The organism is Owenweeksia hongkongensis DSM 17368 (genome assembly GCF_000236705.1).
Lineage (GTDB): Bacteria > Bacteroidota > Bacteroidia > Flavobacteriales > Schleiferiaceae > Owenweeksia > Owenweeksia hongkongensis.
In genome coordinates this window covers 1,326,446-1,441,788 of sequence record NC_016599.1, presented here as the reverse complement: position 1 = coordinate 1,441,788, position 115,343 = coordinate 1,326,446, and the positions used below count along the sequence as shown (strand labels likewise).

General features: G+C 40.3%; 98 protein-coding genes, 3 tRNA genes, 3 rRNA genes and 1 pseudogene (2 of these 105 running past the window's edge). 56 read left to right on the top strand and 49 right to left on the bottom strand.

Annotation, left to right across the window (positions count from 1 at the left end; genetic code table 11):
- From OWEHO_RS06570 to pfkA, 5 genes are all read right to left on the bottom strand, one after another.
- A protein-coding gene (locus OWEHO_RS06570) for a methylglyoxal synthase (protein ID WP_014201688.1) crosses the window boundary here: on the bottom strand, positions 1-302 show its 5' portion. It extends 73 nt beyond the left edge of the window; 302 of the gene's 375 nt are visible here — the first part of the coding sequence; the start codon lies at positions 300-302; its stop codon lies beyond the left edge, outside the window.
- 124 nt (positions 303-426) lie between these two features.
- Positions 427-1,086, bottom strand: coding sequence for a beta-phosphoglucomutase (pgmB, locus tag OWEHO_RS06565; protein WP_014201687.1), 660 nt, complete (start codon positions 1,084-1,086; stop codon positions 427-429).
- The gene (locus OWEHO_RS06560; RefSeq protein ID WP_014201686.1) at positions 1,083-1,955 is read right to left on the bottom strand and encodes a BadF/BadG/BcrA/BcrD ATPase family protein; all 873 of its coding nucleotides are present in this window, start codon (positions 1,953-1,955) and stop codon (positions 1,083-1,085) included. Before OWEHO_RS06560 ends, pgmB begins: the two co-directional genes overlap by 4 nt.
- Before the next feature lie 14 nt (positions 1,956-1,969).
- The gene (gap, locus tag OWEHO_RS06555; protein ID WP_014201685.1) at positions 1,970-2,962 is read right to left on the bottom strand and encodes a type I glyceraldehyde-3-phosphate dehydrogenase; all 993 of its coding nucleotides are present in this window, start codon (positions 2,960-2,962) and stop codon (positions 1,970-1,972) included.
- Positions 2,963-2,974: 12 nt separating this feature from the next.
- A complete protein-coding gene (gene pfkA, locus OWEHO_RS06550; protein ID WP_014201684.1) occupies positions 2,975-3,958 on the bottom strand; it encodes a 6-phosphofructokinase in 984 nt (327 codons plus the stop codon).
- Positions 3,959-4,260: 302 nt separating this feature from the next.
- Between pfkA and OWEHO_RS06545 the strand changes: the two genes are divergently transcribed.
- The 17 genes from OWEHO_RS06545 to OWEHO_RS06470 are packed head-to-tail and all read left to right on the top strand — an operon-like array spanning position 4,261 to position 26,563.
- Complete coding sequence (locus OWEHO_RS06545) at positions 4,261-5,889, top strand: glycosyl hydrolase family 18 protein (RefSeq protein ID WP_041627473.1); 1,629 nt, start codon at positions 4,261-4,263, stop codon at positions 5,887-5,889.
- A gap of 6 nt (positions 5,890-5,895) precedes the next feature.
- Positions 5,896-6,198: a hypothetical protein gene (locus tag OWEHO_RS06540; protein WP_014201682.1), complete on the top strand. Its 303-nt coding sequence runs from the start codon at positions 5,896-5,898 to the stop codon at positions 6,196-6,198.
- Positions 6,199-6,209: 11 nt separating this feature from the next.
- Positions 6,210-6,779: a DUF4255 domain-containing protein gene (locus OWEHO_RS06535; protein ID WP_014201681.1), complete on the top strand. Its 570-nt coding sequence runs from the start codon at positions 6,210-6,212 to the stop codon at positions 6,777-6,779.
- A gap of 11 nt (positions 6,780-6,790) precedes the next feature.
- Entirely contained in the window at positions 6,791-7,804 is a 1,014-nt protein-coding gene (locus OWEHO_RS06530) for a hypothetical protein (protein ID WP_014201680.1), read from the top strand.
- A 17-nt stretch (positions 7,805-7,821) separates the two neighbouring features.
- A complete protein-coding gene (locus tag OWEHO_RS06525; RefSeq protein WP_014201679.1) occupies positions 7,822-9,525 on the top strand; it encodes a phage tail sheath family protein in 1,704 nt (567 codons plus the stop codon).
- Between the two features lie 36 nt (positions 9,526-9,561).
- Positions 9,562-10,023 carry a phage tail protein gene (locus OWEHO_RS06520; RefSeq protein ID WP_014201678.1) on the top strand — a complete coding sequence of 154 codons (462 nt, stop codon included), beginning with the start codon at positions 9,562-9,564 and terminating at the stop codon, positions 10,021-10,023.
- Positions 10,016-10,474: a phage tail protein gene (locus OWEHO_RS06515; protein ID WP_014201677.1), complete on the top strand. Its 459-nt coding sequence runs from the start codon at positions 10,016-10,018 to the stop codon at positions 10,472-10,474. The genes OWEHO_RS06520 and OWEHO_RS06515 overlap by 8 nt, the downstream gene beginning before the upstream one ends.
- A gap of 2 nt (positions 10,475-10,476) precedes the next feature.
- A complete protein-coding gene (locus OWEHO_RS18475) occupies positions 10,477-10,635 on the top strand; it encodes a DUF5908 family protein (RefSeq protein WP_014201676.1) in 159 nt (52 codons plus the stop codon).
- Between the two features lies 1 nt (position 10,636).
- Positions 10,637-11,290: a CIS tube protein gene (locus OWEHO_RS06510; RefSeq protein WP_014201675.1), complete on the top strand. Its 654-nt coding sequence runs from the start codon at positions 10,637-10,639 to the stop codon at positions 11,288-11,290.
- 5 nt (positions 11,291-11,295) lie between these two features.
- The gene (gene vgrG / locus OWEHO_RS06505; protein ID WP_014201674.1) at positions 11,296-13,077 is read left to right on the top strand and encodes a type VI secretion system tip protein VgrG; all 1,782 of its coding nucleotides are present in this window, start codon (positions 11,296-11,298) and stop codon (positions 13,075-13,077) included.
- A gap of 1 nt (position 13,078) precedes the next feature.
- A complete protein-coding gene (locus OWEHO_RS06500) occupies positions 13,079-13,513 on the top strand; it encodes a GPW/gp25 family protein (protein WP_014201673.1) in 435 nt (144 codons plus the stop codon).
- Positions 13,514-13,537: 24 nt separating this feature from the next.
- Positions 13,538-17,083, top strand: coding sequence for a baseplate J/gp47 family protein (locus OWEHO_RS06495; protein ID WP_014201672.1), 3,546 nt, complete (start codon positions 13,538-13,540; stop codon positions 17,081-17,083).
- 3 nt (positions 17,084-17,086) lie between these two features.
- On the top strand, positions 17,087-17,842 hold the full coding sequence (locus OWEHO_RS06490; RefSeq protein WP_014201671.1) for a hypothetical protein: 756 nt from the start codon (positions 17,087-17,089) through the stop codon (positions 17,840-17,842).
- Between the two features lie 6 nt (positions 17,843-17,848).
- On the top strand, positions 17,849-20,701 hold the full coding sequence (locus OWEHO_RS06485; RefSeq protein ID WP_014201670.1) for a hypothetical protein: 2,853 nt from the start codon (positions 17,849-17,851) through the stop codon (positions 20,699-20,701).
- Positions 20,701-24,840 carry a contractile injection system tape measure protein gene (locus OWEHO_RS06480; RefSeq protein WP_014201669.1) on the top strand — a complete coding sequence of 1,380 codons (4,140 nt, stop codon included), beginning with the start codon at positions 20,701-20,703 and terminating at the stop codon, positions 24,838-24,840. Before OWEHO_RS06485 ends, OWEHO_RS06480 begins: the two co-directional genes overlap by 1 nt.
- The gene (locus tag OWEHO_RS06475; RefSeq protein ID WP_014201668.1) at positions 24,831-26,171 is read left to right on the top strand and encodes an ATP-binding protein; all 1,341 of its coding nucleotides are present in this window, start codon (positions 24,831-24,833) and stop codon (positions 26,169-26,171) included. Before OWEHO_RS06480 ends, OWEHO_RS06475 begins: the two co-directional genes overlap by 10 nt.
- Positions 26,172-26,173: 2 nt before the next feature.
- Positions 26,174-26,563, top strand: coding sequence for a DUF4280 domain-containing protein (locus OWEHO_RS06470; RefSeq protein WP_014201667.1), 390 nt, complete (start codon positions 26,174-26,176; stop codon positions 26,561-26,563).
- Between the two features lie 71 nt (positions 26,564-26,634).
- Here the strand turns inward: OWEHO_RS06470 and OWEHO_RS18200 are convergent, their stop codons facing one another.
- On the bottom strand, positions 26,635-28,110 hold the full coding sequence (locus tag OWEHO_RS18200) for an eCIS core domain-containing protein (protein ID WP_014201666.1): 1,476 nt from the start codon (positions 28,108-28,110) through the stop codon (positions 26,635-26,637).
- Between the two features lie 359 nt (positions 28,111-28,469).
- Between OWEHO_RS18200 and OWEHO_RS06460 the strand changes: the two genes are divergently transcribed.
- Positions 28,470-29,573: a hypothetical protein gene (locus OWEHO_RS06460; RefSeq protein ID WP_014201665.1), complete on the top strand. Its 1,104-nt coding sequence runs from the start codon at positions 28,470-28,472 to the stop codon at positions 29,571-29,573.
- A 101-nt stretch (positions 29,574-29,674) separates the two neighbouring features.
- Here OWEHO_RS06460 and OWEHO_RS06455 read toward each other — a convergent pair.
- The 13 genes from OWEHO_RS06455 to OWEHO_RS06395 form a co-directional block, all read right to left on the bottom strand.
- Positions 29,675-29,748: transfer RNA gene (locus OWEHO_RS06455), tRNA-Arg, on the bottom strand.
- A gap of 44 nt (positions 29,749-29,792) precedes the next feature.
- The gene (locus OWEHO_RS06450) at positions 29,793-30,020 is read right to left on the bottom strand and encodes an ATP-dependent Clp protease adaptor ClpS (protein WP_223252726.1); all 228 of its coding nucleotides are present in this window, start codon (positions 30,018-30,020) and stop codon (positions 29,793-29,795) included.
- Between the two features lie 47 nt (positions 30,021-30,067).
- The gene (gene plsY, locus OWEHO_RS06445) at positions 30,068-30,685 is read right to left on the bottom strand and encodes a glycerol-3-phosphate 1-O-acyltransferase PlsY (protein ID WP_014201663.1); all 618 of its coding nucleotides are present in this window, start codon (positions 30,683-30,685) and stop codon (positions 30,068-30,070) included.
- A gap of 88 nt (positions 30,686-30,773) precedes the next feature.
- On the bottom strand, positions 30,774-31,604 hold the full coding sequence (locus OWEHO_RS06440) for a DUF1853 family protein (RefSeq protein WP_014201662.1): 831 nt from the start codon (positions 31,602-31,604) through the stop codon (positions 30,774-30,776).
- A gap of 13 nt (positions 31,605-31,617) precedes the next feature.
- Positions 31,618-32,163, bottom strand: coding sequence for an acyl-CoA thioesterase (locus OWEHO_RS06435; protein ID WP_014201661.1), 546 nt, complete (start codon positions 32,161-32,163; stop codon positions 31,618-31,620).
- Between the two features lie 71 nt (positions 32,164-32,234).
- A complete protein-coding gene (locus tag OWEHO_RS06430; protein WP_014201660.1) occupies positions 32,235-32,897 on the bottom strand; it encodes an outer membrane beta-barrel protein in 663 nt (220 codons plus the stop codon).
- Between the two features lie 86 nt (positions 32,898-32,983).
- The gene (locus tag OWEHO_RS06425; RefSeq protein ID WP_014201659.1) at positions 32,984-33,421 is read right to left on the bottom strand and encodes a hemerythrin domain-containing protein; all 438 of its coding nucleotides are present in this window, start codon (positions 33,419-33,421) and stop codon (positions 32,984-32,986) included.
- Positions 33,422-33,777: 356 nt separating this feature from the next.
- On the bottom strand, positions 33,778-36,045 hold the full coding sequence (locus tag OWEHO_RS06420) for an aconitate hydratase (protein ID WP_014201658.1): 2,268 nt from the start codon (positions 36,043-36,045) through the stop codon (positions 33,778-33,780).
- Positions 36,046-36,247: 202 nt separating this feature from the next.
- Entirely contained in the window at positions 36,248-39,022 is a 2,775-nt protein-coding gene (locus OWEHO_RS06415; protein ID WP_014201657.1) for a bifunctional aconitate hydratase 2/2-methylisocitrate dehydratase, read from the bottom strand.
- A 310-nt stretch (positions 39,023-39,332) separates the two neighbouring features.
- Positions 39,333-40,271, bottom strand: a complete 939-nt coding sequence (locus tag OWEHO_RS06410; protein WP_014201656.1) for a succinylglutamate desuccinylase/aspartoacylase family protein — start codon at positions 40,269-40,271, stop codon at positions 39,333-39,335.
- On the bottom strand, positions 40,271-41,611 hold the full coding sequence (gene purB / locus OWEHO_RS06405) for an adenylosuccinate lyase (protein WP_041627471.1): 1,341 nt from the start codon (positions 41,609-41,611) through the stop codon (positions 40,271-40,273). The genes OWEHO_RS06410 and purB overlap by 1 nt, the downstream gene beginning before the upstream one ends.
- Before the next feature lie 571 nt (positions 41,612-42,182).
- Entirely contained in the window at positions 42,183-43,349 is a 1,167-nt protein-coding gene (locus tag OWEHO_RS06400; protein WP_014201654.1) for a class I SAM-dependent rRNA methyltransferase, read from the bottom strand.
- Positions 43,339-43,797, bottom strand: a complete 459-nt coding sequence (locus tag OWEHO_RS06395) for a type I restriction enzyme HsdR N-terminal domain-containing protein (RefSeq protein WP_014201653.1) — start codon at positions 43,795-43,797, stop codon at positions 43,339-43,341. Before OWEHO_RS06395 ends, OWEHO_RS06400 begins: the two co-directional genes overlap by 11 nt.
- 186 nt (positions 43,798-43,983) lie before the next feature.
- On the opposite strand from OWEHO_RS06395, the gene holA reads away from it, so the two are divergent.
- The 4 genes and pseudogenes from holA to OWEHO_RS06375 form a co-directional block, all read left to right on the top strand.
- On the top strand, positions 43,984-44,988 hold the full coding sequence (gene holA, locus OWEHO_RS06390; RefSeq protein WP_014201652.1) for a DNA polymerase III subunit delta: 1,005 nt from the start codon (positions 43,984-43,986) through the stop codon (positions 44,986-44,988).
- 44 nt (positions 44,989-45,032) lie between these two features.
- Entirely contained in the window at positions 45,033-47,363 is a 2,331-nt protein-coding gene (locus OWEHO_RS06385; RefSeq protein WP_014201651.1) for a TonB-dependent receptor, read from the top strand.
- Positions 47,364-47,464: 101 nt separating this feature from the next.
- Positions 47,465-47,890: a helix-turn-helix domain-containing protein gene (locus OWEHO_RS18605; RefSeq protein WP_014201344.1), complete on the top strand. Its 426-nt coding sequence runs from the start codon at positions 47,465-47,467 to the stop codon at positions 47,888-47,890.
- Positions 47,887-48,756: pseudogene (locus OWEHO_RS06375) on the top strand (IS3 family transposase); the annotation flags it as partial. The gene OWEHO_RS18605 and the pseudogene OWEHO_RS06375, both read left to right, overlap by 4 nt.
- Positions 48,757-48,820: 64 nt before the next feature.
- Here OWEHO_RS06375 and OWEHO_RS06370 read toward each other — a convergent pair.
- Together OWEHO_RS06370 and OWEHO_RS06365 are read right to left on the bottom strand one after the other, a co-directional pair.
- Positions 48,821-49,540, bottom strand: coding sequence for a glycosyltransferase family 2 protein (locus tag OWEHO_RS06370; protein ID WP_014201650.1), 720 nt, complete (start codon positions 49,538-49,540; stop codon positions 48,821-48,823).
- Positions 49,541-49,622: 82 nt separating this feature from the next.
- Positions 49,623-50,009, bottom strand: coding sequence for a T9SS type A sorting domain-containing protein (locus tag OWEHO_RS06365; protein ID WP_014201649.1), 387 nt, complete (start codon positions 50,007-50,009; stop codon positions 49,623-49,625).
- Positions 50,010-50,198: 189 nt separating this feature from the next.
- Here OWEHO_RS06365 and OWEHO_RS06360 point away from each other — a divergent pair, with 189 nt between their 5' ends.
- Positions 50,199-51,701: a sensor histidine kinase gene (locus OWEHO_RS06360; protein ID WP_223252720.1), complete on the top strand. Its 1,503-nt coding sequence runs from the start codon at positions 50,199-50,201 to the stop codon at positions 51,699-51,701.
- A gap of 8 nt (positions 51,702-51,709) precedes the next feature.
- Complete coding sequence (locus OWEHO_RS06355) at positions 51,710-52,411, top strand: response regulator transcription factor (protein ID WP_014201647.1); 702 nt, start codon at positions 51,710-51,712, stop codon at positions 52,409-52,411.
- A 4-nt stretch (positions 52,412-52,415) separates the two neighbouring features.
- Here the strand turns inward: OWEHO_RS06355 and OWEHO_RS17825 are convergent, their stop codons facing one another.
- Entirely contained in the window at positions 52,416-53,012 is a 597-nt protein-coding gene (locus OWEHO_RS17825) for a DUF429 domain-containing protein (RefSeq protein WP_014201646.1), read from the bottom strand.
- A 226-nt stretch (positions 53,013-53,238) separates the two neighbouring features.
- Between OWEHO_RS17825 and OWEHO_RS06345 the strand changes: the two genes are divergently transcribed.
- On the top strand, positions 53,239-54,954 hold the full coding sequence (locus OWEHO_RS06345; protein WP_014201645.1) for a M14 family zinc carboxypeptidase: 1,716 nt from the start codon (positions 53,239-53,241) through the stop codon (positions 54,952-54,954).
- A 32-nt stretch (positions 54,955-54,986) separates the two neighbouring features.
- Here OWEHO_RS06345 and OWEHO_RS06340 read toward each other — a convergent pair whose 3' ends face one another.
- A complete protein-coding gene (locus OWEHO_RS06340) occupies positions 54,987-55,871 on the bottom strand; it encodes a universal stress protein (RefSeq protein WP_014201644.1) in 885 nt (294 codons plus the stop codon).
- A 55-nt stretch (positions 55,872-55,926) separates the two neighbouring features.
- On the opposite strand from OWEHO_RS06340, the gene OWEHO_RS06335 reads away from it, so the two are divergent.
- Positions 55,927-56,766, top strand: a complete 840-nt coding sequence (locus OWEHO_RS06335; protein ID WP_014201643.1) for a nucleoside phosphorylase — start codon at positions 55,927-55,929, stop codon at positions 56,764-56,766.
- A 76-nt stretch (positions 56,767-56,842) separates the two neighbouring features.
- Here the strand turns inward: OWEHO_RS06335 and OWEHO_RS06330 are convergent, their stop codons facing one another.
- From OWEHO_RS06330 to OWEHO_RS06305, 5 genes are all read right to left on the bottom strand, one after another.
- The gene (locus OWEHO_RS06330) at positions 56,843-57,256 is read right to left on the bottom strand and encodes a hypothetical protein (RefSeq protein ID WP_014201642.1); all 414 of its coding nucleotides are present in this window, start codon (positions 57,254-57,256) and stop codon (positions 56,843-56,845) included.
- Positions 57,257-57,333: 77 nt separating this feature from the next.
- Positions 57,334-58,571, bottom strand: a protein-coding gene (locus OWEHO_RS18195; RefSeq protein ID WP_407635930.1) for an IS3 family transposase whose coding sequence is annotated in 2 segments (ribosomal slippage) — positions 57,334-58,199 and positions 58,199-58,571 — 1,239 coding nt in all. Because the reading frame shifts where the segments join, the coding sequence is not laid out codon by codon here.
- A 148-nt stretch (positions 58,572-58,719) separates the two neighbouring features.
- On the bottom strand, positions 58,720-60,258 hold the full coding sequence (gene rny, locus OWEHO_RS06315; protein WP_014201641.1) for a ribonuclease Y: 1,539 nt from the start codon (positions 60,256-60,258) through the stop codon (positions 58,720-58,722).
- Positions 60,259-60,478: 220 nt separating this feature from the next.
- A complete protein-coding gene (locus OWEHO_RS06310; RefSeq protein WP_014201640.1) occupies positions 60,479-60,769 on the bottom strand; it encodes a cell division protein ZapA in 291 nt (96 codons plus the stop codon).
- Positions 60,770-60,786: 17 nt separating this feature from the next.
- Positions 60,787-61,077 (bottom strand): hypothetical protein, encoded by a 291-nt coding sequence (locus OWEHO_RS06305; RefSeq protein WP_014201639.1) that lies wholly within the window; start codon positions 61,075-61,077, stop codon positions 60,787-60,789.
- Between the two features lie 120 nt (positions 61,078-61,197).
- Here OWEHO_RS06305 and OWEHO_RS06300 point away from each other — a divergent pair, with 120 nt between their 5' ends.
- The 5 genes from OWEHO_RS06300 (at position 61,198) to OWEHO_RS06280 (ending at position 69,302) form a co-directional block, all read left to right on the top strand.
- Complete coding sequence (locus OWEHO_RS06300) at positions 61,198-62,946, top strand: M23 family metallopeptidase (protein WP_083827978.1); 1,749 nt, start codon at positions 61,198-61,200, stop codon at positions 62,944-62,946.
- An 86-nt stretch (positions 62,947-63,032) separates the two neighbouring features.
- Positions 63,033-63,701: a carboxypeptidase-like regulatory domain-containing protein gene (locus OWEHO_RS06295; RefSeq protein ID WP_014201637.1), complete on the top strand. Its 669-nt coding sequence runs from the start codon at positions 63,033-63,035 to the stop codon at positions 63,699-63,701.
- Positions 63,702-63,713: 12 nt separating this feature from the next.
- Positions 63,714-66,209, top strand: coding sequence for a TonB-dependent receptor (locus OWEHO_RS06290; RefSeq protein WP_014201636.1), 2,496 nt, complete (start codon positions 63,714-63,716; stop codon positions 66,207-66,209).
- Between the two features lie 224 nt (positions 66,210-66,433).
- The gene (locus OWEHO_RS06285) at positions 66,434-66,949 is read left to right on the top strand and encodes a tetratricopeptide repeat protein (RefSeq protein ID WP_014201635.1); all 516 of its coding nucleotides are present in this window, start codon (positions 66,434-66,436) and stop codon (positions 66,947-66,949) included.
- Between the two features lie 43 nt (positions 66,950-66,992).
- Entirely contained in the window at positions 66,993-69,302 is a 2,310-nt protein-coding gene (locus OWEHO_RS06280; protein ID WP_014201634.1) for a penicillin-binding protein 1A, read from the top strand.
- Between the two features lie 3 nt (positions 69,303-69,305).
- Here OWEHO_RS06280 and OWEHO_RS06275 read toward each other — a convergent pair whose 3' ends face one another.
- The gene (locus tag OWEHO_RS06275) at positions 69,306-70,016 is read right to left on the bottom strand and encodes a DUF4197 domain-containing protein (RefSeq protein ID WP_014201633.1); all 711 of its coding nucleotides are present in this window, start codon (positions 70,014-70,016) and stop codon (positions 69,306-69,308) included.
- A 158-nt stretch (positions 70,017-70,174) separates the two neighbouring features.
- On the opposite strand from OWEHO_RS06275, the gene OWEHO_RS06270 reads away from it, so the two are divergent.
- The 4 genes from OWEHO_RS06270 to OWEHO_RS18190 are packed head-to-tail and all read left to right on the top strand — an operon-like array spanning position 70,175 to position 72,085.
- Complete coding sequence (locus OWEHO_RS06270) at positions 70,175-71,422, top strand: competence/damage-inducible protein A (protein ID WP_014201632.1); 1,248 nt, start codon at positions 70,175-70,177, stop codon at positions 71,420-71,422.
- A 60-nt stretch (positions 71,423-71,482) separates the two neighbouring features.
- Complete coding sequence (gene rpmB, locus OWEHO_RS06265) at positions 71,483-71,722, top strand: 50S ribosomal protein L28 (RefSeq protein ID WP_014201631.1); 240 nt, start codon at positions 71,483-71,485, stop codon at positions 71,720-71,722.
- Positions 71,723-71,731: 9 nt separating this feature from the next.
- Positions 71,732-71,914, top strand: coding sequence for a 50S ribosomal protein L33 (gene rpmG / locus OWEHO_RS06260; protein ID WP_014201630.1), 183 nt, complete (start codon positions 71,732-71,734; stop codon positions 71,912-71,914).
- Between the two features lie 21 nt (positions 71,915-71,935).
- The gene (locus tag OWEHO_RS18190; RefSeq protein ID WP_014201629.1) at positions 71,936-72,085 is read left to right on the top strand and encodes a DUF4295 domain-containing protein; all 150 of its coding nucleotides are present in this window, start codon (positions 71,936-71,938) and stop codon (positions 72,083-72,085) included.
- A gap of 258 nt (positions 72,086-72,343) precedes the next feature.
- Here OWEHO_RS18190 and OWEHO_RS06255 read toward each other — a convergent pair whose 3' ends face one another.
- On the bottom strand, positions 72,344-73,588 hold the full coding sequence (locus OWEHO_RS06255; RefSeq protein ID WP_014201628.1) for an ABC transporter permease: 1,245 nt from the start codon (positions 73,586-73,588) through the stop codon (positions 72,344-72,346).
- A gap of 62 nt (positions 73,589-73,650) precedes the next feature.
- Here OWEHO_RS06255 and OWEHO_RS17820 point away from each other — a divergent pair, with 62 nt between their 5' ends.
- Entirely contained in the window at positions 73,651-76,152 is a 2,502-nt protein-coding gene (locus OWEHO_RS17820; protein ID WP_014201627.1) for an alkaline phosphatase family protein, read from the top strand.
- A gap of 34 nt (positions 76,153-76,186) precedes the next feature.
- Positions 76,187-77,062 (top strand): T9SS type A sorting domain-containing protein, encoded by an 876-nt coding sequence (locus tag OWEHO_RS06245; RefSeq protein ID WP_014201626.1) that lies wholly within the window; start codon positions 76,187-76,189, stop codon positions 77,060-77,062.
- Here the strand turns inward: OWEHO_RS06245 and lhgO are convergent.
- Genes lhgO through OWEHO_RS17815 form a run of 5 tightly spaced genes read right to left on the bottom strand, consistent with a single transcriptional unit; the run spans position 77,059 to position 80,907 of the window.
- Positions 77,059-78,285 (bottom strand): L-2-hydroxyglutarate oxidase, encoded by a 1,227-nt coding sequence (lhgO, locus tag OWEHO_RS06240; protein ID WP_014201625.1) that lies wholly within the window; start codon positions 78,283-78,285, stop codon positions 77,059-77,061. The genes OWEHO_RS06245 and lhgO overlap by 4 nt on opposite strands.
- A gap of 23 nt (positions 78,286-78,308) precedes the next feature.
- Entirely contained in the window at positions 78,309-79,256 is a 948-nt protein-coding gene (locus OWEHO_RS06235) for a DUF5777 family beta-barrel protein (protein WP_014201624.1), read from the bottom strand.
- Complete coding sequence (locus OWEHO_RS06230; RefSeq protein ID WP_014201623.1) at positions 79,243-79,791, bottom strand: YceI family protein; 549 nt, start codon at positions 79,789-79,791, stop codon at positions 79,243-79,245. Before OWEHO_RS06230 ends, OWEHO_RS06235 begins: the two co-directional genes overlap by 14 nt.
- 16 nt (positions 79,792-79,807) lie before the next feature.
- Positions 79,808-80,185, bottom strand: a complete 378-nt coding sequence (locus OWEHO_RS06225; RefSeq protein WP_014201622.1) for a hypothetical protein — start codon at positions 80,183-80,185, stop codon at positions 79,808-79,810.
- Entirely contained in the window at positions 80,185-80,907 is a 723-nt protein-coding gene (locus tag OWEHO_RS17815; protein ID WP_014201621.1) for a c-type cytochrome domain-containing protein, read from the bottom strand. The genes OWEHO_RS06225 and OWEHO_RS17815 overlap by 1 nt, the downstream gene beginning before the upstream one ends.
- Positions 80,908-80,967: 60 nt before the next feature.
- On the opposite strand from OWEHO_RS17815, the gene OWEHO_RS06210 reads away from it, so the two are divergent.
- Positions 80,968-81,354, top strand: a complete 387-nt coding sequence (locus tag OWEHO_RS06210) for an OB-fold protein (RefSeq protein WP_014201620.1) — start codon at positions 80,968-80,970, stop codon at positions 81,352-81,354.
- Here OWEHO_RS06210 and OWEHO_RS06205 read toward each other — a convergent pair.
- Entirely contained in the window at positions 81,351-82,640 is a 1,290-nt protein-coding gene (locus OWEHO_RS06205; RefSeq protein WP_014201619.1) for an MFS transporter, read from the bottom strand. The two genes, OWEHO_RS06210 and OWEHO_RS06205, sit on opposite strands and share 4 nt — an antisense overlap.
- Before the next feature lie 100 nt (positions 82,641-82,740).
- Here OWEHO_RS06205 and OWEHO_RS06200 point away from each other — a divergent pair, with 100 nt between their 5' ends.
- The 9 genes from OWEHO_RS06200 to rrf all read left to right on the top strand — a co-directional run bounded on the left by OWEHO_RS06200 (position 82,741) and on the right by rrf (position 91,987).
- Complete coding sequence (locus OWEHO_RS06200; protein WP_014201618.1) at positions 82,741-83,757, top strand: DHH family phosphoesterase; 1,017 nt, start codon at positions 82,741-82,743, stop codon at positions 83,755-83,757.
- Positions 83,758-83,761: 4 nt separating this feature from the next.
- On the top strand, positions 83,762-84,304 hold the full coding sequence (locus OWEHO_RS06195; RefSeq protein WP_169312765.1) for an FKBP-type peptidyl-prolyl cis-trans isomerase: 543 nt from the start codon (positions 83,762-83,764) through the stop codon (positions 84,302-84,304).
- Between the two features lie 5 nt (positions 84,305-84,309).
- On the top strand, positions 84,310-85,404 hold the full coding sequence (locus OWEHO_RS06190) for a peptidylprolyl isomerase (protein WP_014201616.1): 1,095 nt from the start codon (positions 84,310-84,312) through the stop codon (positions 85,402-85,404).
- A 4-nt stretch (positions 85,405-85,408) separates the two neighbouring features.
- Positions 85,409-86,341, top strand: coding sequence for a peptidylprolyl isomerase (locus OWEHO_RS06185; RefSeq protein ID WP_014201615.1), 933 nt, complete (start codon positions 85,409-85,411; stop codon positions 86,339-86,341).
- A gap of 638 nt (positions 86,342-86,979) precedes the next feature.
- Positions 86,980-88,500 (top strand): 16S ribosomal RNA (locus OWEHO_RS06180).
- A gap of 112 nt (positions 88,501-88,612) precedes the next feature.
- Positions 88,613-88,686: transfer RNA gene (locus OWEHO_RS06175), tRNA-Ile, on the top strand.
- A gap of 12 nt (positions 88,687-88,698) precedes the next feature.
- Positions 88,699-88,772 (top strand) — tRNA-Ala (locus tag OWEHO_RS06170).
- A gap of 138 nt (positions 88,773-88,910) precedes the next feature.
- Positions 88,911-91,780, top strand: a 23S ribosomal RNA gene (locus OWEHO_RS06165).
- Between the two features lie 95 nt (positions 91,781-91,875).
- Positions 91,876-91,987 (top strand): 5S ribosomal RNA (rrf, locus tag OWEHO_RS06160).
- Together the 16S, 23S and 5S rRNA genes with 2 tRNA genes alongside form the textbook arrangement of a ribosomal RNA operon.
- Before the next feature lie 111 nt (positions 91,988-92,098).
- Here the strand turns inward: rrf and OWEHO_RS06155 are convergent.
- Both OWEHO_RS06155 and OWEHO_RS06150 read right to left on the bottom strand, forming a co-directional pair.
- Positions 92,099-92,827, bottom strand: a complete 729-nt coding sequence (locus tag OWEHO_RS06155; protein ID WP_041627469.1) for a LytR/AlgR family response regulator transcription factor — start codon at positions 92,825-92,827, stop codon at positions 92,099-92,101.
- A gap of 53 nt (positions 92,828-92,880) precedes the next feature.
- Positions 92,881-94,740, bottom strand: a complete 1,860-nt coding sequence (locus OWEHO_RS06150; protein WP_014201613.1) for a sensor histidine kinase — start codon at positions 94,738-94,740, stop codon at positions 92,881-92,883.
- Between the two features lie 81 nt (positions 94,741-94,821).
- Here OWEHO_RS06150 and OWEHO_RS06145 point away from each other — a divergent pair, with 81 nt between their 5' ends.
- Entirely contained in the window at positions 94,822-95,454 is a 633-nt protein-coding gene (locus tag OWEHO_RS06145) for a hypothetical protein (protein ID WP_014201612.1), read from the top strand.
- A 74-nt stretch (positions 95,455-95,528) separates the two neighbouring features.
- On the opposite strand, the gene uvrB is transcribed toward OWEHO_RS06145, so the two are convergent.
- A complete protein-coding gene (uvrB, locus tag OWEHO_RS06140) occupies positions 95,529-97,547 on the bottom strand; it encodes an excinuclease ABC subunit UvrB (protein ID WP_014201611.1) in 2,019 nt (672 codons plus the stop codon).
- A 427-nt stretch (positions 97,548-97,974) separates the two neighbouring features.
- Between uvrB and OWEHO_RS06130 the strand changes: the two genes are divergently transcribed.
- From OWEHO_RS06130 to OWEHO_RS06115, 4 genes are all read left to right on the top strand, one after another.
- The gene (locus OWEHO_RS06130) at positions 97,975-99,066 is read left to right on the top strand and encodes a fatty acid desaturase family protein (protein ID WP_014201610.1); all 1,092 of its coding nucleotides are present in this window, start codon (positions 97,975-97,977) and stop codon (positions 99,064-99,066) included.
- A 203-nt stretch (positions 99,067-99,269) separates the two neighbouring features.
- A complete protein-coding gene (locus OWEHO_RS06125) occupies positions 99,270-100,664 on the top strand; it encodes an NAD-dependent succinate-semialdehyde dehydrogenase (RefSeq protein ID WP_014201609.1) in 1,395 nt (464 codons plus the stop codon).
- Between the two features lie 29 nt (positions 100,665-100,693).
- A complete protein-coding gene (locus tag OWEHO_RS06120; protein WP_014201608.1) occupies positions 100,694-101,437 on the top strand; it encodes an SDR family oxidoreductase in 744 nt (247 codons plus the stop codon).
- Between the two features lie 9 nt (positions 101,438-101,446).
- Positions 101,447-102,703 carry a PQQ-dependent sugar dehydrogenase gene (locus OWEHO_RS06115; protein ID WP_014201607.1) on the top strand — a complete coding sequence of 419 codons (1,257 nt, stop codon included), beginning with the start codon at positions 101,447-101,449 and terminating at the stop codon, positions 102,701-102,703.
- Between the two features lie 17 nt (positions 102,704-102,720).
- Here OWEHO_RS06115 and OWEHO_RS06110 read toward each other — a convergent pair whose 3' ends face one another.
- The 7 genes from OWEHO_RS06110 to OWEHO_RS06080 form a co-directional block, all read right to left on the bottom strand.
- Positions 102,721-103,341, bottom strand: coding sequence for a hypothetical protein (locus tag OWEHO_RS06110; protein ID WP_014201606.1), 621 nt, complete (start codon positions 103,339-103,341; stop codon positions 102,721-102,723).
- A gap of 152 nt (positions 103,342-103,493) precedes the next feature.
- Positions 103,494-104,537: a transglutaminase domain-containing protein gene (locus OWEHO_RS06105; protein ID WP_052301092.1), complete on the bottom strand. Its 1,044-nt coding sequence runs from the start codon at positions 104,535-104,537 to the stop codon at positions 103,494-103,496.
- Complete coding sequence (locus tag OWEHO_RS06100) at positions 104,507-105,244, bottom strand: carboxypeptidase-like regulatory domain-containing protein (RefSeq protein ID WP_014201604.1); 738 nt, start codon at positions 105,242-105,244, stop codon at positions 104,507-104,509. Before OWEHO_RS06100 ends, OWEHO_RS06105 begins: the two co-directional genes overlap by 31 nt.
- 24 nt (positions 105,245-105,268) lie before the next feature.
- Positions 105,269-105,493, bottom strand: a complete 225-nt coding sequence (locus OWEHO_RS06095) for a hypothetical protein (protein ID WP_014201603.1) — start codon at positions 105,491-105,493, stop codon at positions 105,269-105,271.
- An 84-nt stretch (positions 105,494-105,577) separates the two neighbouring features.
- Positions 105,578-107,743 carry a DUF349 domain-containing protein gene (locus tag OWEHO_RS06090; protein ID WP_014201602.1) on the bottom strand — a complete coding sequence of 722 codons (2,166 nt, stop codon included), beginning with the start codon at positions 107,741-107,743 and terminating at the stop codon, positions 105,578-105,580.
- Between the two features lie 23 nt (positions 107,744-107,766).
- Positions 107,767-108,492 (bottom strand): shikimate dehydrogenase family protein, encoded by a 726-nt coding sequence (locus OWEHO_RS06085; protein WP_014201601.1) that lies wholly within the window; start codon positions 108,490-108,492, stop codon positions 107,767-107,769.
- A gap of 2 nt (positions 108,493-108,494) precedes the next feature.
- Positions 108,495-109,442, bottom strand: coding sequence for a DUF368 domain-containing protein (locus OWEHO_RS06080; protein WP_014201600.1), 948 nt, complete (start codon positions 109,440-109,442; stop codon positions 108,495-108,497).
- Between the two features lie 134 nt (positions 109,443-109,576).
- Between OWEHO_RS06080 and OWEHO_RS06075 the strand changes: the two genes are divergently transcribed.
- The 4 genes from OWEHO_RS06075 to OWEHO_RS06060 all read left to right on the top strand — a co-directional run bounded on the left by OWEHO_RS06075 (position 109,577) and on the right by OWEHO_RS06060 (position 113,917).
- Positions 109,577-110,185 carry a hypothetical protein gene (locus tag OWEHO_RS06075; RefSeq protein ID WP_041627467.1) on the top strand — a complete coding sequence of 203 codons (609 nt, stop codon included), beginning with the start codon at positions 109,577-109,579 and terminating at the stop codon, positions 110,183-110,185.
- Positions 110,172-110,861: a YdcF family protein gene (locus OWEHO_RS06070; RefSeq protein WP_014201598.1), complete on the top strand. Its 690-nt coding sequence runs from the start codon at positions 110,172-110,174 to the stop codon at positions 110,859-110,861. The genes OWEHO_RS06075 and OWEHO_RS06070 overlap by 14 nt, the downstream gene beginning before the upstream one ends.
- 96 nt (positions 110,862-110,957) lie before the next feature.
- Positions 110,958-112,652, top strand: a complete 1,695-nt coding sequence (locus tag OWEHO_RS06065) for a C45 family autoproteolytic acyltransferase/hydolase (RefSeq protein ID WP_014201597.1) — start codon at positions 110,958-110,960, stop codon at positions 112,650-112,652.
- Complete coding sequence (locus OWEHO_RS06060) at positions 112,649-113,917, top strand: phenylacetate--CoA ligase family protein (RefSeq protein WP_014201596.1); 1,269 nt, start codon at positions 112,649-112,651, stop codon at positions 113,915-113,917. The genes OWEHO_RS06065 and OWEHO_RS06060 overlap by 4 nt, the downstream gene beginning before the upstream one ends.
- A 9-nt stretch (positions 113,918-113,926) precedes the next feature.
- On the opposite strand, the gene OWEHO_RS06055 is transcribed toward OWEHO_RS06060, so the two are convergent.
- The 3 genes in view from OWEHO_RS06055 to OWEHO_RS06045 are tightly spaced (at most 50 nt apart) and all read right to left on the bottom strand, a layout consistent with a single transcriptional unit that may run on beyond the window.
- On the bottom strand, positions 113,927-114,256 hold the full coding sequence (locus tag OWEHO_RS06055; protein WP_014201595.1) for a type II toxin-antitoxin system RelE/ParE family toxin: 330 nt from the start codon (positions 114,254-114,256) through the stop codon (positions 113,927-113,929).
- On the bottom strand, positions 114,246-114,452 hold the full coding sequence (locus OWEHO_RS06050) for a hypothetical protein (RefSeq protein ID WP_014201594.1): 207 nt from the start codon (positions 114,450-114,452) through the stop codon (positions 114,246-114,248). The genes OWEHO_RS06055 and OWEHO_RS06050 overlap by 11 nt, the downstream gene beginning before the upstream one ends.
- 50 nt (positions 114,453-114,502) lie before the next feature.
- Positions 114,503-115,343, bottom strand: partial view of a DUF2062 domain-containing protein gene (locus OWEHO_RS06045; protein ID WP_014201593.1) — the 3' portion only. It continues 353 nt past the right edge of the window; 841 of the gene's 1,194 nt are visible here — the last part of the coding sequence; its start codon lies off the right edge, out of view — the gene reads right to left on this strand; its stop codon occupies positions 114,503-114,505.

The window sequence follows — 115,343 nt, the reverse complement described above, 5'->3', positions numbered from 1 at the left end:
ACATCACAAATTCGCATCAGCATCAAAATGTCTGGCTCGTGTGGATGTTTATCCAAAGGATCACGAAAAAAGAAAACGGCATTTACCTTTTTTTCTGCCACCATGGCTGCAATTTGAGCATCACCACCCAAAGGGCCACTTAGCATTTTTGTGACTTTAAGGCCGGCATTTTCCACATGATTCCCTGTAGTTCCGGTGGCTACGAGTTCCACTTCATCGCGATGAAAGCTGTTGATGTGGTCGCGCATAAAAGTTACCATTTCAGCTTTTTTACCATCATGTGCAATCAGTGCTATTTTCATTTTCAAAGTATTTAATAGTATATGAATTCAAACATTTCAAATACGCTGATAAAGTAGATTAAATTATTAGAGCGTACCATTTTTGAACGTTATTATTTTAAGATATAATGAATGATAGTATAGGTTATGATTTAAAGTTGAACTGTTCAATCACTTTTAATGGAGAAGTTTCATGAAGACCTTTGTAAACCACACTTGCCGCAGTCAAGGTTTTGCGGGCTCCAATACCCACACTCTTGAACCCTCCGTCAATGGCGGCTTTAATTCCTGCATTGGAATCTTCAAACACAACTATCGAGGAAGGGCTGAGGTTTAATTTCTTTCCGCCAAGCTCAAAAACCTGAGGATCGGGCTTCGACTTAGTAGTTTGTGTGCCGTCAATTATTACATCAAAGTAATTTGTCATTTTTACCTGATCCAGAATTTTTCGAGCATTTTGACTTGCAGAGCCTAGGCCTATTTTTAGCTTAAGGTCTTTGGCGGCTTTTAAAAATTCATGAGCACCAGGAAGTGCATCATCACTAATCATGGTAGCTGTCATTTCAAGATACCACTCGTTTTTTTGAACCATTAGATCATTAAACTTCTGAGGTGATAGTTGGGAGTTTCCCCAGTCTAAAATTTGAATAAGAGATGTTTTTCTATTCAGCCCCTTCAGCTCTTCGTATTGTGATTCATTAAGGTCAAAACCTAAAGAATGGGCCACTTTGCGCCAAGCAGCAAAATGAAGCTTTGGTGTATCTACAAGAACTCCATCCAGATCAAATATGAACCCTTTTATCATGCATTGCTTTTATGGCTGTCTATGTGATATTCTAGAAAATACTGAACAAGTCCATCAATGGGCTTTTGTATAACGTTGCCCATGTTGAGCTTTAAATCCTGAACTACTTCTTTTAAAGTTTCATTAAAATGAAAAGCCACCGACCCAATAAAGTGAATAGGTGATTGTGGAGCCTGATCAAAATAAAGTACCTGTGTTTTTAGGAAAGATTCAAAACCCTCATATACCAAATCATGAAAAAAAGGTGACTCCAAATGCTTGCTGGCAAAGGTGGCGAAGCTTGCAATAAAAACATTGGCAAAAGGTTTTTCATAAACCTGCTTCAGGATTTCGCTTCTCGATAGTCCATAGGATTTGTCAAAATCAGCTCTAAATTCCTCAGGCATGGTTTTATACAAAAAGGAGGAGAGAACTTTTTTTCCAATGTAGCTGGCTGAGCCTTCATCACCCAAAATGTAGCCGGTACCAGCAATGCCTTTTGTAATTTGATTTCCATCAAAATAAACAGCGTTGGAGCCAGTTCCCAGAATACAAGTAACTGCAGGTTTACCAGAATAAGAAGCATAGGCAGACGCCATCAAGTCATGATCTACCTGAATAATGGCATTTGGAAAAACGGGGCTGAGTCCATCTTTCACTTTTTGGTTTAACTCAGGAGTGGAGCATCCCGAACCAAAAAAGTATGCTTTAGTTACTTGGGAGCTCAAACTTTTAAGTTCCGCAACATTGCCCAGCTCAGCACTGATAAAAGCGGCATCACAGAACTGAGGATTGAAACCTTTGGTTTTAAACCTAATCAGTTCTGCTCCGTCTTCTTTTAAAATGACGTGATCGCATTTGGTAGAACCACTATCCGCAATGTAAATCATTGTTAAGTATGGTTTTAGGACTCACCCATTCGTACGGCCATATCAGCCAATCGCGATGAGTAGCCTGATTCATTATCATACCAACCTACAATTTTCACCAGCTTTCCATTTACGTTGGTAAGGTCGCTATCTAAAATACAGCTATGCTGATTTCCTACAATGTCAGCCGAAACCAAGGGGGCATCAGAAAATTCTAGGATTCCTTTTAATGAGCCGTTGGCAGCTTCTTTCATCAAGCGATTGATATCTTCAACAGTAGCATTTTTTTCAAGCTCTACAGTAAGATCAGTTACTGAACCCGTAGGCGTGGGCACACGCATGGCAAAGCCATCAAGCTTCCCCTCCAGCTCTGGAATTACCAGAGAGATAGCCTTAGCGGCACCAGTAGAAGTAGGTATAATGCTTAGTGCAGCAGCTCTGGCTCTTCGCAAGTCCGAATGTGGTCCATCCTGTAAATTTTGATCAGCTGTATAAGCATGCGTAGTGGTCATAAATCCTCTTACAATTCCAAAATTGTCATTGAGAACTTTGGACATCGGAGCCAGGCAGTTTGTGGTGCAACTTGCGTTAGAAATTAATAAATCATCAGGACTTAAATTGTCATCATTCACGCCCATTACGATGGTTTTAATGTCATCAGAAGCAGGTGCACTCAAAAGTACTTTTCGAGCACCAGCTTGAAGATGATAGCTCATTTTTTCTTTATTTCTAAAGATACCCGTACACTCCAAAACCACATCTATGTTTAAATCTCCCCAAGGCAATTTTGTTGGATCTTTTTCCGAAAACACTTTTATTTCGTGTGCGCCAACTTTTATGCTATTGGTAGTATGAGTCACATCCTCATTTAGTTTGCCATGTACTGAGTCATATTTCAAAAGGTGTGAAAGAGTTCTGGTGTCTGTAAGGTCGTTTATAGCGACCACTTTTACATTTTCTTTCTTTAGAAGTTGACGAAAGGTTAAGCGTCCAATTCGGCCAAAGCCGTTAATTGCAATTTTAATCATGTATTGTATTATTTAAATAGATAAGATTTTGCTGATGCGAATGAGTTCTTTATTTATTGGAACTTTTCCGTTTATGGCTTCTTCAAAAGAAGTGAAAACAATTTTATTATCAATTAGGCCAGCCATTATTTTGGACTTTCCTGCTAATAATCCTTCAATAGCAGCTACGCCTAATTGGCTAGCCAAAACTCTGTCTAAGCAGGATGGAGACCCTCCTCGCTGAAGATGACCAAGTATGGTGACTTTTGATTCTAAATGCGGAAATTTGTTTTTAACCTGCTCTGCAATTTTAAAAGTATCGCCAAGTTCATTGCCTTCAGCTACTACCACAAGCTTATTGGTTTTTTGATTAGCCTCACTTTTTTCCAGTTCATTGAATAAATCTTCCATAGGGGCATTTTCTTCTGGCAGCACCACATCCAAGGCGCCAGATGCCAGGGCAGACCGTAGGGCAATGAATCCAGAATCTCGACCCATTACTTCTACAAAAAATAATCTATTATGTGATTCGGCTGTATCTCTTATTTTGTCAATGCACTCAACAACAACATTGGTGGCTGTGTCAAAACCAATCGTGTAGTCCGTGCCATAAAGGTCATTGTCAATGGTGCCAGGAATACCAATAATCGGGAGGTCAAATTCTTGGGAAAAAATATGCCCACCAGTAAAGGTGCCATCACCTCCAATTATTACCAAGGCGTCAATGTTTTGTTCTTTTAGGTTTTGGTGTGCTTTTTTACGGCCTTCTTCTGTCCTAAATTCTTCGCTTCGTGATGATTTTAAAACTGTACCTCCACGGTTTAGAATATTTTTTACCGTTCGGGCAGTAAGTTCATGAATATTATTTTCGATAAGACCTTGGTAACCTTCGTAAATTCCAAAGGTCTTGAGCTTGTAAAATGCTCCAGCTCTTACCACAGCACGTATGGCTGCATTCATACCTGGAGAATCGCCACCTGAGGTGAGTACTCCAATGGAGCGTATAGTTTTATTCATAAATAAATGTATTTGCAAATGCGCAAGATAAAACTACTGCGATTGCAAAAAAGAATATAATGGATAGCTATGGTAAGGTATGTTTCACGCTAATGTTCCATCAAAAGCCAAATCAAAGTGAAAAATAAGGGGAGTGATTAACAGTTTTTAAAATATAAAATCCTTTAGTTGACTGATGCACAATTGATTTTTTACTTACTTTTAAAAACCAACCAAACCTTACCATCTTGAAGTTTATTCTATCTATATTCTATAGACTCGTTTCAGCTCATTGTTTGACGTTGTATCTTTTTTTGTTCAGCTTGTGCTCCTTTGGAGGGTTTGTGGTAGAAAATGATCATCAAGATTCTATTGGTTTTATAAAAAAGATCGAAGAAAAGCTAGTTCACAATGATTCCTTGAAGCGTGCTCAGCATTTTGTCCATGAAGAGCATAAGCAAACAAAGGGTGATAAAAATTATCTCTACACCGTAAAGGAGAGCGACTCCCTAACTCTAGCAAAACCCGTTAAGTTGCACACAAGCATGCATTTAGCCTATGAGGTATTAGGTTGGTACCCCTATTGGGAGAAAAACTTTTATGAAAATATGAGTTTTTCAATGCTAAGTACAGCTGCCTATTTTGCATACGAGCTCAATCCCAAAACGGGCGCTGCAATTTCTTTACACGACTGGAAAACCACGGCCATGATAGATTCGGCCAAACATTCTGGAAACAGTGTTTTGTTAACGGTTACTAATTTTGGAAAAAAGAATAACAAGGATTTTCTTTCAAATAGTAGAGCGCAGGCTGAGCTGATTTCTAATGTATTGGAACTATTAAAACTGAGAGGAGCTAATGGCATATGTATAGATTTTGAAGGTATAGCTAAGTCAGAGAAAGATGCTTATTCGAGCTTTATAACAAAACTTAGCACCAAGCTAAAATCTGCAAATAAGGAGTATCAGGTTTATATTACCATGCCTTGTGTAGATTGGGCAAAGAGTTTGGACTTTTCAGCCCTCAATTCAGTAGTTGATCGCTTCATTATGATGGGGTATTCATATTATGGGAGTTTTAGCAAAGTAGCAGGGCCCGTGGCTCCCAATGAAAGCGGTGAAATTTGGGAACCTTACAATCTGTCAAATTCTATTGATACCTATATTAAAGATGGCGTGCCTGCAAACAAACTTATTCTGGCTTTGGGATATTTTGGAGCTGTTTGGGAAACTTCTTCGGATGAGAAAGCTGCGAAAGCAAAATCTTTTGTGGGACACCGAACGTATGACTACATAAGAACTAAAATAAAGTCGCCATCAAAATATGATGAAGTGAGCCAAACGGTGTGGCAGAGCTATGTGACTGCTGATGGTAAATCAGACGTATACCGGCAGTGTTGGTATGACAATGATTCTACCCTTGGGTTGAAAATTGATTTGATAAAAAAGAAGGGACTTGCTGGAATGGGGATCTGGGCCTTAGGTTATGATAAGGGATATTCAGAGATGTGGAACATGATTGCTGATAGGATGACGGCTGAAGGTAGTGCTCCAAAGGATTCTTTAGAGACAGGGCAAGTAGAAAAAAGCGATTCGGAGAGCGAAAAGGAATTAAGCATTTGGGACAAACTTGGTCAAGTCGAAGCTTCTTTTGCGGGTTTGGTAAAGTATAAAGTTACCCTTGCTGTACTATTGTTTTTTGTGATTTTATTTGGTGGAAGTGGAGTGATCATCGCCATGTTTGCGCCATCGAATCGTGATTTTTTTTTCGGAAGTACAGGACGGATCTTATTGTTTTCAGCTGTCTTTTTATTTGTGTCTTTAGTTCTCTTAAGGCTTATTGGCTTTTTGGCGGATGTGCAAGTAGCGGTGGTAGTGGGGTTTATTTCTGGGGTTATTGCATTGATTTTGTTTAATAAAATATTCGTGAGAGTTAATGAAAGTAAACCGTAATCGAATATGAAGAATAGCAAACAAGATGAAAGTCCGTCTAAGGCAGGTGTCGCCAAAGCAGCAGGTGTCATTGTAAAGTTTGTGGCCAAAGAATTTTTGTGGGTTTTAGTTATCCTTTTAGTTGGGATACCACTGGCATTTGTGTTTGTATATGTGATTGAAGCATACTCCAGTCATGGCATAAAAGCAGAATTGAATGGTTTATCGGATAAGCTGCCGCTAATTTTTATTGCCTATGTATACAGTGTTCTGGGGGTGTATTTTACGAGAATGGTTGTTTCAGCTATTAATACAATGATAAAGGGATAACTCAAAAAAATATGATACACTCAGCAATTCAATTTATTGTAAATTTTCTAAACAAAGAAATTCAGTTTGCTCACGATGTGGGTAGTGAAATAGTGGTTGCAGGAGGCGTTATGAATACTGATGGCTCTGTTTCTGTAGGTTTTGATAATAAGATGGTTTTGACACTTGTGAATCTAGAACAGGAAAAAGTAATGAAAAACACTGGTGATCTCAATGCCGTGGGAAAGGGTTTTGGAAAGTCATCGCCTCCAATTTACTTGAACATGTATTTGTTGGTTTCGGCAAATTTTGATTCTGCAAACTATATGGAAGCTTTAAAAATGCTTTCTACAGTAATTAGTGTTTTTCAGGTTAACAGCTTTTTTTCTAATCGAACTCACCCCGATTTGGATGCAAAGTTAGGGAAGTTGACTTTTGAAATAGTGAACCTTTCTACTAGTGAGCTGAGTCATGTTTGGAGTGGAATGGGAGCTAAATACTTGCCTTCTATTTTATATAAAGTTAGGATGATAACTTTTAATTCAGATCAGGTTGATAAAGAGATTCCAAAAATTAGTGGATTGGGTGGTGATGTGAGTTAAGGTATTTTACTATGAATGTGGTATTTAATAAATGGATAGAAATTGATGTTAATCATTCTTATTTTGGGGATGATGGATTTGGCTCGTTTGAAATTCACCAACTAGGGAATACTTATACCAAGATGAAAAACTATAAGTTGGTTGGTAGAAAATTGAAAAACACCTTTTGTATATACAATGAAGATGATGCATCACAAACTTATAGTGAAGGTGGGGCGAAAGGTATTGGGAGTTTAGCTTTTTCACTGAATATTTTAGATCGCGCATTTTTCAATTACACAGACGTGCCGTTCCCCAATGACTCTGAATTAATCTTATTTTATAATGAGGCTTCATCCATGCAAAACCAGGGAAACTCAATAGCACTGGTCAGTGCATTGATATCAAAGTATTCTCAGATTTTACCAGTAAAGCTTCCCTCAGGAGAGGTTACAGTTGAAATCAAACCTTTTGGTGAATTGCAAGGCAAAGTGATGAAAGTGCCAAAAGATGCTGACAGATATTTTGAGTTTCCATTACAAGGGTTTGAGTCAGGTGTTGCAGAGCTTTTAATAAATGGAAAGCAAATTGAATGTTTTTATATTTCAGATGAAAGAAATATAAATGGTATTAAAGTACTTATTCATTTAAATATTGAAAATGTTTGTAAAAAATTTTGTAAGTTTAATCTAAACTTCGATGTAAAAAAAATTCACCTAGAGTATAAAATAGTTAATAGAAAACTACAAAATATGGAAGTCATAGAAGCCAATATTATTGGTTCTAATGATGATAACTATATGGATGAAGGTTTGCAGGCAATACTTAATGATGTAAAAGCTCAAGTATTTGTCTCTAAAGTCCCTGTTGATTTAAGGTTGAAAATGGAACAAAAACCGAAGCTTAAACTCACGTATTTAAATGGTTTTTCCAAAAGTGTAAAGACAATGGAAATGACGCTGCCAGATCCGGATGTAGATAATATTGTGAAATACAAGAATGGACCAAAAAACTCATGGCTCGCTTCGACAATCGTTTATGTTTAATTTAAAACCAAATCAATATGCCAACAGCAATGAAAACCCCAGGGGTGTATATCCGAGAACAGGATGCCTTTGGAAATTCTGTGGTGCCCGTTCCAACAGCCATCCCGGCTTTTATAGGGTACACAGCGCAAACATCATTTAACGGAAAGAGCCTTATCGGCAAGGCCGTAAAAATCACTTCATTATCGGAGTATCTCGCCATTTTTGGAGATACAGCTCCACCTTTTAAATTTTCTGTAACAGCCGTAGCTGAGGATAAAACAGCTGGAGGTGATAAAGGTGCTGACCCCGCGCCAGCAGCTCCGCAGCCAGATATAATTTTAAATGATAATGATGGCTATAATGTAGCCATGGAAAGTGTAAACTTTAGGCTATATGCAGCTATGAAGTTTTTTTACCAAAATGGCGGTGCAGATTGCTACGTGATGACCATTGGCAGCTATATGGCAGATGAAGCGAGTTTGGTATCTGATGATTTTACCAAGGCCATTGAATACCTCAAAAAAGAGATGGAGCCAACCATGCTGGTGATACCTGATGCGGTGGGACTAGATGCAGGGGTGGAAACGGAAGATATAGGACAACGATTTGCAGGAGCGTATTCCTTGCAAGAAGCTATGATTACCCATTGTGGTGAAATGACAAATCGAGTGGCCATTCTTGATATTCCAGGCGGCTATTCGGAACCAGAAACTGATCCAATACAAAGTGTAGAAGCCTTTAGAGATAATGTGAGTGCCGGGATACCTAAGCACAATAGCTATGCTGCTGCCTATTACCCTTGGTTGCACACTACTGTGTATCAACCCACGGAGGTTTCTATAGATAATGTGGATGATGCATCAAAAAGTGTTATTCAAACTATTATTAACAAGGAGTTTGGTTTAGCTGATACAGCTACCAAAGCAGGGAAAGATGATCCCAAAGGGGAAGGAGGAAAGCCTAATCCCAAATCAAAAGCAGAGGATAAATTAAAGTCCATTATTTCAAACTTGGTGGCAACAGGTACTGGCGATGGCACTGCAACAGCAGAAACAGATGCCGCAGATACCACGGAAGCAGATAAAGTAGCTGCAGATCTTACTCTTAAGAACTTGAGTAAGTCCTATAAAATGATAATGGATCATATTCGTGAGAGCCTGAACCTAATACCGCCAAGTGCCGCTATTGCGGGAATTTACACAGCAGTGGATAATAATGAAGGGGTATGGGTGGCTCCGGCTAATGTAGGGGTGCAAGGAGTGATTGCTCCTTCCATAAATATTGACCACCATGGTCAGGAAGATTTGAACATGCCATTAGATGGAAAATCAGTCTGTGCTATCCGGGCATTTACCGGAAGGGGTGTGCTAGTGTGGGGTGCCCGCACGTTGGATGGAAACTCAAATGACTGGAGATACGTGAATGTGCGTAGAACTTTAATTTACCTAGAGCAGTCGGTAAAAGAGGCGGCTAAAGCTTATGTATTTGCACCAAATGATGGCAGTACCTGGGTGAATGTAAAGAGCATGATCAGCAATTTCCTCATTAATTTTTGGAAACAAGGCGGTCTTGTAGGGCCTACTCCGGCAGATGCATTTTCTGTAAATGTGGGACTGGGTAGTACCATGACAGGTGACGATGTATTGAATGGAATCATGAGAGTATCAGTAAAAGTGGCAGTTTCAAGGCCAGCTGAATTTATTGAAATCACTTTCCAACAGGAAATGCAAAAAGCATAATCAACCAAATTTTAATACTATAAAAAGAATATAATTATGGCAGATGACGGATCAGCACAAGGCGCCACATGGCCGCTTCCCAAGTTTTACTTTAAAGTGAGCTTAGGGTCGCAGGATAATACGGTTTCATTTCAAGAAGTATCTGGCTTGGATACTGAAGCCCAACCAATAGAGTACAGGCATGGTGATAGTACTGTGTTTAGTACCATAAAAATGCCAGGTATTGTAAAAAGCGGAAACGTAACCCTTAAGAAAGGGGTGTTTGTAAAAGACAACAATTTCTTTAAATGGTACGAGGGCATTAAAATGAATATCATAAAAAGGGAAACGGTGACCATACAGCTATTGGACGAAGGAGCAAACCCTACCATGACGTGGACACTTGCCAATGCTTGGCCTACCAAAATTACAGGTGCCGATATGAAATCGGATGCCAATGAGGTAGCGGTGGAAACACTGGAGCTTGCCCATGAAGGACTCACCATAGCAAATGGCTAAGCCCAAGGAATATTACCCTCCGGTATCTTTTTATTTTAAGCTAAGTTTTCAAGGAATCTCTGGTCAAGCAGAGGCTTCCTTTAAAGAGGTATCGGGCATTTCTATGGAAATGGGGGTAGAGGAAATTGCAGAAGGTGGCGTAAACGATTTTAAACATCGGGTGCCCACCACTGCAAAGTTCTCCAATTTGGTGCTTAAACGAGGTTTGGTGACTAAAAAGTCAGAGTTGTTTCAATGGTGCCAAGACTCCATTGGCGGTGGATTGGAGCAGCCCATAAAGCCTAAAATAATTATGGTAATGCTGCTTAGCGAGAAGCGGGCTCCGATTAAGTCATGGAGTTTTGCTAATGCTTGGCCTGTAAAATGGTCTATCTCTGAATTTGACTCTATGAAAAATGAGGTAGCCATTGAAAGCTTAGAGTTTGCCTATAACTACTTTACCGTACTATAGCTATGCCCATAGAAATAAGAGAACTACTGATAAAAGTTCGGGTAGATGATGTGACAGCACCCAAAGTGAATGCTTTAGATATTGAGAAAATCAAAAAAGAGATTTTGAGGGATTGTAATCGTGAAATAAAAAAGCAGCTCAACCACCGACTAGATCGATAAAATGCCAGGAAAAAAATTAACCATAAAAGCCTATAAAACCGAAAAATACTCTAGCGAAGTAGGAAGTTGTACCGTAAAAATAAACCCATCATCCTACAAAAGTAACTATGGCATAGAGTACAATAAAGAAGGGGGCACGGGAATGGCTGGTAAAACGCTGGACTTTAAAGGGATTGCTCCAGAGACTGTTTCTTTTGATATTCATTTTGACTCTACTGGAGTGATAAATGGCAGTAGTGAACCGATTACCGATCAACTGGATAAATTTAAAAAAGTATGCCTGTTATATAACGGTGCCATTCATCAACCTAATTTTTTGATAGTATCATGGAGCAGCCTGCAATTTAGGTGCAAGCTCACCTCTATGAGTGTTAATTATAATTTGTTTAAAAGTGATGGCACACCTCTACGGGCAGTGGCTTCAGTGCAATTTGAAGAAGCTTTGGACAGTGAGGAAATTGCCAGGTTACAAGGCAATCAATCGCCAGATCTTACCCACGCGGTGCTAATAAAAGCAGGTGACAAGCTTCCTCTTATTTGTAAAGAAATTTATGGTGATGCGAGCTATTATATGGAGGTGGCAAGCTTCAATAAGCTAGTAAACTTTAGGCACCTGGAACCGGGAACAATTATTCATATACCACCCATAAAATAAAACCAATGGCTAACTCACCTCTAGCTGATGATATCAGTCTTACCTCTTTTATAATTACTTCAGATGGCCAAGAAATACCTGATGCCTATCAGGTGAGCGAAATCAATATTCGCCAAAAGGTGAACAGAATTGCTGAAGCTGAAATAGAGCTTTTTGATGGAAATCCGGCTGAGCAAAATTTTGAAATAGCCGAATCTAAAACCTTTGTTCCTGGTGCTGAAATAGAAATAAAATTAGGCTATGACAGCAAAAATGATTCGGTATATAAAGGAGTGGTAGTAAAACAAACTTTGCGTGTAAGCAGCAGTGGATCGGTGCTGGTGGTGAGTTGTAGAGACAAAGCTCAAAAACTTACTCTTGTGAGGAAAAACATGGTATATGTTAAGCAAAAGGATAGCGATATAATTGCTAAAATAATTGGCGATGCCGGCCTGAGCAGCGATGTAGAATCTACCATGTTAGAGCAAAAGGAAGTGGTACAATACAACTGCACAGAATGGGATTTTATAGTATCGAGAGCTGAGGCCAATGGGCTTTTGGTAAACACAAATAACAATAAACTAGAAGTGAATTCTCCGGATCTAAGTGGATTACCAACTTTGTCCGTCACTTATGGATATGACATTATTGAGTTTGATGGCGAATTGGATGCAACGTTTCAATATTCGGACATAACTGCTGGCTCTTGGGATATGAGTACCCAAGCAATGGTAAGTGGCGACTCGAGTGAACCTGGTGTAAATGATCAGGGAAATCTAAGCGGAAAGAAAATGGCGGATGTATTATCCGTAGGGTCAGCAGGTTTGCTTACCGCTGCCGGAATTGCTCAAGATGGCTTGAAAGTGTGGTCTAATGCAGCATTGTTAAAATCGCGTTTGTCACGATTCAGAGGCACCTTACGTTTTCAGGGCTCACCAAAGGCCAAAGTCAATTCGCTTATAAAGCTCAATGGCCTAAGTGACCGTTTCAACGGAAATGCATTTGTAAGTGGAGTAAACCACCATGTACAGGATGGGCGGTGGCTTACAGAAGTTGAGATGGGGCTTGCGCCAAATTGGTTTTCAGAAACACATAATATTTCCGCACTTGGTGCAGCTGGACTTACGCCAGATGTGAAAGGATTGCAAACCGGTGTAGTAAAAAAGATTGATGAAGATCCGGATAATGAATTTCGGGTACAGGTAACCGTGCCAATTCTAGGAGGTGAAGCAGAAGCAGTTTGGGCCAGGCTTTCTAGCTTTTATGCGGGTAATACATTTGGAGCCCAGTTTATGCCCGAAATAGGAGACGAAGTAGTGCTTGGGTTTATGGCTCAGGATCCGAGTTATCCAATAATATTAGGGAGTCTTTTCAGTAGCAAAAATGTAGCGCCCAATACACCAGATGATAAAAATACCCTCAAAACTATTACCACAAAAAACCAGCTGAAATTCACTTTTGATGATGATAAAAAGGTTATCACCATTGAAACACCTGCCAAGAATAATGTGGTAATAAGTGATGATGCAAAGGAAATTACAATTACTGATCAAAGTGAGAACAGTATAAGCATGAGTGAAAGTGGCATTACCATAGAAAGCAAAAGCAGTCTTTCAATAAAAGCGGCAGAGGATATTACAATAAATGGCGCTACGATATCCGCAAAAGGTGACAGTTCTGTGGAGATAAAGTCAACCTCGGTAGAGGTAAAAGGTGACGTGGATGTAAAAGTGAGTGGAGAGGCACAGTGCGAAGTGAGTAGCAGTGGTCAAATGACGGTAAAAGGAGCAATGGTTTCAATAAATTGACATGGGAGAAAAAGATTCTTTTTTAGGAAAAGGGTGGGCATTTCCGCCAACATTTCATCTCAATAATCCTGATGGTGTATTGATGACAGAAGGTGTTCAGGATATTGAGCAATCATTAGAAATATTGCTCACCACGGCTATTGGCGAAAGGCTGATGATACCCGAATACGGTTGCGATGTGATGGCTTTTGTGTTTCGCGATGGTTCCAGTTCAAACCATCATTTTTTAAAACAAAGAATAAAGAGTGCCATTTTGCGATTTGAGCCGCGCATTGATGAGCTGGAAATAATGGTGGATTACACGGCTTATCTGGATGGAGTAGTTAGCGTGCATATTGATTATAGGGTCATTAGTACCAACTCCAGATTCAATCTGGTTTTTCCTTTTTACAAAGTAGAAGGAACAGATATTCCGCACCTTTTCAGGAGTGAATAGTGGGTAAATAAGCATTCTGCAATTATGGAAAATAGAATTGGCACAGTTAGAAAATACAGGGATGCCGCCAGTGCTGTACACAATCGGCTATTGGTGGACGACCGTTCTCTTTCTGACATCGTGGCCTATATCTGTAATTACTTGGAGTATGTGCAATACTATGATTTGGAAAATAAGCCAAAAGGTAGTTTTCAGCAATTTGTAGCCAACGATCCCCTTTTCTTTTTGGTAACTGTACTCAACGAACCCCTTGGTGATATTGCTTTGTGGATAAAGGAAACTGACGTAACAATAGATGCGCAGCGAAAGGAGATTAAAGAAAGGATGCAGAGGCTTGATGCAAAAATTGAGACTTGGATTGCGACCCTCAAAGCCCAAGGTTTTGACGAGGTATTTCAAAAGATTGGCTACGGTAAGGAAGATTTTTTGGATCCCATAAGAAGTTTAATAGATGGGATAGATGATGAGAAAATTGTAAAAACCGATCAGGTGTTGCATGTATGCAACGCTTATTATCAAGTAGTGCTAAATATACAGCAGCTTATAAAAGAGCAACTTAAAAAGGTGCTGCTTCATACCAATATTCATAGGCCACATGCCGCTATGTATATTGCTTTTGCCGTTCTACTAGAAAAATTACAAAATCAAATAAATGGCATAACTGAACGTCACCTAAAGTTTTATTATGATAAAGTACTAAAGCAAATAAACACATCCGGCAAGCCCGTAAGAACTTCGGTTTGTTTGGAAATGCTACCTACTGCCAAACCTTTTGTGTTGGAAGAGGGAACACTTTTTTCTGCGGGGAAAATTCTGGGTAGTCCAGCGGATGTTATTTTTAAAACCACCCATCAGGTAGAGTTGAATGACCTCAAGTTGGTGGAGCTTAAGAGTTTGCTTTTTGCTAAAAATCCGCACTTAAATTGTGGAACAAGTGAAGAATTAATCTCATCCGCGACCATTCAAAAAATGATGAGCGGAGGAAAACCTATTCATCCAGAAAGAAACTGGTACTCATTTGGGGCTAATAAAGAAACCTATCGAAGAGCCACAGTGAAAAATGAAGAGGTGGCTACACTGGGTTTTATCATTCATTCTCCTGTGCTTCACTTAGAGGAAGGCGATCGCAACATTTGTGTTACTTTTTATTTGCATGGTAATGGTCAAGATAAGGCAGCACAGCTACTTCAGGAGATTTCAAATAAAAAGGGAGAGTCGATAAGCTCAGTTTTTACCAATCTACTGGTCAATGGTTTTAAAATACAATACTCTAATGCTGAGGGCTGGATAGATATAGAAAACTATACAGCACGAAATCCAGAAATGAATGTGTTTTCTATTGGCATACGTCTCAATAAAATGAAACCTGCCCTACAAGCACAGAAGGGTAGTTTTGCACCAGCTCTTAGATTTGAGCTCAATGAGAATGCGCCTATCTTTTTGTATTCATTTTTACACCAAGTAGAACTGACAAAAATAAATGTAAAAGCGGAAGTATCAGGGCTAAAGAACTTAGCTATTTATAATAATATAGGCAAAATGACACCAGGGAAACCCTTTGACCTGTTTGGCCCGATAGCCGCAAAGGGGAGTTACCTTATGATAGGCAAACCTGAGCTCAGCATGAAAAATATACAAGAGCTTACAGTTCAATTAGATTGGGCAAATATTCCAAAGGAATATGGTGGATTAGAAACTTATTATGATGGTTATCCTGATGGAATCATGAATGATTCATTTCAAATAAATACAGAGGTTCTAAAAGATAAGAGTTGGATTCCTTTAAATTATAAGCAATCCCTTTTTGAAACCGAAAATGTGCGCACGCCTGAAGGTTATCCTTCGGTAAAGTTAAAGCCACAGTCCAAAATAAATTTTACTGGAGTACCTGAGTTTCGCTATCCTCAAACAGAGGAAAAGATGGGCGGTGAAATAAATTACACTATCAATAGTAAGGCGGGTTTTTATCGCTTTGAATTAACCCATCCTGAAAATGGCTTTGGCCATAATTCATACAACCGTATTGTGCTGGACAATGCAACTGAAAATGCGGGAAAAACCAATGCTTGGTACAGCGTAAATAAGCCTTTCATTCCTCAGGTGGCTAACGTAAGTGTGAGCTATACTAGCGAAGATGATATTGTTTTTGACACTAGCCTGTTTAACAAAAGAGGGCGAAACAATGCAGGGACTTTTATTCACATCACACCCTTTGGTACCCGTATGGTAGCAAAGGGAAAAGAAATTCGCAATCAACGGGTGCTGGCCAATTATAAGGCAGAAGGCTATCTTTTTATTGGGATTGCTGGAGTGAAACGACCACTTTCGGTTCCAATATATTTTTATCTGCTACATTCTATTTCCGCTTCGCTACTAAAAACCGAAGACCTGCAATGGGAGTACTTTTATAAAGATGAATGGATACCCTTTACCAGAGATGAAATACGGGTAGATGAAACCAAAGGCTTTCTAAGGTCTGGTATAGTGGAGCTAAAAATAAACCATGTAGAGCGCGATGCATCGGTGTATTGGATTAGGGCTAGTGTATTACATAATGTGGAGCATTATCCGATTGTAAAAGGAGTGTTTTTAAACTCGGTGATGCTGGAGGAGGTAAGCCAAGATCCAAGGTTGATGGGTAAAGAGGTACCTGCCGGAAGCATTGTAAAAGTACTGGGAAACTATCCACAGATAAAAAAAGTAAAACAGCCAGCCAGCACTTTTGGAGGTGGAGAAGTGAGTAGCGAAGACGAGTTTTATTCTCGCGTAAGCGAAAGGATACGCACTAAAAACAGGGTGGTGTCGGTGAAAGATTTTGAAGATATAGCTCTCAATAATTTTGATGAGGTTATAGCCGTGCGGTGTGTACGACCTATTGCGATAGGTAAGAAAAAGGGTGGTGAGGTAATAATGGTGGTCATTAGGAAAGGATGGAACCTTGAGGAAAGAATGTACTTTACGGTCGGTATGCTTCGCTACATGGAGAATTTTTTGAATTCGCATGCAAGCCCTTTGCTCAAGGTAAAGGTGGTAAACCCCAAAGTGGAAAGATTACTAGTAAACTGTATTGTTGATTTTGAGCCAAACGGAAAGGCAGGTTATAATTACAGACGATTCAATAAAGCCATTTCTGATTACCTGTTTTCCTTCTCAGATATAGAGCATGGTGTGGGGGGAATTGGTGGAAAAATCGACCCGCTGATATTGGGCTCCTATCTCTCAAAACTTGATTATGTAGAGTATATCAAGGAGCTGTCTATAGAGCGAATTGCGGTAGATGATGAAGGAAAGTTTACGGTAGTGGTAGCTAAAGATAAGCCCATAGGAACCTCGGTGCCTTGGGCCATATTGCTTCCGGTAAAATACCACCGTATAGTAATTGAAACCACAGATAAAGCCCGAACAGACAGGAAAATAGATGTAGGATTGAGTGAACTGTGGGTAGGGCAAGATATGGTGCTGGGTGCGATTACTGAGCAACAATCCGAGGAGGAGACCAGTCAGGAAAAGGAAGATGAACACTCAAACACCAGTAGTGGCAACACGGTAATAGTAATAAAAGATATATGAGGTATGAGCGGTAAACTTTTAAATAGAGAGAGCCTGAAAGGTTTTTTTAAAAATGGCAGCCAACCCAACGAAGATAACTTTTCGAGCATGATAGACTCTATGCTCAACAAGGTGGATGATCGTATTGCAAAAAATGTAACGGATGGTCTTATACTTTGCCCGGATGGTATTGAATCTAATAGGGTAATTAGCTTTTACAAAGAAATAACGGATGATGGTCCGGTTTGGAGTTTTGAGTTGCTCAAAGATACGGGCGATATTTGCATTTCAGAAGTTACAGAGGGTAAGCCGGGGCAGGCTAGGCTTATAATAAAGAAAGGAGGAAACGTAGGGATAAATACCTCTGCACCACGCACCAACCTTGAGGTAGATGGAGTGCTTGGTAGTACCTCTAAAATAGGTACTCATAAAATAGCGACTGTACCTGCCGATGGTAATTGGCATGATATAATAACTGACCTTAACGGATATTCGGCCTTTGAAATAGTAGCCCAAGTGGGCAAGGCAAAATCAGGAAAGCACTCCTTACTCCATGCACATGCCATTAGCACTTTTGGTAGATCCAGGAGTAAAATAAAATGTACCCAAGCGTATTATGGCTGGTGGTGGAATAAAATAGCACTAAGATGGAGAGGTAGCACATTTGACTACAAGCTTCAGATGAAAACACGCTCTGACTACGGTTCTGATCAAAAAATAAGATTTCATATTGGTAAATTATGGGATGACGATATCATGACAATTTTTGACAAAATGTGAGTATCGATGGAACAGCACCAAGCCAAAGGATATATTACCAAAAAGAGCAAAAACTCTGGTCTCTTTCAAGATTTCTTTAAGGAAGGAATTGATCTATTGCAAGGCCTGTCAGGTGCAAATTGGACAGATTATAATGAACATGACCCAGGGGTAACCATTCTAGAGAACCTCGCTTATGCACTCACTGAACTTTATTACAAAACTTCGCTACCAATAGAGCAGATTTTGGCCGATGCCAAGGGAGGGGATTTGGTATCTGGGGACAGTGGTTTTTTTGCACCTAGAGACATTTTTACCACGGCACCCATCACGGCAGAAGATTATGCAAAAGTGATAATTGACCAGATAGATAAGGTGAAGAATGCGTGGGTTGATGTTGTAGAAATTTCTGTGGCGATGGAAATGGAAAATGGCACAATAACAACGGAAAAGGTGCTATATGATATTAAAATTGAAAAGTATAGAGGCATTGATGATACTTCGATAAAAGAGGAGGTAAAGCGCGTATTTCATGCTTGTCGCAATTTGGGTGAGGATCTACTTAGCGTTTCTCTTTTGAATGAGGTTGAGCTTGAACTTCATTTGGAGGTCACTCTTTCATCTAATTCAATAGCCGAAAAAGTGTTGGCCGAAATTTATTATCGTGTAAATGATTATCTATCAGGCGCCCCCCGATTTTACTCTAAAGGGGAAATGGAGCTCGAAGACTTATCGGTTGAAAAAATATATGATGGCCCTGATATGGGTGGTCGGTTTATAAAGGAAGGAGATTTATGTCCCCGGATTACCAAAGTGGAGTTTGAAGAAATGAAGCGCATTATTACCAATATTGATGAGGTGATTAGCGTGGATCTCTTTGATGTACATATACATGGGGAGGAAATCTTAACGGAAGGTTACTATCAGCTTGAGGAGAATGAAATAGCCAAAATAGAGATTCCAAAAACTGATGAACTGGTAGGCTATACGATGGAAAAGATAAGGTATAAGCCTAATATTAAAGAATTAATGCGCTATTGGTATAATCTGCGAGCCGAAAATTATTCGAACGTAAGAAAAATGGAAGCAAAAAACGAGAAGGAAGTAATTGCTCCACATGTACCGCTGCACATTGGCAAATACTATAGTATAAGGGAACAATTTCCTTTGAATTACGGAATTGGAACCTATGGCGTTTCTCAAGATGCTACTCCAAAAAGAAAAGCTCAGGCCATGCAGCTCAAAGCATTTTTATTACCCTTTGAGCAGCTCATGGTCAATTACCTGGAGCAGCTGGAAGGTGTTTACTCGCTTTTTGATCCACAGAGTACAAAAGATAGCTCGTACAATTATGGAGAAGTAAGGTACAGTTATGAGGAAATGGGACAGGCTGGAAAAAACAGTCATTCAAAAAAAATAAACGAAGAACTCGATGCCCTTTTGTGTAAAGACAAAGGAGAAACATCTTGGGAAGATGTGTTGCAGAAGCTCAATGCTAAGGTAGACGTAAATGCTATGGGGCGCTTGCACAAAGCAATGGATAATATGCTTTCCAGATATGCGGAGCATTTTCCAAATGACATTTTGAGAAAGCTTAATATGGAGGTTTTTGGAAGTGATTCCAGTACAACTTTTGAGCGCAAGCTGTTGTCTTATAAAAGGAAGTTTATAAGCAGTTATGCAGAGTTGGGCGCTCACAGGCTTCAATCTTTTGATTATACTCAAAAGGACAATATTCTTTCACATTCAACCTTGGTGCAAAAAATGGCTCTATTGCTAGCAGTGCAGCAAAATAGTGAAAACGGAGTGCAGCCACTTAGGGAGGTCGTTGCTCAATCAGGACTCAGGGTAGTAAACCTGGGTGAATCTAAATCTGACGAAGAAAATGATTATGAAATAGGTTTTGCGGAAAAGAGGTTAGAAGGTTTATTTGGCGTGTTGGAGGACGAAGGAGAACAGCCTTTTGTGCTTACCGGTAAGTCGAAAAATGTACTTGATGAGGTGCTCAGATTCGGAGTGCAATCTGGTAACTTTACTTTGAAGAGCTCTAGTTCGGGTAAGGATAGACAGTACTTTGTAGACTTTAGAAATAAGGAAATAGTATACACATCTAAGTCTAAGAAGAAAGCTGCTGAAGGTATGAATAGGCTTATTGGCAGGTTACAGAGCTTTAATGAAAACAGTGAACGAATTTATTTAGTAGAGCACAAGCTTTTGTACCCTGATTATAATCAAAGTGTATTCAGCTTTACGCTGGATATAGAACTGAGGGATGGTGGCGTGCTTACGCTTTATGATGCACAGAAACTATCATTTGAACAAAGAAATACTGAGGTTAAGCACCTGTTAAGCGACCTACGGACCTTGGCAAATGAAGAAGAAAAAGAGTCGGGAAGAAGCGAGCACGAGAGCAAGTTTATTGTAGAACAAGGTTTAGGAAAACTGGTGGTGCAGTGGAGCGGAGGCGCAAGTGGAGAACTGGATTTAGAAGGAAAGTCATTGAACCAGAGCCATCCCCACTTGGATAGCATGGCCTTATTTAAAGTCTTACTTTCAACAGCTGACATCAAAGTACACAATAAAGTGTTTTACGGTGGTGCCTGCGTAGACGAAGATGAGCTGAATGGGCAAATGACCTTTGTTTTGCCTGCATGGCCGGTACGGTTTCAACATAAAATTTTTCGTGATCTTTTTGAGCAATTAGTGTTTGAACATGCTCCAGCCTATATGCTTACTCATATAAAGTGGTTGGGTATATATGAAATGTTGGAATTTGAAAACCGACATACAGCTTGGCGAAAGGCTCTTTCTCAGCGATCAGACAGTAAGTATTTTGCAGGACATGCTTATGCAATGTATCAAGCTTTAATGGATGATTGATGGAAGACGCAAGCCGCCAGCATATTATTGGGTCTCAAAACTATTCCATAAGTATTGATGACGAAAAAGATGCCCATAACATTCAATCTTCGGTAAGCATATTACAGGACACGGCTATTAGAAGTATAATTGAGCGGATGCTTGATAAATATGATGACCCGGATGTGGTCAATCAATTTGCGCAGGTGGAGCTAAATCTTGGCAGTATACCCAAAAGCAACTTTGAAGATGAGCTTGTAAAAAGAATAGAGGAGCAACTTTTGTTGTTTTTTGCAAATAGAACGGATGACCGTGGGCGATTGCGAGGAGGTACTCGAAAAACATTACAGCATAGTTTGCTAAATAAGCTTGAATATTTTTTAGTAAATGGACATCACCGTTGGGATGGTGTGAAAAATTTAAGTCCGCAGCAAATATTGCAACAACTGACTGCCCGTAAGTCCAAGGCTTTGACTGAGCTTTTAAAGCAAATTGGAAAAAAAGAACAGGTAAGAAAACGCTTGGTTTATCAGTTTCACGATGAAGCACTTGAGGCTTTGGTTCATTTGGTGAAACCGCAGGAAGCCGATGTGATTGTTGGCGCTGCACGGAATGTTATTAAAGCTCCAGCTGATAGGACTTTACCAAGGCTGGTACGCGGTAATTTGCGAAATGCGGTTTGGGAGGTAATCATGGCTTATCTTTTTGTGTCTGGCAAAAGCTTTACCGATAAAAGGAGCTTTCTGAAATACCTTATAGCAAATGTGGCCATCCGCTTCAAAATTACGTATGACTCTTTGCTTGGCGCAATCACCAAAAGTTTGGAGTACGACAAAAGTGCTATGACCACAGAGTTTAAGTCGATTTTGCGGGCGCTGGAGGACGATCATAAAAAGTCAGAATCAATAAGTGTTGGACAAACTCCAGAGGCTACCAATATTGATAAGAAACAGTTTCTGCAAGCTTTGGAGATATTCATGCATACCGGTGTGTTAAAGTTTCCGGCTATATATACGTTTTCCCGGGAAGGTATCCGGGAAGAGTTGAAGCGGTTGTTGCGAGCTGACGATTCTTATGTGTTAAACCGCGTGGAGGGCTGGCTTTTTGAGCCTTCAATCAAAGCAAGACTTCCGGAACTTATAGACTTTCGAATGCTGGTGTTGTTTTTTAAAAAAAGGAAAAACGCATCGTTTAGTTGGGCACTTAAATTTTTGGAGCATATAGAGGATTTGAAAGATCGGCAAACTCATTCAGTAGCCGATTTAGTGGAGAAAAATAAGGTAGAAATCTTATTGTCTGTAGTACGAAAAGGAAGTGTTTCCAAAGGTGAAGTTTATCATGATGTATTGATTTATTTACAAAGAGAATTGGTTGGGAGTAAGGCTCTATTCAAGGATTGGATGGACGCTTTTGAAGAAGAGTACTCTAATCAAAAGAACTGGAGCGAAATACACTCGTCTGTAAAACGATTCAGAACTCACCTTGAGAAAAACCAAGTTGCTACATTTTATTGGGAGCGCAAATTTGCTGCATCTATTGCTCAAGAAATTTTGACGGCTTCTGAAAGTGGAAGAATTGAAAGTAGAGAACTCTTGTTTATACAATCACTCCAAAGGCTAGAAGCAAAAACTGATTTTAGTCGCGTTGAGCTTTTACAAGTTCTAATTGAAAATAGGGACTTAAAAAAATCAAAGTTTTTTAGGGATTTATTGTCGGCTTTAGAAACTGAAAGGAAGCAAGAGGCGTACTTCCGATCTATTATTGAAAAGGAACTAGTTCCTTATTTGAATAAAAATGAAAAGGAGCTGTGGGGTTTTTGGGTTGCTCAATATTTACCCGAGTGGATTACTCGATCAGGGTTGACCAAGATAGATTTTATAAGACGATTAAAACGTAGAGCCATAGTTTCTACAAAATATCCTGAGTTGATGCGGGTATTGGAAAATATTGCTGGTGCATCAAGCGAGGAGATTTCCATAGATGACATAGTGTGGGAAGATCAAAAGATGAGTACTTACCTTTTGAAGAGCATCCTTGCTGATTTTAGTAAGATAAAAAAGGCATCTAGAAGCGAAACGGTAAAAGCGCAGGCTCTATATCTTTTTGAAATTAGTGAAGCCTTACGCATCAGTTTTGAGGAAGTATTATCTATTCTCGTGAAGTTCACTTTTAGCCAAAGTGAATATTTTGAAACTTTTAAAGTGTTGGCGCTAATGCGCGATAGTCAAGAGTTTGAAACCTTTCAGCGGTTGATTTTAAAAAGAAAAACCATTGCTTATAAGCAAGAGCTTGTTTTGCAAATACTGCGCACAGGAGAGGCACCTTGGTGGGTAAAAAGTTATTCAATACAGGAATTCAACGTTGATTTTAGAAAACTGATTGATGCCAAAGAAACAAGGGATAAAATACTTAGAACGCTAAGCAATAATGATAAAACCAAAGTTGGAATTAAATACTTGGATAGTAATAGTATAGTCTGGCTGATCCACGAATCATTAAGTGCAAATAAGGTTGAAAATGGGAGTTTAGCCGCAGAAGCTTCGAAGCTTGCGGATGATTTACGAAACTTGGGTTTTCTGCAGAGTGCATCCGTCCAGCAATTGAAAAATGAGTTAAAGAAAGGAGTTGGGAAATCTGGTAAAAAATGGTTTGCCAAAGTTCTAAGGACATGGTTGCATAACTTATCCAGTGCGGCAAGTATTAAGTTTCTGGAATTATTTGCTGAGAAAATAAATGGATCAGCTGTGGCCAAGTTTGATGATGAAATCAAAGATTTATTTCAACACTATAATATAGAACAGACGGACGTAGATCTGGATGTAAGGTTGGAAGGAAAAGGCCAGAATGAAAGCTTGGCTTTAGAGGCTTTACAGCTTGCTGACGATCTGCAAAACTTGGGGTTCCTTCCCAAGGTATCCTTTCAACAATTGAAAGGCGAGCTTGCGAAAGGTGTATGGAAGTCTGGGAAAGTATGGTTTATGGAAACCTTGAAAACTTGGTTGCAAACTTTGCCCACTGAAGTAAAGGGGCAATTTCTTTCATTCTTTAAAAAGAGGATTACAGCACTAGCAGTGATAAATTGGAATGACGAAATCAAGGCTTTATTTCAAGCCAATGAGGAAGAGAAAAGCATTGAGAACCTTGATACAGCTGAGGAGACAAAACTTCAGAATATTATTTATCGCGAGCCATTTGACATGACTGAAATGGAAGTTGTTCTTGGTGTAGGCTTAGGTATTTCTCAGCAAATTCTTTTAAAGGAAACTTTTGAGGTATTAAAGTCTGTCTCAAGTTTTTTAACCCAACAAGAAAAAAAGTTTTTAGAATCTGGTTGGGTGAATTTTTTAATTGTAGCGAGAGAAAGTGGAAAGCTCAAAGTTTGGGAAACAGACAAGTGGTCAGCAGTTTTCTATGAATATCTTTTGCAAAAGCTAGGTAAAGGGAAAGCGATAAATGTATTGTATCTATCTAATGAGAAAACTGGAATAAGAAAGGGCCCTACAAATACTGTATGGTCTGGTATAGATAAATATTTGGAGACTGAATCATTTAAACAACCCTTGTCTAAGACGGACGAAATACCATCTGAAATTACAGAAAAGGAGGAACTGGATCAGGATTATAAAAAACTGGGTGAAGAGAAACCTAAAATTATGGAAGAAGCGATTTATATGAGAAATGCGGGGTTGGTGATTTTGACCCCATACTTAAAAACACTTTTTGAAAGATGTGAACTCACGGAGGGCGGCAAGTTTATTAATGAAGAGTCTATTTTTAGAGCTGCCCACATTTTGCAATATGCGGCTATTGGAGAAATAGACCATGGCGAGGAGGATATGATAATGGCAAAAGTACTTTGTGGCTTGGGTTTACAATCGCCTATTGATAGAATGTTAACTTTAAAGGAAGACGAAAAGGAAATCGTAAATGGAATGTTGGCGGCTGTAACTCAACAATGGAAAGCTTTAAACAACACGTCTGTTGAGGGGCTTCAATATTCTTTTTTGCAAAGAGAAGCTAAGCTGATGGAGGAGGAAGAGCAATATTATATGAGGGTGGAGCAAAAATCGTTTGATATGCTGCTCGATCAATTGCCCTGGAGTATAGGGCGGGTAAAAATGAGTTGGATGCAAAAAACATTGGTAACCGAATGGAGGTAGATATCAGCAGAGCGGCAAAATTTTTACAGCAGGAAATTAACTGGCTGGAGCAAGTAGTGGACACACGGCTTAGCTTGTACTTTAATGATGAAGCTAAAGGAAAGGATGTTCAAAAACATAAATTGCCAGCTTGCAAGGGTAACTCACCTTATGAAAATCTGGTGAAGGAATATAAGTTAAGTTTTGACGAACGTCTCGTGTTGATACTTTCACTCGCGAGGCATATTAGGCCACAGAGCCTGGATATTTTCCTAATAAAAAATAAAACTATTGATAGCGATTACGTGGAGTTTGGAGGTGGCAAAGACACCAATGAAAAAGGTTTTCTTCCAACCTTAGAAACGGCTTGTTTTATATTAAATGGTTCTGATATTTTAGGGAGGCTAAAGTTTTTGGAGCATTTTGATCAAACACATATTTTTTTCAAAAAGGGCATTTTGAATGTAGATCATGAGCAGGCATTAGACTTGCAACAAAAACTCTCCATCACACAAGAGTATTTGGGATTACTATGTCAAGGGAAAAAGTATTTACCACATTTTAGTTCAAAGTTTCCTGCTAAAGAAATAAGCACCCCACTTGACTGGGAAGACCTTATAGTAAATGAAAGTGTAGAGGAAAGTTTGGAAGAATTGAAAGACTGGTTGCTGCACAGTGATACCATTTTACGAAAGTGGAAACTTGACAATCATTTTAAACCTGGCTATAGGGCGCTTTTTTACGGTGCTCCAGGAACAGGGAAAACTTTGGCTGCAACTCTGCTAGGCAAAGCTACTTCAAGGCCTGTTTTTAGAGTAGATCTTTCTTTGGTGGTTTCAAAATATATTGGCGAGACAGAGAAAAACCTGAGTCGGTTATTTGATGAGGCAGAAAATAAGGATTGGATTTTATTCTTTGATGAAGCTGATGCCCTTTTCGGAAAACGAACTGCCACCAAAGATTCGCATGATAGATACGCTAATCAAGAAGTATCCTACCTATTGCAACGAATAGAGGATTTTCCGGGGCTAGTAATATTGGCTACCAATATGCACTCTAATGTAGATGAGGCTTTTGCCCGTAGGTTTCAAAGTATGATTCATTTTTCAAAACCTGATAAAAAGGAAAGGCTACGACTTTGGGAGGGTTTGTTAAGTTCTTCTTTTAAGCTAGAGCCAAAAGTGAACCTGGAGCAAGTTGCTGAAGATTTCACTTTGACTGGTGGGGAAATGGTAAACGCCTTTAGATATTGTGCTTTGCAGGCTGCCAAGAGAGGAGAAAGGATAATCGAGTATCAAGATTTAATTCAAGGAATACGCAGAGAATATTCAAAATCAAACAAAACACTATAAATATGCCACAGCAAGTATGTATGGGAGCTATGATGACCTGCTCATTTGGGGTTGCTCCATCTTCATTAGTAGTGTTGCCCGTAAACCGTGTAACAACCAACTATATGCCTGATGCTAACATTATGGACAATAAACCATTGGTAAATATTTTGCCTTTTGGGATGTGCTCCTCACCTGCAAACCCGGCCGTGGCTGCGGCCACCGCTGCAGCACTAGGTGTGCTTACGCCAATGCCTTGCACCCCTGCTACAGTGGCTCCATGGGCGCCTGGCTCACCAACTGTTATGATTGCTAATATGCCAGCTTTAAATAATACGTGTACACTGAATTGTATGTGGGGAGGGGTTATTACGTTTACGCAGGCTGGGCAAGTGACGGTGGAGGTGGGATAAACGATGTTTATAATTTTAATGGGTCTATCTTTTACTCATGAATCATTTAAATTTCAAAGCTAGTATGATGATTAAAATAAGGTAACACCACTATTTTCAATGATTCCTTTTGTTTGAGAATTCACCTTTTCAATACTATCTCCAGTTGGTATTGTTATGATTGGAGAGTTACTACCTGAATACATTTTTGCGGGTTCTGAAACTGAGCCTTTTACTAGATCTCCTGAGGAAGAAAGAGACCATTGATCTTTATTAAAATCCTCCCAGGATTCGACTTCGTACTCACAAGTTATGGTTATTATGGGAGGTGCTCCAATAACTTGAATCTTCCATTCGGAGGTTATAGTGAAGCCAAGGCTGGGATCCTCAAAATCATAATTTTCCGTAAATACATTGGCAATCCCTTGTAAATAATTTTTCCTTAAATTATTGGTTGTTTTTGAAGCATAGTCATCGGTTGGATCAGTCATAACACTATGTACTTTTTGTCCAATCTGCTTTGCGGGCTTACTCAAATTTGAAACCAAAGCATTTTTAATAAGGTTGTGAAGTTTGTTAAGACGACTCCCCTCATCTTTTTGAAACCTAGAAGCTGTAGGGATAGCCCGTGGTCCTCTTAGCCTATCCTCAAGAGCCTCATCTGAAATGGCATAATGTCTGCCTAAACCATGGGCTCCATCACCTCCTAAATCTTCATCTCGATCTCTCGCAAAACTAGCTTCCATTTTTTCATGTAGTGATTTTAAAGATTTAATCTTTAAAGTGGTGCCTCTAATAGCCTCGTGAATTGCCGGTTCTTGATAGGTAAATCCTGATTTGATTAAATTTTTGAAAAGTTGTTTAATTATGCTTTTTACATTCTCTTTTTCATCATTGTATGGTTTTAAGTATTTAGTTAGTTTCTTCGAAGGGTTAATTTTTCGTTGTACGTATGTGCTGGAATTTTTATCCATTTGAAATCTAATTGTTTGTCTCTCCTGATTACTATTTATAATCCCTTTCAGCTTCATTTGGGCAAGAGTTTCAGGTCGTTTACCAACAAATTGCAAAGCTTTTTCCCCCATAACATCAGCCTCCTTCTCCAACCCTGCATCATCATTCATATTCACACCACTCTTCATTTGCAAAGTTGGTTTTACCCTTCTTTGTTTCTGCTGCACCACGTGCCAGGCTTCATGCGGTAAGTGTTTTTCTTGTCCTGTTGCTAAATGGATATTCGTGCCTTGAGCATATGCATGAGCTTGCAAAGCAGCCGGCTTAGCTGAGTTGTAATGCACTTTCACATCATCCATGGAGTGGCCAGAGAGGTTTTCAATTCCAGCTTTTAGGTTGTCAGGCAATCCCGTTTTGTTTGGTTTTTTCTGGACTGGATGTTCCTGTTTTGAAGAATGGCTTTCAGCAAGGTTTTGCAGCTGGGTTATTCGTTGGGTTTGTGGGCGATGATCAGTTAAGTGAGAGTTTGTTTTAGAATTGCTTTGCTTTGGAGTGGGGGTAGCCTGTGTGTTATGGCTTTTAGTTTGGCTGGTTTGACCTGCGTAGATATGCATAGCGCTTGGGTTTTGGTTAAGAGGTGGTTAACTCTTTAAAGTTAATCTTTTTTACATAAGTAGGAGCCATCAGAGATAACCAAAGACCAAGACGGCATCATGGGGGTTTGAAAATGGAAAAATCCATTTGAACTAGAAGAATGAAGACTTTGATGATTTGGCTGAAAACAAAAAATACCCACCTTTTTCAAGATGGGGGGCAATTTTGTGTAGATCATAAACCTGAGGAAACAGTGGATGAGTGGCATGGAAATGCTTAGTATTTATCATCTATTAGGACTGGAGTAATATATCTTGCTTTTTGCTACATTCAAGATTGAAATATGGATAAGGAACAAAGATTCAGATAAATCATAGATATGAAAATAGTAAAGGTTAAACCTTTAGAAATCATAAGGGTGGCTGAAGGAGCACATGATTCGCTTGACATGAATTCACAGTCTGAAAAGGATCCCGAAAAGCTTATGAAACATGCTATAAACAACATAAAAAGGACGGGGAATAGTAGTTATTTAGCAATTATACCTGAGACTAATGAGGCTTTTACCTTTATTCCTGTAGTGGAGGATAATCGTTTTTATGTAACGAAGTTTCCGAATCCGGTTCAGTTATACTTTTCTCTTGCCTTTGCTAATTATCAGTTCTCGGTAAAAGCGCGAAATAATATAGTATCCCAGAAGGAGGAGGGTGTGTATTTACACTTCGTAAATGAGTATTTGTATAACTGGAATCTTCAGTATAGGATTAGTACGATCATATTTCTTCATTCAACTGTAGAAGCCTTTGTTAATTATCAAATGCCAGATGAGTATGTGTACAAACAGGTGGTTGAAGGAAAGGAGAAGGGACAATTTATAAAGGTCGTTAAGGAATATAGCAAAGAGCAAACAGAGAGGTACATTGATTTTAAAGAAAAGGTTAGTAAGGTGATACCTGAGGTCAGTCAGGTAGATTTTTATAAAGATCACAAACCTATTTATGACAGAATTATGAACCTTAATAAACTTCGTAATGATATCATTCACCTCAGATCCGCAAAGTCAGGTAATCAGAGTCAGTTTAATAAGGCGTTTAGTAATGTGATGAATGCGAATTTGGAAGATTATGTGGAAGCGGTAAAAAGCTTTATTAATATAATTGAGCCTGATTTTATAGAATTCGATGAGGTTTCAGGTGATAATAAACGTACTCTAACTATAAAGCTTCCGCATTACAAGTCATGTGGATTAAGCATTGATATGTTCATAAAGATGTTAGAGACTCCTGCAGAAAAGGTGATTTATAATTTGCCTAAAAGTGAGGACAAGGATTTTTACAGTTTTAAGACTTGGTTCTTGCAGAGTCTTAATTCAATGGCGAAGTCTCAATTAATATACCTCCCAGATATAAAGGATATGGGGGAGGAAATACATGTGGAGGTGGTTAAGACTGAGAAAGGAATGAGAGTAAGTCAGCCGGTTTAGATTTTTGCAGTTTGCCACTTTTGTGACACTACTAATAACCGAAACGAAAAGTAGAATAAAAAAATCCCCACCTTTTTCAAGATGGGGATTTGCAATTTTTGTGACCTCGGAAGGATTCAAACCTTCAACCTCCTGAGCCGTAATCAGGTGCGCTATTCAGTTGCGCCACGAGGCCTGTTTGTTTTTGCGGGTGCAAATATAATCACATATTTTAAACGGTCAAGAAATTTCTGCACTTAATCCTCTTTCGAGCAAATTTGTGCATTTTGGCTCCAGCTCTTTATAGGTTCCAGTCTTTACTCCGCACTTGCCTTTATAGTGTACTATGATGCTACATTGTTCCGCCTGCTCTGGCGAATGCTCGCATACATCCATCAAACTTTCTATTACCCAATCAAAGGTGTTTACTTCATCATTGTAAAGTACAATTTCATGAAGCCCCTCCATTTTTATGGATTCTTTAGGCTTTACGAGAGTTTCTGTCTTCTCAAATCTCATCTTTCGTTATTGTTTTTTCTGAGTTTGATTCTGCTTTCCTCACCATTTAGTAAGCGCTCAATATTTTTTTGGTGAGTAACCAAAACTAAAAATACTAGTGCAAAACTGAAGAGCACCAAAACGGATGAATTTTCGTGGTAGCGGAATATAAGCCAAATAGGAAATGACAAGGCTGCAAGAATGGAGCTTAAAGACACTATTCTAAATGAAATGAAGAAAAGCATAAAGGTAGCCATGGCCATAAGTGCCGCACCGGCATGAACCGCTATTATCATTCCTAATAATGTTGCAATTCCTTTTCCTCCTTTAAAATTGGCAAACACAGGAATGATGTGACCGATTACAGCACAAACTCCTAGCAGTACCATGGTTTCAACATCTCCAGCTGTACGCGGAAAAAGGAAAACTAACTTTACGGCAGCAAAGCCTTTTAGTGCATCAATCAGCAAAACTGCGATTCCGGGTTTTACACCTAATACGCGCATTGTGTTTGTGGCACCGGCATTTCCGCTGCCATATTCTCTTACATCTGTATTAAAAAACCATTTACCTATCCATACCGAAGATGGGATGGAGCCAAGTAAATAGGCAAGAATAACTAACAGTAACTTCATTTGGCAAATATAAGACTTAACATTAGTTTGATAATATAGGCTTAACAATAGCCCTGCCGGAGTGTTTATTTTCTTTCTGAATTTTGTACTACCACCACACTACAAATGCGCGCTGATAGCTACGATCAGCTTGCTTTATCCATATCAGTGGAGATTTTTTCCTGGCATGCATTTCATCAATGAAAAGTATAGCCTGATTTGCATTCAACCATTCGATGTCATCGTGTGGCGCAAGTAGCCAATTATCTTTTGGAGGAAGGTGAAACAGGTAGTCTTTAAAAGCAGCACTCCTTAATTCATCCGGCTTTAGCCAAAATCCTTTTACGGCATCAGGGTTTACATTTTCCGGAATATCCGTTTTGCCATAGGGCAAATAAAGGTTGGCAGGCAAGTGTACTTGCTGAATGATGTCTTTAGAATTGTATCCGCCTATTATTGAATCAAGCAGTTTTTTGCATTCGGGATGATGGAGAAGCGGGAGCTGTTTACCTTTTAGCTTCTCAATTTTTCTATCCAGAAAATCATTTTGATTTGGGCCCACCCAAGGGCTGAATTCGTTCTCTACTTTCCTGTTTGGATCGAATAAGTAAAACTTACACGCCAATTCTACATGGATGATTTGGCCGTTTTCTTTGTCTTTTACCAAAAAGTCTAATTCCCCAAGAGTGATTTTATCCGAAATGATCTGAAGGTTTTCTGCCAGTATTTCATAGTCCTTGGATTGAGAAATGGCCTGGCTAAAAAAGCTTTCCATTTTTCTTCCGAAAACAACATTTTCAGGGATGGTAATTTCTTGGTCTTCCAAAACACATTCCCGCCAAGGGAAAGGAAACAAAGAAAAAGGTGCTGAAGCTGGAAGCCACAATGAAGGGCAATTGACAAAAGCCTGATATTGTTTGAGAGTTGCGATTTCGGACATTTATTAGCTTTAGCTAAAGCTGAATTTCCACATTTTGGCCATCTAGTTTATCAAGATGCTTTGCGTGGTCAAAGGTTTCTTTATCAAAAGTGGTGTGGTAAGATTTCCTTTGCTCATTGCGAATGGTGCTCTCCAAAAACCTGCGAACATCCGTGTTGGTTTTCATGATTAAGCCCGGCACATCTTTGGAAACAGAACCGTCTTTAGATTTTGCAACCATGGTAAAAAAAGAAGAGTTACAATGTTTTACTTCTCCCGTTTGTATGTTTTCAGAATCTACGCGAATGCCTACCACCATTGAGCTGCGGCCAACATAATTTATAGAAGCTTTCATAGTTACTAATTCTCCAATTTCTATGGGATTTAGAAAATCAACTGAGCCAATAGAAGCGGTTACACAATAATGCCCCGAGTGTTTAGAAGCACATGCAAAGGCAATTTGATCCATCAGGTTGAGAATATAGCCTCCATGTATTTTCCCACCAAAATTGGAGTGGGAGGGGAGCATAAGCTCAGAAAATGTTACGTGTGATTCGGAGTTGTGTTTATAGCGTTTCATGAATAAGGAATCTTGCTTTTATCAAAATGAAAACGATAAAAGTAAGGGTAATTACCGAGGCTGTGCAAGAATCAGTTCAAGACATATTTTACGCCAAGGGTGATAAGAAAGGCTTGATTTTGTATAGAAAGGCCACCGTTTTGAGGCGAAGGTTTCGTGTTATATAAATAGGTGAAATCAGGCTGATGCTGAGCCTCCAATGTAATTATGACATCTGAGAAAGTGTAGTCTAAACCGATACCGTAGCTGGCGCCAAAAGTCACAGGAGGTACATCATCCAGTTCAATTCCGAACTCGTCATTTGTTGAGAATCCGACATAAAAGTCTGTTCGCGGTCCAGCAAATAAATAAGGCTCAATATGTTTTGCAGGCAGCCTAAATTTGGCCACAGGTTGAAAACTGATAAAATCATATCTGTTGTCAATTGTTTTCATTTCCCCGGTGCCGTCAGGGTTAGATTCCGAAGTAAGTTCAACGTCAAACTGCATTCCTTTTTGAATATATCCTAAATCTGCTATTAGGCTGAAGTATTTTGCCTTTAGTATTTCAGTAGTAATGCCAATGTACAACCCTGTACGAAATTCACTTTCGAGTCCCTTAAAATTCGATTTATAGTTCCAATCTTGATTAGCAACGGAGACACCGGATTTTACGCCAACAGTATTGAAGATTTGAGCTTGACTATAAATTGTGGTAAAAACTAGGAGGGAGGCAATGATGAGTCTTTTTTTCATAGTTGAGAGTAATTAGCTAAAGTTATTCTAAGGTAAAGTTATAGAATAACATTTCTCCGATTTATGGAAGACCTAATTTTAACACTTTACCTATCCCTGTAAGCCATGCTTTGTCTATAGCTTTTGGCAAGTTCTTCTTTTTCCTTTTCTGTAAGGGCTTTTCCAGCCAATTGAAACACCTCTTGCTCTTCTTCATCCAGGTGATGATTTACTTTTTCTTCAAGCTTTTTGGCAACAGCCACCCAGTGTGGAGAGCTCATATCTGTTTTCTCTAGCTCCTCAATAAGCTCATCCATTTCATGATGCTCGGCAATACTGTGGCGGGCTTTTTCTTGAGTGAGCTCTTCCTTCATTAAAGGAACATAAAAGTAGCGCTCCTCAGCAGTAGCATGAATTTGCAGCTCATGCTTCAGCTTTTCAAAAATCTCTTGGCGGCCTTCACTATCGCCATGAGTTTTCGCTAGAATTTTTACAAGAGTTCTTTGCTTTTGGTGATCGGCTCTCAATTCTTCAAAAATGTTCATTGGATTATATGTTGGTTTGTGATATAACCGAATTTCAGGAGGAATTGTTTGTGGTGTGGCAGGAAGAGGTTAGGTGCTGCTACATTCGACCTCCCTGAGGTCGTGTTCATAGTGGTGCTTGTATTTTCTATTGATATGTGACCTCTCTGAGGTCATCTGCCTATTGAGATTTTACCTGGACTTACGTTAATCAGTTGACTAAAATTGCTATTTATTTATGAGTCATTACACGACTCCAAAGGAGTCGGATGACAATAGAAATATTACCATCAAACAAAAAAAACTCCCCCACCTTTTCAGATGAGGGAGTTCGTCTAAATTCGAAATAAGAAACTCTAAAGTCTATCTTCTCAAGTCTATTTCTTATTGTCTTCTTTAATTTTATTCAAAGCGCTACCAGCACGGAACCATGCAATCTGACCTTCATTATAAGTGTGATTACACTTAATAGTATCGGTGCTTCCATCAGCATGTGTGATTTTGATGTGGATAGGCTTGTCTTCTGCAAACTGATCTAAATCCACTGTATCAAAAGTATCGTCTTCCTGAATCAAATCGTAATCTTCTTCTTTGGCAAAAGTCAAACCTAGCATACCTTGTTTCTTAAGGTTAGTTTCATGGATACGTGCAAATGATTTTACCAATACCACAGCCATACCCAAGTGACGGGGCTGCATAGCGGCATGCTCGCGAGAAGAACCTTCACCATAGTTGTGATCTCCCACTACTATAGTTTTGATGCCTTCTGCTTTGTAAGCACGCTGTACTTTTGGCACAGGGCCATACTCGCCAGTAAGCTGGTTTTTTACGCTATCTGTTTTATCATTAAAAGCATTTACAGCACCAGTAAGGGTGTTGTTGGAAATGTTGTCCAAATGTCCGCGGAAGCGCAACCATGGACCAGCCATAGAAATATGGTCAGTGGTACATTTTCCTTTTGCTTTGATGATTAGTTTCATGCCGGTATAATTCTTACCATCCCAAGGTTCGAAAGGGGTAAGGAGCTCTAGTCTTTCAGAACCTTCAGCTACTTTTACTTCTACCTTGCTACCATCCTCTGCTGGCTCTTGATATCCGGAATCTTCTACCGCAAAACCTTTTTCTGGTAATTCAATACCATGCGGTTCTTCCAAAAGTATTTCCTCTCCATTTTCATTTGTAAGGGTATCTTTCAGTGGGTTGAAGTCCAAACGTCCACTTATGGCAATTGCTGCTACCATTTCTGGTGAAGCCACAAAGGCGTGGGTATTTGGGTTGCCATCAGCACGCTTCGCAAAGTTTCTGTTGAAACTATGGATGATGGTATTTTTCTCTTGCTTGTCAGCTCCAGTACGCGCCCACTGACCAATACATGGTCCACAAGCGTTGGTAAAGATTGTTGCATCAAGGTCTTCAAAAGTCTTTAATATGCCATCACGGTCAGCGGTATAGCGCACTTGCTCTGACCCTGGGTTTATACCAAAATCTGATTTGGTTTTTAACTTTTTGTCTACTGCTTGCTGTGCTACAGACTGAGCACGGGTAAGGTCTTCGTAAGAAGAGTTGGTGCAAGAACCAATCAATCCCCACTCTACATCCATTGGCCAGCCGTTTTCTTTGGCTACTTCTCCCATTTTAGAAATAGGAGTTGCCAAGTCTGGCGTAAAAGGACCGTTGATGTGTGGCTCTAATTCGCTAAGGTTGATTTCAATCACTTGGTCAAAATGTTCCTCAGGATTGGCGTATACCTCGTTATCACCGGTAAGGTGCTCACGGATACCATTAGCCGCGTCTGCAACTTCAGCACGACCGGTAGCGCGCAAGTAACGCTCCATAGCATCATCATAACCAAAGGTAGAAGTGGTAGCGCCAATTTCAGCACCCATATTACAGATGGTTCCTTTTCCGGTGCCAGAAAGCGATTTTGCACCTTCTCCAAAATATTCAACTATAGCACCGGTTCCACCTTTTACGGTAAGTATACCGGCTACTTTAAGAATTACGTCTTTTGAGGCTGTCCAGCCATTCATTTTACCGGTAAGTTTTACACCGATAAGTTTCGGGAATTTAAGCTCCCAAGGCATTCCGGCCATTACATCTACCGCATCAGCACCACCTACTCCGATGGCTACCATTCCTAGTCCACCAGCATTTACAGTGTGCGAATCGGTACCAATCATCATCCCTCCGGGAAAAGCATAGTTTTCTAAAACTACCTGGTGAATAATACCTGCTCCTGGTTTCCAGAAACCGATACCATATTTATCAGAAACTGAAGAAAGGAAATTGAACACTTCACTACTCTTATTTATAGCTTCCTGAAGATCTTTATCGGCACCAATTTTAGCCTGAATAAGGTGGTCGCAGTGCACTGTAGAAGGCACAGCTGCCTGCTTTCTACCAGATTGCATAAACTGCAAAAGGGCCATCTGAGCGGTGGCATCTTGCATAGCAACACGGTCCGGAGCAAAGTCTACATAAGACTTGCCTCGGGTGTAGGCTTTATCGGTTTGCCCATCCCAAAGGTGAGCGTAAAGAATTTTTTCTGCGAGGGTAAGTGGTTTGCCGGTTACCTTTCGAGCAGCTTCAACGCGCTCTGGGAATTTGGCATACACTTCTTTAATCATGTCTATATCAAAAATCATATCTGGCTAACGATTAATGTTAAAAATTGTTCTTGAAATTTTGAGTCTAATAATGAGTCTTCAGATTAAATAATCAGGTTATTCATTTCAGTTTAGTCTAAGTCAGAAATATACGAATTCATAATGAGTAGGATTTTAAAAATTAATATTTGCCTACGGCAAAAAAAAAGCCTCGAATCAATTCCGAGGCTTTATATCAGTACTAGTTTGCTAGTAATTTATGTGAAGGTTTAAACTTAGTTAAGTCAATGCCTTCAACAGCTTTTTCATACTCTTCTAAGTTTGGCGTTCTTCCCAGCACTGTAGACAACACAACCACTGGAGTAGAAGAAAGCAGGGATTCACCTTTTTTCTCGCCAGAATCTTTTACAACTCTACCTTGGAATAAACGAGTAGAGGTTGCCATCACCGTATCTCCCGGCTCAGCTTTCTCTTGATTGCCCATACAAAGGTTACATCCCGGGCGCTCTAGGTAAAGCATGTTTTCATACTTGGTACGAGCTGCAGCTTTTGGATTGTTATCATCAAACTCAAAGCCTGAGTACTTCTGTAAAACTTCCCAGTCGCCTTCAGCTTTCAATTCATCTACAATATTATAAGTAGGAGGAGCAACTACAAGGGGAGCATTAAATTCCACTTTGCCTTGCTGCGCTTCTATATTCTTTAACATTTGAGCAAGAATCTTCATGTCTCCTTTGTGAACCATGCAAGATCCTACGAACCCAAGGTCTACTTTTTTAGTACCACCATAGTAAGAAAGCGGTCTGATGGTATCGTGTGTATATCGCTTAGAAACATCTTCGTTATTCACATCCGGGTCAGCAATCATTGGCTCAGCAATCACATCCAGGTCTACTACCACTTCTGCGTAATATTTTGCATTTTCATCTGCCTTAAGTGCAGGTTTTTCACCAGATCTGATTTCAGCAATTCGCTTATCAGCTTTAGCAATAAGGCCAGCAAGAACTTGCTTTTCATTGTCCATGCCTTTGTCAATCATAATCTGAATTCTGCCCTTAGCCATTTCCAAAGATTCGATCAACGTCTCATCTTCTGAAATACAGATAGAAGCTTTCGCTTTCATCTCAGCAGTCCAGTCGGTGAATGTAAATGCCTGGTCAGCGTTAAGAGTTCCGATATGAACTTCAATCACTCTACCTTGGAAAACATTTTCTCCACCAAATTGCTTCAGCATTTGCTGCTGTGTAGCATGCACTACATCACGGAAATCCATGTAGCTTTTCATTTCACCTGTAAAGGTAACTTTCACAGATTCTGGAATTGGCATAGAAGCCTCACCAGTGGCAAGGGCAAGGGCCACAGTACCAGAGTCGGCTCCAAAAGCTACACCTTTTGACATACGCGTGTGGGAATCACCGCCAATAATGATGTCCCAATCACTTACAGTAATGTCATTCAATACTTTGTGAATTACATCCGTCATGGCGTGATATTTACCCTTAGGGTCACGAGCTGTAATCAAACCAAAGTCGTTCATAAACGACATCAACTTAGGAATGTTGGCCTGTGCTTTCTTATCCCAAACAGAAGCTGTGTGGCATCCAGACTGGTATGCTCCATCTACAATTGGAGAAATGGTAGTAGCAGCCATGGCTTCTAATTCCTGAGAAGTCATAAGCCCCGTAGTATCCTGAGATCCTACAATATTCACTTCTACACGAACGTCAGATCCTGCGTGCAAAGTTTTGCCTGGCGTAGTTCCAACGGCATTCTTGTTGAATATTTTTTCAACAGCAGTAAGACCTTGACCTTCTTTCGAGATTTCTTTAGAAGCGGCATATACCTGAGGAGCCTCGATTCCCAAAGTTTTAGCAGCGAATGTTTGTAGTTTTTTACCAAATACCACGGCATAAGATCCGCCAGCTTTGATAAACTCTACTTTTTGTGGCGTTAATGAAGGCGAAATATTCATCAACTCCTTATCGCCATTGTATAGTTTTTTCTCTTTTGTGTTGATGGTCAAAACGGTTCCTGTTTCCACAGAATACGTTTGTTCCAATACAGGCTCGCCATCAGCGTTTACCACTGTATTACCATCAGCATCTTTTTGCTTTACCCAGTTTTTAAGGTCAATTCCGATACCTCCTGTTACACCAACGGTGGTTAGGAATATTGGTGAAATTCCATTAGTACCTGCAATGATCGGGGCCATATTGATAAACGGAACATAAGGGCTGGATTGGATTCCTGTCCATAATGCTACGTTATTTACACCAGACATTCTTGAAGAACCAACTCCCATGGTTCCCTTTTCAGCGATAAGCATAACGCGCTTATCAGGGTGAGCAGCTTTCAATTCAGAAAGTTGTTTCTGCATCTCTTTGTTGTGTTCAAAAATACACTGGCCGTGTAATTCACGATCTGATCTTGAGTGAGCATCTCCACCAGGGGAAAGTAAATCTGTAGAAATATCACCTACACCTGCAATGAAGGTTACTATGTCAATTTCTTCATCTACTTCAGGAAGCTTGGTAAAGAACTCTGCTTTAGCATAGCTTTCCAAAAGATCTTTTGCAACGGCATTTCCAGCATTGTAAGCTTCTTCCAGACGAGCCATATCAGCATCGTAAAGGAAAACCTGAGTCTTAAGAACTTTTGCTGCTTCGCTTGCAATGTTGGTATCATTACCAAGAGCAAGGTCAAGAAGTACTTTAATAGAAGGACCACCTTTCATGTGAGATAACAACTCAAATGCAAAGGCAGGCGTGATTTCTTCAACAACGGATTCACCAAGAATAATTTCCTTTAAGAATTTGGCTTTAGCTCCTGCAGCAGGAGTGGTTCCAGGTAGGGTGTTGTAAATAAAGAATTGAAGAGAATCCTTTCTGTGCGCATTGCTAGTATCTTTAATTTGAGCGATAATTTCGCTAAGCAATTCAGCACTATCAATAGGTTTTGGGTGTAATCCCTCACCTTTTCTTTCTTCAATCTCCTTGATGTAATCGTTGTAAGTCATTTGAAATCTTTTATTTTTTTAATGGGAGATTTGAGTTCCGTCAGTTAAAGTAAATAATGGCCGTAAGGCCGCTATAGTAGTTTATATCCTAAAAATTTAGGAGGTGCGAAAGTACAAAACCGACTATTCTTTTGAAAGGTGTGATATAGCCTAACTTTCAATTGATAACCTTTCTAAATAATGTGGCAGGTAGCGGGTGAAATATTCGAATTTTCAAATCATTCCGGACGGAGGAACGAAGACCCAGAATCTATTGAAATAGATCGGAAAAGGATTCCAGCTCCTTGGCTGGAATGATTCTTTTCAAGAATCACATCCCAATATGGAAAAGTGCATCACCTTTGTGAATCAGTGGGAAGTTATTGTGGCCAATGATGTAACCGTCATAAGGACTTTTTACTTTGACCGAGTAATCATTAGTAGGGCTTGAGATATAGCCAATGGTTTGCCCTTCTTTTACCTTTTTGCCTGACTCCTTTTTGTGACGAAATAGGCCAGAAGCTTCAGCACGCACCCAGTGAGACTCAGTAAACACACGAGTTTTTCCCGCTGCAGGAGATTTGTCAAGCATTTCAAAATGATGAAGCACACGCTTTATTCCCTGAAGACCATTATCTACAGTTTTGGGGTCAATGCGCAGTGTCTCGCCACCTTCAAATACGATTACGGATTTCCCTAAATCTTTGGCGGTTTCCCTAAAGGAACCTTTGATAAGAGGTGAGTTTAACGTGAAAGGAGCTGAAAAAGCAGTGGCTACATCTTCGGCTAATTTATCGCCAAATTCATAACGTATTTGCGGGAAGTTGGTCCGGCTAGCTCCACCCGTATGAAAATCAATACCAAAGTCAATTTCAGGAAGAATGTTGTGTGTCATCACTCGAGCTACCATACTCGCTAGTGAACCATCTTCTTTACCAGGGAAACTGCGGTTTACATCTTTGCCATCAGGCACATCACGAGAAAAGTTGATGAAGCCATACACATTGATTATTGGCATGGCTACTATGCTTCCTTTCAAGAGTTTTCCTGCAATATTTTTATTGAGAAATCTCCTTACGATTTCGATACCATTGACTTCATCACCATGCATACCGCCACTTAGCAAAATAATAGGGCCAGGTTCGTTGCTCCTTATCACATGTACAGGCATGGTGATTTGAGTACCCGAAGGCAAGCGTGCTACGTTTAGCTCCACATAGCAGCTTTGCCCCGGCTCAACATTTATTCCATCAATTGTAATGGTGCGCATTACAGTCCTGTATAGTTTTGAGGAGTAAGTGCTCTCAATTCTGTTTTCACCGCATCACTTACTTCAAGAGTGTCTATAAAAGCGCCAATACTTTGCTTATTGATTTTCTCATTAGTACGAGTCAATCCCTTTAAAGCTTCGTAAGGGTTTTCAAAACCTTCTCTTCTTAATATATTCTGAATACCTTCAGCTACTACAGCCCAGTTATCTTCCAAATCCTGATTTAGCTTTTCCTCATTAAGCAATAGCTTGCTCAAACCACGAAGGGTAGAAGAAATCGCAATGTGCGTGTGACCTAGTGGCACGCCTACATTTCTCAAAACAGTACTGTCAGTAAGGTCGCGCTGAAGGCGGCTTACAGGAAGTTTTGCCGAAAGGTGCTCAAAAAGTGCGTTGGCAATCCCTAAGTTACCTTCGCTATTTTCAAAGTCGATTGGGTTTACTTTGTGTGGCATAGCTGATGATCCAACTTCGCCTTCCTTAATTTTTTGCTTGAAGTAATCCATGGAAACATAGGTCCAGATATCACGATCAAGATCAAGGATGATATTATTGATGCGCTTCATGCAATCAAAAAGAGCAGCCATATTATCATAATGCTCAATTTGTGTGGTAGGCCACGATTGCTGAAGTCCTAAAGTTTCGTTTACAAAGCTTTCGCCAAATGCTTTCCAGTCAATTTCTGGGTATGCTGCATTATGAGCATTGAAGTTTCCGGTAGCACCACCAAACTTTGCCGAGAACGGAATGTGGCGAAGCTGACGCAATTGCTGGTCAATGCGCTCTACAAATACCATAATCTCTTTTCCTAAACGGGTAGGAGAGGCAGGCTGGCCGTGTGTACGGGCAAGCATTGGGATGTCTTCCCATTGGCTAGCAAGCTCACCAAGGGTTACCTCCAGCTCACCAAGCATTGGGATGTATTCATTTTCTACATACTCCTTTATACTAAGAGGAACAGCGGTATTATTAATGTCTTGTGAAGTAAGACCGAAGTGTACAAACTCACGAAATTTACCAAGTCCCAGCTCATCAAGGTTTTTCTTAATAAAGTACTCCACGGCTTTTACATCGTGGTTGGTAATTTTTTCGGTGTCCTTAATTTCTTGAGCCTCCTTGGTTGTAAAATCAAGATACATATCTCTAAGCTCAATAAACTTAGCACGGTCAAAACCTTGAAGTTGAGGCAGCGGTAACTCGCAAAGGGCGATGTAGTATTCTATCTCAACCTGAATTCTATATTGAATAAGGGCAAACTCTGAAAAGTAATTTTTCAGGTTGTCCGTGGTTCTTCTGTATCGGCCATCTATTGGTGAAATGGCAAGCAATTGATTTTCCATTATCCTGTGTTTAGGGGCGCAAAAATAATTATTTAAATCAGGCGTAAGGGTATGGTTAACCGAAATAACAGTCTTAGGGTAATGTTTTGAAACAACACCCTTGCGATGAGGGTTATTATTCGATGACTGGGAGTGAGAGAAAGAAGGAAAGAATTGAACTAATTCAAAATGGTCGTTTGTAAAGTTAGGCTTACAAATTAAGCCGAGGCTCATTAAATTCGATAAACATAATTTCTAAGTAGATGATTCAACTAAAATTTTCATAAGATAAATTGTGTGAAATAGGGAAATAGGAAAGAGAAGTTGGGCTAATCTACACCAACTTCTTTTTTTTGAATTTTAAGAAATAGGTTAGTGAGAGTTAAAATAAAATGTTAAATTATTGTAAAATATTTCTTACAAACAAAAAGGCTTTTTATCTTTGCCCCATATTTAACAATTAGTTTTTAAGACTTTCATTACCGAAAGCATTAGCATATAGGTAGTAGTCTTTTCATAACGAAGGTTAGGTTATTAGAAAAATGGAAAAGAAGGTATCCCGTTTGTTTACGGGATGCCTTTTTTTGTGCCTCTATGAGATGTGCAGGATGAATCCCTTCAGATACTCACCTTCAGGGTGGTAGATGTTTATAGGATGATCAACAGGTTGCGTAAGCCTGTCCATTATTTTAATATTTCTGCCAGACTCTATAGCTGCTGCTCTTAGAGTGTCTTCAAAAAGCTGTGCTCCTACATGTTGTGAGCAGGAGAAGGTAAAAATGATTCCACCTTCCTTAATTTTTTTCATGGCCGCCAGGTTTAGTCTTTTATAACCTTGCACAGCATTGTGCACCGAGCGGTGATTTTTTGCGAAAGCCGGAGGGTCAAGAATAATCACATCATATTGATCACCATCATTTTTAAGGTGTTCAAATACATCCGAGGCGATTCCTTTGTGTCTATCTGCTACATTATTTAGTTCCGCATTTTCATTAGCCAACTGCACGGCAGCTTCCGAAATATCTACAGAAACGGCTAATTCAGCACCAGCTTTCAGGGCATAGATTGAAAAACCTCCACTATAGGAAAAGGTATTTAGCACTTTTTTTCCTTTGCTGAAATCTGTCAGGCGCTTCCGGTTTTCCCTTTGATCAATAAAGAAACCTGTCTTTTGTCCACCTTCCCAATCAATATTGAATTTGAGCCCATGCTCTAATGCTACAGTTTTTGAACTTTCCCCAGCAAGGGTTCCTATCATATTATGCGGAACAGAAATTTTATCAGCGGGTTTGCTGAAAACATGATTGATGTGACCTTCCTTCATCAGGGTGTCAGCAATCAGCTGCAAATAAGGTATCCATCCTTCAAGGTGAATTTGGATAACGGCCGTATCAGCGTATTTGTCGATAATGAGGCCCGGAAGATTATCACCTTCTCCAAATACCAGGCGGCAGCAATCGGTGTAGTTATTTTTTAACACTTCAGTTTGATAGCGGTAGTCCAGTGCCTTTTTTATTTTTTGAATAATAAGGTCTTCCACATTTTCTACAGGCTCAAAAGAAAGAATGTTTACAGCAATGCTTTTGCGATGGAAGAACCCCAGCGCTTGGAAGTTTCCTTTAAAATCTAAAACTTCTACAATTGAGCCTTCTTCAAAGTCTTGAGGTAACTCCTTAAACGCACCTGAAAATATCCAAGGGTGCTTGCGGTGCAGAAATTTCTCCTTGCCTTTCTTTAGGCTGATGGTATTATAATTCATCAAACGTGGGTATGTCTTTTAAAAATGTGTACTCGCCAATTTCATAATCCACCTTAGCCGAAAAATGAGTGAGACCATTGGTGATAAGTATATAAGGCGTTTTGTAGTGTAAGTTGTATCGTGCGGCCTGGTCAAAAGTAGTTTGCGAAATAGGCACTTGGGGGGCTTTACACTCTACCAAAAGTATGGGTTGCGAGTTTTTATAAATCAATATGTCCGTGCGCTGTAGTTTTTGATTTAGGTGAAAACCACCTTCAAGGGCAATGCTACTTTTTGGGAAACCATGACTGCTTATAAGTAGATGCACAAAATGCTGGCGTACCCATTCCTCAGGATTAAGGTGTAGATATTTTTTTCTAATGTCATCCCACACCATCAGCTTGTCGGCTTTTTTGGCCAGCTTCAGTTGTGCCTCAGGAAGATTTAGGGGAACTAGGTTTTTGAACATGGGGACAAAGGTAAGGTGAGTGTCCTTAACTTTTCCAAAGTTCTAAACTTTGGAAAAGCTTTACAGGACGGAACGTAGCCCTGTCAGAGTTTCAAACTCTAACAGGGCTTATTTATTAAGGGTGTAGATTTCTATTCATAATAAGCTACAATCAAACCGCAGTAATTTCGTTTTTTTGCAGCGCTTATGACTTACCATGACATTGTAAAGGAGATTAAAGGAGGCACTTTTCGTCCCATCTATTTTTTGATGGGAGACGAGCCTTACTTTATTGATAGCATTACGCACCTCATAGAAAAAACGGCATTGCCTGAAGATCAGCAGAGTTTTAACCAAACGGTGCTGTATGGTAATGATACCAATATGCAAACCATAATAGGGGAGGCTAAGCGCTATCCTATGATGGCGGACAGGGTGGTAATCATAGTGAAGGAGGCGCAGCATTTGATTAGAACTATTGATCAGCTGGAAAGCTATGTGCAGAATGTGCAGCCCAGTACGGTGCTGGTATTTGCCTATAAATATAAAACCCTTGATAAGCGCAAAAAACTTTACAAACTAATAAGCAACGGTAATGTATTGCTGGAGTCAAAGAAGTTGTATGATAATCAAATTCCGGATTGGATTGCGCAGCATTTAAACCAAAAGGGCTATAAAGCATCTATGAAAGCATGTGTGCTTTTGGCGGAAAGCTTGGGTACCGACTTGAGTAGAATTGACAATGAGCTGAAGAAGCTGGAACTGGTGGTGCCTAAAGGAGGAACCATCGATGAGGTGGCGGTAGAGGAAAATATTGGCATCAGTAAGGACTACAACAATTTTGAGTTGATAAAAGCACTAGGAGAAAAGAACTTTACAAAAGCAATGACTATACAGCGACATTTTGCGTCAAATCCAAAGGATAACCCCTTGGTGGTGACCATTGGCTTGCTGTTTGGTTTTTTTGTAAAGCTAATGCTGGTGCATCAAGCGAAGGATAAAAGTCCTAAAGGTTTAGCATCATTACTTAAGGTGAATCCTTTTTTTGTAAAAGATTACCAAACCGGAGCATTAAATTATAATTTGAAAAAACTGTCTCGCATAATTGGCTATTTACGTGAGTGTGACAAGCGATCCAAGGGCGTTGGAAACGCAACAACTCCGGATGGTGAATTGCTTCGTGAGTTGATTTTTAAAATCATATATACCTGATTTGTAATAATAATAAGATATTTGGCATCCCTATAAAAATCCCTATGAAAATAAAATATACTCTTTCATTAGTTATTTGCTTGTTTTTTAGCGCTTTGGCTTTTGCTCAAACTGGCAAGGTAAGAGGCTTTGTAATTGATAAAGAAAGTGACGCTCCCATTCCCTTTGCCAATGTAGTGGTGCAAGGTTTAAGTATTGGAGCTGTAGCCAATGATGAAGGTTACTTTATTCTATCCAATGTTCCATTAGGCAAACAAACCATAGAGATAAGTTTTGTAGGATACGAAACTATAACTGAAGAGGTAGTGGTTTCTGAGGTTAGAATCGCTTCTGTAAAGATATATATGGGTGCTTCATCAGAGCTTTTGCAGGATGTAGAGGTGAGTGCTGACAGGCAGGAAAGAGAAACCAAAGTATTGACTGGAGTAGTGAGTCTTGATCCAAAAGAAATTCAACAGTTTTCGGTTGGTGGTGATGCGGATATTATCAAAGCTATTCAGGTTTTACCTGGTGTGGTAACCACTGGAGACCAAGGAGGGCAGCTGTACATTCGTGGTGGCGCCCCAATTCAAAACCTTATTACGCTTGATGGGATGATTGTATATAATCCATTTCACTCTATTGGTTTTTTCTCAGTATTTGATGCAGATATAATTCAATCCGCAGATGTTTATTCCGGTGGTTTTAATGCTGAATATGGTAGCAGAAACAGTGCGGTGATGGATGTTCGCACACGGGTGGCTAATCGTAAAGAGATGAGCGGAAAAGTTTTTGCCAGTACTTATTCTTCTAAGTTACTCTTGGAAACTCCAATGGGAAAGAAGAACGAGAGAGGAATGGCCCCGGTCTCATTAATGGTTTCAGCCAAAACTTCATATTTGGAACAAAGTAGCCAAATATTTTACCCTTATGTGGAAACAGAATATGATGGACTTCCATTTAACTTTACTGATGTATATGCTAAGCTGAGCAGCCAGTCTGATAACGGAAGTAAGTTTAACGTATTCGGTTTTTCATTTGATGACGGAGTAAGATTTGCGTCAGATAATAGCATTGACTGGAATTCACTTGGTGCAGGATTTAATTTTACTGCGGTACCGGCAAGCTCTTCTGTATTGATTGATGGAGGTGCCAGTTATTCTAACTATGAAATAGTTTCTATAGAAGGCGCAGGAGAATCACCCAAGGAAAGTTCAATAAGTGGCTTTAATGGAGGTTTGGACTTTACCTATTTCCTGCGCGAAAATGAGCAGTTTAAATATGGACTGGAGGCCATTACTTACCGAACTGCATTGAAGCTTCCAGCTGGAGACTTTTTGCCAAAAAGTGAAGAAATACAGAATACTACAGAGCTTGGAGCATATGCTCAATATAAGTTTACCGCAAAAAGATTAATAATTGAACCAGGTTTTAGGGTTCATTATTATGGCTCTCAAGATGAAGTTTCTTTGGAGCCTAGATTAGGTTTAAAATATACTATTAATGACTGGCTTAGACTTAAGGCTTCAGGAGGTTTGTATTCTCAAAACTTAGTTGCCTCCAACTCAGACAGGGATGTGGTGAACCTATTTTACGGATTTTTAAGTGGTCCGGACGATGTGCCAAGTACATTTAGAGGTGAAACCATTCCTACTGCTTTACAAAAGGCAAAGCATGTGGTAGCAGGGTTAGAAATTGAAGTATCAAAAGAAATCACATTGAACATTGAAGGGTACATAAAAGACTTTGATCAAATCACTAATGTTAACAGAAATCAGATTTACGCGTCAGACAATAATGATCCTGACATTGCAGAGATCTACAAGACTAAATATATTGTAGAGCAGGGTTTAGCTCAGGGTATTGATTTACTCGCCACCTATCGTACTAAAAAGCTATACTTGTGGGCGGCCTATTCGCTTAGTAAAGTTACCCGTGATGATGGTCTTCAGGAATACTATCCTTACTTTGATAGACGCCATAATTTAAACTTGGTGGGTAACTACACTTTTGGTGAAGAGGGTACTTGGGAATTTAGCCTGAGATATAATTTTGGTACAGGTTTTCCATTTACACCAACTCAAGGCTACTATAGTCAGTTGACATTTATTGATAATACAGGAAATGCGCAGCCATCTCAAGACCTTACGACCACCAATGGAAATCCTGCGGTTATTTATGGTGACTTGAACGATAAAAGGCTTCCAAACTATCACCGTGTGGATTTGTCAATCAAGAAAACAATTACACTTAAAAATGAAAACGTACTTGAGCTTTCAGCTGGAGCAACTAATATTTTGAACTACGAAAACATTTTTTATTGGGATAGAGAGGAGAATAAGCGTGTGAACCAATTGCCAATCATGCCAACTGTATCTCTTATGTACAGCTTTTAATGATTGAGTTTAAAGAATAAAAAAAAGCGACCAATGGTCGCTTTTTTTGTTTTGTATTTGTTGTCACGTCCTGAAATAGCGTTACACAAATTTGTAACCTTATGAAAGACAATGGCTACGTAAAGCGTACACAAAAAGATTACAGCTTAAACTTCAAGCTGCAAGTTGTCCAAGAAATAGAACGGGGCGAGTTAAGTCAGCATGGAGCAGTCCGAAAATATGGCATTCAGGCTCGCAGTACTGTGCTGAGTTGGTTAAGAAAGTATGGTAACTTTGATTGGGAAAATCAAACTCCAATACAAATGCCCAAAACTCCAGAACAAAAACTGATGGAACTAGAGCAAAAAGTTCGGCTATTAGAAAAGCAGAAAAAGCAGCTGGAACATCAAATAGAACGAGCCGACAAAAAGGCGATCATCTTTGATATGATGATAGATATAGCCGAGAAAGAGTACAATATTCCAATCAGAAAAAACTCCTTACCCGAACAGTCAACCAATACAAAGAACACTACCAAGAAAGCCTAACGGCTACCTGTAGATTGTTCGGGTATAGCCGTCAAGTTTATTATCGCGCCATTAAAGCCGAAGAAGCCAAAAAGCAACGTGCGCAAAAAGTAGTATCACTCGTGCAGGAAAAGCGCATGTCCATGCCTCGGCTAGGCACACGTAAACTTTACCACTTGCTACAGCCAGAGCTGCAAGCACTGGGCGTGGGTCGCGATAAATTGTTCCACATTCTAAAAGCAAATCACATGTTAATACAACCCAAGAAATCATACCATATTACCACCAACTCACACCATAGGTTCCGCAAACACAAAAACGTGATTGCAGACTTACCCATTACCCGGCCAGAGCAGCTTTGGGTGGCCGATATAACTTATGTGGGTACCCGAGAAAACCCCATGTACCTGGCTCTAGTTACCGATGCCTACTCAAAAAAGATAGTAGGCTACAATGTATCAAACAGTTTGAGTGTGGATGGTGCGCTATCTGCCTTAAAGCAAGCTATCAAAAATCGAAAATACCCTAGCCAACCTCTGATCCATCACTCAGACAGAGGCCTACAATATTGTAGCACCGATTACCAAAAACAACTGGCTAAAGCCAAAATAACCTGTAGCATGACAGAGTCTTATGACCCATATGCCAACGCCATAGCGGAACGTATAAACGGTATTTTAAAGCAAGAATTTATTGAAGTAGTAAAGGCCGATAAACTAGACATCATGAAGCCTTTGGTGGAAGACAGTGTAAGCATTTATAATAAACAAAGGCCACACCTCTCCTGCCAAATGAACACTCCAGAACAAATGCATAAACAAGATCAGGTCAAAATAAAATCCTATAAAAAACAAAACCTTGGTGAAGCTAGCTTCACCAAGGTTTAATTACTATGTTTAATCTATATAAAAACCTGTATCGGTTATTTAGGACGGGACATGTCGCTTATTTCTATTGAAACAGATTGTATTTTAAAATGGAGTAGATGGCTCTGAATCCGTCTTTCCAACCAATGTGTTTTCCTTCTTCAAAGGTTCTTCCGTAGTAGCTTATTCCTACTTCATATATCCTGATTTTAGGAATACGCGCAATTTTTGCAGTTACCTCTGGTTCAAAACCAAAACGTTGCTCTTTTAAGTTGAGACTTTGAAGAGTTTTGGTGTTAAACATTTTATAGCATGTTTCCATATCTGTAAGGTTGAGATTTGTAAACATGTTTGATAAAAAGGTGAGGAACTTATTTCCAATAGAGTGCCAAAAGAAAAGGATACGGTGAGGATTTCCGCCCATAAATCTAGAGCCATATACTACATCTGCAAAACCATTTACAATAGGCTTTAGCAAAATGTTAAACTCTTCAGGATCATACTCCAAATCTGCATCCTGGATAACGGTGAAATCACCGGTCGCTTTTTCAATTCCAGTGTGCAAAGCAGCACCCTTACCTTTGTTTTTTTCGTGCTTGTAATACTGAATGTTCAATTCAGGGTTAGCATCTTTATATCGTAAGATAGCCTCTTCAGTATCATCTGTAGAGTAATCATTTACCAAGATTACTTCCTTGGTAATGTTATTAATCAGCTGAACAGCTTTTACTTTATCCAGTATTTCATGGATGGTTTTACCTTCGTTGTAGGCAGGTATTACAATAGAAAGCTTAGATATGGGCATACTATAAATTTGAGCCGGCAAATATAAGCTTTAGGGATAAAGCAAGTAGAGCCGATAGAAAACTATCGGCTCAAACAGGTATTTATACTTTTTGGAATTTATAACTCACACCATTACAGCTTATAATGTAAATACCAGTGTTTAGCTTTGAAACATCAACAATGCCTTTTTGGCCTATGAATCCGTTCCATACTTTTTTGCCAGTAAGGTTGTAGATGCTGACTTCCTCATTTTGTAATCCCACTTTATCACTAAGTATAACTGTGAGGTTTTCACGGCAAGGGTTAGGGAAAAAGGATAACGAGTTGACGCCCTCAATGGTTTCTGATTGACTTAAAACCCTGGGAGGTGGTGGCGGTGCCAGCGGGTTTTCAGTTAGCACATTTTCATCTTGTCCAAAAGATACTTGACTCCCAAGGAGCATCAGGCCTGCAATAATTGCAGTGCTTAGTTTGTTTACATTTTTCATAATTCATGTTTTTGTTTTTCGTATTGTAAATCTACTTAGTTGACATAGTGATTGTTGTTAAGGGTTGCACAACGATTGTTAAAGAGTAGTTAAAGTTCTGGTAGGCCTTAGCGGGAAGCTTAAATTTGTAGAGATATGAGAATGAAACTTACCAAAAGCAGGAAGCGGATAAATTGGCTAATAGCTTTAATGACTATTTCACTACTAGGTATTACAGGTATTCAGGCCTATTGGCTTACCAATTCTTACCAGTTGGAAGAAGAGAAGTTTGATCAAGATGTAGCGGAGGCGTTGACAGGGGTTTCTAGAAGACTGGAAACCTTGGAAACAATTAATTTTTTATACGAGAACTTTAAGCTCGATCCTTTCTTCAGCCCTCAGTTTAGCAGCTTTTATAATGAAAAGTATATACAGGATAGTTCATTGCTCATTGAGGGCACCAGTGGTCATTTTAGCATTGCTGTAAAGATGAATGATGATTCGATTTTGGTGCATGAAAATCGGACTGAAAATACTCCAGGTATTCGTTATTCCAATAGGGATACATCTTACCGTGTAACACTTACCGAAAGGGAGAAAATAGCGATGCGTTTAAAAAAGATGGACGCGGTGTTTGATCAGTTGATACGGAGTTCCATAAATCGAAAAATGGGGGTGAAAAGCCAGGTTACTGAGGAGCATCTCGATTCCATTCTTTCTTTTGAATTGCACAGTAGGGGCATTACCATTCCTTATGAATACTCGGTTGCAGAAGGGAATAAAGTAGTGCTTACGAGTCAGAATTGGGATGAAACTCCACAAGCACACATGGCTACCCTGTTTCCAAATGACTTTTATGGGCGAAGTCATTTGCTGGTGAATTTCCCCGGAAAAACAAGTTACTTAATAAGCTCTATGTGGTTTACGCTGCTTATAAGCTTACTTTTTACAATGGCCATAATTTTCACTTTTGCAAGAACCCTGTCCTATTCGCTACAGCAAAAACGTATTAGTGAAATAAAGACTGATTTTATCAATAACATGACCCATGAGTTTAAAACACCAATAGCCACAATAAACCTTGCTATTGATGCTTTAAAGAATCCTAAAGTGATACATGATCCTGCTAAAATTGAGCATTATAGCCAAGTGATAAGACAAGAGAATAGCCGTATGAATATGCAGGTAGAAAGCGTATTGAGAATGGCTTTGATGGATAAAAAAGAGTTGGAGTTAAGCTTTGAACCTATACTTATTACGGATATAATAGATGAGTGCTTACAGCATTTGCAGCTTGCATTAGAAAGTAAAGGAGGAAAAGTCACACACCGATACAACGATAATGGGGTTCGTTTGTCTATTGATAAAAACCACCTTTCCAACACAATTATTAATGTGCTGGACAATGCGGTAAAATACTCTGTAAATGCCCCGGAAATTACAGTGGTAACTGAGCGCACACAGGAGTATTTTATTTTGATAATTGGGGATAGAGGCCTGGGCATGACACGCGAAGAGCAGAAACATATTTTTGATCGCTTTTACCGCGTTACTTCAGGAAATGTTCACAATATAAAAGGACATGGACTAGGCCTTAGCTATGCACACGGGATAGTGCAGGCACATGGTGGAAAAATAGAAGTGGAAAGTGAAAAGGGCAAAGGGAGTACGTTTTACATCTATTTGCCGTTATATCCAGAGAACGAAAACTAAACTAAGAAGTGGAAAAAGCAACACAAATACTTTTGGTAGAAGACGACCCAAACTTTGGGGCAGTATTAAGAGATTACCTCGAATTACATGATTTTGATGTAGTGTTGGCCAAAGATGGAGTACAAGGTTTGCAGGCCTTTAAAGGTTTAGAGCCCGACTTATGTATTCTGGATGTAATGATGCCCCACAAGGATGGATTTACTCTTGGAGGAGAAATAAAAGAAATCGCACCTCAGATGCCCTTAATATTTCTTACCGCCAAATCGTTAAAGGAAGATATGCTCAAAGGTTATCAGGTAGGAGCTGATGATTATATCGTAAAGCCCTTCGATTCTGAAGTATTGCTTTATAAAATTAAAGCCGTGCTTAGCAGAAAAAGTGGCGGGGAAGCTGAAGATGAAAATGTAGAGTTTGAAATAGGAACTTATAGCTACAATTCGGAAACACGTGTGCTGACTCATCCCGAAGTCCAAAATACTTTAAGTCCAAAGGAAGGAGCCTTGCTAAGCTTGCTTTTGCGAAACAAAAATCATGTGGTTAGTCGATCTGAGGCTTTAAAAAAGATATGGAAAGACGAAAATTACTTTACGGGAAGGAGCATGGATGTATATGTGGCCAAGCTTAGAAAACATTTGAAACACGATGAATCTGTAGCATTAGTAAATGTGCACAGCGAAGGGTTTCGTTTAGTAGATCAGGTAAGCAGTTAATCATTTAAATGTAAATCAAGCCTTCTTCTCTATGTCCATATGTTTTGGGCTTTTTAAATAATGAGTTTATAGCCGAAATGAGAGCGAGAAGCGCATCCAGGTGATGCCACGTCTTAATGTCTGCTTTGTCTATCTTTATACTAGCGGGGAGAATATTAATTACTTCCTGAGCACAACTGGATAAATTTTGCAGGCTGCCCTTGTAATCACAATCTCTGAGTTTTAGTTGATTGGCCATCACAATTGGATAGGTTTCAAATACTTTGAGTCCCAAAGACTTTAATCGGCTCTTTAATTCTATGGCCCTTGCCGCTAATCCCCCTAAAAACATAGGAGACATAGCATTTAATTCTAGGTCAGCTTTGCGAAAATGATAATTGTTAAAGCCGGGTAAATTGCGATACACACCCGGCAGCGAGAGGGGGGCGTCAATAAATATTTTGGACGGCATAAAATGCTCGGCTGCATTTAAAATGAAGGAGTCGGCATCTACGCCTTGTGACATGTCTAAAAAGAAAACATCACCATCATTAAAAACACTTATCACTGTATTTCCGGTGAGTTTGCTTCCGTAATCTATACCAAATACTACTTGGGACATATCTAAATTTCTAAGTCTACAATTATCTCCATGCTTTTCTATTTACCTTTTACTCTTGCTGTCACAAAAACGGTGATACTACCTAAATACTCTACAACAAAGCAGGGGAGATTGTTTTGTAGAGTTGCAATTTTTTGTGTTGCAACATTAACAGGTTTTTGAAACTTTTGCAAATCGAATTATTAGTGCGGCATTTAGCTAACTTAAGCTCCCTAAAATACATTGTATGAGATTTTTTTTGATTTGGATAATCAGTGGACTAACCAGTACCACTTGTTTAGCACAACTTAGTGAGCTGTATCTTGATGGAATAAGTTTGACCTATGATCAGGTTATTTCTTCTTATCAGGAACTAGCACTTGAAAATGAAAATGCCTCTTTAGTAGAAATTGGTCCCACGGATAGCGGGAGGAAACTGCATTTATTCTTGATTGGGTCAAACCCTATGAAGGATGATGCCACATTGCAGGATATAGCCAATGATAAAGCGGTGGTTTTGATCAACAACGGAATTCATCCTGGAGAAAGCTGTGGCATTGATGCCTCAATAATTTTTGCTAGAGAAATTTTGCAGAAGAAGATTTTAGATGATGTGTTGATTGCCATTGTTCCTGTCTACAATATTGGAGGTGCCCTTAACCGAGGTTCGTTTTCCAGAGCCAATCAAGACGGGCCGGAGGAGCATGGGTTTAGGGGCAATTCTCGAAACTTAGATTTGAATAGAGATTTTGTAAAAGCAGATGCACTCAATACAATTTCTTTTTACACAATATTTCAAGCTTTGCAACCCCACATTTTTGTTGATACACATACTTCCAATGGTGCCGATTATCAATATACCATGACTTTGATAAGCACGCAAAAAGATAAGCTGAATCCAGTTTTAGCGGAAACACTTACTAAAGATTTAGAACCCTTTTTGTACAAACAAATGAACAAGAAGGGCTGGCCAATGACACCTTATGTAAATGTTTTTGGCAACACACCTGACAAAGGTTTTGCAGCTTTTTTAGAAACTCCTCGCTATGCCAGCGGCTATACTACACTTTTTAATACCATTGGCTTTATCACAGAAACTCATATGTTGAAACCATACAAGGATAGAGTTGCAAGTACTTTGGCTTTTTTGCACGTTATGAATAAGTATGTCGCTGATAATTCCAGTGATTTAAAAGAAGCCAAGAAGAAAGCATTTGAGTTTGATCAACAGCAAAATCAGTTTGCCATAAACTGGACATTAGATTCTTCTAAATATGAGCTTAGAAAATTCAAAGGTTATGAATACAGTTACCCCGAGAGCATGATTTCTGGCTCAAAACGACTAAAGTATGATGGGAGCAAGCCCAAAACATTTGATATCAAATACTACAACACCTGGAAGACAGCGGACAGTGCAATGTTGCCAGCGTATTATGTAGTCCCTCGGGCTTGGCGCGAAGTTGCTTATCGCTTGCAGCTAAATGGGGTTATAATGGAGCCTTTGAAAAGTGACACCATCATCAACGTGAACTCGTATTACATTCAGAACCCTAAGTTTTCAAACTATCCTTATGAAGGGCATTTCCCGCTAAGGGATATGGAAGTGGAAATAAAGTATCAACAACGGGCTTTCTTAGCAGGGGATTACCTTGTGCCAACAAAGCAGAAAAATATCCGATTTATTGTTTCAATGCTAGAGCCCAAAGCTGTGGACAGTTACTTACGCTGGAATTTTTATGATGAGATATTTCAGCAAAAGGAACATTTTTCACCTTACGTATTTGAAGAAACAGCTGAGCAACTTTTAAAAGATAATGAAGACTTAAAGACTGCTTTTGAAGAATGGAAAGAGAAAAATCCGGAGTTACTAAGCAATAGCTATCCGGCTTTAAAATTTATCTACGAGAACAGTGTTTACTACGAAAAAGAGCACCTACGTTATCCTGTTGCCAGAATAGAGTAAGTGCTCTATTAATATTTTGCGTGAAGCAAGTACTACATGTTTTCCCACATAGCGGCCCATTTCACCTCACTAGGGGTGATGGACATCACAGGAATTTCTGAGTGATAAATCATTGCTTGTACATCGGTGCCAATAAAGAAATCGGTGAAGTCACGCTCTTTGCTGTCTTCTGTGATGATCATTAGGTCACCTTCATTTTCGTAAGCATATTTAAGGGTGTTGCGTACAATTCCTTTTTGTTGCTTGCTTGGCTTAATAATCTCCGAAGTACATTCAATACCGTGATCCTTAATAAAGGTTTCCACTTGCTTAAGGTGAGCCTTAAGAACCTTCTCTTTGTCTTCTTCAATAAGTACAGAAACCACTTTGATTTTTGCACCAAAAAGACGAGCATAGTGAAGGGCGGGGCCAACTTTTTCCTTCGATCTTCTATCTAATACCAAAGGGAAAATAATGGTTTTGATAGAGCTAATATTTCTTATCCCTTTAATAGTAATTACGGGAGGATCAACTAAAGTTACAGTTCTAAAGGCATTGCTACCAATAAAGCGCTTTCTAAGGTTTTGAGGCTTTCCGTTGGTACCCATTATCACTAGGTCCACATCTTTCTCTTTGCTTACGCGATCAATTTCTTCATACACTACACCTTCGGTAAGCATAGCTTCTATAGCTACACCAGATGAGGCACTGTGTTCTGCTGCAATAGAGTTTAACTTTGCTTCCAGCTTATCATGTATATCCTCCTTGCGGTCTTTTACACCAAATATTTCTCTAAGGTGAATATCATTGTTATTTATAGCAAGTAAAAGTATAGATGCTTTCATCGCTTTTGCGAAAACTAATGCTTGGTCCAGAGCTTGAATAGATTGCTCTGAAAAGCCCATTGGTACAAGAATTACAGGAGTTTTGTCAGCCATTTTGATTTAATTTGTTCACAAATGTATAATAATATGCAAATTAAGAGATAAAGGCGTGAATAGTTCAGAATTGATTCTAAATAATGATGGTAGTGTGTATCATTTATCACTAAAACTTGGTGATGTGAGTGATACAATTATTACCGTAGGTGACCCAGATCGGGTTTCTAAAGTTTCTGCACTTTTTGATAGTGTAGACTTTAGAACGCAGAAGCGTGAATTTGTAACGCACACCGGTACCCTTTCGGGGAAACGGCTCACGGTAATTTCTACAGGAATCGGTACTGACAATATTGATGTTGTGATTAATGAGCTTCATTCGCTAAAAGTGTTGGCCAATGATTTGAGCACACCTTATAAGTTTATCCGATTAGGCACAAGTGGTGCTGTTCGCCCTGATGTGAAAGTTGATTCTATTCTTATCTCTTCCGCAGCCATTGGTTTGGATGGCCTCATGCACTTTTACGATTGGAATGAAAGTCAGGAAGAAATAGACGAGCTAATAGCTCAAAGCGAAAAGTGGAAACTTTTGCCACGCCCTTATGCAGCTATGGCAAATAGCGAATTGGTAAATAGTTTTTCGCCTATTGCCGATAAATTAGGGGTTACATTGACGGCACCCGGTTTTTATGCTCCGCAGGGTAGAAGTGTAAATGCACAAGCTCGTATTTCTGACTTTGTAGACCTCTTGGGCAGTAGCACATTTGCTGGTGTACCCATTACCAATCTTGAAATGGAAACCGCAGGTATTTATGGGTTAGCTTCTTTACTGGGGCATGAGGCGGTTAGTATTTCGGCAATATTGGCCAATCGTGCTACAGGCCAATTTTCTGAAAAAGGGGATGAGGTTGTTGAAAGGATGATTAAAAAGGCGCTGGAGGTTTTGGTGGGATAGGAAGAGACACTTCGTTTATTCATTCAGCCTGAATGGCGCATTGTCTTTTTTTGTACCAGTATTTGTTTTTTCAAATTCAATCCTCTGTCTTTTTCATTCTCCAAGATCCACTGGAGGGGTACGTTAATTTGATTAGGCCAAAGAATAATGTCTTCGCAGGCATTTTCCACGTCCCGTAAAACTCCCCTGTGTTTTGATCCAAAGTTCCGTTGTAAAGTATTTTTGGTCCTTTTAAAAATCTATTTGATGAAGTCTGCTTTTCAGCATAATGGAAAGACTGATATTGTTTGATAAAAGATATTCTATCATTTACAAGAGAGCCTTTGACTAAAGCTGGCGATTCATTTACCCCAAAGCCTGAAATGTCTCTAGAAACTCCTGAAAATTCAGAATTACTTCTTTCCAACTCTAGTTCAAACAGAACCTCCTGGCCTACATCTTCACCATACTCATCTCCATACATAAGGCTTCCTGTGAAATGTTCTGTCATTTAATTGTAAATCAAGAGTTATCAAAGTATAAATAATGACACGTCCTAAAATAGGTTGACGGTTTTTAAATAGATTTTTAATGAACCCTAGAAGCTATAGCTTCTAGGGTTTTTTCATGTATAAAGTTAGGTGTTTTATAGTTGAGACTTAGGTGTGGACGCAAGTTGTTGTAGGTTTCAATGGACTGTTTTATCAGCAACTGTAGCTCGCTAGCTGTGTTGCAGGTTTCTATCAGGAACTCATTTTTGAGGATTCCATTAACTCTTTCAGCCAAGGCATTCTGGTAGCAGTCATATCCATCCGTCATGGAAGGGGTGACCTGATGTTTTTGAAGTTCATTTTGGTAAACGGCTGCGCAATATTGAAGTCCTCGATCTGAGTGATGGATCATCGGAGCTTGACTACGCCTATGTTTCATAGCCATTTTCAAAGCTTTGACCACCTGCTCTGCGGCCATGTCTTCGCTTAGGTGGTACCCCATGATTTTTCGGCTACAGGCATCGGTTACCAAAGAAAGGTAATGGGTGCGTTCCCTGGTTTTTACGTAGGTAATATCACTGACAAGAACCTCTTCCGGACGGGTTACCTTATGCTCCTTAAGTAGGTTGGGATGCTTGTGCAACCAGTGTTTGCTATTGGTGGTTTTGGTGTAGGTTTTCTTTGGCCGGATCAGCAGGTGTTCTGATCGCAAGTAGTCAAAGAAAGCATCCCTACCTATTTTGATTCCCATTTTCTTCAGATCCGACTGAAGCAAATAGTAGAGTTTTCGTGTGCCCAGCCGGGGCATACGCATCCTAATGGCCAGTACCATAGGCTTGAGTTGTGCTAATTCATCAGCTCGATTTAAAGCTCTTGCACGAGCCTGATAGATGGCCTGACGGCTAATCCCAAACAAACGACAACTGTGGGTAAGGCTTACTTGCTTTTGTTGCCGGATGCGCCAGATTGTTTGGGTAATACCTTTTTTCGGATAGAAATTCCATGCTCTTTATCCGCCATATCAATCGTTATGTTAAGGATTTCATTCTTCAAACGTTCATCAGATAGCTCGCGCTCTAAGCGTTTGATGGTTTGGGCCGGGGTTTCTTTTCGTCTGGGATTGCTCATGGAGTGTAGGTAAGGTTTGCTCCAGTCTAAGCTACCATGTTTTCTGAGCCAAACCAAAACCGTACTTCTACCTTGGATACCATAGGCTTTCTGAGCTTGTTTATACGTCATTTCGCCTTTTTCTACCTGGCTGATCACCGCCAGTTTAAAGCCCATGTTGTAATCACGCTGACTGCGCCTTTTACTTGATCCTGAATTTCTTGACATAATAAGTCCAATTTGTGTCAACTTATTTCAGGACGAGACATAAAACAAAAAAAAGCCGAAACACTCTCGCATTCCGGCTTTTCAGTTTTTCTTCAAATAGGTTCGAAATGGTGAGGCTCCCTACTCCCAATTTCCGACTCCCTATTATTTACCTCGCTACGTTTACCGCTCGGGTTTCGCGTATTACGGTAATCTTTACCTGACCAGGGTAGGTCATTTCATTTTGTATTTTTTGGCTGATGTCAAAGGATATTTTGGCCGCTTCAGCATCACTTACTTTATCACAATCTACCATTACTCTTAGCTCTCTACCCGCTTGTATCGCGTAAGCTTTGCTTACACCATTTTGAGAGATAGCCAGGTTTTCAAGGTCTTTCAATCGCTGGATGTAAGACTCGGCAATTTGACGTCTTGCACCAGGGCGAGCACCAGAAATACCATCACACACCTGAACGATAGGAGAGATGAGGTTGGTCATTTCAATTTCATCGTGGTGAGCACCAATGGCGTTACAAACGTCTGGTTTTTCACCATACTTCTCAGCCCACTTCATACCTAGGATAGCGTGTGGTAATTCACTTTCTTCACTTGGCACTTTACCAATATCGTGAAGCAGTCCTGCACGTTTTGCAATCTTGGCATTGAGTCCCAGCTCTGCAGCCATTATTCCGCAAAGGTTGGCTACCTCACGGCTGTGCTGTAATAGGTTTTGTCCGTAGCTGCTGCGGTATTTCATTCTACCTACAGTTTTCACAAGTTCTGGGTGAAGCCCATGAATACCAAGGTCGATGGCGGTACGCTTACCTACTTCAAAAATTTCTTCGTCAATCTGCTTGGTGGTTTTGGCAACCACTTCTTCGATACGTGCCGGGTGAATACGACCATCCGTTACCAATTTGTGCAAAGCCAATCGGGCAATCTCCCTTCTAACGGGGTCAAAGCACGAAAGGATGATAGCTTCAGGTGTATCGTCTACAATAATTTCTACACCAGTAGCAGCTTCTAAGGCACGGATATTTCTACCCTCACGGCCAATGATTCTTCCTTTTACATCATCATTTTCAATATTGAAAACGGATACGCTGTTTTCCACGGCTTGCTCAGTAGCTACACGCTGAATGCTTTGGATTACCACCTTACGGGCTTCATTCCCGGCAGTGATTTTTGCCTCTTCCATAGTATCCTGAATGAAGGATGCGGCCTCAGTTTTAGCTTCATCTTTCAAAGCTTCCAACAGCTGGTTTTTAGCTTCTTCAGGCGTTAGGCCAGAAATCACTTCAAGTTGCTCCACTTGTCTGCGGTGCATCTTTTCAAGATCTTCTGTCTTACGTTCGTTTATTTCAATTTTGCGCTCCAGGTCTTTGCTAAGGTTGTTTAGCTCACGATCCTTACGCTTATTTTCCTCAAATCGCTGGTTGTTTTTAGCCTCGCGATCTTTTACACGGTTTTGAAGCTCATTTAGTTTCTGCTCACGTTTGTTTATTACTTTCTCATGCTCAGCTTTCAATTCCAAAAATTTCTCTTTGGCCTGTAGTATCTTGTCTTTTTTGATATTGTCTGCTTCCTTCTCAGCTTCCACTATTATTGATGAAGCTTTCTTCTTCTGCATATTTTGAGCTACTAAAAAGCTCACTACACCTCCTATCAAGAAGGCGGCAACGGCTACTATTATTGTAGTTATTTCCATTTGTACACTTGTTGTTAAAAAATAAAAAACCCGCACCCATTCAAAGCTTTGTCTAAACCCCAGTTAGACAAGATCGGAGTTTACCAAACAATTTCGGTCTTCCACTCAAAGGAGGCCTGACCTAGAAAGTCTGAGCCAAACTCCTATTATATTAATGTTGAGTTTAGCAAATTCTAAGAATCGATGCGGGAAAAAAAGTTTATGTTAATGAACGTCTTTTCTATCTGGTTGCTGCTTCCAGTAATTGTTGCAAGTGATGTAGTTTTCCATCCACATCATTAGCATCAATAAGCTCTTTGCCCTTATTGCGCTCTAGCCGCGAAGCTAGTTGTAAAGCGCACATGGCTAGTAGGTCTTGTTTATCTCTAACGGCATATCCGTCTCCATATTTCTTCAGGATGCCTTCGATTGTTTTGGCGGCTGACCTAATGTGCTCTTCCTCCTCCGGTTTTATCGTAAGAGGGTACACACGATCAGCAATGGATACTTTTATTTTTAAATAATCCTTCAACCTTTTTTATATATCATCTACTCATTGAGCAAAGCAATGCAGCGATCAATTTCCCGCACTAAGGTGCTGATTCGGGCTTTTGCCAGTTCGGTATCTTCACTTCCTGAAGCAACTCCCCGAGCAATTTTAGCCGCCCTCAATTCACCTTCCAGTTCTTGTATTTTTTGACTTTTCTCCGCCAGTTCATCATTAAGCAACTTATACTTTTGCTCCAATGATTCTAAGTCATTGTTAGCTTTTTCGTGCTGATCAATCAATGCGTGCATTAATTTCTCAATATGGCCAAGCCGCTGATGAACATCTGTCATAAAACCACATTTACTGTTTCACAAAGGTAAGAACCGAAATGAGTTTATCAAGGAATTATATTTACCTCATTAATAATATCATCATCCTAATGTTATACAGGCATTTGCAAGTTATTATCTTTGACCAAAATCTGGAACTTTCCTCATAAAGACTATATGAAGCAACGCAGCCCACTGGCATTTTTTGCATTATTTCTGTTTTCATTTCTGGCAAATGCTCAGGATTATCCACAAGATGAATTCATCTCACCACTAGAAATGCCTCTTTTTTTGTCAGGCACTTTTGGTGAATTGCGTACCAATCACTTTCATGCGGGTATTGATATAAAAACTGGTGGACGTGAGGGGCAGCGGGTGCTAGCGGTAGCTGATGGTTTTGTATCTCGCATCAAAGTATCTCCTTACGGCTACGGAAATGCCTTGTATATAGTTCACCCCAATGGATACACTTCGGTGTATGGGCACCTACAGCGATTTAATGATACCATTCAGGCTTTTATCCGCGAGGAGCAAAAAAGACAAAAATCTTTTGAAGTTGAACTTTTTCCTCTGGCCAAAGTGTTTCCCGTAAAGCAGGGTGATTTAGTAGCCCTTTCGGGGAATAGTGGTGGCAGTGGTGGCCCACATTTACATTTTGAAATAAGAGATACACGAACTGAAAAAATCATCAATCCCTTACTTTTTGGTTTTGATGTAAAAGATGGCCGTAGTCCTGATATTTATAATCTGGAGGTGTATGAGTTTGATAAAGAAGAACTCGTTTCATCCTACACGCGCAGCCTTTTGCGCCAAGGCGATGGGGTGTATAGCCTTACAGGAAATAGCCTTATAGAGGTTTCTAACCCAGCATCATTTGGGATAACCACCACCGACAGATTGGATGGGGTTCCCAATAAAAATGGTGTGTATAGCATAAGAATGATAATTGGCGAGGAGGTCTATTATCATTTTGTGGCGGAGACTTTTGCTTTCGCGGAAACGCGTTACATCAATAGCCATATAGATTTTGCTCAAAAAGCTTGCTGTCGCAGGACCATTAACAAAATGTATTTGGAGCCAAATAATCAATTTTCGGCTTACCGTGTAAAGGAGCGCATGAAGCTTACAGATTTGGTGGCGGATTCTATTTACCCTGTAAATATAGAAGTGAGTGATAGAGCAGGGAATGTGAGCACACTCAACTTTGAACTAAAGTACAGCCCACCAGAGGTAGAGTTGGCAGAAGCTCCAGAACCGGATTTGCCCAAGTTTAACTATGCTCAAACTAACTTTTTTAAGAAAGATAACTTTCAGGTAGTGTTACCTGAAGGTGCATTGTATTCAGATATTTATGTTCAGTATGAAAAGAAAGCAGCCTGCAGTGAGTGCCTGTCTTTTATTCATGAAATAGCAACTCGTGAGGTGCCTGTGCAGAAGTATTATACTTTAAAAATAAAGCCTGATGCGGAATATCATGGTGATAAGAGCAAGCTATTCATTGCTAGTTTTAAAGATGGAAAGTTAGATGACTACGAAGGTGGCCGCTGGGAAAATGGCTTTGTAGTAGCACGTACGCGCCAGTTTGGTGAGTTTGCGGTAATGGTGGACACTGTTCCACCAAGCGTTAGCCCTGTGAATTTTAGAGATGGCTCCAATGTACACGGTGCATCACGACTTTCTTTTATCATTTCTGACAAGCTTAGCGGCATTGATGATTACTCAGTTACCATAGACGGGGAGTGGGTTCTTTTTGAATATGATGCCAAGAACAGACTTATTTATACCGATGTTCGCGCCTTGAACCTTGAGGACGGGGAACGTGTTTTACGTATTAGCGTAAGTGATGATAAGGGGAATGTGACGGAGAAGACTTATCATCTTATCTTTTAGAAACTTCGAAACAGTTTCTAGATTAGTATGCTATTTTTGCCATCTTCCCGTTATGCTCTTCGGAGAGGGATACATAGAAGACTTATATGAGATTTAAAATTATACTTGGAATTTTTGCTTTGTGCGTGGCTACATATGATGTGTGTGCACAGCAGCCCAAAGATCCTGTACAGATGTCGGGTATTGTGCTTTCGGGAGATGCCGAGCCACAATTTATGCCTTACGTGAATATTGTAGTTAAAAAACGCAAGCGCGGAGCAGCAACCAATTCAGAAGGTTTCTTCTCTTTTGCAGTACTGCCTGGCGATACTTTACTTTTTTCAAGCATCGGTTTTAGAACCGAAACGTTGGTAATTCCAGATACTTTGGATGAAAAAGAATATTTGTCTCGGGTGATAATGAACCGCGACACCACCTTGCTGCAAGAGGTGACTTTATATCCTTGGCCTACGCCAGAACAGTTTAAGGAAGAATTTTTGGCTACTCGTGTGCCAACTACAGAAGAAGATATTGCCATGCGAAATCTCGCCATTCAAGAATTAAAAGCACGTGCTGCCAAAATGGGCTACAGTGCGGCCGAAATTCAAGATTATGTGATAGCAGCAAAGAATGCTGAGATTTATAATTACGGCAGATATAATAATTACTCAGGTGGTGGTACGGCCATCCTTGGTTCATTAAGTAACCCATTTGCTTGGGCACAATTCTTTGAAGCTCTCAAAAGAGGAGATTTCGATTCAGACTCCTCAAGATAACGACTTACGCCAATGCTTATTCGCTTTTACCGATTGCTAGCCACATTGTCTCTATTTCTATTGGGGATGATGATGCATGCACAGGAAAATCAAAAACGAGGAACCTTTATTAGAGGAACTGTAACCGATGAGCAAGGAAAGCCATTGGACGGTGCTAAAGTGACTCTCGGAACTTTTTACGCGCTGACCATAGAAGATGGTAGCTATGAAATTGAAATCCCGCATGGGGATAACCAGATTGTATATTTTACCAGCTTTGGGTACAATCCTGACACAACAGTTTTTAGTATTAAAAAAGGGGAAAGCCTAACACTGAATAAGTCAATCACCTTGATGCCAAACGTTTTGAACAACGTTGAAATCGTAGATAAGCGCTCACGTTTTGACAATCAGGTATCGGTACGAAAAAAAGAAATTGATGCCTATGTGGGGGCAGGGTCGAGCGTAGAGGGAATCATTAAAACATTGCCTGGGGTAAGCAGCTATAGTGAGTTGAGTTCACAATACTCTGTGCGTGGTGGTAACTTTGATGAAAACCTTGTTTATGTAAATGGCATTGAAATTTACCGCCCATTCTTGGTGAGCAATGGCCAACAAGAGGGATTGAGTTTTGTGAATGGTGCTATGGTAGAAAATGTGGATTTTTCTGCCGGTGGTTTTGAAGCTCGTTATGGCGATAAGATGGCCTCAGTACTGGATATTACTTATCGTCAACCCAAGGAGTTTGCCATGCGTGCCGAAGGAAGTCTTTTGGGAGGCGGCCTTACCTATGAAAATCTTCATTTCAAAAAACGTCTTTCTGTATTAGTTGGCGCACGTTATCGTACCAACCAACTTCTTTTAGGGTCTTTAGATACCGAAGGCGATTTTAAACCTAGCTACACCGATATTCAGGCTTACCTTACCTATTACCTTACGGATGAGTGGGAGCTAAGTTTTTTAGGAAACTATAGCCGAAACCAGTATAAAGTTGTGCCTACCAGCAGAACTACCGACTTTGGTACTTTTCAGGAGGCGCTTCGCTTGAATGTGTTTTTTGATGGAAAAGAAGATTATGATTTTGTAACGCGATTTGGGGCCTTAACGGCAGTAAATCGCCCATCTAAAAAAGTGGAATTGAAGTACACGGCTTCAGTGTTTCAAACCACTGAGCAGGAGTATTTTGATGTGATTGCTGCTTATAGTTTGGGTGAGCTAAACAACAATTTAGGTTCAGATGATTTTGGTGAGATTTCTTTCATACGTGGAGTTGGAGGTTTTCAGAACTATGCTCGAAATAACTTGGATGCAATTGTAGCGAATGTAGCTCATGATGGATTTTGGGATAAAGGTGAAGTAAGCTGGCGCTGGGGATTAAAGTTTCAGGGAGAAGATATTATTGACCGCTACAAAGAGTGGGAAATGATTGACTCGGCAGGCTATAATGTGCCTCATAATTCAAGTGTAAACGGAGTGCTGGGCTATGTTAATGATACAATCCCAGTGGCGATTTACACTGTGGATTCTGTGCAAAAAAACTTAGAGCTATTCGAAAGCTATGATAGCCGTGCAAACTTGACTTCCTACCGTGTGATGGCTTATGTAGAGCGTTCACAACTTTTTGAAAGATGGGGAGACGACTTCTTTTTGAATATTGGTCTCCGTTCCAATTATTGGACTTTCAACAAGCAAAATGTAATAAGCCCACGTGCTAGTTTTAGCTGGAAACCAGATTGGGAGAAGGATATGGTTTTCCGATTGGCCTCCGGGTTTTATTATCAGCCACCTTTTTATCGTGAGATGCGTGACATTGCCGGGGGATTGAATGAGGATATCAAAGCACAGCGCTCCATCCATTTGGTACTGGGGAATGATTATCAGCTAAAACTATGGAACCGTCCATTTAAAATGGTGACTGAGGTTTATTATAAGAACTTCGACAACCTTATACCTTATGATATGGACAATGTGCGAATTCGCTACACTGCAGAAAATAGCTCAAAGGGTTACGCAGCGGGTATCGATTATCGCCTTAATGGTGAATTTGTGCAGGGAGTGGAAAGTTGGGCTAGTATTTCACTTATGACCATTCAGGAAGATATAGAAGGTGATGGCGTGGGTTACTTACCACGTCCTACCGACCAGCGGTTAAACTTTAAGATTTTCTTCCAGGATTATTTGCCACGCGACCCTACATTCCGAGTAAGCGGTACAGTTACTTTTGGAACGGGTCTGCCATTTGGTCCGCCACAGGCCACAGCAGAAGAACGGGAATACAGATTACCTCCTTATCGTAGAGTGGATCTTGGTTTTACCAAAGACATTATTTTGGAAAGTCGCACTTACGAATCTAAGTTTTGGGGCGCTTTCAAAAGTATGTATGTAACCCTGGAAGTATTCAACCTTTTTGGAACCAACAACACCATTAGCTACCTGTGGGTAAAGGATATTTCTACCGCCCGAGATTATGCTGTGCCTAATTATCTTACGGGAAGATTGCTGAACTTGAGATTGGTGTGTAAGTTTTAGAACGCGATTTATTTCACGCAAAGCCGCCAAGGAGCAAAGAAGACAAGAAGAATTGGCTTATAATATAATCCGTGAAATTAGTGCAATCCGTGACAATCCGCTTTATCCGCTTCATCCGTGTTCCATTCAATCCCAAATCAAAAATCCCACATCGTAAATATTCAAATCAATCAATCTAATCCTCTCCGATAACTTACCTTTGCCCGAAATTTTTTGAATAGCACATGTTAAATAAGATCATTAGGCTTGCTCTTACAGCCTTGTTTTTCGGATTGGCCATTTGGCAATTTGTAGAAGGAAACATCGGAAACGGTATTATGTTGGTATTGCTTGCTGGCTTGGTATTGCTCACCTATTTCCGCAACGAAAATATGCTTTTGGCATTTTGGTACTTGCGTAAAAACGATATGGCCAAAGCTGAAAAATCACTCAATAGAATTAAAAATCCTGAGCAATCTTTACTTCAAGGTCAGTTGGCTTACTGGTATATGTTGCAGGGAATGATTCAATCTCAAACCGGAATTGGTAAAGCTGAATCGCTGATGCGCAAGGCGCTTTCTACAGGTCTTCGCCAAAAGCACGACCAAGCTATGGCTAAGCTTCAGCTTGCTGGTATCGCTGTAGCTAAAAGGAGAAAAAGAGAAGCTACTGTGCTTCTTACCGAAGTAAAAAAGCTTGACGATAGAGGCATGTTGAAAGATCAAATCAAGATGTTGAAAGATCAAATGAAGCGCATCTGATCAATTTTGCACTTTTTGGGTTACTCTCGCTAACATACAGATTATGAACAAACGTTTTCTGAAGAGAATTCTAATAACCCTTGCCAGCCTTTTTGTATTAGGAGTGCTGGCCATTGTACTTTTCTTTTATGCTGTAAAGTGGCAAATATTTGGGCCTCTTCCGTCAGAAGATGATTTGCAGAAAATTCGCAATGCTACGGCTACCGTGGTATATTCTGCCGATGATAAGGTGCTGGGAAAAATATTTACGGAAAACCGCACCAATGCCAAAGTAGATGACCTTCCACAGCATTTGCTGGATGCACTCGTTGCCACCGAAGATGCACGCTTTTATGAGCATGAAGGTGTAGACGAACGAAGCATGGTTCGGGTGCTTGTAAAAAGTATTTTACTACAAGACGAAAGTGCTGGTGGAGGAAGTACGCTTACACAACAGCTAGCCAAAAACCTGTACGGCCGCAAGAATCATGGCGTTCTGAGTATGCCCGTAAATAAGTTCAAAGAAATCATTTTGGCTACTCGTCTGGAAGGGATGTATTCCAAAAGACAAATTCTGGAACTCTATCTCAACACCGTTCCATTTTCTGACAATACCTACGGAATAGAAGCGGCCAGCAATCGCTTTTTTCGCAAAAAACCAAAAGACCTAACGGTAGAAGAATCGGCCGTGCTAATTGGAATGCTCAAAGCCAGCACTTACTATAATCCTCGTTTGCACCCGGATCATTCTATGGGCAGACGAAATGTGGTGATGCACCAAATGTACCGCTACGACTATCTTTCGCAAGAAGAGTACGACTCTTTAAAGGTACTTCCGCTGCAGCTGGAATATAATAATGTAGCCGATGACTCGAAGGCTCCTTACTTTTTGGTTCATGTAAAAAAGCAAGCCAAAGAGCTGATTGAAAACCTGAAAGATGCCAATGGTGAACCGTATAGCTTGGAGGCTGATGGTTTAAAAATTTACACCACCCTTAATGCCGACATGCAGCTTTATGCTGAAAAAGCTGTGAAGTCTCACATGAGTAAACTTCAAAATTTATTTGATAGACATTGGGGAAATCGAAAACCTTGGGGTAGCCAGGTTGGTGTTTTTGACAATGAGTTGAAGCGAAGCAGGTCTTATAAAAATCTGATGAAGCGCAAGCTCTCCGATGATTCTTTAAATTATTATCTCAATGAAAAACATCCTGTTCAATTGTACGCCCCGCAGGGAGACACGGTGAGAGAGATGAACATTCGCGATTCTGTGGAGTATTACGTTCGATTGCTGAACAGCGGCTTTTTTGCCATGCAACCACAAACCGGAGAAGTGCTGACATGGGTAGGGGGTATTGACCATCGCTTTTTGCCTTACGATCACGTTTTAGCCGAAAGGCAGGCTGCCTCTACTTTTAAACCTGTAGTGTACGCCACAGCTTTGAGCCAAGGTGCTTCGCCTTGCGATTATATTGAAAATACGCAGCGTGTTTATGAAAACTACGAAGGTTGGACTCCACGAAATTATGATGATAATTATGGAGGCTTTTATAGCATGAAGGCGGCTTTGGCCAAATCGGTGAACGTGGCGGCTGTGCAAACCATTTTTGAGGCGGGAATAGGAAACGTGATTTCCATGGCGCATCAGATGGGCATTAGTGGAAACATTCCAAACGACCCATCTATAAGTTTGGGAACTGCAAGCATCAGTTTATATGATATGGTGCGCGCTTATGGTGTGTTTGCCAATGGAGGCAAGAGGGTAGAGCCTTACATGATTAGTAAGATTGAAACAGCCGATGGTGAAGTTTTATATGAGAAGCGTGGTGTGTCCAGAACAATTTATGTGTTTGACGAGGAGGTTGCCACCCAAATGAATTATATGCTTCAGGCTGTGGTAAATGAGGGAACCGGAACAAAACTTCGTAATGTGTATGGCTTACGGAATGACCTTGCCGGGAAAACCGGAACTGCACAAAACTATACTGATGGTTGGTTTATTGGTTATAACCCAAAATTGGTGGCAGGAGCGTGGGTTGGTGCTTCAAGTCCGGCAGTGCATTTCAAAACAGGAACTTATGGTAGTGGTTCTGCTATGGCTTTACCAATTTTTGGCAAGTTTATGCAAAGTGTAAACCGCAATCCAAATTTAAAAACATACAGTTGGGCCAGCTTTGAGCCATTATCTTCCAAGCAAATGTCAGATTTTGACTGCCCTGATTTTCGGGAGGAAAATGTAATGGACAAGTTTTTTGACCTCTTCAGTAAAGAAGAAGGAAAGGAGATTAAGCAACCAAAAGACTCTGAAAAGAACAATGGCGAACAAAAGGAGAAAAAAGGGCTGTTTAAGCGAATTTTTGGTAAGAAGGATTAATACTTAAAAGTTACCATCATTGTAGCCAAACACCCTTTGAAGTATTTCGCTCACTCTGGCTTGAGGGTTTTCTCGTATGGAAGCTTCTTCCTGCGCTATTACTACAAATAATCCTTCCAAGGTTTCATCCAGCACATATTCATCTAGGTCGGGGTTTACCTTGGTTACAAAAGGTATTTTGTTATAATTATCTACCAGTGGGCTCCAGTATTTTGTCATCTGTACTTTATCCAGAGATTGCTTTATAACGGGACGAAACTCGGAGCGTAACCTGTCAGAGGTGGTACGTATTAAATATTGAGTGGCGGCATCATTGTCACCTCTCCATATATCGTAAACATCTTGTAAGGTCATTTGCTTTATAGAACTGATAAAAATATCGGTAGCCTTGGCACTTGCTTGTTCTGCACCATGATTCATCGTTTCAATAAACTGGTCTACCTGTGCGTCTAAACCTAAATCGCGGGCGGCTTTTTCTACTTTTTGAGCTTCAGCTGGAAAAGGAATTTTTATGAGCGAATTATTTAGAAAGCCATTTTTCTTTGAAGTTTCATTAATGGCATTTTTTGCTCCAACAATTAAAGCTTCTCTAATTCCATTTGAGATTTCAGATTCAGTGGGTGGAAGAGTACTTCCAGCATTTTCTACAAGTGTATTTAGTTGATCGCATGACAATAAGCAAAAGGCAAGCAGGGTAGAAAGTACAAGTCGCATGAAAAATAATTTTTGATGAATAGAACTTTGAATCGGAAATGTAGCAATTTGTTTTACACCTTACGAGATAAACGTATTATTGATATTACAACTTATAATCGGTTGGAGTGTCTACTTTGAAATGCATGCCTTATTTTTGTTAGCAAATTCGATAAATAGTGCAAGCTGAAATAATTGCTATTGGCGATGAAATTCTCATCGGCCAAACCATAGATACCAACTCTTCTTTTATTGCGACTCAACTTAATCTTAATGGGATTTCTGTGCGTCAGAAGCGCGTAATAGCAGATGATGCTGACGCCATCAAAGATGCTTTAGATAGTATAGCTTCAGGCACTAAGTTGGTGTTTATGACTGGTGGGCTGGGGCCAACTAAAGACGACATTACCAAGAAAACATTGTTGGAATACTTTGGTGGAGAAATGGTTTTTCATGAAAGTATATATGAACACATCGAGCAGCTTTTTGCTTCTTTTGGACGCAAACCTTCTCCGGTAAATAAAGGACAGGCTATGCTGCCAAGTAGCTGTTGGCCAGTAATAAATAAAATGGGTACCGCTCCGGGTATGCGTTTTGAAAAAGATGGGGTATTCTATTTTTCTACCCCAGGTGTACCTTATGAAACGGAGCATTTGGTAGAAATGGAAATCATACCGTGGATTAACTCTAATCTTAAAAAAGGAACGGTAGTACATAAAACTATTTTAACGCAGGGAGTTCCGGAGAGCGAACTAGCGGATAAGCTGGAAGCTTTTGAGGATAATTTGCCTGAAGGCGTAAAGTTGGCATACCTACCTTCTGCGGGTATGGTAAAGTTGCGTCTGACCTCTTATCATGGCACCGAAGCTGAAGCCCGAGTAGTAGTTGATGAGCAAATTGAGGAGATTAAAACAATTCTGGGTGCTGTGGTATTTGGCGCTGAAGCGCAAACTTTGCAAGAAGTAATAGGTATCGGCTTACGCGAAAGTGGAGCTACACTAAGTACTGCTGAAAGTTGTACAGGTGGCTATATTGCATCCTTGATTACCTCCATTCCCGGTTCTTCTGATTATTTTATGGGGAGTGTTGTGTCATATTCAAATAAGGTGAAGCAAGATTTGCTGGATGTAGAAGTAGAGACTTTAAAGAAGCATGGAGCTGTTTCAAAAGAGGTGGTAATGCAAATGGCGCTAGGTGCACAAAAGAAATTCGGAACCACATTTTCGATTGCAACCAGTGGTGTAGCGGGGCCTGGCGGAGGTTCTGATGAAAAGCCTGTAGGCACAGTGTGGATTGCCACAGCTACACCTGACGGGGTAAAAGCGAAGAAATTTAGTTTTGGAAACAACCGCAAACGCAATATCAGAAAGGCCGCACTGATGGCTTTGGACTTACTGAGAAGAGAAATACAAAAAATTGAAGTCTAGTATTGCGGAGTCATAAAAGTTTACTTAATTTTGCAAACCAATTTTTAATGAGCAGAAAACATGTCACGAGTTTGTGAATTAACAGGAAAAAAGGCAATCACTGGAAACAATGTGTCTTTTTCAAATAAGAAGAATAAGAGAAAGTTTAACGTAAATCTTACTAAGAAGCGTTTTTACATTCCTGAAGAAGATAAGTGGGTTACCTTAAAAGTGTCAACCTCTGCTTTAAAAACCATTAACAAAAAAGGAATTTCTGCGGTGCTTAAAGAAGCTCGTGCGAATGGATTCCTTACCAAATAATAAATTGCCATGGCCAAGAAAGGAAACAGAGTACAGGTAATTATGGAGTGCACTGAGCACAAGGAGTCAGGTCAACCTGGTACTTCTAGATACATTACCACTAAGAACAAGAAGAATACTCCTGATAGACTTGAGTTGAAAAAATTCAACCCTATCTTGAAGCGTATGACCGTTCACAAAGAAATTAAGTAATCTATTAAAGGTATTTGAACGATGGCAAAGAAAGTAGTAGCAACGTTAAAGAAAGGTGATTCTGCACAATTTACCAAAGTGGTGAAAATGGTGAAGAGTGAAAAAACCGGAGCTTATGCTTTTGAAGAAAAAGTGGTTAACAAAGAGTTGGCTAACGAATTCTTCAAATAAGAAAACATTTACTGTTTTAGTAGATCCCCGTTATCTTAGGATATCGGGGATTTTTTTTGATATATACTTCCCACGAAGCAAGTCGTTTGTCTCAAAATTGGAATAATGGGAAGTATTGAGAATGTCAGGTGTTTGGTAACCAGTTCGTTAGCCCTGGTGGCACAAACTTTTCTTAGAGTTAAGCAAGCACACTTTTCTAAACCTAACCTAACCAGTTGTAGGAAGCCTTGATCACTTTGTTTTCAAGGCTTTTTATTTTTACTCATATCTCAAAGATTCGATAGGATCTAGCTTTGATGCTTTATGCGCAGGGTAGAAACCTGAAACCAATCCTGTAAGCAAACAAAGAACAGCCGCTACTAGCATCCACAACCAGGGAACAATAAAGCTACCACCAATAATTGTGGAGGTGATATTTCCAATTATGATTCCAAGTAGGACTCCTGCCGCCCCCCCTAAAAAACAGATAAGGACAGCTTCCGTGAGAAACTGACTTCGTATTGTTTCTGATTTCGCACCAACGGCTTTTCGAATACCAATCTCGCGGGTGCGTTCCGTAACAGAAACAAGCATAATATTCATTAGCGCAATTGCCGCACCAAGCATAGTAATGGCAGCAATGAGGATGGCCGCCATCGTAACATACTTCATGTTTTCAATTAGCGTTTGCGAAAGGTTGTCACTTTTGGTAATACTGAAGTTGTCCTCTTCTTTGGGAGATAACCGCCTCACGACCCGCATGGTAATCATGGCTTCCGAACTTATTTGGTCTAGGATGTCACCTTGCAATGCCATTACGTTTACAGCATAGCTCTGGTTGGGAGAACTCATACTAGCTCTGGCTTTGGAAATAGGGATAAAAACAGACTTGTCACCACCAAAGCCAAAGGAGTTTCCTTTTTCCTTTAGCATTCCAATTATCTTATAGCGGTTGTTTCGTATTTCAATCACTTTGCCCAGCGGGTCAGTGTTGGGGAAGAGTTTGTTTCGTAACTCCTGACCAATAATGGCTACGGGAGCTGCATTTTCAACTTCAGTTGCGGTGATGTTTCTACCAATTTCTATTTCATAACCTCCGGTGTGCAAGTAGTTTTCGTCAGCAGCCCAAATAGTGATGTTGGGGTCAGTAGCAATGTTTTTATGTTTTACTTCTGCTACTGGTGTAGCTAAATAAGAAAGACTGGTGATGGCTGGCTGGTCGACAAACTTTTCTTTAAAATCCAATGCCTGCTGGTAGGTGATGCTTGGGAAGACTTTTGGCTTTTTGCCTCCTCGGCCAATCTGAATGTTTGGTCCTCTATTTTGAATGGTGAATGTATTTGCGCCAAGCAAAGCAAACTGACCTGTGAGAGAAGATTTGATAGCATCGATAGCTGTGAGAATACCAACCAAGGCCATAATGCCAATGGCAATAATGAGTGCGGTAAGTATGGTGCGCAGCAACTGGCCTCGAATAGAGCCATAAGCGATTTTTAGGTTTTCAGAAAATTCTCCGGATTTCATGTTTCAATTTAGACCTTAAAAATATGTATTAATACCCAAGTGATAGGCTTTACATTTGCCAAATGAAGAATAGTGGGTACGAAATGGGGAAGAAACCAAAGTTACTTTTGATAGGCTGGGATGCTGCGGATTGGAAAGTGATAGATCCTTTACTGAAAGCTGGAAAAATGCCAGCACTTCAAAGGTTGCTAAATAATGGTGTTCGAGGAAATATTGCTACGCTCAACCCTGTGCTTAGCCCAATGCTTTGGACGAGCATTGCCACCGGCAAACGAGCCTATGATCACGGAATTCACGGTTTTGTAGAGGCAGATAAAGCTACCGGTGAGATTTCTCCTGTAAGGGCAACCACCCGAAAAGTGAAGCCTATGTGGAGTATTCTGAATGAAGCGGGGTACAAAACAAATGTGGTAAACTGGTGGCCTTCGCACCCAGCTGAAAAAGTTAATGGGGTATGTGTGAGCAATCATTTTCATAAATCGGCCCCAGCTTTTGGACAAGATTGGCCATTGGATGAAGCTTCTGTTTTTCCAGCTGACTATTATAAGGAATTGAAGGAACTTCGGTTACATCCGGCTGAACTTACTCTGGCTCACGTTTTACCCTTCATTCCCGCTGCAGCGGAATTAGATCCTGAGAATGATGAGGTGCTGAAACCATTTTTGAGAGTGTTGGCGCATTGCTGTTCGGTTCACAATGCAGCTACCTATTTGATGGAAGAAACGGAGTGGGACTTTATGGGCGTGTACTTTGAAGCGATTGATCATTTTTCGCATTTAGCGATGAAGTATCATCCGCCCAAGCTTAACGATATCAATGACGAGGATTTTGAAAAATATAAAGGAATAGTTGAGGGATCATACATATTTCATGATATGATGCTGGACAGAATGCTTGATTTGGCAGGTGAAGATTGCAATGTGATGATTGTGTCCGACCATGGTTTTGAATCTGGGAATTTGCGCCAGGTAGAATTACCCGATGTGGAAGCAGCTCCTGCCTTAGAGCATCGACAGTTTGGTGTGTTTATAGCTGCCGGACCTGATATTAAGCAAAGGGAAATTTATGGAGCCTCACTTTTGGATGTGGCGCCAACGGTTCTTCATCATTTTGGTTTGCCTGTAGGCGAAGATATGGAGGGGCAAGTTCTGCAAAGTATATTCAGAAATACTGAACCGGTTGGAGAAATTCCTAGTTGGGAAGATACAGCCTCCAGACCTGAATTTGTGGAAGAGGGCAGTGTAAGCAGCGAAGAAATGCTGTCGCAGCTTCAGGATTTGGGATATATAAATTTGGACCAAAGTGATAAACTGAAATATGTAGATAGCGAGCTCACCTATAATTTATGCGTAAGCTACTTAGATGGAAATAAGCCTAAAAAAGCCAAAGAGGTTTTGGAACCGTATTTTTTGAAAAATGGAGAGCTTAGGTATGGAATGCTTTTGGCCCAAGCTTATTTGAAGCTTGGTGACTTCACTTCTTTGTCATCCCATTTGGATAAAATGGAGCAAAATTTTGTTGGGCAAGGCGGTGTTCATTTTTTGCGAGGGATGCTGTATTTACAGCAAAGTGAGCATGAAAAAGCGCTTCAGCACTTTTTTGATATGGAAAGTCGCGGCTTAAAATCATCTCAATTGTACAATGAAATTGCTCGTACCTTTTTAATTACACAAAATTATAGAGCCGCAAAAGAATATTTCAACAGGAGTGTGGGCTTGGATGGTGAAAACGCTGTAGCACTAAGCGGAAAAGCTCAATGTGCTTTAGAAGAAGCCAATCCGGAAGAAGCCATTCTTTTGGCAGAACAAAGTTTAGCTCTACAATTTTTCCAGCCCAACACGCATTATATTTTGGCGCAAGCCGCACTAACTTTGAAGGAAGAAGATGTGGCCAAAAAAGCCGTTCGTCTTTGTTTGAGCCAAGCGCCAAAACATGGGCCGGCATTACAGCTTTTCAATAAATTAGAAAACAGGCAAGCTGTGGAGCATAAGGATGAAGTAATTGTGGTGAGTGGTTTTCCACGAAGTGGCACAAGTATGCTGATGAATATGTTGGATAAGGGAGGCGTTCCTTTATTTGTAGACAATGAAAGAGTGGAGGACGAGAGCAATCCGGAAGGGTATTTTGAGCATGAGCTCGTAAAAAACCTTGGAAGAAAAAATGATTGGATGCCCAAAGCTCGTGGAAAAGCCATAAAAGTGGTGAGTCTACTTTTGAGGTATTTACCATCTTCTGAAGCCTATAAAGTGATTTGGGTAAAACGTCCTTTAACGGAAGTTTTGCTTTCGCAGGAAGTGATGCTGGGACGGAAGAAGGAAGAAGTGATGCAGAATTTCCCTTTTCAAAAGGCCGTGGACATGCAAAAGGAGGAAGAAAGGGTGAAAAGCTGGCTCGAAATGCAGCCCAATATTAGAGTTCTTCAGGTGGAATATTATGATTGCATCTCGGATACTGATTTGGTTATTAATGAGATAGAAGATTTTGTCGGGCATAGCATAGACAAGCAAAATGCATTGTCAGCAATAAATAAAAAGCTGCATCGCAATAAGTTGGGTAACTATTAAGTTTTTAAGATTTTTGCCATAACATTACAAACAGATGAAAAAAGATAAACTCGAAAAAGCACTGATTAATTATTCTGGAGTAGCCACCGCGCTTTTGGGTGCCACCGCAGCTCAAGGTCAGGTGATTATTAATGATATTCCCGATACTACTTTAAGTACCAATGGGGCTGTTTATGCTTTTGACATCAATCAAGATATCGATACCTCTAATTACATTGATTTTCGTATCCGTCTGTTTGTAGATAGCGGTTTGTATAGATATACAGGCGTAACTATTGAAACGAATAATGTTGCCGGAAATCAGGTTTTGGGGATGGATTATGCCAATTACAACTATCCTTTCAAACTTGGTTTTAATGATACTGTGGGTACTGCCGGGCCTTGGAAAGGGCTTGGTTCATCTAATGTTGCCGGAAAGCTTTTGGGCTATATGGCACTTTCTATCAATGATACTACTTACCCAAACAGTCAGTTTGTTGGTGGTGTGACTGATGGTTTTTTGGGACTAAAGTTTCAAGGTGATTTTAATGATACCATTCGTACCTATTACGGTTGGATTCGTTTGGATGTAGCGGCTGATTTGAAATCTGTAACTATAAAGGAGCATGCTTTTAACTCAGATTATGGCCAGCCAGTATATGCAGGAAACCTTTGGGTAGGAGCTGAAGAACTTGCTGCTCGTACTCCAGAATTGGTGCAGAGAGGTAAGTATTTGGATGTAACTTTTCCGGATGAATTACAGTCTGCAGCGACTCTACAGTTTTTTGACCTTGGCGGTAAATTGATTCGCGAAGAAGAATTAACTGCTGCTAACAGTCGCATTGAACTAGAAAACCTGCCTAAAGGAATGGTGGTTGCCGCTGTTAACAACGGACAAGTTTCTGCCAGTAAAAAAGTAGTTATCTACTAATAATTTTCCAATTCAGCTTTTTGAGTTTCAATCATAGCCAGAATATCATCGGCTATGGATAAACATGCCGTAGCAGCAGGTGATGGTGCATTTATTACATGAATAGATGCCGGGCCATGAACGATTTTGAAATCATCAACCAAGGCGCCATCCTTTGTTAAAGCTTGTGCTCGCACTCCAGACCTGGCGGCTACAATATCACCCATAGTTAATGAAGGAATCATCTTTTGAAGCTCTTTCAAAAAGCGTTGCTTCGAGAAAGCCCGTTTGTACTCGTCCATTCCTTTTTTCACATGTTTCTTAAAAAGCTTTAAAGTTCCAGGGAAAGCCAAAGCATCTTTGGTGTCGGTAAAGTCAAAAGCAGTTCTGGAATAACCTTCGCGCTTAAAGCTAAAAACCGCGTTAGGCCCGCACTCGATACTGCCATCTGTCATTCTAGTAAAGTGTACACCAAGGAATGGAAAAGCAGGATCGGGAACAGGGTAGATGAGATGCTTTACTTTATGCTTGCCCGTTTCGGTGAGTTCGTAATAGTCTCCTCGAAAGCCAACAATGGCAACGTCTAGGTTCAAACCTTCCATCTTGGCCATGCGGTCAGCTTGTAAACCAGCACAAAATACTTTTTGGCTTATGCTAAAATTACCTTTATCAGTTATGATTTCATGCTGATTCCCGTTACTCGTTGAGCCAATAACTTTAGTATTTAGAAAAATTTTGCTGTTAGGATTGATTTCTTGAATGAGTTGAACGAATTTCTCACAAAGACCTTTGAAGTCAATAATGCCAGTGCAAGGAACTTTGATAGCTTCTACACCAACTACGGAAGGTTCTATTTCATTAATCTCTTTTGGGTCGATAAGTTCAATGCTTTCAATTTTGTTTTCCTGACCACGTCTATAAATTTTCAATAGTGCATCGCGCTCCGTATCATTTACCGCAAGTATTATTTTGCCACACACGTCATGATCCACATTGTTTTCTTTGGCAAAAGCCACCAATTGCTTTCGGCCATCCAGGCAGTTTAGTGCCTTGTGCGAACCAGGTTTGTAATAAATTCCACTGTGGATTACACCGGAATTTCTACCCGTTTGGTGAGCAGCTACTTTGCTTTCTTTTTCAAAAATGGCAATAGTAGCATCAGGGTATTTCTTTTGAAATTTATAGGCGGTGGCAAGTCCTACCACGCCTCCACCGATAATGGCGAGGTCAAAATGTTGAGTCATGGCTTAAATTATAGCCGTCAAATTTAACCTTCCTGCGGAAGTTTAGGCTTTACGATAGTGAAAACTCTGGAAATATTAAACCCGATGTGGATATCACCATTTTCCCAGCTGCCGGGAGTTTGGGCAATGGTAAATGGGTCAGCAACACCACGAGAATTGGTTAAGAAAATTTGAAAAACGTGTCCACCTGTTTCAATATCTACTCCGACCGAAAGAGCATTGTAGTTTTTTTGGTCTTCTATATCTGGTCCAAGTCTGGTAATATTTGTGCTCAGAGGATTTATTTGAGCTATATATTCTGCCGAAAGGCTTAGCTGTTTGGTGATTTTAAAACGTGCTGCAGTCCCAACTGAAAAGATGTCATTGCTTTCACTCTCACGGCTCACAATGTTAAAATGAACATGGGTAGGTACAATTTCAAGTGAAAATCTTTGGGTGAATTTTCGAGCCAAAATCAACTGGTTGGTAAAGCTAAAGCGGTCAGATTCGTTGAACTGAACATCTGGATATCGCTCATTATTAAAAGTCATGGCCGAATACCCCACTACCGAAAAAGGCATGTTTTTGGCGCCCTTACTTTGGCGAAAAATGCGATACTTTAAAAACCCGGTGTAAGTACGCGGATAAGCAGTTCCAGAAAATACTCCGGCATTTAGCCAATCGGTAAAACCGTAATCCAGCTGTAGCGCAACTTCGGCAGTGTTCATTCCTAGATTATTATAAAAGAAATCATCACTAAAAGAACCGAAGCGGTGCATAAAAATGTATTGTAAAACACCTTTTGAGGGCAATTCAGACGACTGAAGGTTTATCGCTCGGGTACCCTTAAAAGTAGCAAAAGCGTATTCGGTAGTTTCGCCTTGCTCTTCTTCAAGCATATTGAGGAGGTCATCCTGACCTTGCGCCTGCCCTACAGCAAAAAAAAACACACCCATTATTAGGATGCGTTTAAATATTTTATTTTTTCTCATAATCCATTTTCACGGTAACTTCCACTATTTCAGAAATATTATCTCTTTTGCCAGCAGGTATTTTTATTCCATAATCCTCTGGTCGAAGGTTAAACTTGGCGTTCAAACTGGCTTTTCCACCTTTTATAGTAATTGTGGCTTTCTCTGTAAGCTCTTTTTCTACACCGTGAATATTCATAGTACCCGTAAAAGTAGCTTGGTATTCGCCATCTTTTTCAAAGTTTATACTACCAATGTCTTTGATTTTACCTTGAAAAGAGCCTTTGGGATACTTTCCACTTTCCATGTAGTTTTCATTAAAGTGCTCTTGCATCAAAGCTTTTTCAAAAACAAAACCTTTGATAGGAACTAGGAAAGCGAAGCTGCCATCACCGATTTCAATTACGCTGGAAACTTGCTTGTTTACCGCTTCTATGTTTTCTATTGGAGCTTCAGAGTAGAACTTTACATATCCCGTTCTGGTGAAAATTTTTTGAGCTGAAAGGCTTGCTGTTAGAAGCAAGGCAATGCTTAATAGGTGAATTCTCGTTTTCATAGTATTTTCTTTTTTATTAATTATTTGGAGCACCATCGTTCACCCATGTTTCAATTTGAGTGATTTGACATTCGGGTAAAGCTGGTCCGCCTTGAGGCATAAGAGCACCGCGCCCATTTATTCTATTTACTAAAGCACCGTTGCTTGCTGATGTTTCTAAATCAGCATAGGAGGTATAATCCAAATTTGCAGAGGGATTAGTTCCCGAGTGGCAGCCAGAAATTGCACAATTAGCAGTTACAATAGCTTTTATGGTGGCTGAGTAAGTCACATTACTGGTGTCGCAGTCATTATTTGCATTCTGATAAATTTCTTCCTTATTATCATTATAACATGCACTGGCGATGAACAGGAGTGTTCCACAAGTGAGTGATATTTTTCCTTTTCTATTCATTATTGAGGCATTCCGTTGTTGTACCAGGCTTCTATTTTGTCTATGTTACATTGAGGCATTTTTCCGCCTTGTGGCATAGTTGGGTTACTATTGTCCCCACCATTTATACGTATTAAGAGGTCAAGCGGACTTACCAGAGCATCTTTTACTTCTTGATAGGTAGTAAGACTAAGGCCTGCACTTGCAAATGCACCTTTGTGACAGATTGCACAATTATTGTCAAAAATAGCCTTGATACCATTAGCGTAGGTAAGGTTCGTGGTTTCACAATCATCACACTTCAAATTCAATGCGCCTTGATTTATCCATTTTGCGATAAGCGTTATTTGGCTTGGGCTTAGAGCATTTCGAGGTGGGGGAGGCATACGGTCATCCGGGTCATTATCAGTTATTACCTCATATAAGTCACTTCCGCTCAAATTACCAGGGCGTACATCAGCGGTATTCATCACCGAATTGTAATCTGTCAGTTGAACACCATCTTCTCTTGTGACGGCATCATGGCAACCACTAAATGCACAGCTGGCAGTAAGTATGGGCTGAATATCCCTTTCGTAATACACCGTATCAGGGTGGCATGGCTTTCCTGGTTTTGATGTATCAATAGGATTTTGAATAGTATCATTTCCAGCCCCATTTGGTTTGGCAGGAAAAGGATCGTGTGTACAGGAAACTGCAATTATGACAAGCCCCAAAAGTAGGCGTAATGAATTTTTAAGCATATTTGTGTGAAATAGGTCAGTCTAAAATAAAGTAAATTACCATACACTAAAGTTTAAACTATGAAAAAAGGAATACTTGTAATTGTCGTACTAGTACTATTAGGAGGGGTGGGAGCATATTTCTATGTTTTTAATAAGCCACACAGAGATCCTTCAAGTGAAACTGCGAGTTATCAAATCTCGGCAGAGGAGATCGTAAGCGATTTTAGAAACAATCAGGAAGCGGCAAATGAAAAGTATGTGGATAAAGTGGTAGAGGTAAGTGGTACTGCTATGGAAATAACCGATTCTTACATTATTATGGATAATATATTAAACTGTACAATTCTCACTGGTCACGATGTTAGTGGTATCCAGGCCGGTGATGAGATTACGATAAAAGGCCGCGTAATAGCTTTTGACGATTTACTAGAAGAGGTGAAAATGGATAATTGTATAAAACTCTAATGCACATGGCGTGATTTGCCTACCCTCAACAATAGAAAATACCCAATTATAAAAAATGCCATCAAGGCGAGAACGCTCATTTTCATGCTGCCGGTAGCCTGAATAAGCCAGCCATAAGCTAGAGTGCCCAACACAATAGCTACCTTTTCACTAACATCATAAAAGCTAAAAAAACTTGCGTGAGATTTTGTTTCAGGCAGGAGCTTAGAATAAGTACTGCGGCTTATGGCTTGTATACCCCCTAATACCATGCCTACCATTGCGGCTATGGCGTAAAATTTATATTCAGCTGTAGGGTCGCTTTTACTCAGTGTGAATGCCCCCAAACACACAAATATCCAAACGATGATGCAGATTTTTATAGCTTGAATATTTCCATACTTTCTGGAAATAAAGGCAAACAAATAGGAACCGGCAATGGCCACAAATTGAATAATAAGAATGGTGAGAATCAGTTTGGACGAATCCATTCCCAATTCCTGATCGCCAAAGGCACTGGCCAATAGTATTACGGTTTGCACGCCCATGCTGTAAAAAAAGAAGCTGTACAAAAATCTTCGTAAGGCCATTTCACCTTTTAACTGATGAATAACCTTTCCCAATTCCCTATATCCAAGCAAAATGTACCTTTCCTTTGGTTTCCGTTTGTAAACATTGTCTGGTAGTCTTTTGAAGGTAACTTGAGCAAAGCCAGCCCACCAGATTCCTACTAATAGAAAACTTACACGGCTAGCTTGGCCAGAATCTGAAAAGCCGAAAAGCTCAGGTTTCATTACCATCACCAAATTGAGAATAAGTAATAATGCTGCGCCTATGTACCCCATTGAGAATCCTTTGGCGCTAAGCGCATCCTGCTCTTCAGGCGGAGCAATCTCAGGAAGGAAAGCATTGTAAAAAACCAAACTTCCCCAAAATCCAATGCTGGCCAATACGCTCATACCTAATCCAAAATAGATATTTGAGCCATCAAAAAAGAAAAGCGAGGCGCAACTAACTGAACCCAAGTAGCAGAAAAATTGAAGGAAGCGCTTTTTCTTACCTGTATAATCAGCAATTCCTGAAAGTACAGGAGAAATAATGGCTACAATAAAAAATGAAAATGAGAGCGAGTAGCTATAAATGGCCATATTTTCATAGGGTATTCCCAGAAAGTCAACCATGCTGGAATCATCGGTAGAAGTTACACTGTGAAAGTATATTGGGAAAATAGCAGTGCTAATCACCAATGAATAAACTGAGTTTGCCCAGTCGTAAAAGGCCCAGCCGTTTTTAGTTTTCTTGTCCATAGGGCCCCAAAGATATATTTAAAACGATATGTAGGTATTTTGGCTAAAAGCAAAATGTAAAACATGACGCTACCTTGGGAAGAAATATATCTTTGCGATAATGAAGATAGATGAATCGATAGTGCAAGGGGCGCAGAGCCTCCTTGCTGATGCTCAAAATATTGTAATTACAAACCATGTAGGCCCCGATGGTGATGCCATGGGAAGTGCCTTGGGTTTAAAAGAAATTTTGCGCCAGCAGGGCAAAAAGGTAACGGTAATCGTTCCTAATATTTATCCAAAGTTTTTGAAGTGGATGAAGGGTGATGATGAGGTTATCATTTTTGAAGATAATCATGAAGTTGCTTCTGAAGTATTGAAGAATACAGACCTTATAATATATCTGGATTATAATTCACTCTCCAGGAGTGGAGATATGCGCGATGTACTTGCCTCGGCTGCAGCCAAAAGATTGGTGATAGACCATCATCAGCAACCAGATGATTTTGCCACCGTTTTGTATTCAGATACCAATATGTCCAGCACCTGTGAAATGGTTTTTCATTTAGCGCAAGCTTTGGGCTGGGACGAGTATATAAATAAGGAGTCGGCTGATTGCTTGTACACAGGAATAATGACGGACACCGGTAACTTTCGGTTTAGCAGCACCACGCCAACTACTCACCGAGCTGTGGCTAGATTGATGGAAAAAGGTGTTCTTCCGCAAGAAATTGCATCATCTATATATGATACTAATTCTAGAAATAGATTGAAACTGCTGAGCCGATGTCTGGAAAGGATGGAGGTATTTCCACAATATCAATCGGCTATCATGAGTTTATCTGCTTCTGATTTGGATGAATTTGATTACCAAAAGGGCGATACTGAAGGTTTTGTGAACTATGGTCTTACCATGGAAGGCACCATTATGAGTGTTTTCCTTTCGGAAAAAGATAATCGTATTAAAATGTCATTTCGCTCTAAAGGCGATTTTAATGTAAACCAATTGGCACGCGATCACTTTAATGGAGGCGGGCATATAAATGCAGCAGGTGGGATTAGTGAAGTAAGTATGGAAGAAACAATTGAAAAATTGAAGGCACTTTTGCCACAGTATGAGGAGCTTGCTAAAAAATAAAACTTTGAGAATTTCAATATACCTGTTTATTGTGGGCTTTGCGGCTATTAGTTGCCAATGTTCAAGTAAGCAAAGCAAGGGCGAAGACCACGAGCACCGCCCGATGACCGAAGACGAACAAGTGGAAGTGCAGCGTGATTTTTTACGCAAAGAGCGCGAATCCATTGATGCATATATTAAGGATAGAAATCTAAAGGTAGAGCGTACAGGTTTGGGTATGTATTATACCATATTAGAGGATAGTTCTGCTATAGAAATGGTGGAAACAGAAGACATTGTGGAATATGAGTATGATATTTCCATGCTCAATGGTAGTCTGCTTTTCACGTCAAGACAATTAGGCAATGGCCATATCAAAATAGATAAGCAAGATGCGGAGATTGGGCTGCATGAAAGCCTCAAAAAACTGGGCCTTGGGGATAAGGGGCTGTTTATATTACCTTCGCACCTCGCCTTTGGCGTGGCGGGTGATCAAGATCGTGTTCCTCCCAAGACGGCACTGGTGTATGAACTAAAAGTTGTAAAAATCCAAAAATCGAAATCATAACAATTATGAGAAACCTTTTAATGACCGCACTTCTATTTGCGGGTATCATGAGTAGCTGCAATTCGCAAAACAGCGTAATGGTAAATGGCGAAAAAGTAGAGCTTGAAGATGGCATGTATGCTAAAATGAACACCTCACAAGGTGATATCCTTTTGAAACTGTATTATGATAAGACGCCAATGACTGTGGCTAACTTCGTAGGTCTTGCAGAAGGAACTATTGAAAATAATACAAAGGAAGCAGGCCAGCCATTTTATGATGGTTTGAAATTTCACCGTGTTATCAAAGATTTTATGATTCAAGGAGGTGACCCTCAGGGTACTGGTGCTGGTGGCCCGGGATATAATTTCCCTGATGAGTTTGATGAATCATTGAAACATGAGGGTCCTGGTGTTCTTTCTATGGCCAATTCTGGTCCTGGAACCAACGGAAGCCAATTCTTCATTACACACAAAGCTACTCCATGGCTAGATGGTAAGCATTCCATTTTTGGTAAAGTAGAAATGGGGCAGGACGTAGTTGATGCTATTAAGCAGGATGACATCCTTAATAATGTAACCATCATTCGTAAAGGAAAAGCTGCTGAGAAGTTTGATGCTCCAAAAGTATTTGAATCTGCACAAGAAGATGCTAAAAAGGCTGCTGCTAAAAAAGCAGAAGAGCAAGCAAAAAAGGATGCTGAAGGAATGAAAGAGTTGGAAAAGCTTAAAGCTGAAGCTCAATCCACTGAAAGCGGTCTTTATTATATTGTAACAGAAGAAGGAGATGGTGCTAAGCCAACAGAAGGTCAAACTGTGCAAATGCATTATGCTGGTTACTTGGTAAATGGTACTTTATTTGACACAAGTATTAAAGAGCTTGCTCAAAAAGAAGGTGTTTACAATGCACAAAGAGAACCTTACGCTCCTTTTGATGTGCAGTACGGTCCACAAGCTAGAGTTATTGAAGGTTGGAAAGAAGGTATGAGCCTAATGAATGTTGGCGATAAGTACAAATTGATTATCCCTCCAAATTTAGGTTATGGCGCTCGTGGAGCCGGTGGTGTAATTCCTCCAAATGCTTGGTTGATTTTTGATGTTGAGATGGTAGGTATTAAATAAGAAGATGAAAGACGGAATGTACGCGAGGTTTGAAACCTCCAAAGGATTGATTAGAGTGGAGCTTCATTTTGATAAAACTCCAATGACGGTGGCCAACTTTGTGGGTCTTGCCGAAGGAGATATCGAAAATGACGCTCGCGATAAGGGACAACCTTATTATGATGGTTTGAAGTTCCATCGCGTTATTGATAACTTCATGATTCAGGGTGGAGATCCTCAGGGTACCGGTGCCGGTGGTCCGGGATATAATTTCCCTGATGAGTTTGATAACTCATTAACACATGACGGTCCTGGAGTTTTGTCCATGGCAAATGCAGGACCAGGTACCAATGGTAGTCAATTTTTTATCACTCATGTGGAAACAGCATGGTTGGATAATAAGCATACCGTGTTTGGTAAAGTAATAGAAGGTCAGGGTGTCGTTGATGCTATTAAGCAAGGAGATTTAATTGAATCTTTAACTATTGATAGAATAGGAGAGACGGCTCAAGCTTTTGATGCTGTAGCTACTTTTAATGAGTACATCAATAAGCAGGATGAAATGAAGCAAAAAGCAAAAGATGCCGCCATGGCAAAAATTGATGCTTTATCTGAAGGTTTTGATAAGACAAAATCCGGACTTCGTTACAAGATTACCACCAAAGGTGAAGGGAAGAAACCTGTAAAAGGTAAAAATGTGTCAGTACATTATAAAGGTATGTTGGAGAATGGCGATGTTTTCGATGATTCAGCAATGCGTGGCCAGCCTATTACTTTCCCTGTAGGAGTGGGCCAGGTTATCAATGGTTGGGACGAAGGCATTATGCTTCTTAATGAAGGAGATGAGGCCAGATTAGTAATTCCTCCAGCTTTAGGCTACGGTGCTCGTGGTGCTGGTGGCGTTATTCCTCCTAATGCATGGTTGATATTTGATGTGAAGTTGGTTAAAGCCGGCTAACATTATAATCCATATTCGGTATTAAGCCCTGCCTTTTGGTGGGGCTTTTTCTTTACAGCAAATTAATTTATCCTTAACCCAAAATTAAACTCCCTCAAAACCAGATAATAAGTAAAGAGGAGGAAGAAAAAGGGTTAGTGGTACTTGCGGGAGTCAAAAACTGGAGTACATTTGCCGCCCCGTTAGAGACATAGTCACAACGGAAAGTTCATCGACAGATTGCGGAGACATCAGGTAGAGAGTAGGAGGGAGAGAGATTAGCTTAGGTTAATCTCAGGAAAGAAAAAGCTCGCCTGACGGATGAAAAAAAAATCTTCAAAAAAAGCTTGTGTAATTAAAAAAGCGCATTACTTTTGCCGCCCCATTCAGAGCGCTGGATGGAAGCAAAGAGATTAAAAATAAAATGAAAGAAAAAGCTTTATAGTTTAGAAAGTCGTTTTATATTTGCCGTCCGAAATTTAGAGAGCTGAAAGGCTTTTTAAAAAATGTTTTCAAAAAGGTTGTGAGAGTAGAAAATGTTCTTACATTTGCAGCCCGAAAAAATCGGAAGATACAAAAGAGAGTTCTTTACAATATTGAGAAGAAAAAGAAGGTAAGAAATGTAACCTCGTCAAAAGAGTTCAGAATCAAACAAACTTACAATGGAGAGTTTGATCCTGGCTCAGGATGAACGCTAGCGGCAGGCTTAACACATGCAAGTCGAACGGTAACAGGTCCTTCGGGATGCTGACGAGTGGCGCACGGGTGCGTAACGCGTATGCAATCTACCCCTATCAGGAGGATAGCCCAGAGAAATTTGGATTAATACTCCATAATATTATGAGATCACATGTTCTTATAATTAAAGCTTCGGTGGATAGGGATGAGCATGCGTCCTATTAGCTAGTTGGTAGTGTAACGGACTACCAAGGCAACGATAGGTAGGGGGCCTGAGAGGGTGATCCCCCACACTGGTACTGAGACACGGACCAGACTCCTACGGGAGGCAGCAGTGAGGAATATTGGTCAATGGACGAAAGTCTGAACCAGCCATGCCGCGTGCAGGATGACGGCCCTATGGGTTGTAAACTGCTTTTATATGGGAATAAACCCTCGGACGTGTCCGAGGCTGAAGGTACCATAAGAATAAGGACCGGCTAACTCCGTGCCAGCAGCCGCGGTAATACGGAGGGTCCAAGCGTTATCCGGATTTATTGGGTTTAAAGGGTCCGTAGGCGGGATATTAAGTCAGTGGTGAAAGCCTGCAGCTTAACTGTAGCACTGCCATTGATACTGGTATTCTTGAGTATAGTTGAAGTGGGCGGAATATGTCATGTAGCGGTGAAATGCATAGATATGACATAGAACACCTATTGCGAAGGCAGCTCACTAAGCTATCACTGACGCTAAGGGACGAAAGCGTGGGTAGCAAACAGGATTAGATACCCTGGTAGTCCACGCCGTAAACGATGATCACTCGCTGTTGGCGATATACAGTCAGCGGCCAAGCGAAAGCATTAAGTGATCCACCTGGGGAGTACGCGTCGCAAGAGTGAAACTCAAAGGAATTGACGGGGGCCCGCACAAGCGGTGGAGCATGTGGTTTAATTCGATGATACGCGAGGAACCTTACCTGGGCTTAAATGTAGATTGACAGGCTGAGAAATCAGTTTTTCTTCGGACAATTTACAAGGTGCTGCATGGTTGTCGTCAGCTCGTGCCGTGAGGTGTCGGGTTAAGTCCCATAACGAGCGCAACCCCTATTCTTAGTTGCCAGCGAGTAATGTCGGGGACTCTAGGAAAACTGCCCGCGCAAGCGGTGAGGAAGGTGGGGATGACGTCAAATCATCACGGCCCTTACGTCCAGGGCCACACACGTGCTACAATGGTAGTGACAAAGGGCAGCTACACAGCGATGTGATGCTAATCTCTAAACACTATCTCAGTTCGGATCGCAGTCTGCAACTCGACTGCGTGAAGCTGGAATCGCTAGTAATCGCGCATCAGCCATGGCGCGGTGAATACGTTCCCGGGCCTTGTACACACCGCCCGTCAAGCCATGGAAGCTGGGGGTGCCTGAAGTCGGTCACCGAAAGGAGCTGCCTAGGGTAAAACTAGTGACTGGGGCTAAGTCGTAACAAGGTAGCCGTACCGGAAGGTGCGGCTGGAACACCTCCTTTTAGAGAATAGAACTTCTTTTGAGGTTATATTTCCCTTCTTTTTCTTTTCTTTTTTTCCTTTTCTGAAGTCTTACATCAGTTTTGAAACGGGGATCATTTCTTCAGGAAATAAAGTCCCGTAGCTCAGCTGGTTAGAGCGCTACACTGATAATGTAGAGGTCCGCAGTTCAAGTCTGCGCGGGACTACAATTTAGAAAAGGGGGATTAGCTCAGCTGGCTAGAGCGCCTGCCTTGCACGCAGGAGGTCATCGGTTCGACTCCGATATTCTCCACATAGGGAAAATAGAGTACAAAGTATGCAGTAGAAAGTACTAAGACTTACCGTCAAATACTAACCACTCAGTACTTAATACTTTTTCCAAAAGTTCTTTGACATATTGAGAGTGAATACATAAAATTTGTAAATCATTAAGAAAGTAATTAAGGGCGTACGGTGGATGCCTTGGCTTTTAGAGGCGATGAAGGACGTGACAAGCTGCGATAAGCTACGGGGAGATGCACATAATCTTTGATCCGTAGATTTCCGAATGGGGCAACCCAGCATACTGAAGGTATGTTACCCGCAAGGGGGCAAACCCGGGGAACTGAAACATCTAAGTACCCGGAGGAAGAGAAAACAATAGTGATTCCCTGAGTAGTGGCGAACGAAACGGGAACAGCCCAAACCAATCATGTTTCGGCATGATTGGGGTTGTAGGACCACGCTGTGGAATGTTCAACGAAGTAGAAGATACTGGAAAGTGTCTCCATAGAGGGTGATAGACCCGTATACGTAAGTTCGAATAATTCCTAGTGGTATCCTGAGTAGCGCGGGACATGTGAAATCCTGTGTGAATCTGCCGGAACCATCCGGTAAGGCTAAATACTCCTAAAAGACCGATAGCGAACTAGTACCGTGAGGGAAAGGTGAAAAGTACCCTGAATAAGGGAGTGAAATAGTACCTGAAACCGTACGCTTACAAGCGGTTGGAGCAGATTTATTCTGTGACAGCGTGCCTTTTGCATAATGAGCCTACGAGTTACTCCTCACTAGCGAGGTTAAGGATTGAAAATCCGCAGCCGAAGCGAAAGCAAGTCTGAATAGGGCGACATAGTTAGTGGGGGTAGACGCGAAACCCGGTGATCTACCCATGGCCAGGTTGAAGCTCTGGTAACACAGAGTGGAGGACCGAACCCGTTGACGTTGAAAAGTCTTGGGATGAGCTGTGGGTAGGGGTGAAAGGCTAATCAAACTGGGAAATAGCTCGTACTCCCCGAAATGCATTTAGGTGCAGCGTTGATATTGAGTCTACTAGAGGTAGAGCGACTGGTTGGATGCGGGGGCTTCACCGCCTACCAAATCCTGTCAAACTCCGAATGCTAGTAGATATGATCAGCAGTGAGGGCATGGGTGCTAAGGTCCATGTCCGAGAGGGAAACAACCCAGACCATCTGCTAAGGCCCCCAAATGTATGCTAAGTTGATCAAACGTGGTCCGATTGCTTTGACAGCTAGGATGTTGGCTTGGAAGCAGCCATTCATTTAAAGAGTGCGTAACAGCTCACTAGTCGAGCGATCGGGCGTGGATAATAATCGGGCATTAAGCATACTGCCGAAGCAATGGACTCGAAAGAGTGGTAGGGGAGCATTCTAAGGGCGTAGAAGGTGTACTGTGAGGTATGCTGGAGCGCTTAGAAAAGAAAATGTAGGCATAAGTAACGATAAAGCGGGCGAGAAACCCGCTCACCGATAGACTAAGGTTTCCTGAACAACGCTAATCGGTTCAGGGTTAGTCGGGACCTAACGCGAACCCGAATGGGGTAGTGGATGGACAATTGGTTAATATTCCAATACTTGTATTTACTGCGATGGGGTGACGGAGTAGTGAAAGTCCTGCGCACTGACGGAATAGTGCGTTAAAACCTGTAGATATAAGCTTTGTAGGCAAATCCGCAAAGCTTGTCGAAGGTGATAGTACTCAGAATCTTCGGATGACGAGATATGGACCTAATCAGACTTCCAAGAAAAACCTCTAAGCTTCAGGTAAATACAACCCGTACCGTAAACCGACACAGGTAGTCAAGGAGAGAATCCTAAGGTGCTCGAGTGATTCATGGCTAAGGAACTAGGCAAAATGGCCTCGTAACTTCGGGAGAAGAGGCGCCACACTTCGGTGTGGCCGCAGTGAAAAGGCCCAGGCGACTGTTTATCAAAAACATAGGACTCTGCTAAATCGAAAGATGATGTATAGGGTCTGACACCTGCCCGGTGCTGGAAGGTTAAGAGGAGATGTTAGCTTTGCGAAGCATTGAATTGAAGCCCCAGTAAACGGCGGCCGTAACTATAACGGTCCTAAGGTAGCGAAATTCCTTGTCGGGTAAGTTCCGACCTGCACGAATGGTGTAACGATCTGGGCACTGTCTCGGCCATGAGCTCGGTGAAATTGTAGTAACGGTGAAGATGCCGTTTACCCGCAGTGGGACGAAAAGACCCCGTGCACCTTCACTACAGCTTAGTATTGACTTCGGATAAACAATGTGTAGGATAGGTGGGAGACTTTGAAGCGGCATCGCTAGGTGTTGTGGAGTCAACCTTGAAATACCACCCTTTGTTTATTTGGAGCCTAACCCCGCAAGGGGGACATTGCTTGGTGGGTAGTTTGACTGGGGTGGTCGCCTCCAAAAGAGTAACGGAGGCTTCTAAAGGTGCCCTCAGCACGCTTGGTAACCGTGCGTAGAGTGTAATGGCACAAGGGCGCTTGACTGTGAGACCTACAAGTCGAGCAGGTACGAAAGTAGAGCATAGTGATCCGGTGGTTCCGCATGGAAGGGCCATCGCTCAAAGGATAAAAGGTACGCCGGGGATAACAGGCTGATCTCCCCCAAGAGCTCACATCGACGGGGGGGTTTGGCACCTCGATGTCGGCTCGTCACATCCTGGGGCTGGAGAAGGTCCCAAGGGTTGGGCTGTTCGCCCATTAAAGTGGCACGCGAGCTGGGTTCAGAACGTCGCGAGACAGTTCGGTCTCTATCTACTGCGGGCGTTAGAAATTTGAGGGGGGCTGACTTTAGTACGAGAGGACCGAGTTGGACAGACCTCTAGTGCACCTGTTGTGGCGCCAGCTGCATCGCAGGGTAGCTATGTCTGGAAGAGATAAGCACTGAAAGCATATAAGTGCGAAACTCGCCTCAAGATGAGATTTCTTTTAAGGGTCGTTATAGATGATGACGTTGATAGGCTATAGGTGTAAAGGCAGTAATGTCATAGCCGAGTAGTACTAATTACCCGTTAGCTTTCTAATGACAGGTTTTATGTATTCATTTTCTCGATATGTTATTTTAAAATATTAGTAGTTGGATCCACAATACAGGAACCCAATAAATCTACTTAAAGATTTATGGTGACTATAGCGGTGGGGATCACCTCTTCCCATTCCGAACAGAGCAGTTAAGCCCACCAGCGCAGATGGTACTGGAGTAATATCCGGGAGAGTATGTCGTTGCCACTTTTTAAAGCCTCGCTTTCTTCATTGATCGCGAGGCTTTTTTAGTTTATGCCAAAACCAAAAAATTAGCCGAAAGGCATGAGATGGTATGGTATAGAATAAAATGGAGGTTTGCTACAAGAGCGAAATTCGATTGAGTAATTCTGCTTTAGAGCTCTTGGCCACAGGGATACACTTATTATTAATCAATAAGTGGTCTTCATTAATTACTTCGATAGCATTAAGATTTACCAAGAAACTCCTGTGAATTCTCAGGAATAGATTTCCTTCAAGTTTTTGAGAAATAGCTTTGAGGGTATGAGGAAGTAAATACTTCTTTTCATGAGTGTGGATGAAGCAATAATTATCAAAAGCTTCAGCGTACAGGATTTCGGAAGTGCTGACTTTGATGAGTGATCCATCCTGTTTGAGGAAAAAAGAATCATTGAGATTACTTTCTACACTTGCCAGTTCCTTACTTTCCTCTTTAAATTTATCAATCGCTAGCTCTATATTGGTAATAAGCTCCTTATCGTCAAAAGGCTTGACGATAAAACCAAAAGGCTTCAATTTTTTTACCTCATTAAGTGTTTTCTCATCTGTAAAGGAAGTAAGGAAGATAAAGGGAACATTAAAGTCATTATTAATGATTTTAGCTAACATGAGCCCATCAATGTGGCCATCAATATTGATATCCAACAAAGCTAAACTGGGTGACGAATTTTTAAGAATTTTGATAGCAGCATCTGCACTGTGTGCGATGCCGGCTATACCGTAACCAGCGTCTTGTAGAGTGTCAGATATATCTTCCGCGATAAGCGGTTCGTCTTCTACGATAAGTATGTTGTCCAGTTGATTTGTCATATATTCCTGACGGCTAATATAACACCAACTTTTTGCTTCTCTTGTAAGATTATTTAGGCAATAGGAGTTTTTTTGAAGTGAATGGACGTGCATGTTCCGTTAATGCCTGAAATATCCAATTTGCCTTTTAACTTAACGGTCATTGAATTTATAATTTTATAGCCAAGGCTTGGATTTTGGCTAATATCAAAATCTTCAGGAAGGCCTTTGCCGTCATCATAAATTTTAAGAATAATGTTGTCCGTTTCTTCTTCTTTTAGCTGTAGTATAATGGAACCTTTTTTTTCCGCGAAAGCGTACTTAAAACTGTTGGTAAGCACTTCATTAATAATGAGGCCAATTGAAATAGATTGATCGGTGGAAAGTAAAATAGGATCTACATCTGTGCTTAACTGAATATCCTGATTAGAACTCATAACACTGCCCTGAATAGCTTCTGTGAGTTGCGAAACAAACTCTTGCATTTGTATTTGCTTAAAGGTTTGACTACCCTGAAGTTTTTGGTGAAGTACAGCAATTGTTTTTACCCTATTGAAAGCCTCCAGTAGGTTTGCTTTGGTTTCTTCTGACTTTGCGTTTTTGCTTTGCATTTTAAGAAGACTACTTACAACCTGGAGGTTATTCTTAATACGGTGATGACTTTCCCTGATTAAGTCTTCAATCTCTTTGTGTGATTGTTGAATGATTTTGTTTTGCTCTGCCAATCGTTTAGACTTCTTTCTATTTTGAATTAAAAAGTAGATAACGATAATGAGAATAACACCTATAGCGATAGCAACTGTTAGTGAGAGTTGATTTTTGGCTTTTTGCAGTTTGCTCTGGGTTTCTAAAGCTTGAATGCGCTTTTCCTTTTTTGCCGTTTCATATTGCGTTTCCAACTGATTGGTATATTTGCGGGTTTCCAAATCTGCAATGCTATCCGAAATATTGTAATGTAACTTTTGGTAGTAGAAGGCACTGTCCATGATGCCCATCTCTAGATATAGATCTTCTTTAGCCTTGTAGAACCGTTGGACATTGGATAAGTCACTATTCATCATTAGAACTTTTCCAGCTTGGTTTAGAAGCTCCAAGGCTTCGTCAAACTCTCCCCTTTCCTGTAGTATAAAACTTTTCTGCGCTAATGCCACGTTTTTTAGATGAACCATTGAATCTGGCGTATGAGAATATGCGATGTTGTTATACTTTTCAGCTGAGTCTAGGTAATGGGAAATAGTGTAATTTTCACCATCGCGAGGAAGAGCGTAAATTTCTCGGTAATTATCTGAAAGACTTAACAGAGCATTAAACTCAAAACTGAGTAAGCTATCGTAATTACTTCCGCGTAATGCTTTTCTGCTTTCTTTTATCGCCTCACTTCTTAAGCTATAATTTTTTAAATCATCTTTTATATGGTTTGCCATGGAGGTTAGGATGGATGCAATAAGGGTATAGCAATACCTCACATCAACTGAATTACCCATAATTTTGGCTTGCTCCAGGGATTTACGAGCATAAAACAATGCTTTGTTGTCTAATTCGGCTCTTTCGTATGTATCCGCTAAATTATAGTAAGCATTTACCAATTTGGGGGCTAGAGAATCTACGCTTTCAAAAATCTTGATGGCTTGAAGCTGGTAATAAATGGAAGAATCCGTATTACCTATTGAGGAAAAATATAAACCTTTATATCCATAAATGGTGGAAAATAGCTCAGGTAAACCTTCACTTTTGGCGATTGAATCAGCGCTTATTACAAAATGATCAAAAGGGAGGTGCGCAACATAGTTATTCCATGCAGAATCTAAATAAGTATTAACAAGGTTTTTGGATTGTTTTCTCTTATTGCCTGATTGCGCTTTGAGTGAAAGCGAAGTAGCAAGATAAAATATTATAATAAGAAAAACTGAGCGGATGGTGGAAGGGAAGTTCAAGAAGCTATTTTTTTAGATGTTTCAAAAATATTGGATTTCGCCTACATTCGTCCACACTAAAAAAACAATATTATTAAAGTCATGAATAATTATACTCTAAGCGTAAACAAAGTAAGTTTTGCAAAGGATAACGGAGATGTAAGTCTTGCGATCACCTTAAAGGGTAGTTTTCCTCAACCAGTAAATAGTATAGGTAATTTAGTAAATGATACTATACAGTTTGACTTAACAAGTGAGAGCGGAGCTACTGTGGATGAAGCGGTCTTTACTTTTCAGATGGGTGAAGGATATCCTGGAGATTTTGAATTTATCAATTATCCTCAAGGTTATGGTGATGCACCTATTAACGGGGATGTAAATGCTGATAATAATGAGGAATGTGACTTTGAGCTTGGGGATTGCGTATGGGGAGTAAACCCGACAGGTGGGCTAGGTTCCGGGGAAGGCAAAAGTTTACAAGTATCTGTTAAGAAAAAACCGGGAGTAACATCTTATGAAATTAGTTCATTCTTGCTTACTGAGGTAGAAATAAGCGGAGCAATGCAATTGTCTGCGGTAATGACTTTGCATGAAAATGCAGAAGACCAATTGGAAGCTACTTGTGAAGAATTGGTGAATTTTACCGAAATAGGACATGCATTACCAATCGTAACCATTAACGAAAGCGGTGACTCAACTCCCCGCAGTATTGGGGTTATTTATGTGAATTGCTAATGCGCTCAAACGCCTCTATTACAACACTGAAATCCAAAGTCAGCATTGACTTTGGATTTTTTTTTTACCAAGACTTAAGAAAACTCTTTTTTCATACGATCCTCCATCATTCCAAGTTCATCACGAAGACGGGCTGCTTCAATAAAGTCAAGGGCTTTAGCGGCATTCTCCATTTTCTTACGAATCTTCTCAATGTCCTTTTGCATATCTTGCTTACTATGATATACCTCCTTTATATCAGCTGCCATAGGTGTACCGCCTACTTGAACATAAGGGTTCATAATAGTGGCTTTTGCACCTGGGAGCAAAGCATCGGTAGACTTATCAAGAGCAGTTGGGGTGATGCCATGTTTCTCGTTGTACTCTTGCTGAATGCTACGCCTACGATTGGTTTCATCAATAGTACGCTGCATGCTGTTGGTCATTTTATCAGCATACATTATGGCTTTTCCGTTAAGATTACGAGCGGCACGTCCAACAGTTTGCACCAAAGAGCGCTCAGCACGAAGGAAGCCTTCTTTGTCAGCATCCAAAATGGCAACGAGCGAAACTTCAGGTAAGTCCAAGCCTTCACGGAGAAGGTTTACACCTATCAATACATCAAAAACACCAAGACGTAAATCGCGCATAATTTCAACACGCTCTAGGGTGTCCACATCGGAGTGAATATAGCGGCAACGAATGCCGTAGCGAGTAAGGTATTTGGTCAACTCTTCAGCCATCCTTTTAGTAAGGGTTGTCACCAAAACTCGCTCGTCCACATCAGTACGTTTGTTTATTTCTTCCATCAAGTCGTCCACCTGATTTTCCACTGGGCGAACCTCAATGATAGGATCGAGTAGTCCCGTAGGGCGGATAAGCTGCTCTACTACAACACCGTCACTTTTCTCTAACTCGTAATCGGCAGGTGTTGCACTGATGTAAATCACTTGGTTTTGAAGCATTTCAAATTCTTCAAACTTCAATGGACGATTGTCCATGGCAGCAGGAAGTCTAAATCCATATTCCACCAGGTTTTCCTTACGGGAACGGTCACCTCCATACATGGCGCGGACTTGCGAAATAGTAACGTGACTTTCGTCAATGAGCATCAAATAGTCATCGGGAAAATAATCCAACAGGCAGAAAGGTCTTGTGCCTGGTAGGCGGCCATCCAAGTAACGTGAGTAGTTTTCTATTCCTGAACAGTAGCCTAATTCACGAATCATTTCGAGGTCAAACTCGGTGCGCTCCTGTAGGCGTTTTGCTTCAAGCGGACGCTGATTCATCTTAAAGAAATCTACCTGCTTTACCATGTCATCCTGAATTTGATGAATGGCAGAATTCAATTGATTTTTTCCGGTTACAAATATGTTGGCAGGGAAAATTCGAACGGTATCAAATTTCTCCAAAACATCCCGTGAAGAAGGATCGAAGCGCTCAATGGCCTCAATTTCATCTCCCCAAAAGTGAATGCGAAATGCGGTGTCGGAATATCCAGGAAATACATCTACCGTATCACCTTTTACGCGAAAGCTACCACGGTTAAACTCAGCAGTAGTGCGACTATAAAGTGCACTTACTAAAAGGTGCAAAAAGGCGTTTCGACCGATTACTTGCCCAACTTTTAACTCAATCACCTGATTGGCAAATTCCTGAGGATTACCAATTCCGTAAAGGCATGAAACAGACGCCACCACAAGCACATCGCTTCGCCCCGAAAGGAGGGAAGAAGTGGTGCTCAGTCGCAGTTTTTCTATTTCATCATTTATCGAAAGATCCTTCTCAATGTAGGTTCCGCTGGATGGGATGTAAGCTTCTGGCTGATAATAATCGTAGTATGAAACAAAGTATTCGACAGCATTATCAGGAAAGTAATTTTTGAATTCGCTGTAAAGCTGTGCCGCCAAAGTCTTATTATGGCTAAGTACAAGAGTTGGTTTGTTGATTTGCTCTACCACATTGGCAGCGGTAAAAGTTTTACCAGAACCCGTTACCCCCAGCAGGTTTTGATAGCGGTCGCCACGTTTTATACCCTCTACTAATTCTTTGATAGCCTGCGGTTGATCCCCTGTAGGAGAATACTTGGAAGTAATCTTAAAGTTTTGTGCCATTTTGCAAAAATAGGCAGCCTTTTTCGTTTAAAGACTGGCAGATAGAAAAGGATGATTAAATGATGAAAAATTATTTGTTTATGGTAACCTTCTCTATAACCGAGTGGAGGAATCCTTTGTTCTTTCCTTCAACAAAATCATGAGTTAGCACGGAAAAAAGCAGGCTGAGATGAAATAGAATAAGAATCCCACCGTTGTAGCTACCCGATAAGGCGTAAAGAATCATCGGCCTACTTAGTTGCACAGCCCTCTTATTCGAGTAACTTAGCCGAAACATGTTAAGAAAGTGAAAACACGGGATTTTAGCCCGGTTTACACAATAGTCTTATCAAATAAAAAAATTAGGTGTCCCTCCGTTTCATTTGACCACTGACCTCATTCAGCTGTTTATCTTTCTCGGATTACATTAAAAGAGTGATAATACAGTATGGATAGGAAGGTTTTTAGGTTTCAAGCTGAGCAAGCAGGTTTTGATAAAACGGTAAAGAAAAGAATCAGAGCGTATTTTGAAGAAAATGATATTTCACGTTTTGCGAACACCAACATGGTTCTCAAAACTATTTTCATTGTCCTTCTCTACATAGTTCCCTACATTTTGTTTATCACAGGTTTGGTTACCAATCCATGGCTCATATTTGGGCTATGGGGAGTTATGGGAATTGCAACCGCCTTTGCAGGGGTGAATATTATGCACGATGCCAACCACGGGTGCTACTCTCGTTACTCATGGGTCAACACTTTTATCGGTCATGCCTCAAATCTAATAGGGATATTTCCGGCCATGTGGAAATTGCAGCATAATGTGTTACATCATACTTACACCAATATTGAAGGCGCAGATGATGATATTGATGCTCCGCCCATTTTAAGATTGTCACCACATGATCCGCTAAAAAAAATACACAAGGGACAGTATATATATGCTTGGTTCTTGTATATGCTGTTGAGCATTATGCGTACCACCGTCAAAGAATTCAAGCAAATCTTTAGTTATTCAAAAAAAGGACTGATCAAGTCGAAAAAGAAAACCAGAGGCTATCTGGCGGAATTGATAATGTGGAAGGTGATTTACTTCGGGTACCTCATTATATTACCAAGTATCCTTTTGCCACAGTCCGTTTTTTTCTTTATTGGATGCTGGGCTTTCATGCATCTTTTTACAGGTTTTATTCTCAGTATTATTTTTCAATTGGCGCACGTAATGCCTGATTGCGCCTACCCATTACCAAATGAAGCAGGAAGATTGGAAGATACATGGGCCGTACATCAAATGTACACCACTACCAATTTTGCTACCGGAAATAAGTTCATTACCTGGTGGTTTGGCGGGCTTAACTTTCAGGTAGAACACCACTTGCTAAGCAACATTTGCCATGTTCACTACCCCAATTTGGCACCTATTGTAGAAAAGACCGCCAAGGAATTTGGAGTGCCTTACTATTCTCAATCTACTTTTGGAAGTGCCTTGGTTAGCCACGGCCGTATGCTCTACAAGTTGGGTAGAGTAGAGGTTGCGTAAGTTCTAATCACCGAGTGTTATTTGGCCTGGTACTTAATTCTACCAACTCCCGTGGAGTTAATTTAAAGGAACTTTGATTCAGTGAAGACAAGCGGCTAAGCCTAAAAGTCTCTCCTCACGCACTTTCTTGGTGTATTCTGTTAAGTTATTTGATTATCAAAACATTAGTTGTGTGTTTGTGTTAGCTTTTGAAAACATACACAATGAGTAATTCAGAAGCGGATAGTAAAATCATCAGCACCACCAATCCTGCAAACGGAAAGAAAATAAAGGATTATAAACTAATGAGTGATGGCGAGGTAAACCAAGCCATCGAAGCGTGCCATGAGGCTTTTCTAAGCTGGAAGTTTGTTTCTCACAAAGAAAGGGCTGAGAAGATTAGGTCAATCGGGAATGCACTGCAGGAAAACAAGGAAGATCTTGTAAAAATCATAGTGCAGGAGATGGGTAAATTGAAGAGACAGGCAGAGTCGGAAATTGACCTTTGTTCTGCTCTATGTGAATATACTGCTAAGAATGGTCCATCACAGCTTGCCGATGAGGAACGCGAATTACCCGAGGGTGGTCGTGGCCTAGTCACTTATTCCCCTATTGGTGTGGTGTACGGCATTCAGCCCTGGAATTTTCCCGTGTATCAAGTAATTCGATATACAATAGCTAGCCTAATGGCTGGTAATGGTGTGCTTTTAAAACACGCAAGTTCGGTTACGGGCTCAGGGCTTAAGCTTCAGGAGATTATCAAAAAGTCCGGTTTACCCCAAAACTTATTTACAGTGTTGGTGATTGACCACGATCAGTCAGATGACGTAATTGGTAATGATTTGGTACGCGGAGTAACCCTTACTGGTAGCCCCGATGCGGGCAAGCACATAGGAAAACTAGCGGGTAATAAACTAAAGAAAGCCGTATTGGAACTAGGTTCTAATGATGCCTATATTGTGCTGGAGGACGCTGATCTGGAAGTGGCCATAAAGCACTGCGTAAGAGGTAGGGTATTCAATAATGGAGAAACCTGTGTGGCCGCAAAACGTTTTATAGTAGTAGATAAACTCTATGATAAATTTAAGGAAGGATTTGTGACAAAAATGGCTAGCCTGAAATATGGCGATCCCAATAATAGTGACAATAAGCTGGGCCCCATAGCTCGAGAAGATTTACGTAAAGAACTTCATGAGCAAGTTGAAAAGAGTGTTGAAAACGGAGCTGAAATTTTGTGCGGGGGTGAAATTCCTGAAGGTGATGGGTTTTATTATCCTGCCACAGTGTTGGGTAATGTAAAGCCCGGTCAGCCTGCTTATGATGATGAATTGTTTGGGCCAGTGGCCTCACTCATTTATGCTAAAGATGATGAAGACGCTATGCGTATTGCAAACGATAGTCGCTTTGGCCTTGGGGGGGGTATCTTTTCTAAAGATGAGGACAAAGCCTTTCAGCTAGCTAAGGAGCATTTTGATACGGGCATGATATTTATCAATTCATTTGGCTTAGCCCAACCCAATATGCCTTTTGGTGGAGTAAAAAACTCAGGATATGGACGCGAGCACGGAGGTTTTGGAGTAAAAGAATTTGTAAACGTAAAAGCCATCATGAGGCTTTGAAAATTTAATTTAAAGAAAAAATAACCGATATGAATTTAAAAGACAAAGTAGTAATCATCACAGGGGCAAGTAGCGGAATAGGTAGAGCCACTGCACTGAAATTAGCCCAGGATGGAGCTAAAGTTGTGATATCCGCAAGGCGCAAAGAAAAGCTTGAAGAGCTTAAAAAAGAGATTAGTGATAAAGGTGGCACTGCGCTGGTGGTGGAAGCTGATGTAACCAAGCGCGATGATATCAAAAACCTAGTAAAGCAGACAAAAGACACTTTTGGAGTGTGTGATGTTTTGGTAAATAACGCTGGTATTATGCCCCTTAGCTACATGAAAAATATGCATGTGGATGAATGGCTGAAAATGGTTGATGTGAATATAAACGGGGTGCTGTATTGCCTGGCAGAAGTACTGCCGGATATGGTGGAGCGTAAAAGTGGCCATATCATAAACATCAGCAGTGTAGCTGGACGTGAGGTGATGCCTGGAAGCGCTGTATACTCGGCAACAAAATTTGCGGTACGAGCTTTAAGCGATGGGCTGCGCAAAGAACTTTCGCCTGGTCATAATATCAGAATTACTTGTATAGAACCAGGAGCAGTGGAGACTGAGCTTACTGAAAGCATTACGGATGAAGAATTGATGGACGATTTTAAGAACAAAATGGGAGATCTTGATTTTCTGGATAGCGATGATATTGCCAAAGCTATTTACTATGCCGTTACTCAAGGAGACAACGTGCATGTAAATGAATTGCAGATAAGACCAGTTTCTCAAGGCTAAGATTGTATTATGAGAAATTTCAAGAGAATCATTTTGAGTGTAGTGCTGGGCTTAGTAGCAAATGTTGCGTTTTCTTCATGTTCAGAAAATAGAAGTGATGAACTGGCGGACAATAAACCAACAAGCCCTACGGATAGTATCCTTCCTCCGGTAGAAACCAATCCTCCTAATACCGATTATGAACCAGCGTTTGAAGGGCAAACCCGGGTGCTTGGTATAAAAACCAAGACAGACTATACGGTTACAGAATTTGCCAATGGCTTATCCAGCCCTTGGGGAATGTGCAACTTACCGGATGGTAGAATTTTGGTTACTGAGAAAAATGGAACGATGCGCATTGTTTCGCAGTCGGGGAGTGTAGGGGGCGAAATTACAGGCTTACCTCCGGTAAACAGTTCCGGGCAGGGAGGCTTGCTGGATGTAGCTGTTGACCCCAATTTTGCATCTAATCGAATAGTGTATTGGTCATTTTCAAAAAATGGAAATAATGGTACCGCCACTGCCGTGGGAAAAGGAAAGCTTTCGAATGACGAAACCGAAATTGAAAATGCGCAGGTGATTTACGTGGCATTTCCTGAGTTTAACAGTACGCTGCATTATGGTTCACGTTTGGTTTGGGATGCAGACGGAAATTTGTTCGTAAGCACAGGGGAGCGTTCCAACAAACAATCTCGCCCGGAGGCGCAAAACCTGGATGCTGCTTTGGGTAAAATTGTGCGAATTACAACGGATGGCAGTCCTGCCCCGGGAAATCCTTTTATAGGGCAAACAGACGTATTGCCGGAAATATATTCCTACGGACATCGCAATGTACAAGGCCTGGCCAGGCATCCTGTTACAGGAGATTTGTGGGAAGCAGAATTTGGCCCCAAAGGTGGCGATGAAGTGAATTTGATAAAGCCCGGCAATGATTATGGCTGGCCCGCCATTTCTTACGGAGTAGAATATTCCGGTGGACCGATTGGGCAGGGAATTACCCAAAAGGAAGGTATGGAGCAACCGGTTTACTATTGGGATCCGGTGGTTTCCCCCAGTGGAATTACTTTTTACTCAGGAAGCATGATTAGCGAGTGGACGAACAACTTGTTTTTAGCATGCCTGAGTGGGCAGCACATTGCACGATTAGTGATTGAAGGAAACAGAGTGGTGAGAGAAGAGCGTCTTTTGGAAGATGAAAACGAACGTTTCCGTGATGTACTGGAAGGAACCGATGGAGCGCTGTACGCTATTACCGATAGTGGGAAGATGTATAAAATTTATTTGTAAAGCCTTGGAAGATTACTCTATATTGAAAGTTTTGAAGGAGTTAGGGTTTTCTTAAATTCTTGAATTTCCTGGTACTCCTGAATTTCTAAGTACTCAATCAATCTTAAAAAGTGAATTTTATTTTCAAAGTAGTACTCTAATAGCAGTTCACGCATTTTTAGGAATTCACCCTCATACATAAGTTGGAAATTCACTCGTATGTTCTCTCCATTTACCAGTTTTAATTCGCAAAGATTTGAAGTTCCGTTTGATCTACATGGATTCAAATCTCCTCTAATGGAGTACTCAAATCGGTCAAAATAATCTGTAACAGAGAATTCAATTTTTTTAATCTCTTTTAAATCAATCTTTTGGCTATCGATAATGATTTCCGATGGGCAGAAAATTAATCTTTTACTTAAATCACCGTTCAGCGGTTTTCTGGTGGATAACTTAGCTATGTTAAAATAAATCATTAGAATACATCCTATAATTCCACCAGTTGTTCCAATGCTTTCAAGAACATTTTGATTTAAGTACTTATCAGCTAAATATGCAATTCCTAACGAACCAAGCAGTAGTGGATAGACAACCCTGTTCACAGTAAATATGAGGCCTTTTTTCCTAGTGAATATTTTGAAATCTACTTGGTTATTCATTTTTTCATTGCCATTAATGGAGGACAGATACCCTTATAAACGAGCCGGGGCATAAAATATAAAAGCAAATCCCGCTTTGGAAAACGCGCGGGAACGGGATGAGCTACAAGTTTCTTTGACAAAGAGAAGTAGATCAATTGATTTGTCTGTCTTTATTTGCGATTAACACTAGCTGTATAAGTTATTAATACTTGATCTTCTATCATTATATGTAGGTCTGAGTAACCACTCTTATTAAAGGAATGCTGCAATATTAAAATTCCATTGTCTTGAGTAATAATTTCGGGGACAGCAGTTATCTTGTGAGAACCGCTTATTAGTCTAAAATATATTTTATTGGCGTCTATTTGTTCATCGGTATGGAACGAAAATGTAATGCTGTCATTTTTGGTCAGTTTTAATTGCATTGATTTGGGTGAAGTAGGATAGAGTCCATACCTAAAAGCAGAATTGTAAACAATTGGTCCATTTAGAAAATCGGCTACACTAAATTGCCCGGTAAGAGTCCAAGCTGTATCCAAAGGGAAATGATTTTTAATGAAAAAACTGGGATCACAAAGGAAGTAGCCGTCATTATATTGGTGTACAAATTTACTAACCTCTCCAAAGGGGTAAATATTTCCGCTAGACCAAGTGGGATCGCAGAGGTACCATTTTTCATTTAATTGAACCGCGTTCCAAGAATGATTAGGAATTCCCAGTGTCTTTACATTAGAACTAGGTGTACGTGCATAACCATCTATAATTTTACACTTAATGCCCGCTTGATTTGCTAGCTCCATTACAAGATAGGCGTAACCAGTACATATTGTTTGTCGATCTTCTAAAAGTTTTGTGAAGACTCTTTTTTGAAATGATTTATTCCAATCATTTAGCTTAATACTGTCCTTTTGAAAAAACTCACGGTGTCTTTTATTCTCGAGGTAAAAGCCGTAATCATTCTCTATATTCTTACACACCCAAGTATGTAATGATCGGAATTTCTCCACCGGAGTAGTTAAGTCATTGGTTAATTTAAAAGACAAAAGAGGCAGATTGGTTAAACTTTCACCATGATAAAAATCGGCAATGCTATCTGCCTTTTGAAGGTTTATATTTTGAAAATCGGAAACTTGACTTGATGCAAATATTGAAAATATGAGCAGCAAAGTAAATAAGCAGTTTTTCAAATGAAGAATGATTTTAGTTTTTGCCACAGGGTTCTTTCCGATTTATATACTTGTTCAATGGAAACTTCACCCATAAATACTACCTCAGATTCTCTCAAATCGATCTCCAATTTCACATCAAGGTTAGTTTCATTAGTTATAGTGTACTCTTGTGTTTGATAACCAGTAAAGCTAATAACGAGAACATCTCCTATCGTTAAAGGAACTGGAAATTTAAATCGACCATCAAAGTCAGTTGAAGCCCCATTTCTTGATCCTTTCAACCACACATTAGCAAAAGGAATAGTTTCTCCAGTTTTTGCATCAGTTACGACACCTGACAGTAAATTGTCAATCTGATCAATTTTGTTGGGTACATCTACTTTACTTCCTTCTCCATTTTCAATTTGTAAAGTAGTTGACACATCTGGTTGTTGAGCTTGAGTACTGGAAAAAGGTAGAATAGAGAGTATGGAAACACCTACTAACCCAGCTCCATGTGCTAGAAAATTTGATTCTGATTTAAGTATAGGAATATGAGAATATTCTTCCTTCAGCTGGTTTTGCGTAAGACGACCACACGTTTCTTTTTTTGGATTTTTGAAATATCCTATAATATCAGGTTTACTCATTTTACTGAAGTCGATAACTTCCTTCTGGCATGAGTTACAAAAACCTCCTGCATTGGTTGGTTTGAAGCCATCGAAATTTTGATGACATGGGTTATTTATTGAAAGTTTGAATTGATCGCCCATAGTCTATTGTGTTATGGTTATTTATTAAATAGACGTAAAGATTACCTCCGGGTTGCTTATGACTAGAATAATAATCCCAATAATTATCAGAATAGCCAATAGTTGAAGAACAAAACCAATTCTTCTGTTTTTGGAGGCATTCTTTTCTGAATATATTTCATTGAAAGTGCGATCCCGTCTTTTGAAAGTATATGTCCAAAGAGCTCCAAACCACTCTACGGCATGTCGGGAAGAATCTGCACTAGACATATCAATTTCTAATATTTAGGTTTTGGAGAGTATTAAAAAAAAGGAGACCAATTGGTCTCCTTCATAATTCTATTTTATTTCGGATTATTCTTCTCCACCTTCACTTTTCTCTTCAGCTGGAGCTTCCTCCTCATCAGCTTTCTGTACTTCGCGAATCTTCACATTTAGAATCTTCACTTTTTCGTCCAGCATTTCTATTTGGTCTTGCTGATGTTTTATGCGTTTGTTAGCATCCTTCAGTAAGGGGCTATTAGGGTCGCTACTGCTAAAAAAGCTAAGGTTGGTCTCAAGCTGAGTTAGTTCCTTTTGAGCTTCTTCAATCTGCTTGCGCACTGCTTGGCGCTCTCTTCGCAGCTGGCGATCATCATTACCATCGGTAAGTGAGTCCAGCTTATTTTCAAAACGTATGCGCTGCGACTCCTTGCGGTCCATATCTATAGCCTTAAACTTGTCATCCAGCGTTTTATTAAAGTCAGATTCTATCTGATTCTTGTCACGAGGAACACGGCCAATTTGTTTCCACTCATTGATGATTTCTTTTAGTGCATTCACACTTTTGGCCTGATCATCTTTGTTTGGCTCATAAGCACTCAGCTTGTCAAGCACAGCTTTTTTGGCAGTAAAGTTTCCTTCAAACTGCTTATCTCTGTCCTTATTTTGTTGCGTTAGGCGGTCAAAGAAATGATTACATGCTGCTCGGAATTCCTTCCAAATCTTATCTGATTCAGATTTTGGCACATGACCAATTTGCTTCCACTGCGCCTGAATGCGCTTCATCTCATTGGTAGTTTCCTTCCAATCATCACTATCTTTTAGCTTGTGAGCTATGTCTACCAAGGCACGCTTTTTCTCCAGATTTACGTGATGCGCCTTTTTCAGGTCTTTATAATATTGATTTTTCTGGTGGTTAAAGTCCTTAAGTATTTCTCTAAACTCATCCCAGATTTTGTCATTGTCAGGGTGATTTATTCTTCCCATTTTGCGGAAGGCCTCACGAATAGATTCTACCTTTTTGATGGATTCCTGCCACTTGTGATGCGAATTGATATGGCTATAGTCAATGTCCTTCAGTTGCTCCACTAGCTTCTTTTTCTCCTCAAGAAGCTCTGCCGATTTCTCGCGCATAGAGGCATAATGCTCCTCACGTTTATCATGTAGTTTTTTGGTGATGTCACTAAAACGATCCCACATGGCATCACGATTTTCACGCTCTACCGGGCCCACGATTTTCCACTTTTTATGCAACTGCTGCAAAGCTTTAAAAGCTTCCGGCACATTGTCTTTTTCAAGTAATGCCTCACCCTCTACAATCAGCTTTTCCTTGGCTTCACGATTTTTCTTAAAGTCAAGATCACGAAGCTCTTTGTTGATTTTTATAAACTCATAAAAATTCTCAACATGATGATGATAGGTACGCCACAAATCACCAGATTCACTGCGAGGCACAGGGCCGGTATTTCGCCATTCCTGCTGAATATTATTAAATTCTTTGAAGGTGTCACCAATAGATTCATCCTTGGTCACAATCTCTTTTATCTGCTCTATTAGGTCAAGTTTTATTTTTAAGTTGTTGTTCAACTTATCCTCTAAATCCTTGTAATAGGCTTGTCTCTTGCTACGGTACTCTCCAAATATATTTCTGAATTTTTCGCGCTGTGGCTGAATGTATTCGAAGTCCATTTCTACGCCACCACCTTCAAGAAACTGCTCAAGCTTGTGCTGTCTCTCTTCATTTAATTGCTTCAGCAGGTTTCTGCGGATAGCATCAAAATGATCTTTTATTTTTTGGATGGGCTCATTTTTCAAAAGCTTATCAGCAGCGGCAATAAGTGCTTCTGGAGTAAATTCACCATAGTCGGGCATTTCCAATTCATGGTGCGCGTGCTCATCATGCTCATCCTCATCAGAATGAACTTCTTCAGTATCATCCTCTTTTTCTAGTTCTTCGTCAGAAACAATAACTTCTGCTTCTTTCTTTTGCGATTCAGCAACCAGGGCATCACCATCTAAATCACCAGCATCTTTGCTTTCTGATTTCTCAGTAGAAGATGCTTCAGGCTTAAATTCAGGCTCACCAGATTGAGGGATATCCTCATCGGTACTCACCTCTGCCGTGCTTTCTTCTTTTTGGCTTTCAGCTAACATTGACTGTTCATCCAGTGATTCTTCATTGGTGTTTTCAATGTTCTTGTCGATGTCGTTCTCTTTCTTGTTTCCGTCTGCATTGTGCAGGTTGTCCTGTGATTCCATAGCTGATGTGCTTTACGCAATTGTTAATCATTCCAAATCTGCCAGGCTTTTTCGGCCTGTAAGATTAGCATTTCGTGTCCATTTTTGATTTGTGCTCCATGACCTTCTGCTGCTACTAACAAAGCAGACTTCATAGGGTTGTAAATCAAGTCATAAAATAAGTGATTTTCTGAAACTTTATCTAATGCCAAAGGCGGGATTTCCTCAGTATTAGGATAGGTGCCTAAGGGTGTGGAGTTTACAACTAAAAGATGGGTTTCGAGTAATGTCGCTGCTTGCTTATATGAGCACTGATTTTTGGAGGGCGATCGGCTTACTTTTATATTTTCAATACCCAGCTTATTGAGGGTGTAACTAATTGCTTTTGAAGCTCCTCCGGTTCCAAGGATAAGTGCTTTTGTATGACTTAAATTAAGCATAGGAACGAGGCTGTGTTCAAAACCATAGGTGTCAGTGTTATAACCTATTAGCTTGCGGTTTTTTATCAAAATGGTATTTACCGCGCCAATTTTTTCCGCTTCAGGTGAAATTTCATCCAAATAGTGTAGCACTTCCTCCTTATAAGGAATGGTCACATTTAGTCCGTGAAGCTGTGGATTTTTCTTCAGTAATGCAGGAAAATCCTCAATCGAAGGAATCTCAAAATTTTGATAACTGTGATTGGCCAAATTGAGCTCAGCAAACTTTTCCTTAAAGTAAGTTTCGCTAAAGGAGTAGTCTAGTTTTTCACCCAATAAGCCCAGCTGCATGCCTAAGATTTTTTACCAAAAATGCTCATTAGGATAACCAAAGCAAAACCACCGATAATACAAATAATGGCGAGCACAGTCTGTGGGTCATTTCCGTAAAGGAAATTGTCTTGCAAACCCGAAAATGTGGATGGTAGCACGCTTTTAGAGAATGCCACTGTTTCTTCACCTTTGGTGTTTATTCTTGTAGTTAAGACTTCTTGCCATGGCCAAACTTTGTTTAGCGAGCCAATCATCAATCCTGTGAGGAAAGCCAAGGTTACGTTTTTATGATGCTTAAAAGCCCAGGTCAATACACGAGAAAAGCTAAGTACCCCAGTGATGCATCCCAAACCAAAAACTACAAGTACTGAAAGTCCTTCAAAGTTGCCGGACATTACCTCCTTTACTTTTGGTAAAATGTAGGTGTACATTCCTAAAAGTAATAGTATAAAGCTACCAGATAGCCCCGGTAAAAGGAGTGCAGAAATAGCTACGGCTCCACAAACAAAAACAAACCAAAGGGCTTCTATACCTGAGCTAGGAACGGCTATAGTAACGTAATACACGAGAATAGTTCCAAGTATAAGAGCTATTATGGTTTTGAAATTCCAAACTTCAATGTCCTTGCCAACCACCCAAACGGAGGCAATGATGAGCCCAAAAAAGAAAGCCCAAATGGCAATTGGCTCATGTTCTAAAAGCCAGGTGATCGCGAATACTCCAATACCAATACCCAGAACCATTCCCGTAAGGAGGGTAACTAAAAAATTACCGTCCAGTTTTTTCCAGGCTTCGCCTATTTTTCCTTTCCCGATAAGGCGAAGAAGGTCAAGGTCGATAGATTTTATAGCGAAAATCAAGCGTTCGTAAATACCGGTAATGAAAGCGATGGTGCCACCCGAAACTCCGGGAACCACTTCGGCCATTCCCATAGCCATACCTTTAAACACAAGAGATAGTTGCGACATTTTGAAAATTTATTTGCGGCAAAGAAAATTAAAATACCGCAATACTATCAAGCTTTGGCGATATAATGAAAGTGGTATATAAAATAGGTATTTTCGTTTTCAATATTACCTTTAGCGTTTAACCCATATAGTTTATGAAAACCTTCTTGTCCTCTTTGTTTTTTGCCATTTCGATGAGCTCCTATGGCCAGTATTTTAGCGCTGACCTTACTGACGAAAGTGTGCCGATCACTTGGCTGGGTATTGATTTTACTGAAGCACGAATTATCAAAAAGGACCAGCAGGTGGTGGATAGGGAAAAGCTATCTGTTTTACCCAATAAATGGAATGACGAGGTAGCTTCTCAGGAGTCAAAATATCCTTTGAAAAAAGCCTTTCACAGAAGTTCAATCACTCGCGACATTATGATGATGAAGGTGCTAAACTCAGAGCTTGATGCTGAGCAGGTGATAACTGAGGATTTATACCTACTGTATAATTATAGCATTAAAACTGCTTTTACGAGGTATAACCTTGATGGATATTCTCAGGGTATTGGGATGGTTTTTTTAGTGGAAGCCATTGATTATGCACGCAAAGAATTTTCTGGATATATGATTCCAATTGATTTAGTGGAAAAAAGAATTATGAAATCCTATTACCTCAAAACTCGTTTTCCCTATGAACTGGAAGAGGAAAAATTGATTGAACCATTTAGACAAATTTTGCTCTTGTATGGTGAAAAGTTAGATGAAAAAAAATAGATCATTGCAACTAAACCTTAGCGTAAAAAAGGCTTTCTATAAAGTAATTTCAGTTTCCATCATTTTTATGATGAGTGGATGCTGGGGGCAAAAGAGAGCAAAGAAGGTATATGCCGACAATGTAAAAAATGCCCCCTTTGATGCTATCATCGTTCCTGGTATTCCATACAATGGCGAGCACTGGGATGATGTAATGATGATCCGTGTATACTTGGCAAAATACTTGTATGATCAAGGAATCACAAAGCATATCATTTTTAGCGGAAGCGCGGTGTATACAAAGTATTATGAGGCGGAGATAATGAAGAAATATGCCATTGCTTTGGGGATTCCTGAAAAAGTAATTTTCACAGATACTTTGGCAGAGCATAGCACGGAAAATGTGTATTACTCGCTTTTACAGGCTTATGATTTGGGTTTTGAGAAGATGGCTTTGGCCACAGATCCTTACCAATCTTACTTTATGAGAAGAGTGTTTAAACAAACTAAGGTGAAAAGCCTAACGCATCTCCCAATAAACTACGACATATTAGAGGCCATGGCTAAACCGGAGCCTGAGATTGATCCAACATCTGCCATAAAAGAAAACTTTATTCCACTTACAGAAAGAGAAAGTACTACAGCACGCTGGCGGGGAACGATGGGTAAAAATGTAGATTTCAGTAAACTGAAATAAGCATAAAATATAAAGAGGGAAATCAATGAGGCTGCGAGTTTTTTAAGGGTTTTAAAAAATTAAATTTGCGGCCACTATTATTCTAAATCACATTGAGTGAGTTCTCCAAAAAGAAACAGACTTAAGAAAATACTACTCGCCATCCTGGCCATTTTAGTTTTGGCTGTGATTGCATTTTTGTTGGCGATTCGAATTTCGTATCCGGAGGTTACTGATGAAGACGCCAGGTTTGATGCAATTGAAGTGAGTCAAAACGATTCCATTCGATTTGCAGAAGATAGCTGGTACCGCCAGAATAAATTCGGCATTTGGGAAATATATGTGCACGGTGACGATTTTGACCGAGGTGCTACTTACGGAAAACTTGCAGCTAAGCAGATAGAAGAACAGGAAGATTACTTTGTGGCTCAGATTGAAAAATTGGTGCCATCAACCTTTATGCTGCAGTTTTTGAAATACTTCGTGGGGTGGTTTAATAAGGATATGGACGAGTACATTCCTATGGAATACCAGCGTGAGATTTATGGAGTTTCAAAATCCTTTTCAGAAAAGTATGATTGGATAGCCCCTAAATATTACCGCATCTTAAACTACCATGCCGCCCACGATATTGGCCACGCACTTACAGATTTGAACATGGTGGGTTGCACTTCTTTTGCTGTGTGGGATAGCAGTAGTGCTGATGAAGGATTACTCATTGGCCGTAATTTCGACTTCTATATGGGTGATGATTTTTCTCGTGATAAGCTGATGACCTTTATGCGTCCGGATAGTGGATATGCCTATGCAAGTTTCTCTTGGGCAGGACTTATGGGCGTTGTTTCGGGGATGAATGCAGAAGGATTGACGGTAACGCTCAACGCTTCCAAGTCGTCTATACCGAGCGGGGCAAAAATGCCAATCTCATTGCTGGCACGTGAAATTCTTCAATATGCTTCCACAATTGATGAAGCCTACGCTATTGCCAAACAAAACGAAACTTTTGTTTCAGAGGCTTTGCTTATTGGGTCGGGAAAGGAAAATAGAGCCGCAATTATCGAAAAATCCACGGATACCATTGGTTTGTATGAAACGACTACTTCGCACATGAGTTGTTCCAATCATTACCAAAGTGATGTTTTTGCCGATGACCCTGCCAATATTCAAAACTTACAGGAAACCGATTCAAAGGAACGCTTGGCTAGAATGAACGAATTGCTCGATCGAAATTATCCTATCGATGTGTCCGATGCTGCCAAGATTCTTCGTGATCAGCGCGGGCTTAATGATGAGGATTGGGGTTTTTCAAACACTATCAGCATGAATCAACTTATAGCACATCATGGTGTGATTTTTCAACCGAAAACCAAACGTATGTGGGTTTCTGCTGCTCCTTACCAGTTGGGTGCTTTTGTGTGTTATGATTTGGATTCCGTTTTTGCGAAAGCACTAAAAGTGGCGCAATCGGGTATAGCAGTTTATGATGATTCTCTAACGGTTGCAGCCGATCCATTTTTGGAATCAGAAAAATATCAGCGCTTTTTGTATTTCAAAAAAGTGAAGCAAGCCATTACCGATTATACCTTGGTGGGAATAGATTTAGAGTTGAGTGAAGAGGAGATAGCGCAGTTCAAGGCGTCTAATCCTAATAGCTACCTGACGTATGAATTACTTGGAAACTATTTTTCCGAAAAGGAAATGTACGAGCGTGCCAGTAAAAATTACCGCGAAGCTTTGACCAAAAAAGTGGCTTCATTGGCTGAGCGCAAAACAATAAAAGACAAACTTCGGGAAGCGGAAGAACAATTATGAGCGAGGCACTGAAAGAGATTGAGATAGATTCAGAAAAGAGAAATGCGTATTGGGCGGTTCAGTTGGCAGCTCATGTAGATTATCTCAAAAAGCACTCGCCATTTTATAAAGATTTGAAAGGAAAGGTTTCTACGGTGGCGGATATCACTCAGTTTCCATTTACCTCAAAGGATGATTTGGCAGAAAGAAATGAAGACTTTTTGGCAATTCCCCAAAGTGAAATTCGCGACTACTCGGCTACCTCAGGAACTTTGGGCGATCCGGTTTCCTATTACCTTTCTGAAAAAGACTTACAGCGCTTGGCTCAAAATGAGAAAGGCTCACTAGAAATTGCAGGCTGTACTTCCAAAGATGTTTTTCAGCTAATGACCACCATTGACAAGCAATTTATGGCAGGCTTGGCTTACCAAATGGGTGTTCGAACTCTCGGTTCTGGAATGGTGCGTACAGGGCCTGGTGTGCCTTATATGCAGTGGCGAAGTATTTTAAAATACAAACCTACCGTGCTTATTGCAGTGCCTTCTTTTATTCCCTATTTGCTGGATTATGCTGAGAAGAATGGTATTGATGCAAATACTACTTCTGTAAAAAAAATAGTAGCTATTGGCGAAGCACTTACCAATGCCGATTTGGAAAATGGTGCGTTGATGAATCGTATTAAAGATCGCTGGAATGTAGAACTTATTTCTACGTATGCATCCACAGAAATGGCCACAGCCTTCACCGCTTGCGCAGAAAATTCAGGTTTGCACGTACAGCCGGAGCTTATTATTGTAGAGGTAATTGGCGAAGACGGAAAGCAGGTGAAACATGGCGAAATAGGGGAGGTAGTGGTTACTCCGTTAGGTGTTGAAGGAACTCCTCTTTTACGTTATCGTACTGGTGACATTTGTAAATATTATGATAGCACTTGTAGCTGTGGAAGAACTACTCCGCGATTAGGTCCAGTACTTGGGCGCAAGCAGCAAATGATAAAGGTGAAAGGCACCACAATTTATCCCAATATGATTGTGGAGGCGCTGAATGCCATCGAAGAGTTGAAGCAATACATTATTGAAATTAGCACTAACGAGTGGGGAGGGGATGAACTGAGCATTCGTTGCGAAGCCTCGAGCAATGAAGTTCCTCGATTAATTACCGAGCGATTGCGTTCTGGTCTTCGGGTTACCCCAAATATTATAGTAGAAGAAGCTAAGGTTTTACGTGAATTACGCTTTTCTGAAAATCACCGAAAGCCAATATTGGTGAGGGATTTGAGGGGGTGAAGTGTTGGGTCATCCTAAATAATTTTTAATTAAATCGCGGATTTCCTTATCGCTGATGGATGCTTTATCGGATTTGGTGTAAATTGAAAAGAGGAGGATAGTGTTTTCGTCTATTTGGACGAAGGTAATTACTCTGGCTCCGGCTGATTTCCCTTTGCGATTGGAAGAAATGGCCAGTCGTATTTTGTAGATGTTATTTCCGAGGTAAGTTCCTGTGGTTGGGTTTTCCTTTAAGTCAACAATAAGTTTGGAGAGGTCGTTTTTTAGGGAACTGTATTTTTTAGCCAGACGCTTAAATTCCCTTTTGAAATTAGGTGTTATAAGAATCTCATAACTCATTTAGAAAGTCTTCAGCCACGGAGGTTTTGAGGCTACCTTGTTGGTATTGTTTTAGCTCTTTCAAGCCTGTTTTGAGGTTTTCTAAAACTTCTTCTTTAGAGTCTTCAGTTTCCAATTCTACAAAATCTAGATTGCTAATTAGCTCAAGAAAAAACTGGTACTTATTGTCCTTTATTTTTAACTTAATTTCCTTCATTATGAATACTTAAACCAACGATAAAGATAAGGATTAGAAGGATAGAACTGTTAAAGCGATACTTTCCTGGCTCTCCTAACCTTTATCACCACCCAACTCACAAGCGTAGCCAGTGCTCCGGCCGTAATGGCAAGTGCTATAGCTCCCCAAATGTAGATTACCATGTTGGTGTGAATAGCTTCCAAAGTTATTTCCGATAGCTCGGGGAGTGGCACTTCAGGTTTACCCAAAATAAGTTCGCCCATTTTGTAGCTTCCATAAATTATAAAAGGGATAAATGGAGGGATGCTAATATTAGCAGCAGCTATAAAAAGTACTTTGTTGAGTTTAGTGAAAATAGCAAAGGGTATTCCTACTAAAAGTTGAAAACCCCAGATTGGAATGATGCCAAAGAAAATCCCGAAACCTATAGCCAAGGATTTTTTCAATGGTTTTTCGTCTGAACGTTTTACCTCACGCACAATGAGTTCAAAGATGTTTTTTTTGAGTAGCCTTTTTGGCAAATACCACAAAAATGTAAGTATCACCAAATAAGTGTTGAGAATGCTGATACGGGTAAAATCCTTAAATGGGCGGAAATGTGAAACACGCTCGTTTGGGTCATATTTCACACGAATGGGAACGCTATGAACAGGAGTTCCTTTCCAAGCTAGTTTTACAATAGCTTCAATTTCCAGTTCAAATTTGGTGGTAAAAAGCTTAATCTTTTTGAGGCCTTCTACAGGGTAACAACGAAATCCAGTTTGTGTATCGGGTAGCCGAATCCCTGTTTCTACATAGTACCAAAAGTTTGAAAACTTATTGCCAAATGAGCTTTTTCCTGGAGCACCACCTTCTTTCATACCACGGGCTCCCATTATCAGGGAGTTGGGGTAGGTGATTACTTTGTCA

Excerpts from the sequence above, each read along its gene's own strand:
- pgmB (WP_014201687.1), bottom strand. The coding sequence starts at position 1,086 with ATGATAAAAGGGTTCATATTTGATCTGGATGGAGTTCTTGTAGATACA.
- OWEHO_RS06560 (WP_014201686.1), bottom strand. The coding sequence starts at position 1,955 with ATGATTTACATTGCGGATAGTGGTTCTACCAAATGCGATCACGTCATT.
- gap (WP_014201685.1), bottom strand. The coding sequence starts at position 2,962 with ATGATTAAAATTGCAATTAACGGCTTTGGCCGAATTGGACGCTTAACC.
- pfkA (WP_014201684.1), bottom strand. The coding sequence starts at position 3,958 with ATGAATAAAACTATACGCTCCATTGGAGTACTCACCTCAGGTGGCGAT.
- OWEHO_RS06540 (WP_014201682.1), top strand. The coding sequence starts at position 5,896 with ATGAAGAATAGCAAACAAGATGAAAGTCCGTCTAAGGCAGGTGTCGCC.
- OWEHO_RS06535 (WP_014201681.1), top strand. The coding sequence starts at position 6,210 with ATGATACACTCAGCAATTCAATTTATTGTAAATTTTCTAAACAAAGAA.
- OWEHO_RS06530 (WP_014201680.1), top strand. The coding sequence starts at position 6,791 with ATGAATGTGGTATTTAATAAATGGATAGAAATTGATGTTAATCATTCT.
- OWEHO_RS06525 (WP_014201679.1), top strand. The coding sequence starts at position 7,822 with ATGCCAACAGCAATGAAAACCCCAGGGGTGTATATCCGAGAACAGGAT.
- OWEHO_RS06520 (WP_014201678.1), top strand. The coding sequence starts at position 9,562 with ATGGCAGATGACGGATCAGCACAAGGCGCCACATGGCCGCTTCCCAAG.
- OWEHO_RS06515 (WP_014201677.1), top strand. The coding sequence starts at position 10,016 with ATGGCTAAGCCCAAGGAATATTACCCTCCGGTATCTTTTTATTTTAAG.
- OWEHO_RS18475 (WP_014201676.1), top strand. The coding sequence starts at position 10,477 with ATGCCCATAGAAATAAGAGAACTACTGATAAAAGTTCGGGTAGATGAT.
- OWEHO_RS06510 (WP_014201675.1), top strand. The coding sequence starts at position 10,637 with ATGCCAGGAAAAAAATTAACCATAAAAGCCTATAAAACCGAAAAATAC.
- vgrG (WP_014201674.1), top strand. The coding sequence starts at position 11,296 with ATGGCTAACTCACCTCTAGCTGATGATATCAGTCTTACCTCTTTTATA.
- OWEHO_RS06500 (WP_014201673.1), top strand. The coding sequence starts at position 13,079 with ATGGGAGAAAAAGATTCTTTTTTAGGAAAAGGGTGGGCATTTCCGCCA.
- OWEHO_RS06495 (WP_014201672.1), top strand. The coding sequence starts at position 13,538 with ATGGAAAATAGAATTGGCACAGTTAGAAAATACAGGGATGCCGCCAGT.
- OWEHO_RS06490 (WP_014201671.1), top strand. The coding sequence starts at position 17,087 with ATGAGCGGTAAACTTTTAAATAGAGAGAGCCTGAAAGGTTTTTTTAAA.
- OWEHO_RS06485 (WP_014201670.1), top strand. The coding sequence starts at position 17,849 with ATGGAACAGCACCAAGCCAAAGGATATATTACCAAAAAGAGCAAAAAC.
- OWEHO_RS06480 (WP_014201669.1), top strand. The coding sequence starts at position 20,701 with ATGGAAGACGCAAGCCGCCAGCATATTATTGGGTCTCAAAACTATTCC.
- OWEHO_RS06475 (WP_014201668.1), top strand. The coding sequence starts at position 24,831 with ATGGAGGTAGATATCAGCAGAGCGGCAAAATTTTTACAGCAGGAAATT.
- OWEHO_RS06470 (WP_014201667.1), top strand. The coding sequence starts at position 26,174 with ATGCCACAGCAAGTATGTATGGGAGCTATGATGACCTGCTCATTTGGG.
- OWEHO_RS18200 (WP_014201666.1), bottom strand. The coding sequence starts at position 28,110 with ATGCATATCTACGCAGGTCAAACCAGCCAAACTAAAAGCCATAACACA.
- OWEHO_RS06460 (WP_014201665.1), top strand. The coding sequence starts at position 28,470 with ATGAAAATAGTAAAGGTTAAACCTTTAGAAATCATAAGGGTGGCTGAA.
- OWEHO_RS06450 (WP_223252726.1), bottom strand. The coding sequence starts at position 30,020 with ATGGAGGGGCTTCATGAAATTGTACTTTACAATGATGAAGTAAACACC.
- plsY (WP_014201663.1), bottom strand. The coding sequence starts at position 30,685 with ATGAAGTTACTGTTAGTTATTCTTGCCTATTTACTTGGCTCCATCCCA.
- OWEHO_RS06440 (WP_014201662.1), bottom strand. The coding sequence starts at position 31,604 with ATGTCCGAAATCGCAACTCTCAAACAATATCAGGCTTTTGTCAATTGC.
- OWEHO_RS06435 (WP_014201661.1), bottom strand. The coding sequence starts at position 32,163 with ATGAAACGCTATAAACACAACTCCGAATCACACGTAACATTTTCTGAG.
- OWEHO_RS06430 (WP_014201660.1), bottom strand. The coding sequence starts at position 32,897 with ATGAAAAAAAGACTCATCATTGCCTCCCTCCTAGTTTTTACCACAATT.
- OWEHO_RS06425 (WP_014201659.1), bottom strand. The coding sequence starts at position 33,421 with ATGAACATTTTTGAAGAATTGAGAGCCGATCACCAAAAGCAAAGAACT.
- OWEHO_RS06420 (WP_014201658.1), bottom strand. The coding sequence starts at position 36,045 with ATGATTTTTGATATAGACATGATTAAAGAAGTGTATGCCAAATTCCCA.
- OWEHO_RS06415 (WP_014201657.1), bottom strand. The coding sequence starts at position 39,022 with ATGACTTACAACGATTACATCAAGGAGATTGAAGAAAGAAAAGGTGAG.
- OWEHO_RS06410 (WP_014201656.1), bottom strand. The coding sequence starts at position 40,271 with ATGCGCACCATTACAATTGATGGAATAAATGTTGAGCCGGGGCAAAGC.
- purB (WP_041627471.1), bottom strand. The coding sequence starts at position 41,611 with ATGGAAAATCAATTGCTTGCCATTTCACCAATAGATGGCCGATACAGA.
- OWEHO_RS06400 (WP_014201654.1), bottom strand. The coding sequence starts at position 43,349 with ATGAATTATAATACCATCAGCCTAAAGAAAGGCAAGGAGAAATTTCTG.
- OWEHO_RS06395 (WP_014201653.1), bottom strand. The coding sequence starts at position 43,797 with ATGTTCAAAAACCTAGTTCCCCTAAATCTTCCTGAGGCACAACTGAAG.
- holA (WP_014201652.1), top strand. The coding sequence starts at position 43,984 with ATGACTTACCATGACATTGTAAAGGAGATTAAAGGAGGCACTTTTCGT.
- OWEHO_RS06385 (WP_014201651.1), top strand. The coding sequence starts at position 45,033 with ATGAAAATAAAATATACTCTTTCATTAGTTATTTGCTTGTTTTTTAGC.
- OWEHO_RS18605 (WP_014201344.1), top strand. The coding sequence starts at position 47,465 with ATGAAAGACAATGGCTACGTAAAGCGTACACAAAAAGATTACAGCTTA.
- OWEHO_RS06370 (WP_014201650.1), bottom strand. The coding sequence starts at position 49,540 with ATGCCCATATCTAAGCTTTCTATTGTAATACCTGCCTACAACGAAGGT.
- OWEHO_RS06365 (WP_014201649.1), bottom strand. The coding sequence starts at position 50,009 with ATGAAAAATGTAAACAAACTAAGCACTGCAATTATTGCAGGCCTGATG.
- OWEHO_RS06360 (WP_223252720.1), top strand. The coding sequence starts at position 50,199 with ATGACTATTTCACTACTAGGTATTACAGGTATTCAGGCCTATTGGCTT.
- OWEHO_RS17825 (WP_014201646.1), bottom strand. The coding sequence starts at position 53,012 with ATGTCCCAAGTAGTATTTGGTATAGATTACGGAAGCAAACTCACCGGA.
- OWEHO_RS06345 (WP_014201645.1), top strand. The coding sequence starts at position 53,239 with ATGAGATTTTTTTTGATTTGGATAATCAGTGGACTAACCAGTACCACT.
- OWEHO_RS06340 (WP_014201644.1), bottom strand. The coding sequence starts at position 55,871 with ATGGCTGACAAAACTCCTGTAATTCTTGTACCAATGGGCTTTTCAGAG.
- OWEHO_RS06330 (WP_014201642.1), bottom strand. The coding sequence starts at position 57,256 with ATGACAGAACATTTCACAGGAAGCCTTATGTATGGAGATGAGTATGGT.
- rny (WP_014201641.1), bottom strand. The coding sequence starts at position 60,258 with ATGGAAATAACTACAATAATAGTAGCCGTTGCCGCCTTCTTGATAGGA.
- OWEHO_RS06305 (WP_014201639.1), bottom strand. The coding sequence starts at position 61,077 with ATGACAGATGTTCATCAGCGGCTTGGCCATATTGAGAAATTAATGCAC.
- OWEHO_RS06295 (WP_014201637.1), top strand. The coding sequence starts at position 63,033 with ATGAGATTTAAAATTATACTTGGAATTTTTGCTTTGTGCGTGGCTACA.
- OWEHO_RS06290 (WP_014201636.1), top strand. The coding sequence starts at position 63,714 with ATGCTTATTCGCTTTTACCGATTGCTAGCCACATTGTCTCTATTTCTA.
- OWEHO_RS06285 (WP_014201635.1), top strand. The coding sequence starts at position 66,434 with ATGTTAAATAAGATCATTAGGCTTGCTCTTACAGCCTTGTTTTTCGGA.
- OWEHO_RS06280 (WP_014201634.1), top strand. The coding sequence starts at position 66,993 with ATGAACAAACGTTTTCTGAAGAGAATTCTAATAACCCTTGCCAGCCTT.
- OWEHO_RS06275 (WP_014201633.1), bottom strand. The coding sequence starts at position 70,016 with ATGCGACTTGTACTTTCTACCCTGCTTGCCTTTTGCTTATTGTCATGC.
- rpmB (WP_014201631.1), top strand. The coding sequence starts at position 71,483 with ATGTCACGAGTTTGTGAATTAACAGGAAAAAAGGCAATCACTGGAAAC.
- rpmG (WP_014201630.1), top strand. The coding sequence starts at position 71,732 with ATGGCCAAGAAAGGAAACAGAGTACAGGTAATTATGGAGTGCACTGAG.
- OWEHO_RS18190 (WP_014201629.1), top strand. The coding sequence starts at position 71,936 with ATGGCAAAGAAAGTAGTAGCAACGTTAAAGAAAGGTGATTCTGCACAA.
- OWEHO_RS06255 (WP_014201628.1), bottom strand. The coding sequence starts at position 73,588 with ATGAAATCCGGAGAATTTTCTGAAAACCTAAAAATCGCTTATGGCTCT.
- OWEHO_RS17820 (WP_014201627.1), top strand. The coding sequence starts at position 73,651 with ATGAAGAATAGTGGGTACGAAATGGGGAAGAAACCAAAGTTACTTTTG.
- OWEHO_RS06245 (WP_014201626.1), top strand. The coding sequence starts at position 76,187 with ATGAAAAAAGATAAACTCGAAAAAGCACTGATTAATTATTCTGGAGTA.
- lhgO (WP_014201625.1), bottom strand. The coding sequence starts at position 78,285 with ATGACTCAACATTTTGACCTCGCCATTATCGGTGGAGGCGTGGTAGGA.
- OWEHO_RS06235 (WP_014201624.1), bottom strand. The coding sequence starts at position 79,256 with ATGAGAAAAAATAAAATATTTAAACGCATCCTAATAATGGGTGTGTTT.
- OWEHO_RS06230 (WP_014201623.1), bottom strand. The coding sequence starts at position 79,791 with ATGAAAACGAGAATTCACCTATTAAGCATTGCCTTGCTTCTAACAGCA.
- OWEHO_RS06225 (WP_014201622.1), bottom strand. The coding sequence starts at position 80,185 with ATGAATAGAAAAGGAAAAATATCACTCACTTGTGGAACACTCCTGTTC.
- OWEHO_RS17815 (WP_014201621.1), bottom strand. The coding sequence starts at position 80,907 with ATGCTTAAAAATTCATTACGCCTACTTTTGGGGCTTGTCATAATTGCA.
- OWEHO_RS06210 (WP_014201620.1), top strand. The coding sequence starts at position 80,968 with ATGAAAAAAGGAATACTTGTAATTGTCGTACTAGTACTATTAGGAGGG.
- OWEHO_RS06205 (WP_014201619.1), bottom strand. The coding sequence starts at position 82,640 with ATGGACAAGAAAACTAAAAACGGCTGGGCCTTTTACGACTGGGCAAAC.
- OWEHO_RS06200 (WP_014201618.1), top strand. The coding sequence starts at position 82,741 with ATGAAGATAGATGAATCGATAGTGCAAGGGGCGCAGAGCCTCCTTGCT.
- OWEHO_RS06190 (WP_014201616.1), top strand. The coding sequence starts at position 84,310 with ATGAGAAACCTTTTAATGACCGCACTTCTATTTGCGGGTATCATGAGT.
- OWEHO_RS06185 (WP_014201615.1), top strand. The coding sequence starts at position 85,409 with ATGAAAGACGGAATGTACGCGAGGTTTGAAACCTCCAAAGGATTGATT.
- OWEHO_RS06155 (WP_041627469.1), bottom strand. The coding sequence starts at position 92,827 with ATGACAAATCAACTGGACAACATACTTATCGTAGAAGACGAACCGCTT.
- OWEHO_RS06145 (WP_014201612.1), top strand. The coding sequence starts at position 94,822 with ATGAATAATTATACTCTAAGCGTAAACAAAGTAAGTTTTGCAAAGGAT.
- uvrB (WP_014201611.1), bottom strand. The coding sequence starts at position 97,547 with ATGGCACAAAACTTTAAGATTACTTCCAAGTATTCTCCTACAGGGGAT.
- OWEHO_RS06130 (WP_014201610.1), top strand. The coding sequence starts at position 97,975 with ATGGATAGGAAGGTTTTTAGGTTTCAAGCTGAGCAAGCAGGTTTTGAT.
- OWEHO_RS06125 (WP_014201609.1), top strand. The coding sequence starts at position 99,270 with ATGAGTAATTCAGAAGCGGATAGTAAAATCATCAGCACCACCAATCCT.
- OWEHO_RS06120 (WP_014201608.1), top strand. The coding sequence starts at position 100,694 with ATGAATTTAAAAGACAAAGTAGTAATCATCACAGGGGCAAGTAGCGGA.
- OWEHO_RS06115 (WP_014201607.1), top strand. The coding sequence starts at position 101,447 with ATGAGAAATTTCAAGAGAATCATTTTGAGTGTAGTGCTGGGCTTAGTA.
- OWEHO_RS06110 (WP_014201606.1), bottom strand. The coding sequence starts at position 103,341 with ATGAATAACCAAGTAGATTTCAAAATATTCACTAGGAAAAAAGGCCTC.
- OWEHO_RS06100 (WP_014201604.1), bottom strand. The coding sequence starts at position 105,244 with ATGGGCGATCAATTCAAACTTTCAATAAATAACCCATGTCATCAAAAT.
- OWEHO_RS06095 (WP_014201603.1), bottom strand. The coding sequence starts at position 105,493 with ATGTCTAGTGCAGATTCTTCCCGACATGCCGTAGAGTGGTTTGGAGCT.
- OWEHO_RS06090 (WP_014201602.1), bottom strand. The coding sequence starts at position 107,743 with ATGGAATCACAGGACAACCTGCACAATGCAGACGGAAACAAGAAAGAG.
- OWEHO_RS06085 (WP_014201601.1), bottom strand. The coding sequence starts at position 108,492 with ATGCAGCTGGGCTTATTGGGTGAAAAACTAGACTACTCCTTTAGCGAA.
- OWEHO_RS06080 (WP_014201600.1), bottom strand. The coding sequence starts at position 109,442 with ATGTCGCAACTATCTCTTGTGTTTAAAGGTATGGCTATGGGAATGGCC.
- OWEHO_RS06075 (WP_041627467.1), top strand. The coding sequence starts at position 109,577 with ATGAAAACCTTCTTGTCCTCTTTGTTTTTTGCCATTTCGATGAGCTCC.
- OWEHO_RS06070 (WP_014201598.1), top strand. The coding sequence starts at position 110,172 with ATGAAAAAAAATAGATCATTGCAACTAAACCTTAGCGTAAAAAAGGCT.
- OWEHO_RS06060 (WP_014201596.1), top strand. The coding sequence starts at position 112,649 with ATGAGCGAGGCACTGAAAGAGATTGAGATAGATTCAGAAAAGAGAAAT.
- OWEHO_RS06055 (WP_014201595.1), bottom strand. The coding sequence starts at position 114,256 with ATGAGTTATGAGATTCTTATAACACCTAATTTCAAAAGGGAATTTAAG.
- OWEHO_RS06050 (WP_014201594.1), bottom strand. The coding sequence starts at position 114,452 with ATGAAGGAAATTAAGTTAAAAATAAAGGACAATAAGTACCAGTTTTTT.